Source organism: Cyanobium sp. L1E-Cus, assembly GCF_024345755.1.
Taxonomy (GTDB): domain Bacteria; phylum Cyanobacteriota; class Cyanobacteriia; order PCC-6307; family Cyanobiaceae; genus Cyanobium_A; species Cyanobium_A usitatum.
In genome coordinates this window covers 105,119-217,898 of sequence record NZ_JAGQBS010000004.1, presented here as the reverse complement: position 1 = coordinate 217,898, position 112,780 = coordinate 105,119, and the positions used below count along the sequence as shown (strand labels likewise).

Here is a 112,780-nt window from a genome sequence, read left to right as displayed (position 1 = left end):
CGGGCCCGCGCAGCGCTGTGGATAGTGCGGGTGCAATCGACCACATGGGGCGCTAGCCGCTTGCCGTAGCCAACGTATTCGGCCACAACCGTCTCGAAATCCAACGGCTCAAGGCCGTAGAGCTTCTCGAGGATCTCGTTCTTTTCGGCAAGGGGGCCCGCGAGGCGATCCCGCAACCGATCCCCGTCAAGAATGTCCAGGATTCGGATGCCATTGCGCTCCGATTTATCTGCGTAGGTGGGACCGATGCCCCGGCCAGTGGTGCCGATGCGGCGATCGCCGCGGCGCTGTTCCATCGCCTGATCCAACAGGCGGTGGTAAGGCATGGTGACGTGGGCCGTAGAAGCCAGCTTCAAGCCACTGATGTCGATGCTGAAGGTGGCGAGCATGTCGAGCTCCCCCAGCATCACCTTGGGGTCGACCACCGTGCCGGAGCCGATCAAGCAAATCGTGTCGGGGTAAAGGATCCCGGAGGGGATCAGGTGCAGTTTCAGCACCTTGTCGTCCACGACGATGGTGTGGCCGGCGTTCACCCCGCCTTGATACCGCACCACAACGTCGGCTGAGCGGCTGAGAAGATCCGTGATCTTGCCCTTCCCCTCGTCACCCCACTGCGCACCGATGACGACAACGTTGGCCAAGGACACAGCGGCCCGGAGCCGCTTCTAAGCACAATCCGAGAGCTTCTCAGATCGTGGGGTCCTTCGTCAAAGATGGTTGCCTTGGATCAGGGCCTTAGGCGCCGCGAGTCGCGTTGGTTTCAGCCTTCTTGAGTTCCTTGGCGATCCGCTCCTTAAGCGCCTCCGGCAGCGGGCGATTGGGATAATTGGTGTAGTGGCCAGCCATGGAGTTGATCGCCGTCTGCATGGTGGTGAAAGAGCCCAAGCCGTTCACCGAGCTGCGGGGGCGGTAGCGGGCCACGTAGCCATTGCTCAGGCTGCGAGCTTCGATCTCGGCCTCTGGGCGGGCGGGATCGTCGGCCCCTAAGGCGATGGTGCTCAGCAGGCTGTCGGCCACCGCCACCGTGTCCTCGATGTAGTTACCAGAAAGACCAGTATTTGCAGAGCTACAGGCAGTTAGAGCAAGGCTGAGGCAGAGCACCAGGGCTACGGCCAAGCGTGAAAAAAGCTGCTTCAGCCGCTGGCGGAAGGAGGGAAGCACAGCGGCCATGGGAGAAACGCGAATCCCCCCATCCTAGAAGCCGCCTCAGGGGGCCTTTACGCAGGCAGGCCCATGCGCTGGCTTGCCAAGCAGGGCAGCAGGGTTTCAAGCAGCTCAATGGCCGGCAGATCACGCTTGCTGCAGCTGGAGCGCTCCACCAACTCCACCAGACCATCAGCCGCTCCGCGACCCACCACAACCCGCCAGGGAATCCCAATCAGATCGGCATCCTTAAACTTCACTCCAGCCCGCTCACTGCGGTCATCCAGCAATACATCTACACCTGCTTCCTGGAGACGCAGATAGAGCTGCTCAGCCAAGCCGCTCTGCTCGGCTTCGGCCCAATTGGCCGCCACCACGATCACTTCGAAGGGCGCAATCGACACGGGCCAGCAGATGCCATTGCCATCGTGATGTTGCTCAACAGCCGCCTGGGCCAACCGGGAGACACCGATGCCGTAACAGCCCATCCACAGGGCTTCTTCCGAGCCAGCCTCATTGGTGAAACGGGCCTCAAGGGCTTCTGAATATTTGCGGCCCAGCTGGAAAATGTGTCCCACCTCGATGCCCCGACTGGCCTGGAGCTGCTGGGAGGGGTCGTGTTGGCAGCGATCACCTGGTTGGGCGGCCCGCAGATCAAGACTCTCAGGGCAGGGGCAGAGGGAGCCCCAGGCCGCGCCTACTAGGTGGATATCGGTGCTGTTGGCACCACACACAAAGGAACTGAGCTCAGCAGCGGTGCTGTCAGCTAGTCGCAAGAAGTGCTTGCTCCAGTGACTGGAATTGCTCAGCAGCCCATCGGCTAAGTGGGGACCCATAAAGCCAAAGGGCAAGGGCAGCAGCCCTTCGCTGGCCGCGGCCTCCCTAGTAATTGGGGAAATGTCCAATAGCGCTCCATGCTCCGCTGAGCAGCGGGCCGTTACTGCATTGGCCAGCTTGACTTCGTTGAGTTGTTGATCGCCCCGCAGGCTCACCAGCAGGGGCTGGCCGCTTTGATCTTCAAAGCGGGCTAGCAACATCAACACCTTTACGGTCTGACAGGGCTCAATGCCATGGCCGGCGCAGAGATCTTCAATGCTGCTTTGTCCAGGGGTGGCAAAAGGTTCACCCTTACCGCCAGCCCGCGATCCCCCCGGTAGGGAAATTGGGTCAGCGGCTAACGAAACAGCCCGCTCCTGGTTGGCGGCGTAGGCCCCATCGGAACTAGCCAAAATCAAATCCTCACCTGCCTCAGCCGTAACCATGAATTCCTGGCTGGCCGAGCCACCAATCGCACCGCTGTCTGCCTCCACCGCGACAGCTCGCAAACCACAACGGGCAAAGATGCGTCTGTAGGCGCCATCCATAGCGGCGTATGTTTGCCGCAAGGACTCCTCATTGGCATGGAAGGAGTAAGCATCTTTCATGATGAATTCGCGACCACGCATTAAGCCGAAGCGGGGACGAATCTCATCGCGAAATTTGCTCTGTATCTGATATAAATTGACGGGCAACTGCCTGTAAGAACGCAACAGATCGCTGGCCAGATATGTGATCACCTCCTCATGGGTAGGCCCCAGCCCCAACTCACGCCCCTGGCGATCCTCCAGGTGGAACATGATGCCCTCCCCTGCGGTGTAGCCGGCCCAACGGCCGCTGCGCTGCCACAACTCCGCCGGCTGAAGTTGGGGCAACAGGGTTTCAAGGGCTCCGGTGCCGTCCATCTCCTCACGCACCACCCGGGAAACCTTCTGGAGCACCCGCCACATCAAGGGGAGATAGGCGTAAATGCCCGAGGCAACCCGGCGGATGTAGCCGGCGCGAAGCAGCAGCTTGTGAGAGGGAATCTCAGCCTCCGACGGATCGTCGCGGAGCGTCACCAGCATCAGGCGGGAGACGCGCATGGCAGGAGCTTTCGATGAGGGCGGAACCTATCACCGACACCCAGCCAGGGGAGCCTGTATGGGGGTGACCACCGCTGGTGATTACGTGCAAAACCCCTGCTATGGTCTCGATCTGATCCCGTTAGTCCAAAAGCCGTCTCATGCCACCCCAGCCCAGTTCTGCAAATGGATTGGGGGGAATCGGGCTACCTGCTGGGCTTGTTGCCCAGGCCGAACCGGCAGATGCTGGATCCGCCGAGATCGCTGAAGGCCTAATCGGTATTGATGAGGTCCAAAGGGCTCTCAACCGTTCTCGGGCGTCTGTATACCGCTATACAAATACTGATCCCCGCAATCTCAATCCGCCTTTCAACCCGCGCAAGTTGAATCCGGAATACCGCAGCGATCAAAAGGATCCGCTGATGTTCCACCCCAACGAGGTGGCCCGTTTTGCCCGCGACGTGCTGCGGATCAAGGAAGTAACGGTTGAGGTACTCAACTCACCCTCCACTGCCACCCAACAATTGTTGGGTTCGATCCTCGAAGAGCTGCGATCCATCCGATTGCGCTTAGACCATCTCGATGGTCGCCCTACAGACCTGAGTGCCCGCCGTGATCAACACGATCAAGGCTCCCGCCCTGCCGCCTAAAATATTGGCCTTACTAGTTGACCGGTCTTGCAAGTTGCACGGTTCAGTCTTGCTAGTTGCACGAGTCAATAATTGTTCAATCCCCAATTTCTGAGCCACAGTGCCAGAATTGAAGAAGTCCCTTTGATTTTCTGAGTGGAATCGGTGCCTTATGCGCCCTTTCCCATTGCTATGGATTCAGTTCCCCGAGATTCCCAACCCTCTTCCATCCCCCATCTAGCCGAAGCGACCGCGCCAGAACGCGATCTTGATGAGCAGGGTGAAGATCCATTCAGTACGGGCCCCCAAGCCCTTTCAGGCCTGCTGGGAAGCCTGATCGCCCTGGCCACGGCGGTGGTGCCGCTAGCCATGGTTGTCGCTGGAAGACCCTTCAGCTATTCGGCCCCAAGCTTCGAGGGCTCAGGGGCGGCGCTGCAGCAGAAAGCCCTCATAGCCGAGAGCCTGAAAAATCCTGGCCGGATCTCCAAAGCCAGCCGCGTTGACGAGAGCCGTTAGCCGCGCTTCCCCAATCGGGTGGAGGCCTTGGGTAAGAGGAGCGAGATCGTGAGGATCAGCGTTGAGGCCACTAGCCCGTTGGAAACCCATCCAGGCTGCCTCCACCTGGCTTTGCAGGGTTGATCGCTCCGGCGCCATCAAATCAACCAGCACGAGTTGGCCACCAGGCTCAAGGCTGCGGGCAAGGGCCGTAAGGAAGGCAAGCTTGCTGCCATCGTCTGGCAAGGACTGCAAAACCAGCACGGAAAGGGCGCCTGCAAAACATCCGTCGGCGTTGAGGTCCTCGACCGTGGTTTGACGCCAGCTGATCGACTCGACACCCAGTCGCTGTTGGGAAGCGGCGAGCATCTCAGCGGAGGGATCGATTGCGGTGAGCTGCCAGTCCGGGCGCTGGGCCCTTGCCTCCACCAGCTCTGCTCCGGTGCCGCAGCCCGCCACCAACACAGCTGCGCCAGAGCTGCTGGCCCGAGGCGAGGCAGCCAGCAAAGCAACCGCCAAGCGAGCCAGGCTGGCGTATCCCGGAATCAGCTGCTGGACTATCAGGTCATAACCAAGAGGCAGGTCATAACCAATAGGCAGGTCGTAACCGAGGGGCGTTGACACAACTCGCTCGCGAAGGTTCCGATGCTAGGCATTGGGACGGGCGTGACCTAAGTTGGGCGGCGCCCATTCCCCCAGCCCGACCGTGCCCACCATCCGTTTTGAACAGGAAGGCCAGACGGTCGGTTGCATCGAAGGTGCCAACCTCCGCAAGGCAGCCCTGGATGCGGGCATCAACCCTTACAAAGGGCTCAACAACGTCAACAACTGCGGTGGCATAGGCCAGTGCGGCACCTGCGTTATGGAGGTGATCGAGGGCATGCAAAACCTTTCCCCCCGCAGCGATGTCGAGGAGGTTTACCTCTCTGATCGCCCAGCCAATTTCCGCCTCAGCTGCCGCACCAGCGTCAACGGCGACGTCACCGTGCGCACCAAACCGACCAACGCCGTTGGCCAGGGTTCAAATAGCCTGGTGGGCGCCCTCAAGTCCCTAATCGGCATCAAATAAGCGGCCGGTACCCCAATCCGTAGCTCCGGATGAAGCTCTATAGCTATCCACGCTGCAGTACCTGCCGCAAGGCAATCGCCTGGCTGACAGCCCGTCACCTAGTTGCCGAAACGCTGGACATCACCGAGCAGCCGCCCAGCATCGCCGAACTTGAGCAGGCCTTGGCCCAGCTTGGCAGGCAGCGCCTGTTCAATACCAGCGGGCAGAGCTATCGGGCCTTGGGGGCCGCCGCGGTGCAGGCCATGGACGATCAGGCGGCTCTAGCAGCGCTGGCCGCTGACGGCAAATTGATCAAGCGGCCTTTTCTGGTCGCAAACGACGGGCGCATCCTCACCGGCTTCAAGGAGCCGGAGTGGCTGGATCTTCTGGGCTAGCTGGGCCAGGGGCGGTCATCAACTGGTCGAGCTCCTGGATCAGGGCTTCAATTCCGGCCCTGTTGATCTGGCTCAGATAGGTGCCCTTGGCGCCGTCTATCAAGGTGCACAGCAGCTCCTGCGAGCGCTCCAGGGCCGAGCCGCTCTCGAGTGCCGCGGCCAGCTCCTCCCAGAACCGGTCGATGAACCGCTGCAATAAATCGAGCTGCACGTCATCGCGGCGGGAAAGCTGGTTGCCAGTGCTGCGGGAAAGCTCAAGGAGGCTGTCGACCATGCCGCTCGCTAGTTGGCGACTGATGCCGGTCTCGACCTGGAGCAGCGGCTGCAACTGGCGCAGCGGTGCTGGCACCACGGTGCGCTCCAGACTTTGACGCAGGCTGTATCCCAGCAAACCTTGCAGCTCCGGCGCGAGCTTCGGTGCCACCCGGCTCAGCAGCAGCGGCGCCCAGATCCTCACCAGCTCCACCAGCGCCCGCTCGTCGCTGCTGCTGGCCACGCTCTGATGGCTGCGCAGGGCTCGCAGCCGCTGGGGCCAGCGCCGCGAGCGAATCAAGCCCTGGGTGCCATCGAGGATCTGCAGCGACAGCACTTCAAACAGCTCCACCGCCAGCAGCGCCACCACCCCCCGGCTCACCACGGCCCGCAGGGGCTCAAAATTGACCAATCCCGAGGTCTGCAGGCGCTCAAGCACCGGTACCAGCCGCAGCCAGCGCCAGAAGGGCAGCAGGAGGGGCAGGTCGCTCCAACGGCGCAACAGGGCATCACCCCAGCTGAGGCCCGGCAGCCGGCGCCGCAGCCGGATCAGCCGCAACAGGATGTCTAAAACAAAGACGCTCTGAAACAGCAGCAGGTCGATGCGCCAGAAGTGGTCCGTGGGTCTGCCGTTTTCATCGATCGATCGCCAGTAGTTGGTGGCCACCAGCGGCAGCACCTGGTCGTTCCAGAAGCGCCGCTCCTGGCTCCAGCCGCTGGTCCGTATCCGCTCTGGACTCAGCAACAGGCTGGAGGCCTGTCGAGCGGAATCCCGGTCTGCCCGCTGCCGCAAGCGATTTTTGATTTTCTCCAGGGTTCCCGAGGCCTCAGAAGCGAGAAATGGGTTGCTATCGATCAGCTGGGCCGTGAGTTGGGCCTGACGATTCAGCAGGAGCACCTGGCGGGGCTGCGGTGCCTGGCCGGCCGGCAGGGTCAGCAGGGCCGCATCTAGTTGGCGAAATTGCTCCAGGTAGGCCTGGGTCTCCCGGTGGGGCTCAATGCCCTTGATCGGATCCACCAGGGGGGTGACATCCGGGATCACGGTGAGGGGCACCACTAGGGGCACCGAGGGGATCGGGTAGAGGTTGCGCTGCAGCCAGAAGGTGCGCAGCGGCACGTAGGTGATGTCAAACGCCACCCACAGCAGGTTGACGCTGGCCCACACCGCCACAAAGCGGTCCCAACCCAGCATCCAGCGGCCTACTGGCTCAGCCGATGCCGACTTGGTGCGATCTTGCCAGCGAGGGGACGCCATGGTCTTTGGCGGGGTGGTTGTTGTGCCTAATCTGCCCTGTCTGGTTCGGTGAACCTGAACAAAGGAGATCTGCTGTCTTGAGCCCTTCCAACAGTCCAGAGAGTGGTCAGGTTGTCAATGAGGAGGGCGGCAGTCCCAGCCCCTCCCTGATCCAGCCCGAACAGGCACCCCAAGAGAGCCCCTGGGCCTTCTGGCGCAGCGTCCTGATCACCTTGGCTGTGGCTCTAGGTATTCGCCAGTTTCTGGTGGAAGCCCGCTACATCCCCTCGGGTTCGATGCTGCCAGGGCTGCAGCTTCAGGACCGCCTATTGGTGGAAAAGCTGAGCTATCGCCAGCGCTCGCCGCGGCGCGGCGAGATTGTCGTATTCCATTCACCTCACCGCTTTGACCCGGTGCTGGCAGCCGGATCAAGCTCCAATCCCCTACGTTGCTTGCTGGTGAATCTGCCGCTCCTGGGCAGCTTGCCCGGGGTTGCCAACCCTGCCTGCGATGCCTACATCAAGAGGGTTGTAGCCCTGCCCGGTGAGAGGGTTGTGGTGGATCCAAGGGGACACGTATTCATCGATGGCCAGCGGCTGGCCGAGCCCTACGTCCAAGGCGATTGCCCCGTAGATAGCCAGGGCATGGGTCCATGCCGAACCTTGAATGCCGTCGTTCCAGCTGGCCACGTGCTCACCCTGGGTGACAATCGGGCCAATAGCTGGGATGGCCGCTTTTGGCCTGGGGGAGCGTTCCTGCCCGAAAGCGAAATCATCGGTCGGGCCTTCTGGCGCTTTTACCCCTTCAACCAAACCGGTGCCCTTGGAGTCACAAGTTCCAGTGATCTGCCGGCTGCAGGCCGGTAGCCCGCACGGCCCCGCATACCGACTGGCCCAAGCGAGGCTGGTTGGCTGCCATCGACAAGGATTCACCCCGCTCCCAGCTCCAGGGGTGCTGGGGGTCAAACAGCAGCCAGCGGCGAGTTCCCTGGCTTAATTGCTCGGGGGGCAGTCCCAGCAACTCGGAGCCTCCCCAGCTCAGGGCCTGCCAGAGCAGCTCCACGCTCCAGCCGCGGGCCTGCACCAGCTCTTGCCACAACAGCGGCAACACAAGCCCATGGCGGGCGCCATGGCCGGCCACTCCGGCCCGCCGTTGATCCAGGGGGAGCAGCTGCTCTTCCGCATCAAGCGGCAGATGGTGCACGGCCACGGCGGTAAGCAGTCGCTGCTCTAGGCCAGCGAGCAAGCCCAGGCGATCAGCGGGAGTTCCCAAACTGGGCCGCAGCCGCCAGCCCTCCTCGGTGGGGTGGAGATTGCCGCTATCAGCTAGCAGGTGCCACCAGCTGACGCTGGCCAGGGGCCGAGTGGGCGCCTGGGCCAATAGATCCACCCCAGCGGCTGTGGATAGGTTCATCAGCCGCATAGCCACAGGCGAACGAGCCTGAGCAAGGCTGAGCAGGCTCTGCAGCGGCAGGGTTTCGCTGAGCTCCGGATCAAGGGGCCAGCCCGCCCTCAGAGCATCAACCCCCTCGCGCACGAAGCCACTGCAGCTAAGGCCGGCATCACGCGGGGCCACCAGCACGGGCCGGCTGCCCATCTCCCCCAGCAGCAGGCCCCGCTCCAGCAAAGCCAACGGTGGCTGCTGCTCAGCGCAGGCCAAACCAATGGCACCGGCGGCGATTTGATCGGCATGGGGGGCCAGCTCCTGATCGGCACCCTCCAGGCTGAAACTGCCCCAAAGCAGTAATTGCATCGGCTCGGCCCATTCCAAACCAAGCCGCTCCGGTCGATCACGCCAGGGAGTAGCCCAGGGCAGCAGGGCCACGGTGCCGTAGCCGCCAGCAGCAGCGGCGGCCGCCAAGCTGGCCAGATCTTCCGCTCGCCCGCCGCAAGGTTGCTCCAGCACGCTGTGGGGGTCAACCAGCACTGGGGCCAGTAGCCAGGAACGGGCGTCGGTGGGGCTGAGGCCAAGGGCCTGGGCCCGCTGGCTAGCGCCTTCGCCCCAGAGGAGCAGCTCGCCACCGCTATCGATCAGGGCATCTGAGCTAGTGATCGGCTGACCAGGACCGGTGAGTAGCTGAACCTGGTGAAGCCAGAGGGGGAGCGTCAAAACTCAGAGAGCACCGGCGGCGGTGCGATCCAACACGCCTCCAAGATGCGAGGTGAGGTTCATGGCGGCTACCACAGGACGGCCAGCTGGACCCTCGGGGTAATCAATCACCGTGACACCGCCATTGCCCTGCTTGATGGCCCAGATGTCGGCGGGTTGCAGGCCCAGCAGCCCGCACAGGATGGTCTTGTTGACCGCGTCGTGGGCCACCACAAGGGCCGTTTCATCGGTGCGGAGGCTGGCAGCTATGCGAGCCCAGGTCATTAAAGAGCGGTCCCAAACCTCCTGGAGAGTCTCCCCCTCAGGCATCTGAACTGTGTGTGGTGCCCGCTTCCAATCGGCCAGCAGCTCTGGCCAACCTGCGGCGATCTCCTGCTCCAAGCGGCCCTCCCAGAGGCCGTGGCCGATCTCCACCAGGCCAGTGCTGCTGGTGAGGGGCACACCAGGATGGCTAGAGAGGATTGCCTCGGCGGTCTGGCGCGGCCTGGCCATGCAGCTGGTGTAAGCGCGATCGATGCTCACCGGGGCGAGAAAGTTGCCAGCGGCCTCGGCCTGGGAGCGTCCGTTGGCATTGAGGGGAATGTCGATCTGGCCCTGAAAGCGACCCTCTCGGTTCCAGTCGGTTTCGCCGTGACGCACCAACAGCAGTCGGGCGCCTGAAGCTTTAGGGGGCAGGGGCTCACCAAGGTGGGCCACCCCATTGAGCGACTCCACCTGGACGCCGCCCTTGCTGACATTGAGCACAGAGATGGAACAGTTATCGACCCGCAGCCGGCGGAAGCCGCTGAGGGGCAGCTCCAGCAGGGCTAGTAATAGGCAACGCAAGATGGCGTTATGGGCCACCACGAGCACGGTCTGGGGAGGGGCCTGATCGTCAGCTAGCGCGGCGGCATGGCGATCAAACAGCAAATGGCGGAACTGCTGGGCCTGGGCCATCAGCTCCGGCAAAGGCAGGTAAGAGCTGCCATCAGGGCGCTGCAGCTCAAGCAACTCAGGGGCCTGGCGCCATTGTTGCTCCTGCTCGGGGTAGCGCTCCCGCAACTCCTCTCGCAGCAGACCGCTCCAGGGGGCCAGATCAATTTCCAGCAGCCCTTCCGCCTGTTCGGCAACCAGGTCCTGGCCCTGCTCGGCTAGGAGCAGACGGGCGGTTTCATCGGCCCGCCGCAAAGGGGAGCAGTAGGCAGCGGCGCAGGTCAAATCACGCAGGGCCGCTCCTGTGGCACAGGCCTGGCTTTGGCCAGTTGCCGTCAGGCTCGACAGGTCGTCGCGGCCCTGGATCCGATGCTCCACATTGAAGCTGCTCAGCCCATGGCGCACCAGCACAATCCGAAGGGGCACGGGCTCGTCGCTGCTTAGATCCCATCGTATGGGAGGGGTGCGGTCCAGAATCCCGAAACCGGTGCGCCCTGGAGGGCCTGCGTTTGAACGCCAGTCCCCCCCCGCAACCCCGCCAGAACGCTGGATGGACCACTGGACTTGCCCTGCTGAGCCTGGTGCTCAGTGGCCTGCTTTGGATCACTGGCCTGGTGGACAGCCTGCAACGCCCATCTGTGGGCAATTCCCTGGAGCTGCGCCAACTGGAGCTGACCGCCCTGGCAGCACCAGCACTGCCGGCTGGCCTGCGCCAAGCCCTCACCGGCGCCAACCCCCTCGAGGCCCTGCGCCTTGATCTGCAGAAACAGTTGGATGGCAATCCCGTGCCGCCAGCACCGCAGCAAGAGCTGCAACTAGCCCTACTGGAGCTTCAGGCCGGCCAGGGAAGTGCGGCACGCCAGCGGTTGCAAGAGCTAAACCAGCAGGTGCCACCTGAGCAGCGCCTGCTGCTCAAGGCCTTGGTCGAACCAGCATCCAGAGCCGCCAGCCGCGACCCAGAGCAAGCGGCACAGGACCAACTACTTAAGGGCTGGGGCCTGTCTCCCCTAAGCAGCCAACTGGTGTGCCAAGCCCTAAGCGATCCCCAAGTTGCTTGTGGAGATCGCGCCGCCCAGCAGGTAGCAGTGCTGCGCCTCCTCGGAACCGCCGTGGTGCCGGTGCTGCTGCTGCTGCTGGGCTCAGCCCTGCTGCTGCGCGAGCTGTGGCTGCGCTGGCGCGGCAAGGCAGCCCCGCCCGCCCCCCTGGTAGGGCCACCCCTCACCCTGGCGGAGGTGACCCTGCTGATCGCTGGCGGGTTCGTGGTGCTGGGCGAGCTGGTGATGCCCCTTGTGCTGGCGCCGCTGCTGCAGGGGCTGCTCAAACCGTTGTCCAGCCAGCCGGCACTGCAACAGGGATTGCTGGTGTTGGGTCTCTATAGCGGCCTGATGGCAGCGCCACTTGTTTTGTTGTGGAGCCAGCTGCGACCCAAGGGACCCGGGCCCCAGGGGGGCTGGTTGCAGTGGCACTGGCGGCCGCTGGCCAGTGCGCTTAGCCGAGCTTTGCTGCAGGTGTTGCTGGTGTTGCCGCTGGTAGCCCTGGTGGGATGGCTGCTGGAGCGTTTGGTAGGCGATCCCGGTGGCAGCAATCCCCTGCTTGAGCTCGTGCTCAACAGCGCCAATCCCCTTGCCCTGCTTTGTTTCGCCATCACTGCCCTGGTGCTGGCACCCCTATTTGAAGAAACCCTTTTCCGGGGGGTGCTGCTGCCTGTGCTGGCCCAGCGCTGGGGGGGCCCTGTTGCAGTGGTGGTGAGCGCCCTGCTTTTCGGTATCGCCCACCTCAGCCTGGGAGAACTGCCACCTTTGTTCGTGTTGGGGCTAGGGCTGGGCTGGCTCCGGCTGCAGAGCGGACGGCTCGGGCCCAGTGTGCTTATGCACAGCCTCTGGAATGGCCTCACCTTTGCCAATTTGTTGTTACTTGCTGGCTAAGCGTCTGCAAGCTATTGCTGCCTGGCGCCAAGAATGGTTCAATCGCGCAGTGCATTGCCCTTTCCCTTGGTTGCCTCCCTTTCGCCCCGGCAGGCTCCAGAGAGCAGCGTGACTGCAGGGGCTAAATCAAGTCGCAAGCTGCAGCAACGCACGCTCAAGCTGATCCAGGGTTCTCTCTCAGCCCGCAAACTTGAACGCCGGGCACCTTGGATATCCAACCTGCACCGGGCTACCGATGGCACCCTGGCTGGTCTGGGAATCTGCATGCTTGCCCTCAGTGCCCTAACCCTGCACTGGCAAAACCAATGGGGTGTGAGCTACCAGCAGATGGAGTCGTCCCAAGTGCTGGAGCACAAGCTGCAGGAATCAGCCGCCCTGCTGGAGCAGCACCACCTCGGTGCCGTGAAGCGTCCCGGCTGGCTGGTACCCACCAGCAGCGAAAAACTCATTTACCTGCCGGCTCCGAGCGTGGCCTCAGGTGCATCTGGCTTGCCACTGCTGAGCAGCCTGCCCCTGCGCCAGATCCGGACGGGCTATTGATGGCAATAATTCAATGAACAGCAGCCGTCAGCGTGGTCCGGTTCGGGCTCCTCGCAGCTCCCAGCAACGGGTGGTAGCCATCCAACCAGTGCCCGCTGGACGCCTGCTCGCTGTTTACGGCTTGCTGTGTGCCGGCTTAGTTGGCCTGGCGGGTCGGCTGGCCTGGCTCCAGGTGGTGGATGCCACCAACCTGCAGACCCGGGCCCATGCCATCCAGACCCAAACCACCAAGCCCATCGGCAAGCGACGCACGATCGTCGATCGCAATGGTCGTCTAGTGGCTCTCGATGAGCAGCGCTTCACCCTCTGGGCCCATCCCCGTTATTTCAACTTCCCAGGCGACGACCCCCAGAAGATCCGCACGGCAGATGAGGTGGCCGGCAAGCTGGCTGCCGTTCTCGCCCAGCCCAAGCCAGCACTACTGCAAACCATGGCCGGCCGGCCTAGCGGCGTGAAGCTGCGCACCGACCTCGACCCCGAAACTGCAGAACGGGTAAGGCAACTGGGCATTAGTGGTCTCGATCTGGAGGCCTATCCACACCGCATCTATCCCCAGGGCTCCCTCTTCGCCAACGTGGTGGGCTTTCTCAACCTGGAACGCGTTCCCCAGGCTGGCCTGGAGCAAAGCCGCGACAGTGATCTCAAGCGCCAGGAGACTGCCCTGCAGATGCGCCGCGGCGCTGATGGCACCCCCTTACCAGCGGGCCTAACGGCCGGCTCCCTCTACGGCGACGACCTGCGCCTACAGCTAACCCTTGACGCCCGTTTGCAACAGGTAGCCCTTCAGGCCCTGGCAAAGCAGGTGAAGAAATGGAATGCCAAGCGCGGAGCTGCATTGGTAATGGATGTGCGCAATGGCGAAATGCTGGCGCTGGCTTCCACACCCACTTACGACCCCAATAAGTTCTGGGCTTTCAATCCAGGGCTGTTCCGCGAATGGTCTGTGCAAGACCTCTATGAACCGGGCTCCACCTTCAAGCCGATCAACCTGGCGGTGGCCTTGCAGGAAAAAGCCATTGAGGCAAATGGCCGCGTTGCCGACACCGGCCAACTCAGCATCGGCGGCTGGCCAATCTTCAACCACGACAAACGGGCTAACGGCTTAATCGATTTCCCTACCGTTTTGCAGGTGTCGAGCAACGTAGGCATGGTGAAGGCCATGGCCCAGGTGAAGCGCGATCGCTTCTGGCATTGGCTGCGCACTATGGGGATTGACGAAACCCCCGATACCGACCTGCCTGGGGCGGTGGCCGGCGAGCTTAAGACGCGCAAGGAGTTCACCGGCCATGCGATCGAACCTGCTGTCGCCGCCTTTGGCCAAGGGTTCTCCCTCACCCCGCTGAAGTTGCTGCAACTGCACGCCATGCTTGCCAACGGCGGCCGTCTGGTGAGTCCGCACATCACCCGTGGCCTGCGCTCCGGCGATGCCCTAGCAAGCACACCCGGAGGCAGTGGTATTCAGTTGCTTGATCCAGGCGTCACCCGCACGGTGATGGCCTGGATGGAAACGGTGGTGGACAACAGCAGCGGCCTGGGTATGAAGATTCCCGGTTACCGCATCGGCGGCAAGACCGGCACCGCCCAGAAGGCTGAACGTGGCGTCTACATCCCAGGGGCCCTGATCACCAGCTTTGTGGGCCACCTGCCCATCGACGATCCCCGCTATGTGGTGCTGGTGGTGGTGGATGAGCCCAAGGGAGGCAATACCTTCGGTTCCACGGTGGCAGCGCCAGTAGCTCGCCAGATCATCGATGCCCTGCTGGTGCTGGAGCGGATCCCCCCTTCCCACCCGAAGGAGCTGCAGAAAGCAGTCGCCAAGCCCCGCGCCTAAGCGCCTGTGGCCGTTCCCTGAAGGAAGGGCATCGCCGCTGGGATAACCCGAAAACACTGGCTAGCGTTATTGCACACCGGGTCGATGCTCCGCCATCAGCCCCCCTCTTCCAGCCAATGGCCAACCTGCTCGATCAACTCGCCGCCATGACCGTGGTGGTGGCCGACACCGGTGACATCGACGCGATCAAGCAGTTCACGCCCCGCGACGCGACCACCAACCCCTCGCTGATCCTGGCGGCAGCCCAGATCCCCACCTACCAGAATCTGATCGACCTCTCCTTGCAGGAGTCGCGCCAGGTGATGGGTGCCGATGCCGGCGCCGATGCTGTGGTTCGCGAAGCCCTCGATGAAATTTGCATCACCTTCGGCAAGGAGATCCTCAAGATCGTGCCGGGGCGTGTTTCCACTGAAGTTGACGCCCGCCTCAGTTACGACACCGAGGCCACGATCACCAAGGCCCGCAAACTCATAGGCCTCTACAACCAAGCCGGCATCAGCAACGACCGGGTACTGATCAAGGTGGCCTCCACCTGGGAAGGTATCCGCGCAGCTGAACAACTGGAACGGGAAGGTATCCACTGCAACCTCACACTCCTCTTCGGGTTTGCCCAGGCCGTCGCCTGCGCGGAGGCCGGCGTCACCCTGATCTCTCCATTCGTGGGGAGGATCCTCGATTGGTACAAAAAGAGCAGCGGCCGTGACGGCTATCCAGGTCCAGAAGATCCCGGTGTGATCTCAGTAACACAAATCTTCAACTACTTCAAGACCTACGACTACAAAACGGAGGTGATGGGGGCCAGCTTCCGCAACATTGAAGAGATCATTGAACTGGCCGGTTGCGACCTTCTGACGATTTCGCCGGCGCTGCTTGATCAGCTGCGCCACACCGATGGCGAGCTAGAGCGCAAGCTCAACTCCTTCGACCCCGCCCCCACCGACGCCCAGATCCACCTCGACGAAGATAGTTTCCGTCAGATGCTGGCCGCCGATCCAATGGCCACCGAGAAACTCGATGAGGGCATCCGTGGTTTCTGCAAGGCCATCGAAACCCTCGAGGCCCAGCTAGCCCAGCGCCTTGGCGAATTGGAAGGTGCTGCTGCCCTTGTGGGGACCGGCTTGAACCAGGCTTAACCGAGGTGGGCCACACTGACCATTAAGTACAGAATATTCGCCTAGTGAACGCCCTCGACACCATGCGCGCCTTGGCCAGCAACGGTGAGGTTGTCAAGCTTGAGCCCGGAGAGCTGATTTTTAGCTCTGGAGATGCCGGCGACTGCATGTTTGGCTTACTTGAAGGATCGGTCCAGCTCAGCTGGAACGGCGACCAAGGCCACGAACAGATCAACGCCGGCGATGTATTCGGGGCAGGCGCACTGGTGACGAGTGATCACCGCCGCTACGGCAATGCCAAGGCCCTAACCGCCTGCAAGGTGCTGGTGATGAATAGGGAAAAGTTTTTGTTTGCCGTGCAGGAATCGCCGATGTTTGCGATTGAGCTGCTGGGATCAATCGACCAGCGGCTGCGCCAACTCAAGGACTGCACCAAGATCTGACCCGACCTTCAATTGCGCTGAAAAAGCAGTCTCCGGATCACACGCTGGGCGATATCGCCATAGCCCATCTCGCCGGAAAGGATCTGGGCTATCCGCTGGGGAGCCGTAGGTCGCTTTATGCCGAGTTGATAGCCAACCCGCGGCACCCGGTAGAACACCTGGGCGATGCGCTTGCCCCAGCCCATCGAGGCGCCCCACTCAGCCCGCATCCGATTGGTGTAGCCCACTAGGGCCTGATTATCACCGGCCAGCCAGGGAATCAGAGCTTCGGCGGCCCGGCAGCCGCTGATCAGGGCAGGCCTTAGCCCCTCTGCGAGGAAGGGGTCGCACAGGGAGGCGGCATCGCCCACCACCACCAAACCGGCATTGGCACCCTGGCCATGCAAGGGGTGGTGGCCATCCCAGATGCGTAGGCGGCCAGGCTGGCGAACGCCTGCATGCGGCGGCAGGCCGAGGCTGGGCATCAGCTGGCTGAGCACCGCCTCGGCATTGGCGGGGTCTCGGCCAATGAAGGTGCCCACGCCAATGCTGTAGCCACCCTTGCGGGGGAAGGTCCAGCAAAAACCGTGGCGCACCAGGCCAAATTCAAAGCGGGCGGTGCTCGGGTCGCTCACCTCGCAATCCACCTCCACCGACACTGTTTCGGCGTAGCGGGGCTGGCTTGGACCAAGGCCATGGCGAGCCGCCAACAGGGAGCCTGAGCCATCGGCTATGACCACGGCCCGGGCCTTTAGCTGCAGCGCTTTCCCCTCCGGCCCGCGGGCCTGAAGCTGCCAGCAATCGCCTGCCCGCTTCAGGCTTTCCACCGCTACCCCAGTTCGGAAAGTAGCTCCAGCGGTCTGGGCCTGCTCCACCAAATAAGCATCGAGCACGGAGCGGCGCACGATCCAGAAGGGCGAATCACCGGGCAGGACCGCCGTAACCGGGTCGCCCAGGCACCAGGTGAAGCGCACCTGGTCAATCACCGAATCAACGGCAGGGCTGAGATCGAAGGGAAATAGCCCCTGCGTCGAGGCCGCCATGCCACCGCCGCAGGGCTTGGATCGGGGGAAGCTGGCTCGCTCTAGCAGCAGCACCTCTAAACCGCCAGCGGCTAGGTGGAAGGCAGCAGCAGCGCCAGCCGCACCAGCGCCGACCACCGCCACATCAGCCACGCCAGCCGGCGAGCTGGTCACACCTTGAGGATGTCAGCTTCCTTAGTAACCAGAAGCTTCTCAAGCTCAGCGATGAATTTATCGGTGAGCTTCTGCACCTTCTCCTGTTCGTCGCGGCTCTGATCTTCGGAGAGATCGCCGTCTTTTTCCTGCTTCTTTACCCTGTCGATGGCGTCACGGCGCACGTTGCGCAGGGCAACCTTGCCCTCCTCGGCGTATTTGGCAGCCAGCTTGCAGAAATCCTTACGGCGCTCTTCAGTGAGGGGTGGGATGTTGATCCTGATCACCTTGCCGTCGTTGTTACAGGTGAGACCCAGGTCACTCATGGAGATGGCCTTTTCGATCAGGCCCATCGAACCGCCATCAAAGGGCTGGATCTGAATCGTCTGGGAATCGGGGGTGGAGATGGTGGCGAGGGATTTCAGCGGCGTTTCAGCGCCGTAATACTCCACGGAAATCTTGTCGAGCAGGGAGGGGTTGGCTCGACCGGTACGGATGGTGTTGAAGGTGCGTTGGGTCGATTCCAACGACTTGCGCATGCTGGCTTCCAAATCCATGGCTGGCGTCAGGGGTGAATACGGGTACCAATCGGGTCTCCGGCCACGGCTCGGCCGATGTTGCCGGGGCCGAACAGGTCAAACACCACGATTGGAATGGAGTTGTCCTTGCAGAGGGCAATGGCGGTGCCGTCCATCACCTCCAGCTCGGAGCTGAGCACCTCCAGGAAGGAGAGACTCTCGAAGCGCACCGCATCGGCGTGCTTATTGGGGTCTTTGTTGTAGACCCCATCCACTTTGGTGGCCTTGAACACCACATCGGCGCCGATTTCAGCAGCCCGTAGGGCGGCGGTGGTGTCGGTGGTGAAAAAGGGATTGCCGGTGCCAGCAGCGAAGATCACCACCCGGCCCTTTTCCATGTGGCGGATCGCCTTACGGCGGATGTAGGGCTCGGCCACCTCCTGCATCGAGATGGCGCTCTGCACCCGGGTTGGCACACCGGCCCGCTCCAGGCCGTCCTGAAGGGTGATGGCATTCATCACCGTGGCCAGCATGCCGACGTAGTCGGCGGTGGCCCGATCCATGCCAGCGGCCGATCCCTTCAGGCCGCGGAAGATGTTGCCCCCGCCCACCACGATCGCCAACTGGGTGCCACCGGCAACGCAGGCAGCCACATCGGAAGCAATCGACTGCACGATCTCAGGATCGATGCCATAGCCCTGCTCACCCATCAGCGCTTCGCCGCTGAGCTTGAGGAGAACGCGCTTGAAGCCCATTGATACCCCTGATCTGCCGGAGCGTAGCAACGGCCTTGCGAATTAACCTGCCGCCGCGGCCAGGTTCAGAACTCAATTCCCCGTTGAGCCTTGACCCCTTGCTCCCTGAAGGGGTGGCGCACCAGCTTCATTTCGGTCACCAGGTCGGCCCGCTCCAGCAGCTGCGGCGGCGCGCCCCGGCCCGTCAGGGCAACGTGAGTGAGCTCCGGCCGCAGGTCCAGTCCGGCAAGCACCTGTTCAATCCCCAGGTAACCCAGCTTGAGGGCGACGTTTACCTCGTCGAGCACCACCAGCTTGCGACTGGCATCCGCGAGGTAGGCCAACGACTGCTCCCAGGCCTGCTGCACCAGCTGCCGATCACGATCCCGGTCTTGGGTTTCCCAGGTGAAGCCTTCGCCCAGGGCGTGCCAGTGCAGCGCCTCCCCAAACAGCTCCAGGGCTTTTGCCTCCCCGGGCTGCCAGCCCCCTTTGATGAACTGCACCACCGCCACCTGGTCGCCATGACCCAGGGTGCGCAGCGCCAGGCCAAGGGCCGCCGTGGTTTTGCCCTTGCCATCGCCCGTGAACACCAGCACCAGGCCCTTTTCCAAGTTGCGCTCACCAACCCGTTGTTGCTGCACCTCCTTGCGACGGGCCATGCGGCGGCGATAGCCGTCCTGATCAGCTTCTGGCGCCAGATCACCGCCGGGACCCAGCTCCGCCGCTGCCGCATCAAGGCTTGAGGCTTGGTCGCTGGAGTGCTGATTCACGGAGTTAGCAAAGCGGTGACACCACTGTGGCGGTGACGGGCCAGGGCCGCATCCACCGCCTGCTGCTGGTCTCGCCGGGTGATCCAGTGGTGATAGGTGCGGGTATGAATAGCCACCGAGTGGCCCATCATCCGGGCCGCGACCGTGTCCGGCAGGCCGATATGAATAGTTCGCACCGCCCAGGCATGGCGCAGGTCGTAGGGGGTGATCGGCAACTCGTAGCGGCGAAACTGCTCAGCCACCCGGCGGCCCACCTGCTGCAGGGTCGTCTGGCGCAGGTCGGTTGCCACCGCTGGCAGGGGCGGCTGGGAACCCCCCAGCTGCTCCAAGCCGAAATGCTCCACCCAATCGGGCTGGAACGGCCACACCTGATGTTCACCGGTCTTGGAGGTGGGCAGCACCCGAATCACCCGGTCACCACCTGGGGCAAGGGCCGAAAGATCACAGAAGAACACCTCGTGATTGCGCAAGCCGTAGGTGGCCATCAAGCCGTAGGCCAGGCGCCAGGTCGGATTGGGGATCTGCTCGGCCCACAACAAAATCTGAGGATCACCCGGAAGCCGCCGGAACTGGGCCGCATGTAGGCCATAACCAGCAGCCCTCTCACTCCAGTTATCGGGCAGGTCGAGCTCAAAGTGGCGAGCCAGGGCGGCCAGGGCGGTGCCGCACTGCTGGCGGCTGCGACTGCTGGCGGCGTAGCTCTCTAGCGCCATTTCAAGTAGGGGCAGACCCAAGGGCAGGTCGCGCTCGGCCGCAACGGCCGCCAGGCGCCGCAGGTAGGGCAGGTAGGCGCTGCTCCAGGTGGTGCGACAACCGGCAGGGTTGCGGCGGCGGCGGGGATCGGCAAAAAATGCTGCCTCAAAAGCTGCCAACCCCAGCAAATCGCCCGCGGCGGGCTGAGTAGCTGCTGGCAACCATGAAGTTGAGGGTGAAGGTGAAGGTGGCTGAGCTTGTTGAACCCCCCAGGCACTCCATGCGAAGCGCCCTTGCTGCAGCTGACGCAACACCTCTTTAAGCCGCTCCCTAGCCAGCTCAAGACCAGCAGTATCGGCAGGCAGCCCGAGGCTGATGCGCTGCACCGGGTGGCGGCCCGAGCCCCGGCGACAGGGAAGGGGCCCGCGCAGGCCCAACCTTTGGCCGCGCAGCTCTATGCGCAAGGAGACTCCCGCTTGGGCTAGGGCTTGGTTTGCCTGGGCGAGACCGATCTGCAAGTTGCCCAAGGCTTCAGTGGAAACTGCTGAGCTGGCATCTGCCCTAGCCAGATCCAGCTCCACCGCTGCTTTTGCCATGGGCCCAGCACAGAGGCTGACGTTCCAGCACACAACTTGACGTTATCGATCCTGCGCCTTGGTCGCTAGGGGAGGAGCGGCAGCGTTACGCTCTCATCCTGTGAGCCGCGTGGAACGAGGGCATGGCCAAAGTTGGCGTGCTGCTGCTGAACCTCGGTGGACCCGAGCGTATCCAGGACGTTGGGCCGTTTCTCTACAACCTGTTTTCCGATCCGGAAATCATTCGGTTGCCCAATCCAGCTCTACAAAAACCGTTGGCCTGGCTGATTAGTACCCTGCGGGCTGGCAAGTCCCAGGAGGCGTACCGCTCCATCGGTGGTGGTTCACCGCTGCGGCGTATCACCGAGCAACAGGCCCGCGAACTGCAGAGCGAACTCCGCACTCGCGGCATCGAAGCCACCAGTTATGTGGCGATGCGCTACTGGCATCCCTTCACCGAGTCGGCTGTGGCCGACATCAAGGCCGACGGGGTTGAGGAGGTGGTAGTGCTGCCCCTTTATCCCCACTTCTCGATCAGCACCAGCGGTTCGAGTTTCCGCGAGCTGCAACGGTTGCGCCAGGCCGACAGTGGCTTTTCCCGGCTGCCGATCCGCTGCATTCGCAGCTACTACGACGACCCCGGCTACGTGGGTGCCATGGCCGGCCTAATTGCCCGCGAAATCCAGGCTTGCCCCGAGCCCTCAAAAGCCCATGTGTTTTTTAGTGCCCATGGGGTGCCTAAGAGCTATGTGGAGGAGGCGGGCGACCCTTACCAAAAAGAGATCGAATCCTGCGCCCAGCTGATCATGGAGCGACTTGGTAGTGATCTGGGCTTCGCTAATCCCTTCACGCTCGCCTACCAGAGCCGGGTAGGTCCGGTGGAGTGGCTTAGGCCTTACACAGATGATGCCCTGCAGGATCTCGGCGCCGCTGGCATCAAGGATTTGGTGGTGGTGCCGATCAGTTTCGTCAGCGAGCACATTGAGACCCTCGAGGAGATCGATATCGAATACCGGGAGATAGCGACCGAGGCAGGCATCATCAATTTCCGACGTGTGCCAGCCCTAGACACCACCCCGGCTTTCATCAACGGCTTAGCCGATCTGGTGCAGCAGGCCATGGCTGGGCCCGAGGTGAACCTCGACCAGGCCGCCGAATTGCCCAGCAAGGTGAAGCTCTACCCCCAGGACAAATGGGCCTGGGGTTGGAACAACAGCTCTGAAGTTTGGAATGGGCGCTTGGCGATGGTGGGATTTTCCGCTTTCCTGCTGGAGCTACTCAGTGGAAAGGGACCGCTGCATGCGCTGGGCCTGCTCTGAGCGCCCTCTAATGCAGGGCGGACTGACTGTGGCGGCGGTCGTGTTCAGCGGCAGCGCCTGCCTGTTGCTGTCCAGCTCGGCGGGGCTGGCCCAGAGTCGCTGGCAGATGGGGGTTTTTCCCGTCACCAGCTTCCTGGCCTACACCAGCCATTTCGGTACCCGCACCGGCCCCTGGGGTCGGGTTGAGCCCCATTACGGCCTTGATATCGCGGCGCCCATGGGATCGCCGATCCGCAACTGGTGGGCTGGCTCAGTGCAGGACGTGATCAACGACGGAGGCTGCGGCTTGGGGCTGGTGATTCGTTCGGGCGATTACGAGCACATCTACTGCCATTTGTCCGGCCGGGTTTCAGGCGGCACCTACAGCAGTGGTCAGGTGCTGCTGCGCCAGGGCCAGGGCGTACGCACGGGGCAACTAATCGGCCATGTGGGCGTGAGCGGCCGCACTACTGGTCCACACCTGCATTGGGGCATGCGCCATGGCGGTCGCTGGCTAGACCCAGCCCAGATCCTGCGAGCTATGGCAGCCGGCAGGCGCCAGCAACCAGGTCGGGCAACTGCCCCGAAAGCGCCGCCGGCAACTAGGGTTGCCGTAATCCGTTAACCGCCAAGTTGATTGGCCTGCAGCAGCCGTGACGCTGACGCCCCTCGCCTCTGCGGCCCAGTCCGCTACCGCCACAACTAGTGGTGATGACACTGTTTCTGAAGCTTTTGCTCCTCAGCGAGTAAACGGCGGCTATGCCCTGATGGATGCCCTGCATCGCCATGGAGTGCGCCACATCTTTGGCTATCCCGGCGGCGCGATCCTGCCCATCTATGACGAACTGCACAAGGCAGAATCCCGTGGCTGGTTGAAGCACATCCTCGTGCGCCATGAGCAGGGCGGCACCCATGCGGCCGATGCCTACGCGCGAGCCACCGGCGAAGTTGGCGTCTGCTTTGGAACTTCGGGGCCTGGCGCCACCAACCTGGTCACCGGTATCGCCACCGCCCAGATGGACTCGGTGCCGATGGTGGTGATCACCGGGCAGGTTCCTCGGGCCTCGATTGGCACCGACGCCTTCCAGGAAACCGACATCTTCGGCATAACCCTGCCGATCGTGAAGCACTCCTGGGTGGTGCGCGATCCCCGCGACATCGGCAGGATCGTGGCTGAAGCCTTTTTGATTGCAGCCAGTGGCAGGCCCGGCCCGGTGCTGATTGACGTGCCCAAGGACGTCGGTCTGGAGGAATTCGACTACACGCCGGTGGCTCCGGGCTCGGCGATTCCAGCTGGATTCAAGTTGCCACCCAGCCCCGACCCCGAGGCCGTTGCCGCGGCTCTGGCCTTGATCCGCCAAGCCCGTCGCCCCCTGCTCTACGTCGGTGGTGGAGCCATCAGCAGCGGGGCCCATGGCGCCGTGAAACAGCTGGCCGAACGCTTCCGCCTGCCTGTAACCACAACCTTGATGGGTAAGGGAGCCTTCGATGAGAAGCACCCCCAATCGGTGGGCATGCTCGGCATGCATGGCACCGCCTATGCCAATTTCGCAGTCACAGAGTGCGATCTGCTGATTGCCACCGGTGCCCGTTTCGATGACCGGGTCACAGGCCGGCTGGATGGCTTTGCGCCCCGGGCCCAGGTGATCCACATCGATATCGACGCGGCGGAGATGGGCAAAACCCGCCTACCCGATGTGGCCTTGGTGGCCGATGTCCAGGCCGCGCTAGCAGCCCTTCTGGCTGCCTCAGCCCAGGACAGCTCGGAGGGCCGCACCGAGGCCTGGTTGCAGCGCATCGACAGCTGGAAGCAGAACTATCCCCTGGTGGTGCCCGATCCGGAGGGAGACATCGCCCCCCAGGAAGTGGTTGTCGCCCTGAGGGAGCTGGCACCAGATGCCTTCTACACCACAGATGTGGGCCAACACCAGATGTGGGCCGCCCAATTTCTACACAATGGCCCCCGGCGCTGGATCAGCTCGGCGGGCCTTGGCACGATGGGATTCGGCATGCCCGCAGCCATGGGCGTGCAGACCGCCTTCCCGGATGAGAAGGTGATCTGTGTTGCCGGCGACGCCAGCATCCTGATGAACATTCAGGAACTGGGCACTCTCAGCCAATACAACCTGCCGGTGAAGGTTGTGGTGATTAACAACGGCTGGCAGGGCATGGTGCGCCAGTGGCAGGAGAGCTTCTACGGAGAGCGCTACTCGGCCTCGGAAATGACCAATGGCATGCCGAATTTCGCAGCTCTAGCGGAATCCTTCGGCGTTCGGGGCGTGCGCATCGACGAACGGGCCAACCTGCGCCAGCAACTGCAGGAGGCCCTTGACCATCCCGGGCCTGCCTTCATCGATGTCAAGGTGCGCCGCAACGAGAACTGCTATCCGATGGTTCCCCCCGGCGCCAGCAACGCTCAGATGGTGGGGCTGCCATCCCATCCAGAGCTAGCTATCGACACGAGCCGCCATTGCCACTCCTGCGGTAGCACCACCGAAAGTGCCCACCTGTTCTGCCCCAGCTGCGGCGCCAAGCTTTGAGATGGCTCGCCGCATTGCTGGCGGTTTTATTGGTGTGGCCTGGAGCCGCCTTGGCGGCCGAGGTGCTGCAAGTGCGGGGGGCAACCCTGCTCCAGCTAGGCGACCAAAACCGTAGCTACACGGTGCAGCTGGCCTGTGTGGAGGTAGCTGAAGCTAAGCAGTCTGAGGCAGTGGCTTGGCTTCGCCAAGCCGTTCCTCGCCACACACGCGTCAATTTGCGGCCGATGGGCCAAAACCAGGGTGTGCTGTTGGCAAGGGTTCAGCCGCTTGCTCCCGTGCGTGGCAGCACAAACCAAGCAGCAGATCTGGGCAGCGGATTAATCGCAGCCGGTCTGGCCCAAGCCGACTCCCAGGCCAGCGCCGACTGTGCCAACGTCGCAGCCTGAATGAGGCCACTTATCTGCCCATGAGTCTGAATCGCACCGCCAAGGGCATCGTGCTGGTGCCCTCCCTGCTGCTGGGGGGAGCCTTCCTGGCGGCGGGGGTATGGAGTGAGGGCCCCGCGGCGAGTAATAAAACCCTGGCCCTTAGCTTGGGCGGATTGCTGATGGTGGCTGGGCTACTGGCCCAACTCCTACCGGAGAGCAAGCCAGAGACTTCCGACTCCGACTGATCTCCAGTTACAGGGCAAGTTTGATCTCCAGTCAAAGGGCAAGCTATTTACTTCTTGGGCTGGGCTTTGGAGGCCTGGGCTATGTACTGGGCGATCACTTCGTCCACAAATTTTTTGTCGTCGGCGGAGATCTTGGCGTAACAGCCCTGCTTAACCCGGCCCACAATCTGCACAATGCTGCCATTGACAATCTGGGAGGTTTCAAGCTTGCCACTGCCAGCTATCTGACCGCCATGGGTTGCGGTCACCACGTAGGTGATCGCCTTGGCATTGGAGATCACGGCGTTCTGAACGGCCAATTTTTGCTCCACCGCCAGCTCACAGACGTTGACGGCGGCAGCGAGAGCCAGATCGTTCATGGTCTCAATGCTGACTGGCTTGGCCGCAGCGGCGGCAGCCCCAGGCGACTGGGCGAAGACAGGAGCTCCCAGCAGAGCGGTGGTACTTAGGGCGGAAGCAGCGATCCAGGCGAGGGAAAAGCGAGACACAGAAACTAGCGAGCAACGAAAAAGCTTCACCCCACTGTGCCACCTATTTCGAACCAGTGGCAGGGGGTGTGGGGCCTGCATCCCTGGCTTCACAGTTAAGACAACGCCCCAAGAAGTCGCCAGAGTCAGGTTGGCTGCCAACTATCCATGCCAACTACCCATGCCAACAGCCGCGAACTGCTCGTCGTGCCGTTCGCGGCAGTTGGCATCGGGGCGATAGCCGAGGTGGGCGGCAAAAACGCCTCCCTCGGCGAAATGATCCGCGAGCTCGCGGGCCAGGGTGTGCGGGTGCCTGGAGGCTTCGCCACCACAGCCGCCGCCTACCGCCACCTACTGCGCAGCAACGACCTCAGAACTCCACTGCAGGACCTACTCCAAAACCTGGATGCTGATGATCTCGGTGCCCTGCAGGCCGCCGGCAAAGCCGCCCGCAACCTGCTGCTGAACACCACCCTGCCCGCAGACCTCAGCGAAGCGATCCTGGCCGCCTATCGAGAGCTGGCAACACCAGATGGCGTTTTGCCAGCGGTAGCAGTGCGCTCGAGCGCCACAGCCGAAGACCTGCCCGATGCCAGCTTTGCTGGCCAGCAGGAGACCTTCCTTAATATTCAGGGAGCTGCCCTGCTGCAGGCCTGCCGGCGTTGCTACGCGTCGCTGTTCACCGACCGGGCCATCTCCTACCGCCAGCTCAATGGTTTTGATCACCTCGAGGTCGCCCTTTCGATCGGTGTGCAGCGCATGGTGCGCTCCGATCTGGCCTGCGCCGGGGTGATGTTCAGCATCGACACCGAGACAGGCTTCCGCGACGCGGTGCTGCTCACCGCCGCCTACGGCCTCGGTGAAAACGTTGTTCAGGGCGCCGTTAACCCCGATGAAGTGCTGATTTTTAAGCCAACGCTTGAGCAGGGCTTTGCGCCGATCCTCAGTAAGCGACTGGGCAGCAAGGCGATTCGGATGGTGTATGGGGAAGCGGGGATAACCGTGACAAACGAGCCCGTGCCGGAAGCCGAGTGCAACCGCTTCGCCCTCAGCGATGACGAGTGCCTCACCCTGGCCCGCTGGGCCTGCCAAATCGAGCGTCACTACAGCGCTAAGCGTGGCGCCCCCACGCCGATGGACATCGAGTGGGCAAAAGATGGCCTCACAGGCGAGCTGTTCATCCTCCAAGCCCGTCCGGAAACCGTGCAGTCGCGGCAGCAGCAGGCGGTGCTGCGCAGCTGGCACCTGGAGCCCCATCAGGCGCAAACCCTGGTGAGCGGCCGCGCCATCGGCGCCTCGGTGAGCAGCGGCGTAGCCCGGGTGATTAAGGATCCCGGCGAAATCAGCCGTTTTGAGGCTGGCGACCTACTGATCACCGAACGCACCGACCCCGACTGGGAACCAATCCTCAAACGAGCCAGCGGCGTGGTGACCGACCAGGGCGGCCGCACCTGCCATGCGGCGATCATTGCCCGCGAGATGGGCATTACGGCCATCGTTGGCACCGGCGATGGCACCCAGCGCATCCATGACGGCGACGCCATCACGATCAGCTGCTGCGAAGGCGATGTCGGCCGGGTGTACCGGGGCAACCTGCCGTTCAGCGTCACGGAGCAGGCCATTGACGATTTGCCCGCCACCCGGACCCGCATCCTTATCAATGTGGGCAATCCGGAGGAGGCCTTCAACCTCGCGGCCATTCCCTGCGACGGGGTGGGCCTGGCCAGGCTGGAGTTCATCATCGCCAATCACATCAAGGTGCACCCGCTGGCCCTGCTCCAGCCTGAGCGGGTTGCTGACGCCCAGCAGCGGCAGCAGATAGCCCGGTTAACGGCCGGCCACACCAGCCCCGCCGAGTACTACGTGGATCTACTGGCCCAGGGCATGGCCCGCATTGCAGCGGCTTTCTATCCTAGGCCGGTGATCCTGCGCTTTTCCGACTTCAAGAGCAATGAATACGCTCGCCTGCTTGGGGGAGCTGCGTTTGAACCCAACGAGGAGAACCCGATGCTCGGCTGGCGGGGCGCCTCCCGCTATTACGCCCCCGCCTTCCGCGCTGCTTTTGCCCTCGAATGCCAGGCCCTTAAACGGGTACGCGATGCCATGGGACTCACCAATGTGATCCCGATGGTGCCTTTCTGCCGCACCCCCGAGGAGGGGGATCGGGTGTTGGCCGAAATGGCCCGCTCCGGCCTGGTGCGGGGTGAAAACGGGCTTGAGGTGTATGTGATGTGCGAGCTACCAAGCAACGTGATCGCGGCAGAGGCGTTTGCAGAGCGCTTCGATGGCTTCTCGATCGGCTCCAACGACCTCACCCAGCTCACCCTGGGGCTGGATCGCGATTCAGCCTTGGTGGCTGAGTTGTTTGACGAGCGGCATCCGGCCGTGAAGGCCATGATTCGCCTGGCAATCCAAAGCGCCAAACGCTGCGGCCGCAAGATCGGCATCTGCGGCCAAGCCCCCAGCGACTACCCCGATTTCGCTCGCTTCCTGGTGGAGGAGGGCATTGATTCGATCAGCCTCAACCCCGACGCCGTGATCGCCACCCGCCTGGAGGTGGCCAGGATCGAGGCCAGCTTGGCCTGAGCCGCCAACCGCATCTCTCAGCCGATCCGCCGCAGCGGCGGTCCCTGACTGGGTTGAATCTGGGCCGGTAGCTGCTGGCTGCTGATCGACTCCAGGGTGGTCATGTTGTAGGTGGTGTAGGTCGTGCGTCCCGCGCCATCACCCTGGGGCCAGAAGGCATCGATCACGGTGAGGGTCTGCACCGGAGCCGTGCTGTCCTGCAGCCGGCGGCGCGGACCGCTGCCCAGGGCGCCGAGGTTGAGCAGGTCCAGTTGACCCACCCGGCCTGGGAAGAAGGCGTGATGGTGGCCGCTGATGTAGGCATGGGCGCCGGTGCGCTCCAGCAATTGGCGCAGGGCCTCGCTCTGCTGCAACACCTCGCCAGGCCGGTCCCGGCCCTCTCCTACGGCCAGCAGCGGCAAGTGGCCAAGCACCAGTCGCAACCGGGCCGATTGGGCCTCGGGGCTGCGCAGCTGGCGCTCGGCCCAGGCCACCTGTTCGGCGGGCAGGGCGGCCGAGGAGGCATCCCACACCAGCAGGAAAAGGTCGTTCTGACGCACGCTGTAAGCGAAGGGAAAGCGGCTGGCATCAACAAACTTCAACCCCAAGGCATTCTGCTGGCCGCGCCAATAACGCTCGGCCTCCTGGCGATCGAGCTCAAATATGTAGTGGCCCCCAGAACGGGCGGAAGAGGCGTCGTGGTTGCCCATGGTGATCGCCACCGGCAGCCCAGCCCGCTCCAGAGGTGCCAGCAGTTGGCGATGGAAGGAGGCCCACATGGCGCTGAGGTGTACCCGGCTGAGGCCCTGCTTCTGGCCCGCCACCATGTCGCCGCCGCAGAGCACCAGATCGGGTTTCCAGCTGGGGATCAGTTCAACGGCCCGCAGCACCTCCGACAGGTAGCTGGTGGAGCCGTAGCTGCTGTTGAGATCGCTGATCGCCACCAGGCGCAGGTCGCCCCGGGGCGGCAGCAGCGGTTTGGCACCGCCTCTAGGGGCGGCAGTGGCCTCAGGGCTCAGGCCTGAGGCCGCAAGGGCGGCCACTCCCAAGCCAGCCAAGCTGAGGAAGCCACGTCGGGAGACGAACGCACCAGGCCAGGTGACCATCGGCCAGGTGAGGTTCTTCGGCGTGCTGCGCTGGAACATGCCCATGGTTTAGCGCCCCGCCTAGGCAGACAGACGCCAGAGCAAGGTGCCGTGGGCCGTGGCTCGCAGCACACAAAGGACCGCCAGGGCCATGCAAAGGGGGCAGTGGGTAATCGACAAAGAATCGACGCCGCATCGACCTCCAGCCTGGCAGCCCAATCGAATTTCAGGCGCAGTGGAGCCAAGACTGCTGAAATAACGCCATGAATCAGCGCCCGGTTCCCGTGCAGGCGCCCCCATGGAGTCGGTAGTGCTGCGCCTGAGCGAATTGAAGCTGCCCCTCGACCACAGCGAGGCCGACCTGTCGGCGGCAGTGCTGAGGCGCCTGCGGCTCGCCCCCGATCAACTACTTGGGTTGCGGCTGGTTAAGCGCAGCGTTGATGCCCGCAAGAGCGCGGCGATCACCCTCGTTTACAGCCTGGATCTGGATTTGGACCTTGATGCCCGTGCCGAGGCCCGGCTTCTAAAGCGCTTTGCCGGCGACCCCCATCTGCGGCCCAGCCCCGACACGACCTATCACCCCGTCGTAAGCCGAGCCAACGCTGGAAATATGCGACCAGTGGTGGTGGGAGCTGGTCCCTGCGGCTATTTCGCGGCCCTGCTGCTGGCCCAGATGGGGTTTCGTCCCCTACTGCTGGAGCGGGGCAAGGCGGTCAAGGAGCGCAGCGCCGACACCTTCGGCTTTTGGAAGGGGAGCGCTGACTTCAATCCCGAATCCAATGCCCAATTTGGCGAGGGTGGGGCTGGCACCTTCTCCGACGGCAAGCTTTACAGCCAGGTGAGCGAAGCCAAGCCCTATGTGCGCAAGGTGCTTGAGGAGCTAGTTGCCGCAGGCGCTAACCCTGACATCCTCACCCTGCACCACCCCCACATCGGCACCTACAAACTGGCCACGGTGGTGCGGGGGTTGCGGCAGCGAATCGAGGCCCTAGGGGGCGAGGTGCGCTTCGAGTGCCGGGTAGACGGCCTGGAGCTAAATCCCGTGGACCGCTCCATTCAGGGTCTGCAGCTCGATAGCGGCGAACGAATTGCCGCCACCCAGGTGGTGCTGGCCCTTGGCCACAGCGCCCGGGACAGCTTTGAGATGTTGAAAACCGCCGGCGTGGCGATGCAGCCCAAACCTTTCGCAGTTGGTCTACGCATCGAACACCCCCAGAGCCTGATTGACAGGGCCCGCTGGGGGCAGGCCGCCGGCCACCCCCGCCTGGGCCCAGCTGAATACAAGCTGGTGCATCACTGCCGTGAGACAACCAACTTGGGCCGCAGTGTCTACAGCTTTTGCATGTGCCCGGGGGGATTGGTGGTGGGGGCTACCTCGGAGCCAGGTCGAGTAGTCACCAATGGCATGAGCCAGCACACCCGCAACGAACGCAATGCCAACAGCGGCATCGTGGTGGGTATCGAGCTAGCCGATCTGACGCCCTACGGGGAAAGAGACGACGATCCCCTCGCCGGCGTTGCTTTTCAGCGCTATTGGGAGGGCCGCGCCTTTGTTACTGGCGGATCTAACTACCAAGCACCTGCCCAGCGGGTTGGAGATTTCCTCGCCAACCGCCCAAGTCAGGGCAGTGGCGGAGTGATTCCTTCATACCAACCAGGAGTTTGCTATGGGAATTTGGCTGGCTGCCTACCGGAGTTCGTGCTGACAGCTATCCGAGAGGCCCTGCCTGCCTTCGATCGCCGTATTCCAGGCTTCCTAATGGGCGATGCCCTGCTCACCGGTGTAGAGACCCGCACCTCGTCGCCCGTGCGGCTACCCAGAGACGAAATAACCCTGGAGTGTGGCAACACCCCAGGGTTATACCCAGCCGGCGAGGGAGCTGGTTATGCCGGCGGAATCCTCTCGGCAGCAATTGATGGCATCAAAGTGGCCGAACAGGTAGCCCTGTCGATCACTCTTCCTCGTCCTCAGCACCCAGTGGTACCAAGCGAATCTGTTTGCGACCCAACTTGATTTCGAACTCATCGCCAGGCTTGAGGTCAAGCATGCCTGTATAAGCCTTGCCGACCATCAAGTTTCCGTTGAACTGGACCTTGGTGTTGAAGCTGAGTTTGCGGCCGCCCTTCCCGGTTTTGGCTGCACCGCCAAAATCGACTCCCTTGGCATTCAAGAGAGCCTCGTAGAAGGCTGTGAAATTCAGCCGTTCCGAACCGTCTTTTTTGTGGGAGACATAGCCGCAAGCGCGAACCAAGTCAGACTTGCTCACATCCCCGAGTTCTTTGACTTTGGCGAGAAGGTCGACACCAGTGAGCATTGATGATAATTATGCAACTCCTGCATTATTGCGCAGAGACAGGCCCGAATGCAAGCTACGCGGCTTGAATTGAAGGCGAATCCAGCTTGAAACAGTGCCAAGATTCAAGCCTGAGAAACAATGCCGCTCCACTGCACCGCCTTCACCTGATCGCGCCGCCAGGAGTGAAAAAGCAGTGGTTCGCTGGCTGTGCAAAGAGGGCAGTGGCCAATTTGCGCCGTGGGCACCCCAAGTCGCTCAAGTTGGAGCTGGGCGGCAAGGCGAATATCAAGGCGGTCTTTCATAGGGTCTGGATCGGCCTGCAGAGCGCCGCACTGACGCAACTGCTCAAGCAGAACAGGCAGCAAAGACGCATCAGGGGCGGCGGCTAGAGACGCCGCAACCTGTTCAGACACCAGCCGCTGTACTTGGTAGGAACCACCGCCGATCGCTGGTCCTAGGGCCACCAGCAGCTCGGTCGGCCGACTGCCTCCATCCACCAGCTGCTGCACGGCGCGCTCGAGGATGCCTCCAGCCACACCGCGCCAACCAGCGTGGCAAGCCGCCACCCGGCCAGTAGCGGGATCAGCAATCAGCACCGGGGTGCAGTCAGCGCCACAAGCCCAGAGGCTTTGGCCGCCGGCATCACTAATAAGACCATCGGCCTCGGGAAAGGGATCGGCGCTGGCCTGGCTGGCTGGCAAAACCACGGCACTGTGCACCTGGCGCAGACGGTGCACACTCACCCCAGCGCTCACATAAGCCGCCAGCACCTCAGGCCCCCGTCCCTGCCATTGACGTGTAAAGAAGCCATGCTCAAACGACTGGAGCAGGTCGCACTGGAGGTAGTAGCCGCCATAGGTACCTACCCAGGTCCAACCGGGCAAGGAATTGAAGTCCCGGTCGGGATGATCAAAGGGGGGATCAACCGCTTCGGCCATCGTGGGGAATCAAGCGTCGGGAAGATCGCGCAGCAACCAGAAGCCCTCAAAGCGCTGGTCCTGCTCGCTGGCCTGAACGGCAAGGAACTGAAGGCCACCGGCCTGCTCTCGGGCGGCAGCAAAAGCGGCAGTCGCCACCTCTGCCTCCTCAGCCGGCAAGTTGGTGAGTAGCCAGCGATCCTCAAGGCCTGCCTCAAGCACTAGCTGCGGGCCACTGATCTCAAGCCGCACGGGTTCGAGCCCAGCCAGCCAGCCGGCCAGGGCCAGGGCCCTGGTGGAGCTGAATAGGCGAATGCCCGGCACCGGCAGCTCGGCAGCCCCCGCCATTGGTAGGGGTACGAGGCCAGCAAAGCCAACCTCCCACTCCGATGCAGCGGCTAGGGCACCCAAGGGCAAGGTGGCCCAGGCCCAGCTGTCGCCCCGCGCCTCTTCCGGCAAGGGAACCGCAATCGGTCGCAAAGCCTGGGGGGGCGGTGCTAACGGGCCCGCCATGTAGCCGGGCTCCTGGGGATACACCAGGCGCTCCCGCTCCTGCAGCCAGTTGACTAGGGCGTAGGTACGGCGGCTGGGCACCAGCTCCAATCCCAGCCCCTCAGCCGCCCGCTGCACCATGGTGCGCATCGAGCCACGCCAGCAGCGCAGCCGCCGAGGCGGCCCAAAACCCTGGGCGGCAGCACCAGCCAATGCTGCCTCCAGAGCCTCCCTCAGCCAGATCGAATTAACGCTGGTGGCAGGGCAGGCCTGGGCCCAGCGGAAGGATTCGCTCGCTACCTCCCCTGGTCCGGGCACCTCAGGGGTGGAACAGATCAGCAGCTCCCAGCGCTTTTTGCCATCTTCTTCAAGGATGGGGCGAGAGTAGTAGTCGAGCTCCCAATCTGGAGCGGCCTGCTTCATCCGGCCCCTTGTTCTTGCTGGCGCAGCACGGAGCGGGCCCGGTTGGCCCGCTCTGGAGCCTCAGCCATCACCTTGTCTCGATCAATCAGCAGTTCACCGGGCTGTCCCTCGAGAAGGGCGGTATTGAGGGCGATGCGGCCTCGGCCCGGATCCAGCTCGGTGATCAGGGCCTTGACCCGGTCTCCCTGGCCAAAAACTTCACGCAGGTCCCGCAGCTGAGCTCCACTAATTGCCGATTGGTGCAACAAACCGCTCACACCACCTAGATCGACAAACAAGCCATAGGGCTTAATAGCCACCACCTGGCCTTCGACCAGCTGACCCACCTCCAGGTTTTGGAACAGTGCTGCAGTTGCAGCTTTCTTCTCGGACAACACCAACTTGCGGGTCTCTGGATTGACCTCTAGGAAAGCGGCACCAAGGGTCTTACCCACCAAAGCCTCATGGTTTTCGCCCTCCTGCAGCTGGGAACGGGGGATGAAGCCGCGCAATCCCTCAAGTTCACAGGTGACACCACCTCGATTGAAGCCGTTCACTTTGACCTGCACCACCTTGCCCTCCTTCTCCAAGAGCCTCACCTTCTCCCAGCTCTGGCGCAGGGCCAAGGCCCGGGCGCTGATGGTCACCATGCCATCGGCGTTTTGCTCACCGGTGACGAGCACATCCACCTCCAGCCCCTTGGGAAAGGTCTCCTTGAGGTTGGTGATCACCCCCAGGCCGCACTCTTTTTTGGGCATGAAACCCGGCGCCTTGCCGCCGATATCCACGTAAACGCCATCGCTTTCGACACCGATCACGGTGCCGCGCACCACCTCTCCAGTGGTGCCATGGGGCTCGTGGTCGTCGAGAGCCGCCAGAAAGGCTTCTTCGTCAAAGTCGAAATCGTCGACGCTCCGCGCTGCGGGCTTGGTGCTGGGCTCTCCGGCAGCAGCAGCCTTGGGAGCACGCTTCTGACTCGGGTCAGGGCCCAGCAGGTCGGCCATGGTTAGGCCCTCCATGGACCCCAGGTCAAACAGCTCGTCGTCGTTTCGGACAGGAGTGCTTGCAGGTGCCGCAACCCGGTTAACGGGAGCGAGCTGAGCGGGAGCCTGGGGAGCTGCAGCAAGCGCAGGCTCAGTCGCAGACGGCTGCGGGGCTGGCTCGTCCTTGCGGATCATCAACACCTGGGGCGGCTTACGCAGGGGCGCCAGCGGCTGGGGGCGTGCAGGCACTGGGCGCGCAGGACCAGGGGGCACGGGCCGGGATGAGGATGAGGGCGGTTGACTGCCGGTACCGGCCATCTCCACTAAGGGCTGAGAGCCCCACACTGTAGTGATCAGTCCTCAAAAAATGCCCCAGCAGCGCCACCTTGAGCAGCTGGCCTGGCCGCAGGTTCAGGAGCTTGCAGCCCAGCCAGGAAGCACGGTTGTCTGGCCCTGGGGGGCGGTCGAGCAACACGGCCCCCAACTGCCGCTCGGAACGGATGGCCTGTTTGCCGATCGAGTGCTAGACGCAGTTTTGGTAGCGCTAGAGCCAAGCCTGCCCATCGTGCGGCTGCCGCTGCAGAGCATTGGCTTCTCCCCAGAGCACCGTGGTTTCAGTGGCACCATCAGCCTCCCCCCCCAGGTCCTGATCGAGCAACTGGTGGCCGTAGGCCATGAACTTGCCGGCACAGGTTTTCAGCGCCTGGTGTTGTTTAACGGACACGGAGGCCAAATATCCCTGCTTCAGACCGCCGCGCGCCAGCTGCGGGCGGAGCGGCCCGAGCTAGCCGTGCTGCCCTGCTTTTTATGGAGTGGTCCCGAGGGGATCGCCGAGCTCATCCCCGAGCCGGAGCGCTCCGACGGGCTGCACGCGGGCCTGGCGGAAACCAGCCTGATGCTGCACCTCGCCCCCCAGCTGGTGGGCGAGCAGCGCCCCTGCGATGGCAAGCGAGGCGAGGTCATCCCCGCGGGCTGGAGCCTGGAAGGGGCCGCCCCGCTTGCCTGGCTCAGCCAGGAACTCAGCCTCACCGGAGTGGTTGGCGACGCCCGCGGCGCTTCTGCAGCCCTGGGAGCCCAACTTTTTGACAGGTTGGTCGCAGGTTGGCAGCACCGCTTCGAAACCCTGCTGGCCAGCCCCTGGCCAGGCCAGGGGACGGTCAGAGTTCGGTAGGGGGTGGTTACAGTCAGTAGATCAGATCCAACAGCGCGGCTGCCATGGCAACTCTTGCTCCTACCAACGTCACTGACAATGTGACTGAGAATGTCACTGAGGCGTTCCCATCCGACCAACTGCCCGACTTCAGCACAGACACCTACAAGGACGCCTACAGCCGCATCAACGCGATCGTGATCGAAGGTGAGCAGGAAGCTCACGACAATTACATCTCTATTGGTGGGCTTCTCCCCGACCAAGCTGAGGAGCTCACCAAGTTGGCCCGCATGGAGCTGAAGCACATGAAGGGCTTCACAGCTTGCGCCAACAACCTCGGCGTCACTGCTGACATGCCGTTTGCTAAGGAGTTCTTCTCTCCCCTGCACAACAACTTTCAGAAGGCTTTAGCTGAAGGCAAGGTCACAACCTGTCTTTTGATTCAGGCCATTCTGATTGAGGCCTTTGCAATTTCGGCCTATCACATCTATATTCCTGTGGCCGATCCATTCGCGCGTAAGATTACCGAAGGGGTAGTCAAAGATGAGTACACTCACCTTAATTACGGTCAGGAATGGCTGAAAGCCAACCTCGAAACGGTGCGAGGGGAGCTGGAGCAGGCAAACCGTGAGAATCTGCCTCTGGTGCGCAAGATGCTTGAGCAGGTCGCTGGCGACGCGGCTGTTCTGCAAATGGACCAGGAGGATTTGATGGCCGATTTCCTCACCTCCTACCAAGAGGCTCTGCTCGAAGTTGGCTTCACTTCCAGGGAGATCGCCAAAATGGCAGCTGCTGCATTGATCGGCTGAAGCCTCCTGCCAGGGGTGTCGTGGCAAGATGTAGCGTCCGCGACATCCCCTGGGGTTGCCCATGTTCGGCCTGATCGGTCACTCCACAAGCTTCGAGGCTGCCCGTGACAAGGCTCGCACTCTTGGCTTTGAAGAGTTTGCCGAAGGTGACCTCGACGTTTGGTGTAGTGCCCCGCCCCAATTGGTGGAGCATCTTCAGGTGACCAGCGCCACAGGCAAGACCATAGAAGGGGCATACATCGACTCCTGCTTCGTGCCAGAAATGCTGAGTCGGTTTAAAACCGCTCGCCGCAAGGTGCTAAGCGCTATGGAGCTGGCCCAAAAAAATGGTATCGATATCACCGCTTTGGGCGGTTTTACCTCGATCATTTTTGAAAATTTCAACCTGCTCAAGGAGCAGCAAATCCGTTCCACCACCTTGGAATGGGAGCGATTCACCACCGGAAATACCCACACCGCCTGGGTGATTTGTCGCCAGGTGGAAACCAATGCCCCCAAGCTCGGTATTGATCTGAGCCAGGCCCGGGTCGCAGTCATTGGGGCTACCGGTGATATCGGCAGCGCTGTATGCCGCTGGCTGAGTCAGCGCACTGGAGTCAAGGAGCTCTTACTGGTCGCCCGCCAGGCCCAACCCTTGCTGGACCTACAGCAGGAGCTTGGCGGCGGCCGGATCCTCAAGCTGGAGGAGGCCCTACCGGAAGCCGATGTAGTGGTGTGGGTGGCCAGCTTGCCCCAAACGCTGAGCATTGATGCGGCCAGTCTTAAGTCGCCCTGCCTGATGATCGACGGCGGCTACCCGAAAAACCTAGACACCAAGGCCAGTGGCAACGGCATCCATGTATTGAAGGGCGGCATCGTTGAGTTTTTCAGCGACATCACCTGGCAAATGATGGAAATGGCTGAAATGGACAACCCCAAACGTCAGATGTTTGCCTGTTTCGCCGAGGCCATCCTGCTGGAGTTCGAAGGTATCCACACCAACTTCAGCTGGGGGCGCAACAACATCAGCCTCGACAAGATGGATCTGATTGGTGCCGCCTCCCTGCGCCATGGCTTCCAGGCCCTGGGGCTGTCCGCCCAGATCGATCCCACCCCGGCCCTGACTACTGCCTGAATACCTTTAGTCCCCTTGCCCATCCCCGCCATGGCCCGCCGCGCCTTGCTGGAGTTCGAAAAACCCCTCGTTGAGCTCGAAGAGCAGATCGAGCAGATCCGCCAGTTGGCACGCGACTCGGAGGTGGATGTGAGTCAGCAGCTGCTGCAGCTCGAGACCCTGGCCACCAGACGTCGCAAAGACATCTTCGATGCCCTGACGCCCTCCCAGAAGATCCAGGTGGCCCGCCACCCCCAGCGGCCCAGCACCCTGGACTACATCCAGGTGATTACTGATGAGTGGCTGGAGCTGCATGGCGACCGCCGTGGCAGTGACGACCGGGCCCTAGTGGGTGGGGTTGGCAGGATCGGTGAGCAGGGTGTGGTGCTGCTCGGACATCAAAAAGGCCGCGACACCAAGGAGAATGTCGCCCGCAACTTCGGCATGGCATCCCCAGGGGGCTATCGCAAGGCGATGCGGCTGATGGAGCATGCCGATCGCTTTCGCCTGCCGATCTTGAGTTTCATCGATACGCCGGGGGCCTACGCGGGGGTGCTGGCCGAGGAGCAGGGGCAGGGTGAAGCGATCGCCGTCAATCTGCGTGAGATGTTCCGGCTGCGGGTGCCGATCCTTGCCACGGTGATCGGCGAAGGCGGATCTGGTGGCGCCCTGGGCATCGGCATAGCCGACCGGCTGCTGATGTTCGAGCACAGCGTTTACACAGTGGCCAGCCCAGAAGCCTGCGCCTCGATCCTGTGGCGGGACGCAGGCAAGGCCTCCACTGCCGCTGAGGCTCTCAAGATCACAGGCCCTGATCTGCTCAAGCTCGGCATCGTTGACCTGGTGTTGCCCGAGCCTGCCGGCGGCAACCACTCGGCTCCTCTCCAGGCCGCTGAGACCCTGAAATCTGCCCTGCTGGAGCAACTCAGCGAACTGCAGGGCCTAAGTGAATCCCAATTGATCGAGCAGCGCTACGCCAAATTCCGCCGCATGGGAAGGGTGCTCGACAGCGAGTCCCCAATTCCTTCCCCCAGCTCTTAAGATTTGCTTCAGGTCCCGTTGCCTCCCAGAGCCTGCCTTTGCCTGATTCAGCACCTGTTGCTCTGATCACCGGCGCCTCGCGAGGCATAGGTGCAGCAGCAGCCCAAAAGTTTGCCGCTGCCGGCTACGATTTACTTCTGCTAGCCAGGACTACTGCCGATCTCGATTCGCTTGCGACGGATCTAAAGCCCACTGGCAGGAGAATCGAATCCATCGGCCTCGATCTCGCCGAGCCTGCCACTATTGCTCCCGGACTGGAAGACCTCTGCAGCCGAGGCCTCACACCTACTGTTGTAATTAACAATGCCGGCGTTGCCTATACAGGCTCCTTGGCAGAGATGCCCCTGGAGCAATGGCAACTGTTGATGCAGCTCAATCTCACTGCTGTATTTCAGGTGTGCCAGTCGCTGCTTCCAAGACTCAGGCAGGCTGGCGGCGGACATATCATCAATCTGAACAGCCATGCAGCCCACCAAGCCTTCCCCGACTGGGGCGCTTACTGCGTTAGCAAGGCCGCTCTCCTCTCCCTTAGTCGATGCCTTGCAGTCGAAGAACGCCCCTTTGGCATACGGGTAAGCACCCTTACCCTAGGTGCGGTGAATACGCCTCTCTGGGAGAGCGAAAACGTCCACAGTACGTTCGATCGCCGTGCCATGCTTAACGTTGAAAGGGCATCTGAAGCCCTGCTGTACTTGGCCCAACAGCCAGCCACCTCAGTGGTGGAAGATCTCACCCTCATGCCGGCCGCCGGCGCGCTTTGAGCCCCCCTATGACTTCCACCCTGCCGTCCAGCATTCCTTCGCTCTCCATTACACCCGATTCAGCTCCCTTGCCCATAAGTCTGCGAATCCGTGAGCGTCTTGACGCTGCAGGAGTTGCTTACCTCGCAAACGACAACATTTCTGACCATCTGCGCGATGGTGAGCTCGAGCAGTTGGAGATTGAGGTGGCGGGCAAGGTTCGCGAATTGCTCCGTAGTCTTGTCATCGATATAGACAAAGATCACAACACCGAGGAGACAGCTGAGCGTGTCGCCAGGATGTACCTGCACGAAGTCTTTAAGGGGCGCTATCACGAGCAGCCCAAGATCGCCAGCTTTCCAAATGTTAAAAAGCTGGATGAAATTTATACCGTTGGTCCCATTACCGTTCGTTCCGCCTGCTCACACCACTTAGTGCCCATTTTGGGCAATTGCTGGATTGGTATCAAGCCCGGCGATCGGGTAATTGGCCTATCCAAGTTCTCTAGAGTTGCCGATTGGGTATTCTCAAGGCCCCATATTCAGGAAGAGGCTGTAATGATCTTGGCCGACGAGATCGAGCGTCTTTGCGAGCCCCAAGGTCTGGCAATTTTGGTAAAAGCCCAGCACTACTGCATGAAGTGGCGTGGTGTGAAGGAGCCCCAAACCAGCATGGTCAATTCTGTGGTTCGGGGAGATTTCCGTATAGATCCAAGCCTTAAGGCTGAATTTTTCGAGCTGGTTAAGCAGCAGGAGTGCATGCTTTCTACCTAGAGCGAAAGCTTTAGGTAGAAAGTCACCTTCCCCCGAAAACCAACCTCCCCGAAGACCAACCTCCCCGAAAATCAACCTCAGGGTTTGCTGCCAATTGGTCCAATGGCCGGCGAAGCCTGCCGGCTAGAACCACCACCTTGGGCTGGCACTGATATCACCACCATTACCTGGGCTGAAACGTCTTGAAGCTGCAATACGTAGCTGGGCCCTGTTGCGCCGTCAATCAGCAGCCACTGGTTGGCACCAGGGCTACGTCGGTACCAATGAAACGCTGAGGGTGGCAATGCGGCCAATACGTCGGCTAAGGCCGTGGCCTGTAGTACTGCCCCCTGCACGGCTTCACCCTGGAGCACCAGCTGCTGCAAACCATCGATTTGCTGCTGAACTGCACTCTCCTGTTGCAGATCCGTATTGATCTGCTGGCGCAGGGCACGGATCTGGGACTGGGGGTCGGCACTCACCCCTGGTACGCAGGAAAGCTGGCCATCCACCAGCTGGCAGCCCACTAGGTCCTGGGCCCGTACCGGTGCCAGCGGGCCTAGTCCTAAACCTGAGCCAATGGTCAACGCCAGGGCCCAGAGGGATGGACGAAGAAGCGCAGATGTACGAAACAAACCCATCAAGAAGGGGCAAGACCCACCGATCTTGACTGGGAAGGCCCAGGGAGGCCAGCAACCCGTACCGCAGCCACTAGTGCTGCAACCTGATCGAGATCCTTATTGCCTGGGCTTCGCTCCACGCCGCTGGAGGCATCGAGGCCTGTGGGGCGCAGCTGGGTAAGCACTCCCGGCACCCGGTCGGCCCGAATGCCCCCCGCCAGCCACCAGGGAAGAACTGGCGTAAAACCCTGCAGCCACTCAATCGGAATGCGGTGGCCGGTACCGCCCAACTGGTCGGGCACCCAGGCATCGAGAAGCAAGGCATCCACCACCAGGGCGTAGTCAACGGCCCGCTGCAGATCTTCTGGCCTGCGAATCCTCAGGGCTTTCCAGATCTCACAGCCCAAGCGGGAGCGCAGCTGGCCGCAGAGCTGGGGTGTTTCTGAGCCGTGCAACTGCACCACATCATGACCCTGTCCCAGCTCTAGTTGGGCCCACTGCTGCTCGAGCGGATCGGCCACCACCAGCACACCGCGGCAGCCAGGCGCCGCGGCCCGCATCGCCCCAAAAAGCGCCGGCCGGTGTTCAGCCTCAAGGAAGCGAGGCGAGCCCGGCACCCCGATCACGCCGATCGCATCCACCCCCAGTTGGGCCACCGCTGCGGCCTGGTCCGTTTCCCGCAACCCACAGATCTTCAGCAGGGGGGATGCCATGGCGAGGGCAAAGGCTGTCACCCCTTTCTAGGATCAGACACCAAGACAGAGGGCAGTGGGAGAAGGCTGGCAAATTTTCAAAATTCGGGGCATCCCCCTACGGATCCACCCCAGTTGGTTTGTGATCTTGGTGCTTGCCACCGCGGCCTTCCAACAGCAATACAGCCTCACCCTCAAAGATCCGATGAGTGCCCCGGTGCTCTGGGGCCTGGGGCTGGTTACGGCAATGTTGCTGTTCGTTTCGGTGCTCCTACACGAATTGGGCCACTCCCTGGTGGCCCTGGCCCAGGGGGTTGAGGTGCGCAGCATCACCTTGTTCCTGCTCGGCGGCGTGGCCAGCGTGGAGCGCGAGTGCAGCACCGCCCGCGGCGCCCTGCTGGTGGCAGCTGCTGGCCCTGCCGTAAGCCTGGTACTGGGCGTGGGCCTGCTGGCCGCGACCCATCCAGCCGCCCATCTCTCCCCCCTGCTGGGCGCCATGGTTTCAGAACTGGGCACCCTCAACATGGTGCTGGCCCTGTTCAACCTGCTGCCAGGCCTACCACTAGATGGGGGCTTGATTGTGAAGGCCCTGGTGTGGCAGGCCAGCGGTAGCCAGCGGCGCGGCGTGGAGGTTGCTAACAGCTGTGGGCGCTTCCTTTCCCTGCTTGCCATTGGCATGGGCACCGTGGTGCTGCTGCGCGGAGGGGGCCTCAGCGGCGCCTGGTTGATGCTGCTGGGCTGGTTTGGACTTGGGGCCTCGCGCAATCAGCGCCAAATGCTCGCCTTACAGCAAACCCTCAACGAACTAAAAGTACGGGATGCGGCTGGGCGGCGATTTCGGGTGCTTGAGGCGGCAGGTCGGTTACGGGAACTGAGCCAGATGCGTGTCTCCCAAGCCAGCGAGGTCGACCAAGGCGACTGGCTGCTGGTCTGCGATCGCGGCCGCTGGCAGGGCTTCATTGACGACAAGCCCCTGCAACAACTGCCAGTGCAGCGTTGGGATACGGACAGCATCGGCGACCACATCCAGCCCCTCTCGAGCCTGCCCTCCATCCGGGAGTCGGCACCGCTGTGGCAAGCGGTGCAGCAACTCGAGGACAGCGGCCGCAACCGGCTGCTGGTGCTAAGCCCAGCCGGCCTCCCCTGCGGCACCATCGAACGCCCCGAGCTCGGCGAGGCGGTGCTTGCCAAATTGGGCCTGCGCCTACCCGCTCCCATGCTTGAGGCCGCCCGTCGCCAAGGCACCTATCCACTTGGCCTGGCCTTAGCCCAGGTGGTGCGGTCCATGGTGGCCTCTGGTGAAGCAAGCGAGGAGGGGCCAGCCAACGCCAGCCAGTAATTGGCCTCGGTCGCTGCAATCTGTTCCCATTCCTCGCTGCTGAGGGGAATGGTCCTGTTACCGCCCGCCGCCGCAGGCAGCTCAGCCTGGGCCGCTTGGATCAAACGCAGCTCCAGCTCAGCGCGGTCTATGGGCAGAACTGGCAATTGGGGTGGCGGCCCGCCAAACACAAGCTTCCATAAGTCGGCGGGTGGCTCCAAAAGAATCGAGCCGTGCTGCAGCAGGCAGCCGCGGCGCCAGAGCTGGGCGCTGCCAACCCGCTTGACGCCGCTGGCGTGCCCTAGATCCGCAGCCGTACTGGTGGCAAAGCAGCTGCTCGGTTGTGGGCTGGCGGCCTGGCGGCCTGCCTGCAATGGCAGTCCCAATCCGGCAAAGCAATTCACAAGCCAGGCGCAAGCGCTGCCGTACGTCTCCTGACGCGATAGGGGGGGATCAGGCCACACCAGGGCGTAGGTGAGCTCTCCGGCGTGGAGCACGGCACGGCCGCCACTTGGTCGTCGCACCAAATCGATCACCCCCGCCGCTGCCAGCGCCTGCCAATGGGGTTCTATGCAGCGCTGGTGAAACCCCAGCGACAGGGTCGGGTGCTGCCAGGAGTAGAGCCGAAAGGCCGGTGCCCGTTGGTCCAGCAGCAGGCTGTCTATCGCCATCTGCCTGGCTCCCGGATGGCAGCTGCTGGGCAGCAGCCGCATGGCTGGGAGGGGAGATGCTGGAGAGTGATCCATTCCGCCAGGTTGCCCGGATGTTGTGGAGCCTGTTGCCCTATCTGCCCCTTGGCCTGCTGGCGGGTCTGCTGTCGGGAGTGCTGGGCATCGGCGGTGGGCTGGTGTTTTCCCCCCTATTGCTGCTAGCCGGACTTGATCCGCACCAGGCCCTGGCCACCAGCACCCTGGCGATCGTGCCCACCACCATGGGTGGCACCTGGGCCCACCTGCGCAACCGCAGCCTTCCCTGGCGCGGGGGCTTGGCGATTGTGCTGGGTGCAGGCCTCGGTGCAGGCCTGTTCAGCCAGGTTGGGCTGGTGCTGCATGGCTGGATGTTGCTCGCAATGCAGGCGTTGATGTACGGAGGACTGGCCTTGAGCTTTCGCCCCCCGTCGGCGCAGGCTGCCATCGATACCGACAGCTTGAAGCTGGCGGGTTTGACAGCCACTGGCATGGTCGCAGGTATGGCCACCGGCTTGCTCGGTCTCGGCGGTGGCCTGGTGATGGTTCCCTTGATGGTGCAGCTGATGAAGGTGCCAATTCACCTGGCAATCCGCTTCAGCACCCTGGCGGTGCTCACCTCAGCCTCAGTCGCCTCAACCACCTTCCTGCTGGATGGCCGAGCACTGCTGCCGATCGGGATGCTCCTAGGAGGCACAGCAGCTGTTGCTGCACGCTGGTCGGCCGCCAGGCTGGATCGGGTCAGCGACGGTCAGCTGACGTGGCTACTGCGGGCTTTAACTCTCATACTTGCGCTCGACAGCGGACGCAGGGCCCTGGCACTACTAATGAGCCGCCCCGGCTGAAAGTGGCGCCCAGAAGCCTCCGTCTAGCTCGTAGCCAAGCACCGCAGCCATCTGGGCTAAGCCCTGACGGCAACTCAAACCGTGCAGGCGCGCCCAGGCGTCAAGGCTGAAAAGCCTGTGGGTGATCCAAAGCTCCAGGGACTCGGGGGCAAAACGGATGCCCTCCGTGCGGCTGAATTGGTGGGGCAGCACCATCGCCACGTGGCGGGTGAGTTGGCCGCCGCCACGCTCCAGCAGCAGGGGCAGCCAGGGAGCTTCCGCATCGGCCCGCAGGGACCAAAGCCGCAACTCGGCAATTTCCGACAGCTCCCGGGGGTCGTCGTCGGCACGGGGCCAATTGAAGTGAAGCTCCAGGGAACCAGCCTGCTGGACAAGGGCATCAGGGCTAAGGCTGAACCAGGGCTGGAGAGCTGCAAGATCCAACTGGCGGATCTGGCTCTCGGAAATCTCCACAGGGGCCATCAAGAGCTGTGACAGCAGGGCGGGACAAGATGGACCGTAGCCACCTAAGGGCAAAGAATGGGGCGAATCCAGTTGCTTGCTGCCCTCCCATGGTTTCCACTCTCAGCCAGGCCGAAGTGCTGATTGCCCTGGTGGTGGCCGCCCATGCGGGCGTGCTAGCCGTTCGCCTCTGCTTCAGCCTTTACAAAGCCTGAGAAGCTGGCCGTTGCTCCTTGGCAAGCCTTTCCCCTTGGCAAGATGCACCTGGCTAGCTAAAAGCGTCTAGGCCCCAGCGGGGTTTTATCCCTCGTTGCCCCCATGCCGCCTCTCCACCCATCCAGTTATCAGGCCAGGCAAAATCTGCCCTTGCGGCGAGAAAGAAAGCCGCTTTCTGGTGCGGATTCCAGGCCTGCTTCCCTCCGCAAGCCAGCGTCGCTCCCAAATCCGGCGTCCCAGCCTGATCCCCAGATAATTACTGGCGGTGAAGCAGCCGCACTTCAAGCCCTCTCAAGTGAGCGGCAAGAATTTCTCTGCAGCGTGATCGGCCTGGCTCTCAAGGTTGGCCTTGTTGTGGTCGCTGGCGTCAGCCTGGTACGACTTGCCACCGCTTATCAGGAGCGGATGGAGCGCCAGGGTGAGCTCTCGGCGGTGCTCGGCCTTGAACGGGCCAAACTCTCCAAAGCACGCGAACGCTTTGACCATCTGTTCATGGTGGAAGGGGAGCAGCGGCTGATCCGCGAGCAAAATCAGTGGATTGCCCCCAATCGCCTGCGGGTGGTTTGGCAGCAGTCCACCCCGTAGGTTGGGGCCCCTGTCTCAATTCACTTGATGGCCGCAACAGCAGCCGCCGGAACGGTTTTGATCACCGGCACTACCTCAGGGGTGGGCCTCAATGCCGTAAGTGCCCTCGCCAAACGCGGCTGGCATGTGGTGACGGCCAACCGTGATCCCGTTAAAGCCGCTGCTGCCGCAGCCAGCCTGGGGATTCCTGCAGATCAGCTCAGTCATCTGCGTTTTGACCTCGGCGATCTCGACAGCGTTCGGGTGGGAGTCGAAACTTTGGTGGCGTCCCTGGGACGCCCCTTGGATGCCCTGGTGATCAATGCGGCTGTCTACAAACCGCGGCTAAAGCAGCCCGAGCGCTCCCCGCAGGGCTACGAAATATCGATGGCCACCAATCACCTGGGGCACTTTTTACTGATTCAGCTACTGCTGGGCGACTTGCAGCGCTCAAGCCACCCCTCGCGGCGGGTGGTGATTCTTGGCACCGTGACGGCCAACTCCAAGGAACTGGGCGGCAAGATTCCGATCCCAGCTCCAGCGGACCTGGGCGACTGTGCCGGCTTCAAGGCCGGATTTAAGGCCCCTATCGCCATGGCCAACGGCAAGGCCTTCAAACCTGGCAAGGCCTACAAAGACAGCAAGCTCTGCAACATGATCACGACCCAGGAGCTGCATCGTCGTCTGCACGAAAGCACCGGCATCGTTTTCAGCTCGCTATACCCAGGCTGCGTTGCCGACTCGCCCCTTTTCCGCAACACGCCGCGGGCGTTTCAGACAATTTTCCCTTGGTTCCAGAAAAATATCACCGGCGGATATGTAAGCCAGGCATTGGCAGGAGAGCGGGTTGGCCAGGTGGTGGCCGATCCAGATTTTTCCGCCTCAGGTGTGCACTGGAGCTGGGGCAACCGCCAAACCAAAGGGGGACGGCAATTCAGCCAGGAGCTCTCCGACAAGGCCAGCAACCCCGAAACGGCGCAGACCTTGTGGGAGGAATCAATGAAGCTGGTGGGGCTGACGCCGGCCTAAAAGCGGCGGCGGAAGGCATCGTCGCTGCGGCTGGATGCTTCTTCAGCGAGGCTCAATTTCCAGACGTTGCGGCTAAGGCGGCGGGCCTTGAGGCCGCCTCGCTCAACCGTTTCACTGGTGGGGCGGGCACCAAGCAGCTGACTCACCTCGGAAGTGCTGAGGGGTGCCCCGGTCTGGACGGCCAGCTGGGTGAGCTCGAGGCGTTGCCGCAAAGCAGCCAGATCGGCCTGGCCACCGTCTTCGGCCTCAGACCAAAGCCAGGGCAGGTCGTGGGCCGAACCGGCCATCTTCTGCATCAATCCCATACCGATGAAAGCCAGTGCTTGCTCCGGCTTGACTCCCTGGGCTGCTGCCTGGGCCATCCATTCAGGCATCGAAGCACTGTTGACAGTGTCTCCAGCGGGCATGGGTTCGGCCTGGGCAGCCTGACTGCGAGTGGAGCTAGAAGCGGTGCGGCGGGTGGCCATGGACGTCCCCTGAACGTTGGCCGGACGGTACCGGCTCAGCCGCGATGGGCAAGGGGCAGGGGGCTTCAGGGTTAAGATCCAGCCGCAGCAATGCCGATGTGAGGGCTAGCTGTTCGAAGGATTTTCCCTTGCCATCCCGCCTTCCCTCCCGAGACGAACTGGCGCTGCGCCGGCGTCGGGAGATGGCGCTTGGCTCAAGCTCCAGTGGCGGCACCCAGATCACTGGCACCCGGGTGGGCAGCGACAGTTCAGGCGCCAGTTGTGTGATTACCACCGACAGTGAGGGCTCCCGGCTGGCACGCCAATCCAGCCATGTGCAGTCGATTGAGCTGCGCACATACGTATTTCTTGATTCGCTGCAGCCCCAGCTAGCTGCCTACATGGGCACGGTTAGCCAGGGCTTCCTGCCCATTCCCGGTGACGCCTGCTTGTGGCTGGAGGTATCTCCGGGCATGGCTGTGCACCGGGTCACCGACATTGCCCTCAAGGCCAGCACGGTGCGGCTTGGCCAGATGATCGTGGAGCGGGCCTTCGGCTCCTTGGCGCTCTACCACCGCGATCAGAGCAACGTCCTCCACTCCGGCGACGTGGTGCTTGAGGCCATCGGCAGCCGGGTGGAGCTCCGCAGCCGTTGCGAGGTCAGCTGGACCGAGATCATCCGAGCGATCACCCCAGACCACGCCGTGCTGATCAATCGCCAGAACCGGCGCGGATCGATGATTCAAGCGGGGATGAGCATGTTCATCCTGGAAACCGAGCCCGCCGGTTACGTGCTGATCGCAGCCAATGAGGCAGAAAAGGCTTCCAACATCACTGTGGTGGACGTGAAAGCCGTGGGCGCCTTTGGCCGTCTAACCCTGGCGGGGCGGGAGGGTGATGTGGAGGAGGCAGCCGCCGCCGCGATGCGGGCTATCAGTCATATCAACAACAAGGCCAGCTGACCCAGGGGCTTGCTCTGACAATTGAGCTACTGGCAATTGAGTTATTGGCAATTGAGCATTAGTTGCTCAGCTCCAGCAGGCGGAGCAACTTCGGGGCAAGCGCCCGAGCTGCCTTGCCGCGGCTGCCGAGCTTGGCCTTGAGGTGGGTGCCCATCAGGGCGTAGGAGCATCCTGCCTCGCGCACATAAAAAAGGCTGTCGTAACCAGGGCCATGACCCTGGGGAGCGCGCAATATCTGGCCGCGGCAGATCCCCTCGGCCTCGGCCCTGGTGGTGCCGGATGGATCGGCCAGGGCCATGGCGCTGCGGAAGCTGGCTCCGCGATAAAGGCTGTCGCCTAGTTCTTTCAACAGACGGTGAATCCGCTCGTGGTCGGTGGGGGCGTATCGGGCCGAAAAAACACCCGGAGCTCCATCCAGGGCATCCACCTCGATGCCTGAGTCGTCGGCGAGGGCCCAGTGGCCGGTGATGCGGGCAACAGCCTCGGCTTTGAGACGGGCATTAGCGAGGTAGGTCGCTCCCGTTTCTTCAATATCGAGACCGGGCGGCTGGGGCAGGACATCCAGCTCAACCAGCTCAAGCATCGCGCCGATTTCGGCCACCTTGTGGGGGTTGCCACTGGCCACGACCAGGATCGGCATTCAGCAGGAATCGGGGCAAGTCATTGTCCCCCAAGGAGGTGTCTATTTCCTGCAGCAGACCTACGGTTGGTAAACGCCTTGGCCCCCGCGTGATTGGGTTCCAGGGGTGACCGATGGACCCAAGCCTGATTCTGCAGAACCTGGTCAGCCCACCGGTGCTGTTTTTTTTCCTTGGCGTGACCGCCGTACTGGTGGGATCGGATCTGGAAATTCCAGCCCCAATCCCAAAGCTGTTCTCCCTCTATTTGTTGCTCGCCATCGGATTCAAAGGTGGCTTGGAGCTGGAGCACAGCGGTCTCGGTGGCCAAGTGCTGCCCACGATCGCCGCCGCGATGGCGATGTCGCTACTGGTGCCTCTCTACAGCTATCTGGTGCTTAAAACCAGGCTGGATGGGTTTAATGCTGCCGCCATTGCCGCCACCTACGGATCGATCAGCGCGGTGACCTTCATCACCGCCGAGAGCTTTCTGGAAACCCAGAACCTGCCCTTCGATGGCTTCATGGTGGCTGCCCTGGCCCTGATGGAATCGCCGGCCATCATTGTGGGACTGCTGCTGGTCAAATTGGCAGCCCCCACCCAGCAAGCAGCGGGGCCGAAGATGGGCTGGAGCTCCGTGCTGCGGGAGTCATTTTTAAATAGCTCGGTATTTCTGCTGGTAGGGAGTCTGGCGATTGGCTTATTGGTTGCAGCTTTCAGCCCAGCCAGCATCGACAAAATGCTGCCATTCACCGACAAACTTTTCTATGGAGCCCTCAGCTTCTTCCTGTTGGACATGGGGATCGTTGCGGCCCAACGGATCCGAGATTTACGACAAGCGGGAGCCTTTCTGATCGGCTTTTCGGTGTTGATGCCACTTTTTAATGCCCTAGTAGGCACCCTGATCGCCCGAGGTCTGGGCCTTGGACCTGGTAATGCTCTGCTGTTTGTGGTGCTGTGCGCTAGCGCCTCCTACATCGCGGTACCAGCAGCGATGCGAATGACAGTGCCGCAGGCCAATCCCAGTTTGTATATATCTACAGCGCTGGGAGTCACATTTCCCTTCAACATCATTGTTGGCATTCCCCTCTACATGGCCATGATTAAGGCCTTGCTTCCCACTGCCGGATAAATCAATGAAACGCCTCGAACTGATCCTCAGCGAGCGGGAGTTGGACGCGGTGATCCAGGCAATGGAAATAGCGGGTGTGCCCGGTTACTCCGTAGTCAGGCACGTCACCGGCAAGGGTCCGCATGGCTCCGTGTCCGAGGGCATGGAATTCAGCGGTCTAGGCGCCAATGCCCATGTGATCGTGTTCTGCGAAGCGGATTTGCTGGATGCACTGCGGGCTGCCCTGCGCCCCCTTTTGACCTACTACGGCGGAGTGGCGTACGTCACAGACGCCGAGGCCCTCTAGATGCTGGGCAAGCAAATTTTGATCAAAACGGGTTTGGTGGGGCTGGAACCCCTTGCCAGCACTGCAATGGCAAGCATTGCCTAACGTTTTGTGATGCACTGATCAGCCTGCCTTATCTAAAGGCGACGCAACAGTGATGGTCGGTTCCGGCTGAATGGCTTGACGGGGGGTTTGGCTGCCGACCATGGTTGCGAGCGAACATTCAACCCCACCTCCACCAGGAGCAGGTAATGGCAACTGAATCCATGGGCATCGCCCTCGGCATGATCGAAACTCGGGGGCTGGTGCCCGCGATCGAGGCGGCTGACGCCATGACCAAGGCCGCCGAAGTGCGCCTGATCGGTCGTGAATTCGTCGGCGGCGGTTACGTCACCGTGATGGTGCGCGGTGAAACCGGCGCCGTCAACGCAGCTGTGCGCGCCGGGGCCGACGCCTGCGAGCGCGTGGGCGACGGTCTTGTGGCAGCGCACATCATTGCGCGCCCCCACCGCGAAGTGGAGCCTGCCCTGGGCAACGGCAACTACGCCGGTCAAAAGGACTGAGTCGCTCAGCGCCTGACGCGTTGATCTATCTCAATCCCTTACCCGCCCAAATCGGAGAAACTCCATGAGCAAGAAGTACGAATCCGGGGTCAAGGAGTACCGCGACACCTATTGGACTCCTGATTACATCCCCCTAGACACCGACCTGCTGGCGTGCTTCAAGTGCACCGGCCAAGAAGGTGTTCCCAGGGAAGAGGTTGCCGCTGCTGTGGCCGCTGAATCCTCAACCGGCACCTGGTCCGCCGTGTGGTCCGAGCTCCTCACCGACCTCGACTTTTACAAAGGCCGCTGCTACCGCATCGAAGACGTTCCTGGCGACAAGGAAGCCTTCTATGCCTTCATCGCCTATCCCCTCGACCTGTTCGAAGAAGGCTCCATCACCAATGTGCTGACCTCCTTGGTCGGCAACGTGTTCGGCTTCAAGGCCCTGCGCCACCTGCGTCTGGAAGACATCCGCTTCCCGATGGCGTTCATCAAGACCTGCATGGGTCCCCCGAACGGCATCGTGGTTGAGCGCGACCGTATGAACAAGTACGGCCGTCCTCTCCTGGGCTGCACCATCAAGCCGAAGCTCGGCCTGAGCGGTAAGAACTACGGCCGGGTTGTCTATGAGTGCCTACGCGGCGGTCTGGACTTCACCAAGGACGACGAAAACATCAACTCCCAGCCTTTCCAGCGCTGGCAGAACCGTTTCGAGTTCGTTGCTGAAGCTACCAACTTGGCTCAGCAGGAAACAGGCGAGAAGAAGGGGCACTACCTCAACTGCACCGCTGCAACTCCTGAAGAGATGTATGAGCGCGCCGAGTTCGCTAAAGAACTGGGCCAGCCCATCATCATGCACGACTACATCACTGGTGGCTTCACCGCTAATACCGGTCTTGCCAAGTGGTGCCGCAAGAACGGCATGTTGCTGCACATTCACCGTGCCATGCACGCTGTGATTGACCGCCATCCCAAGCACGGTATTCACTTCCGAGTGCTGGCAAAGTGCCTGCGTCTCTCCGGTGGTGACCAGCTGCACACCGGCACGGTGGTCGGCAAGCTGGAGGGTGACCGCCAGTCGACCCTCGGCTATATCGACCAACTGCGCGAATCCTTCGTCCCCGAAGATCGCAGCCGCGGCAACTTCTTCGACCAAGATTGGGGCTCCATGGGCGGCGTGTTCGCCGTGGCCTCCGGCGGTATCCACTGCTGGCACATGCCCGCACTGGTTGCCATTTTTGGCGACGACTCGGTGCTGCAGTTCGGTGGTGGTACCCACGGTCACCCCTGGGGCTCAGCTGCTGGTGCTGCTGCTAACCGCGTGGCTCTCGAGGCCTGCGTCAAAGCCCGTAACGCCGGTCGTGAAATCGAGCGCGAAGGCCGCGACATCCTTCTGGAAGCAGCGAAGCACAGCCCTGAGCTAGCCATCGCCCTGGAGACCTGGAAGGAAATCAAGTTCGAGTTCGACACCGTCGACAAGCTCGACACCTGAAATCGTCAGTCTGAGATGGTGAGTGGGTCAGGCAACTTGCCTACTCACCTCCCAGAACGGAAGATTCAGATCTAGAGATTAAACTAATCTCTACGAACGAGATTAAGAGCCTTTCATATAAGGTTCAAACATTCCATCCACACAAGGATCCCCATGCCTTTCAAGAGCACCGTGGGTGACTATCAAACAGTCGCCACCCTGGAGACATTCGGCTTTCTACCGCCGATGACTCAGGACGAGATCTACGACCAAATCGCTTACATCATCGCCCAGGGTTGGAGCCCGCTCGTTGAGCATGTCCATCCCAGCAACTCCATGGCGACCTATTGGTCCTATTGGAAGCTGCCCTTCTTCGGCGAGAAGGATCTGGGTGTGATCGTGAATGAGCTTGAGGCTTGTCACCGCGCCTATCCCGACCACCACGTTCGCTTGGTGGGCTACGACGCTTATACCCAAAGCCAGGGTTCCTGCTTCGTGGTTTTCGAAGGACGCTGATCCCAGCCCTTCCGGGGCTCGAGCCATTGGCCTGAGCCCCAACTCTTTTCCTCTGCGGGCTAGTTCGCGCTGCGAACTGGTCAGCACCTTTTCAGATATTCCATTCGACGGGCGGACATGGCCAGCTCATCCAGCCGGGAAGCAGCTCTAGAGCGCCGCAAGGCCCTCACCAACGGTGGCAAAAAAGCCGCCAACCGGTTCACTTCCGGTCCGAGCCGTGTGCGCTCGGTTGAAGACGCTCGCCCCACCCGCACAGCCCCAGCGATGGAGGCCCCAGCATCGGTGGCCAAGGCTGCCCCGGCCGTGAACGCCCGGGGTGCTGCCTCCCAGCGCAGCCTTGCGGCACCCACCGGCTCCAGCCGGACGAGCCAAGCCCGTCCAATCGCCAATCCCAGCAGAGATTTGGTGCTTGCCCGACGGGAAGCCCTTTCCAAACGCGGCAAACGTGCCGACACCTCCAGCGACCGCACCCGCACGGACCTGGCCAAAATTGCACCAAAAGCCCAGGCACCTGCAGCGGAAGCCAAGTGCAAATGCCAGGGCGAAACCGCTGCTGCACCGGCCCTAACAAGCCTCAGTAATCGCACTAGCCAAACAACTAGTAGTGGTGCCGATCGCCGTGCCACAGCCAAGCGGCTCTCCCAACTGGATCCCAGCCGGGCCCTTGTGCTCGCCCGCAGAGAAGCTCTCTCGAAGCGTGGTAAGTCAGCTAACGCGCCCAAGAGCACTACAGCCGCGTCGGTATCCCGCCAGGGCAATCCTGATATGAGCGCCCGCGAACTTTCCCAGAAGGTGCGTGAACTGCGGGCCAAGGTTGGCAGCGCTGGTTCCAGCAGAGCTGGCGGCACCCGCCCCTCTGGCCCAAACCGCCACGGCGCCAAACAGGCAGCAGCCGCAGAAGCCCACTGGAAAGTGGGCGTGAGCGAAACCAGCTCTGGCCAGGTGGTGACCGGAACCCAGGCCAATCGCTCAGAGAAAACCACTGGTAACGAAGCAGCTACCTGCCGCGCCATTACAGGCACCGAGTATCTCGGCGCCGAAGTGTTCCAGACCTTCTGCCAGAGCGCTCCGGTGGCAAGCCAGCCAGCCAAGGTTCGCGTAAGCGCCACCACCCACGGCAACCGGGTCACTGGTAATGAGGTCGGTCGCTCTGAAAAGGTGACCGGCGATGAGCCCGGTACCTGCAAAAACATCACTGGAACCGAATACGTTTCCGCCAATCAGTCAGCAGCCTTCTGCGGCACCTCCAGCCCCAGCCCTAGCCCACGCAAGGTTGGACGCAGCCAGACCGAGGGAGGTCAGGCAGTTTCAGGTGTGATGGTTGGTCGCTCAAGCCTTGTCACGGGTGACGAACCCGGCTCGGGCAAGCAACTCACCGGCTCCCAGTACGTATCCGATCAAGGCCAGGTGACCGGACGCGCACCTACCAAGGTCGCAAGCTTGCACACGCTTCGGGGCACGGGCATCACCGGCACCCATGTGGGCCGCAGCGAGCATGTCACCGGTGATGAGCCCGGCAGCTGCCGCCTGGTAACTGGTGATGAATACGTCGGCAGCCAGCAATACGCCGATTTCTGCGGCAGTAAGCCCGAGCCGGAGGCCGCCAAGGTGGGCTTCAGCGTCACCAATCGGGCCCAGGTTGTCAGCGGAACCCACACTGGCCGCTCCTCCAATGTCACCGGCGATGAGCCCGGCACCTGCAAGGTCGTAACCGGCACGCCCTACGCCGGCCTTGAGCAGGCAGGGGATTTCTGTAACAGCAAGTCTGTCGCCGAAATTCGTCAGCGCACTCCGGTGCGGGGCTCTAACCGCATGAGTGGCATACAACCAGGCATTGGCGGTGTCCTCACCGGTGCCGGCCGCGGAGCCTGCGAAGCCGTCACCGGTACTCCATATATCGGTGGCGATCAACTCGCCAAGGTCTGCGGTGCCGCCGCATCCCAGGACTCCGACTTCCCCCAACCCCTGGCGGGCAGCCAGCCCTGGCAGCAATTCAGCATCCAATCCCCGGCTCGCTCGGCCCAAGTGGGGCGAGAACCAGCCGGGGCCGTAACCGGCACCAGCTACGAGCAGGGCAGCAGGATTACCGGCCCTTTTGACCTGGCCGGTGACATGGTCACCGGCACCGAGCAATTCCGTTTCGACCGTCGCGGCAGCAGCCAAATCGCCCGGGGGCCCATTGAGGTTCCTTTGAGCGTCGACGAGGATGCCCGTCCAACCTCCAGGGTTACCGGCGAAGGCATTTCTGCTGGCTTGAAGATCACTGGTGATGACTGGGATCGAGGTGATCGGGTCACCGGCACCGAGGGTGTTTCAGCCCGGCGCCGCAACCCCACCCGGCCAGGCTCGAAGACCTCGATGCCCGCGGCTCTCCAGCCGAAGCGCAACGAGGAGCGTCCCGAACCGATCTGCCGTGTCACGGGTTCCAGCGGTAGCACTACTGCCGGCTCCCTGATCACCGTGTCTGGCGGGGCCCGCGGTTGATCTCCTGATGCCCCGACGCCCTCTTGCCACTGCCTATCGCCCGCTGGCTCCGACGGCTCCCCGCCGTCGGCCAGGTGCCGCTGCCGCGAGCGAGCTAGTGGCGACTGGCTTGCATCCGCTTAGCGATGGCCAGCTCAATGGGGTCCTGAGGGCTTACGAAGACCAGGTGAAAGGGGCATTTGATCGCATTGTGCCTTTGCTCAAGCGCCTCTCAGCCCTGCAGCACGAGGCTGATTTCATCGAGCAGGCCCAGCGGCTGGCCAGGGCCGAACTGGGCTTCGAGTTGCCGTTGCCCATTCTCGAAAAGGCCTGGGTGAGCCAGCTCGACATGCGCACCTTGTTCGCCTGGTGTGTATTTGAAACCTACGAACAAACCAGCGACGCTTTCTTTCAGCACGATCCCCTAGGAGGCAAGCCTGGCAGTCCCGCAGCCGAGGCCTTCAATGAGTTTCTACTGGCCTGTGGATTCCACCTACTCGACGCAACCCCATGCGCTGACGGGCGCCTGGCCCATGCCATGGCCTACGCCCTGCGAATTCCATTCAGTTCGGTGCGGCGGCGTTCCCATGCCGGTGCCCTGTTTGACGTTGAAAACACGGTCAACCGTTGGGTCAAAACTGAACATCGCCGCTACCGCGAAGGTCAGCCCAATTCGGCGCACGAAGACACCCGTTACCTCAAGGTGGTGCTCTACCACTTCAGCTCAAAAGATCCCCTGCATGAGGGCTGTGCTGCGCACGGCAGCGATGACGCCTTGGCTGCCTCCTGTGGCCTAGCCCGCCTCAAGGATTTCCAGCAGGCCGTCGAAAACAGCTTCTGCTGTGGTGCCTCAGTAGATCTGTTGCTACTCGGCATCGACACCGACACAGACACGATTCGCGTGCATGTGCCGGGCATTGATGGCAGCACCAATCTGGAAAGCTGGCTGGATGCACAAGCGGCCTATGAGTCCACCCGCCATCTCAATGCGGTTGAGGGCCGTGCCCGCATTCAATCGCTGGTGGAGCAGGCAGCGGCCAGCAGTCCCGATCCGGGCATGGTGAAGCTGATTGCTCGCTTGATCGAGAACAACATCTCCCAGATCGACTATGTGCGTCAGTACCACAGGGGCAGCTACGGCGATGCTGGCCATGCGGAGCGCTTTATCGGTGTGGGCATAGGCTTCAAGGAGATCCACCTGCGCAATCTCACCTATTTCGCCTATATGGACACGGTGGAGGAGGGAGCGCCGGATTTAGATGTAGGCATCAAGATTTTCAAGGGCTTGAACGTTTCTCGGGGCCTGCCTGTGCCAGTGGTCGTGCGCTTTGATTACAACGGCCAAGTGCCCGGGGCGAGGCAGCGAGCGATCCGCAATTGTCAGAGGGTGCAAGCCGCCATGGAAAACCGCTATCCCGAGTTGTTTGAGCAGGGCCTATTGCATGCTCTGCTTACCGTGCGGGACCAAGACCGTCACACCCCAGCTGAAGCTGTAGGTTCCACCATCACATTCGCGAGCGGAGGAGGGCACTGACATGTTGATCTGCAAGGTGGTTAAACCACTGGTGTCTACCAATCGCATTCCAGATTTTGAGCACAAGCACCTGCAGGTCGTGCTCGATGGCAGCACTCAGAAAGTTGCAGTTGATGCAGTGGGTTGCGTACCAGGCGACTGGGTGATCTGTGTCGGCAGCTCAGCTGCGCGCGAGGCCGCTGGAAGCAAGTCGTACCCGAGCGATCTAACGATCGTGGGAATCATTGACCACTGGGATCCTGATGCTGGTAAGGCGCAAGCTCCGACAGGAGGGGCCAGCTAATGGAAATCATGCAGGTCACCGGCTCTTTGGTTTGCAGCCAGCGGGTTGCCGGATTAGATCATTCCAACCTGCGCGTGCTTCGCAGCGCTAAGGGCAAGCTGAGCGTTGCGGTTGACCCTGTCGGTGCATCCCCAGGTAACTGGGTATTCACCGCCAGTGGCTCTGCCGCCCGCTTCGCCTGCGGCAACCCCGAGGTGCAAACCGATCTGACGATCGGCGGAATCATTGATTTCTGGGAGCCCGATGGCTAGGTGGCCCGGGTAGCTCGCTGCCCGATCGACCTGTCATCACTCCAGCCCCCATACTCCTGAGCCATGGCCACCCCCACCCCTAAATCCACCACCAGCGGAGCTGCTGCTGCCAAACCCGCCCCCGCGGCAGCGGCAGCCAGCTCCACACCAGTGGCTGCAGCGGCGGCGGCCAGCTCGACCCCACCTGCAGCGGCCCCCAAAGCCCTGCCAGCGGCGGCAGCCCAGTCCCCTGCGGCGAAAGCCGTAGCCAAGCCAGCTGCCTCGACAGCGCGCCGTGCTTCCAGCACGACCCGCCGCTCTAGCGCCAGCTCAACCGGCGCCCGTACCGGTGCCGGCAAGGGCGCCGGCACCACCCCCCCCACCACTCCTTCGCGCAGCAACGCCATGGCTCCTTCCATTCAGGGCATCGCCCTCGGCATGATCGAAACCCGTGGCCTGGTGCCGGCGATTGAAGCCGCAGACGCCATGACAAAGGCCGCTGAAGTAACCCTGATCGCCCGTGAGTTCGTTGGCGGCGGCTACGTCACCGTGATGGTGCGCGGCGAAACAGGTGCGGTGAATGCAGCAGTGCGTGCCGGCGCTGATGCCTGTGAGCGCGTCGGTGACGGCCTGGTTGCTGCCCACATCATCGCCCGTCCCCACAGCGAAGTGGAGCCTGCCCTGATCGCCACTGCTACCACCCGTCGCCTCTGATGGCCATGGGCGCCGTTCATCCGCGCGTCCTGGGTTACCTCGGCCGCGCCTTGAGCTTGGAATTTTCCGCAGTTCAGCAGTACATGACCCAGGCCTCCCTAGTGGAGATCTGGGGTGATGGTGATTCGGCTGCCCGGTTTCGACGTGAAACCGTGGAAGAAATGCAGCACGCCGAACGTCTGGTGCAGCGCATGCTTGCTCTGGGGGTTGCTCCTGCCGCATCCCAGTTGAGGCCCGTTGCCCATGCCGCCGACCTGGTCGGACTACTCCGGCTCAATCTCGCCCTCGAAAACGACCTGATCCATCACTACGCCGAGGCTGTTCGCTTTTGCGTTTTGGTGGGTGATGGCGCTAACGAAGTCCTGTTCAGGAGTCTCTGGAACGACGAACAGCAGCACGGCGAAGATCTGAGGGCCTGGCTGCGCAGCCTTGGCTTCAGCCCCAATCCCTCGATGGAACGGGCCACCTTCTGAGCCGACCGACGCCCATCCCCCCTTGCTCGCCCCACCCCTGCCACTTTCGATCCAGCTGGCCTGGTTGATCCCGCTCTATGGGTTCAGCGGCATGGTTTTGTCCCTGCCGTGGGCTGCTGGATGGATCAAGCGTCACGGTCCTCGCCCTGCGGCCTATCTCAACCTGATCGTCACGCTGCTGGCGGTGGTGCATGGCACCGTGATGCTGCAGCAGGTATGGCTGCTGGGTCCCCAGCACATCGAGCTGCCTTGGTTTCAGGCTGCCGATCTCGACCTGCGCATCGGCTTAGACCTATCCCTGACCAATCTGGCCGCCCTGGAGTTGGTGACTGGACTGAGCTTGGTGGGTCAGGTTTTTGCCCTGGGCTACCTGGATAAGGAGTGGGCCTTGGCGAGGTTTTATGCCCTTGTTGGTTTCTTTGAAGGAGCCCTTGCCGGAGTTGTACTGAGCAGCAATCTGTTTATGAGTTATTTCCTGCTGGAAATGCTCACCCTTTCCACCTATCTGTTGGTGGGGTTCTGGTATGCCCAGCCACTGGTCGTTACGGCGGCCAGAGACGCCTTTTTGACCAAGAGGGTTGGCGATGTATTGCTGCTGATGGGCGTAGTCGCTCTCTCAGCTTGGGCTGGCTCGATGGAATTCGACGACCTTTACGTGTGGGCAGCTGAAGCCCATGCCAATGGGTCCCTAACCCCGCTTGCGGGCACCCTGCTCGGGCTGGGCCTGATCGCCGGCCCCATGGGTAAGTGCGCCCAGTTCCCCATGCACCTCTGGCTTGACGAGGCCATGGAGGGTCCAAACCCAGCTTCGATTCTGCGCAACTCCGTAGTTGTGACCGCTGGAGCCCTTGTGCTGCTCAAGGTGATGCCGCTGCTGCAGTTTTCACCTCTTGCCGTTGATGTGTTGCTGGTGGTGGGCACAATCAGTGCCCTGGCTGGTGCCCTGGTGGCGATCGCCCAGGTCGATATCAAGCGTGCCTTCTCCTACTCCACAACCTCCTATCTGGGCCTGGTTTTCATCGCAATCGCCCTGCAGCAGCCTGCTATTGCCATGTTGCTGTTGTTTGCCCATGGCCTGGCCAAGGCCCTGCTGTTCATGAGTGTGGGCAGCGTTATCGCCACCACCAGCTGCCAGGACCTCACCGAGCTGGGTGGACTGGGCTCCCGCATGCCTGCCACCACAACCGCCTACCTGGTTGGTGGAGCGGGCCTGGTGGGTTTGCTGCCCCTTGGCTGCTTCTGGTGCTTCGGCCTGCTAGTGGAGGCGCTAGGCCGCACCGCACCATTTTTCGCCGCAGTTGTGCTGATCACCAATGCCCTGACAGCCTTCAACCTCACCCGGGTATTCCGGCAGGTGTTTATGGGAGCGCCACTGCCGAAAACTAAGCGGGCCCCTGAGGTGAACTGGCTGATGGCCTTACCAATGGTCAGTCTGACTGTGCTGGTAACCCTGCTACCAGCCTTGATGGCCCGGATAGATCCGGTACCTGGCCTTGCCTCCTTCCCCCTGCCCCTAGCCACTGCAGTGGTGGCAAGCGGGGTGGCTGGAGTAATCGGCGGCTGCCTGGCGCCGTTGCACAAGTTCTGGTCCCGATCGATGTTCCAGCCCCTGCGGTTGCTCCAGGATCTACTGGCATACGACTTCTACACCGAGCGCATCTACAAGGTGACGATTGTGGCAGCGGTAGCCGGCCTGGCTAGATTTAGCAACTGGATCGACCGGGCCCTAGTGAGTGGCTTTGTCAATGGCATTGGCAGGCTGTCCCTGGCGAGCGCTGAAGGGCTGAAGCTCTCGGTTAGCGGCCAGCTGCAGACTTACGTCCTGACGGTTTTGTTGGCCATCGTGCTGCTGCTCACCTCGCTGCAGTGGTTGCACGGATGAGGAGCACCTGATGCTTAGCCTTCTACTACTGATCCCTCTAGCCGGAGCACTTTCCCTGGCCCTCTGGCCCGGCAACCCTGCGCCCGGACGCATGCGCACCGTGGCCCTGGTGGTGCTTGGCCTGCAGTTGGTCTGGAGCCTGCTGGTGCTGCTCCGCTTCGACACCGGCCTCAGTGGCATGCAGCTGCAGGAGTCATTTGTCTGGGTCGGCAGCATCGGCCTCGATTACCGGCTCGGGGTCGATGGTCTGTCGATGCCGCTGGTGCTGATCAATTCAGCTCTCACCTTGGTTTCGGCGATCTGCACCCGCGACATTAACCAGCGGCCCCGCATCTACTTCGCCCTTTTACTGGTTATCAGTGGCGCAGTCAACGGTGCTTTCTTAGCCGAAAACCTGCTGCTGTTTTTCCTGTTCTATGAGCTGGAACTGATCCCTCTCTGGTTTCTGATCAGCATCTGGGGCGGCGCCAACCGGGCCTACGCGGCTACAAAGTTTCTTATTTTTACAGCCGTCTCGGGAATTTTAATCCTCGGCGCATTCTTGGGCCTCTCCCTGTTAACCGGCAGTGTGGACTTCAGCCTCACCCCGGTCACCAGTGAAAGGCTGGCGATGGGAGGTCAGCTGGTGCTACTGGGGGCCCTGCTAGTGGGATTCGGCATCAAGGTGCCCCTATTCCCATTTCACAATTGGCTGCCCGATGCCCACACCCAGGCCTCTACACCTGTGTCAGTGCTGCTGGCAGGGGTGCTGCTGAAGCTGGGCACCTACGGCTTGCTGCGTTTCTGCATGGGTCTTTTCCCGGAAGCCTGGGCCCTGCTGGCGCCGGGATTGGCCATCTGGGCAGCAGTTTCTGTGCTGTTTGGCTCCCTGGCAGCGATCGCCCAGCAGGACATGAAGCGGATGGTGGCCTACAGCTCCGTGGGTCACATGGGCTACATCCTGCTAGCCGCTGCAGCTGCCACACCGGTTGCCCTGCTCGGGGCGGTCTTCCAGATGGTGAGCCACGGTCTGATTTCAGCCCTGCTTTTTCTGTTGGTGGGCATTGTGTATCGCAAGACGGGCACCCGGGATCTCTCGGTGCTGCATGGTCTGCTCAACCCGGAACGGGGTCTGCCCTTCACAGGCACCCTGATGATTTTGGGGGTGATGGCCAGTGCCGGTATGCCGGGCATGGCCGGCTTCATTTCGGAGTTCATGGTGTTCCGCGGCAGCATCACCGCCTTCCCACTGGCGACCTTGCTTTCGATGGTTGGTTCGGGCCTGACGGCGGTTTATTTTCTATTGCTCGTTAATCGCGCCTTCTTCGGCCGCCTAGCGGTGACACCGGCCAGCGATGCGGTTTCCGATGGTCGCCTCGATGTGCGCCTGGCCCCAGTGGCACCCCGCGAAACCATACCCGCCATGGGACTGGCCTTTGCTGTGGTAGCCATCGGGCTGCTGCCCTCGGGCCTCGGTAAGTTGAGCGAGGCCGCTTCCACTTCCATGGCCCAACTGCCGGCTCTGGTGGCCGCCCTGCAACTGGCAGCCCTGCATCCATGGGGGGTGGGCTGATGCCAATCATCTCTGCCGAACTGGTCCACGCTGGGGGTAAGCCTGCTGCCGCAGAACTCGAACAGCAGCTACTCAGCGGCCAGACCCTGCTCAGCGAATCCGCAGACCACCTGATCGAGGTGGTGGATGTGCTCAAGAGCTACGGAGAGGTGCTGGATGCCTACAGCATCAACCTGATCTTCCAAGCCGAGCAGCAGTTCCTGCTGCCCTTTCCACTGTTCAAATACCTTGACGGTGACAAAAACCCAGCCAAGATCTGGCGCCACCTAATCCACGACCGGATCAACTTCGAATACGCCGAATATTGCATGAAGGCCATGCTCTGGCATGGCACCGGCGGCCTTGATGCCTATCTGGATTCCGATGCGTTTGCGGCTAACTGCGCAGCGATCATTCGCCGCAAGACCCGGCTTGATCCTTTGCTGGCCCTACTCAACCCCCTGTTCAGGGGCTTCCTGCCCGAGCTGATTCGTACCGCGGCCACCACCCACGCTCTCGGTCAGTTTTGGCGGGTAATGAGCGATCTTTTCATCGATCTGGCCGAGGCTGAGGCAGACGGGAGGGTGGCCAGCATCGACGCCGTGGTCGAGTTCATCAAGGACGGACTTGTCGCCGCCGCTGCCAACCCGATCATCTACGGAGTGGAGGTTGACGGCGAACACTTTTGGGTGCTGCCACCGGAGGCTGGTCTTACCTTTCTTGTGGATGTGGCCGTGCCATATGTGGAGGCTGTCTTTCTGCGGGGCATGCCGTTCCTGGGCACGGTTAGTTTCAATGCCCAGGCCCAGCAGATCTCACCGGACCAGGCGCAGTTTGCCTACGGCGCCCTATTTGCCGACCCCCTACCGAGCATGGGTGCCGGCATTCCACCCAGCCTGCTGATGCAAGACATGTTCAGGCATCTGCCGGAGCGGTTGCACCAGTGGTATCGCGAGCGCACTCGGGGGGAGGGGGATGTGCGGGTGAAAATCTGCATGAGCTTCCAGAAGTCGATGTTTTGTGTCACCAATGCGGCGATACGTGGCACCTTCCCCCAGCCGCTCAATAGCAGCGAACCAGCAGCCCAGGCAGCAAACCGCGCCTATGCCGCAGCCTGGGCCTCCCGCCTGGCCACTGCCCGCACTGATTGCCTTGACTGAGATTGCCTTGACTGATCTTGCCTTGACTGATCTTGCCTTGACTGAGCCCCAAATGACCTGTTTTAGCTTCAAGTAATGGACCAACCCTGGACCCCGCGCCCCAAACCCGAGCAGGCCGAAAGGCTGGAGCGGCGCATTGAATTCAGCGACTACGCCAGCACCAGAGACTTTCTGGAGAGGCTCAATGCCCTCTGCGAGACCGAACAACGCTTCCCTGATATCAGCTTCGGGCGCACCTACGTGAACCTGACCCTGCGCGCCGAAACTGAAGACTCCCCAATCGAAGCAGCAGACTGGGCCTTCACAGCAGCAATTGATGCTCTGGTCTGTTGACACTCCCAGTCCCCGGCAACGACACGGTGATTGATCTACAGGCGGCCTATGAAGGAGCTGGCATTCAGGCGATGCTTGATCAACTCGACCTGGAGCTGATCGGCCTACGGCCGGTGAAGGCGCGCATCCGAGAAATCGCAGCCTTACTGGTGGTCGACAGGGCCAGGCAGCAAGTGGGGCTCGAGACCAAGCCGCCCAGTCTGCACATGTCATTCACGGGGCGACCGGGCACTGGCAAAACCACAGTCGCCGCTCGGATGAGCAAAATCCTGCACGGTCTCGGCTATGTGCGCAAAGGCCATGTGGTGACCGCAACCCGCGACGATCTGGTGGGGCAATACATCGGCCACACCGCGCCAAAAACCCGGGAAATGCTCAAGAAGGCAATGGGCGGCGTGCTCTTTATCGATGAGGCTTACTACCTCTATCGACCAGAAAATGAAAGGGATTACGGCGCCGAAGCCATCGAAATATTGCTGCAGGTAATGGAGGGTAATCGCGACGACTTAGTAGTAATTTTTGCGGGCTACAAAGATCGAATGGATATTTTTTATCAATCTAATCCAGGGCTCTCATCCCGTGTAGCAAACCATATCGATTTCCCGGACTATAGCGCCGAGGAACTGCTTGCCATTGCCCAACTAGTGCTAGCCGCAGAAAACTACCGCTTCAGCCAGGAGGCCACTGCAGCTTTTGCTGACTACATCCACCGGCGCATGCAGTTGCCCTTCTTCGCCAATGCTCGCTCCATTCGTAACGCCATTGATAGAGCGCGAATGCGCCAGGCCAACCGCCTATTCAGCCGCATCGGTAGCCCCCTAACCAAGCTCGACCTGATGACGATCGAGGCAGAAGACATCACGGCTAGCCGTGTATTTGACGGTGAAGTAGAGGGACTAGACCCATCTAGGCCCCTAACCTAAAATCAGAGCTGATTTGATCGCCCCATGTCACTTACACGCCTTACCGCAGCCGGATTTGCCCTGGGAGTGGCCCTTTGGGGCGGCAGTGCCGGTGCGGCCCCCACATGCACCTTTCTGCAACCGGTTGGGGGAAATGGCAGCTCACGGATCGTGTCCAAATCGGTGGGAGCGGCCAAGGTAACCCCGATCGGAATGGCCTTCGGTCGCACCAACTGGAACACCGACTTTCTGGTGGACCAGCCTTACACCAGCTTCAAGTTCTTTTTCACCGCCAACAGCTCCGACCCAAAGGCCAAGTACCCCGTTGAGGCCTACATGAAGTTCAGCGATGGCTCAAGCCTGCAGATGTTCAATACAGAGATGAATCCGCCGATGGGCACAGGCAAAATGTTCGGCCCCTTTGCAAGCGTGCCCGGCAAGCAGGCAACCCAGATGAATTTCAAAGTAGGGGCAAGCAAGGATCCCGGCGCCTTGGGCTTCAGCTACAGGATTTCAGTGCAGGGGTGCCGCTAAATTTAATATAATTTTAGCAGAGCTTTAACGACGTTTTCGAGAGTCAATCTGCAGCAGGTCTCGCACCTGCTGCACTTGGCGTGAAAGAACCGGATCGCTATTGAGTTTGCGGTCGATTTGCTCAACGGCATACATCACCGTGGAGTGATCCTTGCCACCAAAAGCCTCGCCGATGCGCGGCAGGCTCAAATTGGTGCTCTGGCGCATCAGGTACATACCCACCTGGCGGGCCTGACTGACGGCTCGCTTGCGGCTAGCGCTGCGCATCTCTTCTACGCCCACACCGAACACCTCGGCCACCTTCTCGATTACCTGGACCGGCTTCACCTCCACATCCCCACCACCGGGATCGAGCATGGGGGCCACCGATTCCACCGTCATCGGCAGGCCGGTGATCGAGGCGAAGGCCACCGCCCGGGTTAGTGCCCCTTCCAGCTCGCGGATGTTGGAGGTGAAACGGCCGGCGATGAACTGGATCAGGTCGCGGGGCAGCACCATCTGCTCCTGCTCGGCCTTCTTGTGCAGGATCGCCATGCGGGTTTCCAGGTCCGGAGCCTGGATATCGGCAATGAGGCCCATCGAGAAGCGGGAGATCAGCCGCTCCTGCAATCGAGGAATCTGGGAGGGAGGGCGATCGGAGGCAATCACGATCTGGCGGCCCGCCTCGTGCAGGGCGTTGAAGGTGTGGAAAAACTCCTCCTGGGTGTATTCCTTGCCCTCAATGAATTGAATGTCGTCTACCAGGATCAGGTCGGCAGCGCGGTAACGGTCGCGGAAGGCCTGCATGCCGTCCTTGCGGATCGCCTGGATCAGGTCGTTGGTGAAGGTTTCGGTGCTCACGTAGAACACCCGCGCCTCGGGGTTGATTTCAAGTCGGTAATGGCCGATCGCCTGCATTAGATGGGTTTTGCCCAGCCCGACTCCACCGCACAGAAATAGGGGGTTGAACTCCCGGCCCGGTGCCTCGGCTACCGCTAGGGACGCAGCGTGGGCCATGCGGCTGTTTGGTCCAACCACGAAGCGGTTGAACACGTAGCGAGGGTTGAGGCCCGGCGCCAATTTTCGGGGGGTCTCGCCCGTAGCCCGTGGCGCGGCATCACGACTGGTCACTGCCACCGGAGCCAAAACCGCCACTGCACCACTGGCGGACGCCGCAATGATGTCATCACCGCTGGCTGCGGAAACCCGAACCTGAACCTGGCGGCCTGCGATCTCACTGGCAACCGCCTCGATCGTGCCGAGGTAGTTCTTGCGCAGCCAGCCACAAGCAAAGCTATTGGGGGCCTCAAGCTGAAGCTGGCCGGCCTCAAATCCCTGACAGCGAGCCGGTCGTATCCAGGTCTCAAAGGTGGGCTTGCTGAGGTTGGCCTGCAGGGCCTGCTGAACCTGGTGCCACAGCTCCTCTCCCTGCTGCACCGAGTTCCGCCGTATCGAAGTAGCCGAATCTACGCATGGTTGCGCAGCAGAGCCGTCTTTAATGAAACGGATTCAGACCTGGCCCAGTTCCATCCCCATGCTCCGCCTCTCCCCCCGCTGTCGAGCTGCGCTAGTCGCCCCTGCAGCGCTGCTGCTGGTGGGCTGCAGCCAAGGGCTGCCTGGGCTGCATGGCCGCCAGAGCACCCAGACACCGATCAGTGATGCACCCCCAACGCCGCCGCTGCAGCAGGGCAACACCCTGATCGTTGATGCGGTGGCCAAGGTGGGGCCAGCCGTAGTGCGAATCGACACCGTCAAGCGCCTGGTGAACCCCCTGGGCGGCCTGTTTGGCCGCGGACCCACCATTCAGCAGCAGCAGGGCCAGGGCTCGGGCTTCATCACCCGTTCTGACGGAGTGTTGCTCACCAATGCCCACGTGGTGGAAGGAGCCAGTGAAGTGACTGTGACCCTGCCCGATGGCCGCAGCTTCACTGGCAAGGTGCTCGGCAGCGATCCGCTCACCGATGTAGCGGTAGTGAAGGTGGTGGCCTCCAAGCTGCCGGTGGCTCCTCTGGGAGATTCAGCCAAGGTGCGCCCGGGCGAGTGGGCCATCGCCATTGGCAATCCGCTGGGCCTCGACAACACCGTCACAGCTGGAATCATCAGCGCGATCCAGCGCACCAATGCGGTAGGTGAGGGCCAGCGCGTGCCCTACATCCAGACCGACGCCGCCGTGAATCCCGGCAACAGTGGCGGCCCCCTAATCAATGACCGGGGTCAGGTGATCGGCATCAATACAGCCATCCGTCAGGCCCCAGGCGCCGGCCTGAGTTTTGCGATCCCAATCAACGTTGCTCGCCAGATCGCCGCCCAGATCCTCGAGAAGGGCTCCGCCAGCCATCCCTACATCGGCGTACGACTGCAGGCCCTCACGCCCCAGTTGGCTAAAGAGATCAACGCCAGCACCGATGAATGCCGGCTACCCGAGGTGAATGGGGTGGTGGTGGTGGAGGTGATGCCCGGCAGCCCAGCCTCAGAGGGTGGCCTCAAGCCCTGCGACCTGATCGACCAGGTGGGAGGCAAGGCCGTAAAGAACCCCTCCGAGGTGCAGCTGGCCGTGGACCAGGGCCGGGTGGGTCAGCCCTTGGCCGTATCCCTGCGTCGCGGCGACGGGCGGCTGACCCTGCAGCTAAAGCCAGCAGAACTGCCTCGCCAGGGGTGAGTGCTACCTGCAGTCGCCAGCTGATCGTGATGGCCCGCTGGCCGGCTCCGGGCCGTTGCAAGCGACGCTTGGCCCAGGAGCTTGGCGCGGCCAGGGCCGCCCAAATTCAGGCGCGGCTAACAGTTCACACCCTGGCGGCGGCTAGGGATGCCCGCCAGGGTTACGGCCTTGAACTTGTGCTTGCCGTTGAGGGCTTGGGTGGCCTCGCCGCCAGCCGATGGGGCCAGGCGCTCGGGGCGGACAGAACCGTGCTTCAGGGGCGAGGGGCTCTGGGATTGCGCATGCAGCGCCAGTTTCAGCGTGCCGCCAGGGAGGGGGCCAGCAAGGTGGTGCTGATCGGCAGCGACCTGCCCGAGCTCGAAGCCAGCGACCTTTCAGCCGCCTTTACGTCCCTTGGGCACTGCCAGGGGGTGTTGGGCCCGGCTCTCGATGGGGGCTACTGGCTGATTGGGCTGCGGCGTCCCGAGCCGGAGCTGCTCGCAGGCATCGCCTGGGGGGGAGCGCAGGTGCTCGAGCAAACCCTGGCGGCAATGGCGCGTCGGGGTCTGGAGCCGGAACTGCTAACCCGCCGCGGCGACCTCGACTGGGCCAGGGACCTGCTGCCATGGCGCTGATCACCCCAAAAATCTCCGTGGTGATTGCGGCCCGCAATGAGGCGCCGCGGCTGCCTCTGTTGCTGGCCGATCTGGCGGCGGGGTGGGAGTTGCTGAAGGAGATTGTGGTGGTAGATGGCGGCAGCGCCGATGCCAGCGCCCGGGTGGCGGCCCTAGCCGGTGCCCAGGTGCTGGCCAGCCCCCCCGGCCGGGGGAGGCAGTTCGGCTTGGGAGTTGAAAGCAGCAGCGGCACCTGGCTACTGCTGCTGCATGCCGATGCACGCCTGCCAGAGCGCTGGCAGCAGGCCGTGGCACGGGCTATCGACCGCGATGGGCCAAAACATATCGATGCGGCCTGGTATTTCGACCTGAGGATCGCTGGGGCTGGCCTTGGCCTGCGGTTGGTGGAGGCGGGAGTAGCGCTGCGCAGCCGCTGGCGGCAGCTGCCCTATGGCGACCAGGGCTTGCTGCTGCCCCGATCGCTGCTGCAGCGGGCAGGGGGCCTGCTGCCCTTACCCCTGATGGAAGACCTGGAGCTGGTGCTGCGGCTGCGGCGCCACTGCCGGCTAAGGCCGCTGGGTGCCCAGCTGAGGGTTGATGGTCGCCGCTGGCAGCAGCTGGGCGTATGGCAGACGGCACTTAGCAACGCCCAGCTGCGGCGGGCCTGGCGGCGGGGCGGCAGCGCCGAGGAGCTCGCTAGCCGTTACTACGAAACCGGTGAAATGAGCCGGCGCTAGGGCGAATACCAGAAAGCGCAACGGCGCTGCAGCGGTTCAAGTTCCCAGCCCTGGGCGACATAGAAGGCCACCACCTCTGGGTCGGCAAACAGGCTGACCCGATCCACTTCCATCGAGCGCAGCTGATCGAGGACGTAAACCATCAACTGCTTGCCCAGCCCAGCACCTTGATAAAGGGGATGTACTGCCACGTCCCAGACGGTGGCCTCGACGACGCCATCGCCGGTGCAGCGGGCGAAGCCCACCAGCTTTGGCATCCGGGGGTCGTGGCGCCACAGACCCACCCTCAGCAGGCTGTGCTGGAGGGCTTTGCGCACGCGGCGCAGGGGCCGGCGGCTCCAGCCCACGGCATCGCAGAGCCGCTCAAGCTCGAACAAGTCGATTTCCCGCTCGCGGCTGAGCACCAGGCTGAGCTGGGAATTGGGCGTGGGGCAGAGCCGGTGCTGGTCCCCGTAGAGGCTGGTGAGGAGCTCGGCCGAAGCCACAGGGGCGGGTGCAACGCAATGGAACGATCCTGCCCGATGGTCGTTCGAGTTGCGATCGCTGCGCCAGCCTGGGGGGCCCGGGTTGCCGAGCGCTGGTGTACCAAGCCCCCTCCCCCCTGCTGGTGGCACTGCATGGCTGGCTGCTGGCAGGCAGGTTGTGGACGCCCCTAGCCGCAGCGCTGGCACCACGCTGGGAGCTGTGGAGTCCGGATTTACCGGGCTTCGGCCAGCGGCCCAGGCCCCGGGGGCTGCAGCCAAACCTGGCCAGCTACGGCCGCTGGCTAGCTGCAGCGGCCCAGGAGCAGGCGGGCGGCAGACCAATAGTGCTGCTGGGCCATTCCCTCGGGGGCAGCATCGCCCTGCATGCGGCGCCCCTACTGGGCGAGCAACTGGTGGGGGTGATCCAGATCGCCGCCGGCGGTGGTGTCTATCAGCCGCGAGCCTTTGCCCAGGTGCGCCGTGGCGGCGCCCTGTTTTTGCGCTGGCGTCCTGGCTGGCTGGCGGAGCTGCCGGGCAGCGATCCGGTGCGCAGCCCCCTGCTCGCCGAGCGCCGGGCAGCCCAGGGCCTGCTGGCCTGCAGCACCGGCCCTGGGGCGGTGCGCCAGCTGCCCCAGCTCACTGCCCGCCTGCAGGTGCCAAGCCTGTGGATTGCCGGCGAACGTGACCAGGTGATGGCATCTCGCTATGTGCGCCATCTGGCCGGTTACGCCCCAGAGCACGAGTTCATCGAGCTGGCTGGAGCTGGCCACCTGCCGATGGGCCAGATGCCTGAGCAACTGGCTGCGCCGATTCAGCAGTGGCTCAGCCGGTTGCCAAGCAGCCAGTTGCCAGGGTCTGAAGACTGATTCAGAGCGCCGCCAAGCCCCGCTCCTGCAGGTCGGCCAGCTGGGCATAGACACCCCCCGCCAGGCGCAACTCGCTGTGGCTGCCCTGCTCAATCAAGTGCCCCTTGCGCAACACCAAGATGCGATCTGCCGCCTCCACCGTGGCAAGGCGGTGGGCAATCACGATGGCGGTGCGCTGCTGCAGCAGGCGAGAAAGATCCCGCTGCAGGGTGGCTTCGGTGGAGGGATCCATAAAGGCCGTGGCCTCATCCATCACCAGCACTGACGGATCGCGGATCGCCACTCGGGCCACTGAGAGGAGTTGGCGCTCGCCGGAGGAGAGGTTGCCACCGCGCTCACGCAGCTCGGTGGCCAGCCCATCAGGCAGGCGCCGCAGCAGGGGCTCTAGGCCAAGCTCAGCGCAGATCTGATGCAGGGCTTCGCTGCTGATCGGGGCGTCGAGGCGCAGATTGTCGGCCACGTTGCCGCTGAACAGGAAGGTGTCCTGCAGGACCACCCCTAGCCGCTGACGCAGGGTGGGAATCGGCAATTGGCGGATGTCGATGCCATCGAGCAGGATCCGGCCGCGCTGGGGCTCATAGAGCCGGCACAACAGCCGGATCACGGTGGTTTTGCCTGAGCCGGTAGGGCCCACAAGGGCCACGTGTTCACCGGGAGCAATGCGGAAGGAAAGATCGGTGAGGATCGGGTCGTCTTCTCGATAGGCAAAAGACACGTTGTCGAAGATCACTTCACCAGCACTGGCCCGCTTACTGCCGCTCTGAATGGCTGCAGCAGAGCGTTCGCTAGCTGGTAGATCAGCGATCTCGATCGGTTGCTCGAGCAGCTCGCCGATGCGTTCAACAGCGGTGAGGCCCCCCTGGATCTGGGTGAAGCGCTCCGCCAGCTGGCGCAGGGGATCAAACAACCGCTGGGAATAAAGGATGAAGGTGGTGAGGGTGCCTAGGCCCATGGCACTGCCGAGCACCATCCAGCCGCCCAGGGCAAGCACCACGGCCACGGCGGTCAGGGCTACCCATTCGATGAAGGCCGAGATGGCGCTGTCAAACAGGATTGTGCCGTTGACGGCCTCGCGATAGGCGGCGGTGACCTGGGAGAAACGGGCGCTGTTGGTGGCCTCGCGGCGGAACATCTGCACCACTTCCAAGCCCTGGAGGTTTTCCTGCAGATCGGCATTTAGCTGGCTGAGCTCCTCGCGCACCCGGTAGTTGGCCTTACGGAAGCGACCTTGCAACCAAAGAATGCCGAGCACCACCGGCACCTGGCTGACCAGCAGAAGCAGTCCGAGCCGCCACTCGATCGAGATCATCGTGACTGCGATCACCAGCAGGGTGACCAGGTCCGCCAGCACACCCACGGCGCCACTGCCAAACACCTCCGCTAGGGCATCGACATCACTGGTGAGCCGGGTGAGCAGCTTGCCAACGGGAGTGCGGTCGTGGAAGCGCAGCGACAGTGCCATGGCGTGGGCAAACAGGTCGTCGCGGATGCGGGCGGTGAGCCGCTGGCCAACGGCCTGAACGTTGAAGGTTTGGATGCCCTGCAAACCCAGACGCAGCATCACCGCACCAAGCAGCAACAGCACCAGCAGGCGCAGGGCCTCCGGCACCGCCATGCCATCAAGCCAGCCCAGGGTGGGCTCTCGCCGCAACACGGCGATTGCCTGGCCCACCAGCAGCGGCTGCACCGCAGCGGCGAAGGCCACCGGGATCAGCAGCAGCAGGGTGAGGCCGAGGCGGCGGCGATCACGGCCGAGGTAGGGCAGCAGGCGGGCCAGGCGTTGCCGGTCAAGGCCTGCCATCAGCTACCTCGGGGGTTGGCAACCAGAGCGATGCGGTCGACGATTGCCTGTAGGGGACCGTCGTCGAGTCGCAGAGCTAAGGGGTGGCCCACCAGCCTGGCGGTGGAGTGGAAAAGATCTTCAATGGCGATCAGGCCGTTTTCCTCCAGGGTGCGACCGGTGGCTACCAGATCGACGATCGCCTCACTCATGCCGGTAATCGGTCCCAGCTCTACCGATCCAGCTAGATGGATCAACTCCACCGGTAGGTCGAGGGCATCAAAGAAGGCCTGGGCGCAGCCGGTGAATTTGCTAGCAACGCGGCAGTGGGCGGGCAGGTCGGAAGCGCGCCGATAGCCACTACTTGCCTTCACCGCCACGCTCATGCGGCAACCACCGAAACCCAGATCGAGCAGCTGGGCTACCGGCAGCTGGTGTTCGCGGATCACGTCGTAGCCCACCACGCCGAGCTGGGCCTGGCCGTAGGCCACGTAGACGGGCACATCGGCATTGCGCACCAGCAGGGCCCGGGCCTGACCGCAGGCGCTGGGCACCATCAACTGGCGGTTGCCGGGCTCAAGCAGGCCAGCGAAATCGAGACCAGCGGCCGCAAAACGGGCCACCGAATCCTTCAGCAGGGCACCTTTAGCGAGGGCGACGGTGATCATGCCGGGGCTGCAGCGGTGATCATGGAAAGGCGCCACAAACTGGACTTTAACGATGCAGCAACTCAGCGTCGGGCTGATTCCGGTACTGCGCGACAACTACATCTTTCTGATGCAGCGCCAGGGCCAGGCGGTGGTGGTCGATCCTGCCGTGGCAGAGCCAGTGATCGCTGCCCTCGAGCAGCAGGGGCTGGAGCTGGTGGCGATCCTGCACACCCACCACCACAGCGACCATATCGGCGGCACCCCCGGACTGCTGGCCCGCTGGCCCAAGGCGGCGGTGCTGGCTAGCCGCGACGACCTGCTGCGAATTCCGCTGCAAACCATGGGGGTGGGCGATGGCGACAGCGTTGAGTTGCTGGGTGAGCAGGTGCAGGTGATCGCCGTGCCGGGGCATACCCGCGCCCACATCGCCTACTACCTGCCCGCTTCCGGGCACCTGTTCTGCGGCGACACCCTGTTTGCCGGGGGTTGCGGGAGATTGTTTGAGGGCAGCGCAGCCGACATGCATGCATCGCTGCAGCGGCTGGCCCAGCTACCGGCAGCCACCAAGGTGTGGTGCGCCCATGAATACACGCAAGCCAATTTGGGCTGGGCCGCCGCGGTGGTGGCAGCCAGCGATCCCTGTGCCGGTGCTATCGAGGCGCGGCTGACGGCGGTTGGGGCGGCGCGGGCCCGGGGCGAAGCCACCATCCCCAGCAGCGTGGAGCTGGAGCGAGCCACAAATTTGTTTGTGCGAGCTAGCAGCCCGGAGCAGTTGGCCGAGCTGCGGCTCAGTAAGGATCACTGGCCCAGCTAGGGCCGCTGGGCAGGGGGGTCAACCTGCAGCGCCTGCTGGGATGGGAAGAGCACACCAAGGGCTCCGGGGCGCAGGGCTAGCAGGCAGCGTTGGCCCCGGCTGTATTCGGCCTCCAAAGGCAAGCGCAGCCGCAGTTTCAGATCACCGAGCTGCACTCGGTAGAGCCATTCCCGGCCCAGGAATTCGCGCCCCTGCACCCAGGCCTCGCCCTCCGCATCTGGATGGAGACCAATCGCCTCAGGACTGACCAGCACCTCCTCGCTTTCACCTGCAGTTCCCCCTTGGGGCAGCCGGGAGGAGCCGGCTGTGGCGTGCAGGCTTCCTAGAGCTGTGATCACCTGCTCACCACACCGCTGGGCCGGCAGCAGGTTGCCTTGGAGCACAAAGCGCCCCACAAAGGAGGTGGCGGGGTGCTGCACCAGGTGCCTGGGGCTGGCGCATTGATGCAGCCCCCCATCGCGCAACACCGCCACTCGATCACAGATGGCGAGTGCTTCTTCGGGATCGTGGGTAACGATCAGGCCGCTGGCACCACAGCGCGAAAGCACGGCGGGCAGCTCGCTGCGCAGCCGCAGGCGCACCTCCACATCGAGGTTTGAGAAGGGTTCATCGAGGAGCACCACGGAGGGGCCCGGCGCCAGGGCCCGGGCCAAGGCGAGCCGCTGGCGCTGACCGCCCGAAAGCTCGTGGGGATAGCGGCACTCCAAGCCATTGAGCCCGAGCAGCTCCATCAACCAGCTAGCCCGGCTGCTGTCCTGACCCCGCCGCAGGCCAAAACAGGCATTGCGCCAGGCGTCGAGGTGGGGGAACAGGGCGTAGTCCTGGAAAACCATGCCAACGCCGCGGCGCTCCGGTGGCAGCCAGCGGCCGGGACCGGCCACGGCCCGGCCGTCGATCAAAACAGAACCGCGCTCTGGCCGCTCAAAGCCAGCGATCAAGCGCAGCAGGGTGGTTTTGCCGCAACCGGAGGGTCCAAGCAAGCCCACCAATTCGCCCTGATGAAGGGCTAGATCAATGCCCTGCAACGTCCAGTCGCCTGCTGTGGCATTGGCGTAGCGGTGCCACAGGCCTTGCAGCTGCACGTGTTCGCGCAACGGCAACTCGGCAGGCATCAGCTCGGCAAGGGGGCTGGCGATCGGCGCAGGACCGGCAAGGGCCATAGGCTCAGCCACCATCCTGACCTGGCATGAGTCACCTGATGCAGCCCGAAGCCGTAATCACCGCCAGCGCCCCTGCGCCAGTAGGCCCTTACAACCAGGCGGTGAAGGCGGGGGGAGTGCTGTATTGCTCCGGTCAGATCGCCCTGGATCCCAGCACTGGCTTGATGGTGGGGGCTGGCGATGTGGAGGCCGAGACCCGCCAGGTGCTCAGCAACTTGCAGGCCGTGCTGGAAGCTGGCGGCAGCAGCCCAGGACAGGTGCTGCGCACCACGGTCTTTCTGGCAGACCTGGGCGATTTCGCTCGGGTTAATGCGATTTATGCGGAGCTATTTAGCGATGGGGTTTCGCCAGCTCGGGCCTGCGTCGAAGTGGCGGCTCTGCCCAAGGGGGCTCGGGTTGAAATCGACTGCATTGCCTTAGCCGCTGAGTAACTGACTGCCAAGGAATTAGTTGGGCGGATTTAAGGGGCAATCCATCAGCCCGGCAGCTTGCTCATCTACGGCGCTGAGTCGCTCCAGGATTGAGCGCAGGTCGAGGACGGACAATTCGCCATCTCGCCCCCACTTCATCACCGAGCGACCGATATCAGTTGAGTCGCCATTGCCGGAGCTCATCACCATGACCAGGACCCCGCGTGTTGATTTCAACACTAGCTAGGAGCGGGGAGCATGAATTCAAATAATTCGCCCTGCACCAGCACCGAGCCCTGGCGAGGGCCAGGGGACTGGGGGTGACCCCGGACTGGAGCAGCGCAAAAGGTCTGCAAATGTGACGTCCACTCTTCGGCGCGGAAGACGGCGTACGGGGAGGAAACCGGGGCGGATGCCGGGGTGGAAATCATGACCCTGGGCAATTAATACACCCGTACTATAGGCGTGAAATTGCATTGTCAACTGCCCAGGTCTGCCCAGGCCTGCCCCGCTTTGAAAAGGATGGTGGGTTGGCCTGTCTGCGAATGAGATGAAACTGCCAGAGGCTTGGCGGGTCTGGCTACCGGTTATTGGGCTGAATGTCCTCGCCGGCTATCTCTGGTTTATCGATCGAGCCGTCGAGCCGCCAGCCGCTGGTGGCAACCTCCTGGACCTGATCCGATCCCTAGGCCGCTGAGCCTTGCCTGATGGCGCCGACGCACCCTTAAGCTCATCAGCGACGGGGCGTGGCGCAGCTTGGTAGCGCGGGTGCTTTGGGAGCACTAGGTCGCAGGTTCGAATCCTGTCGCCCCGATTGACTTTTCACCGATAGGCCTTCAAGGCTAGTCCCCAAAAAGGTCCCCAAAGCGTGCTCAAGCGTTTTGGGGCTATCTCTTTAGGCGGCTGCTTTCAGTGTCAAAAGGGTTCCACCCGCGCCGGCAAAGCGAGGAACCCGGCCACTTCTCAGGGGCCTTCCATCAATTGCTCAGCGGGATTTAGTCGTGGCTGCGTAGTGAATGACTCAGTCACTACGCAGCCGATTGGAAAAACGGCTGCGCAGTGCTTGCTCAGCAGGCTCTGAACTTGGCTGCCGGCTGCCATTGGCCTCGATCGCCTCCCGGCTTCTGTCCACCAGCTCTTGCCTGAGCGCATTAGGGTTTTCGATGCGGATGCCTCCGCCAAAGGCAAACAGCCAGCTGCGTAGATCGACATCAGCGGCCACGGTCCAGAGAGGTAGGTCCAGCTCCACCGGATAGGGGTGGCTGGAGTCGGTAGGGCCTGGCTCCAGCAGGTGCGGCGCCTTGGGGTGGTGCCACCAGCTATCGCCAGGCAGCGGCTTGGAGAAGCGGGTGTGCTCGATCGGGTAGCGCTGCAGGCCCTCGCGGATAAAGGCAAAAGCCCAGGGGGCGCAGCAAAAACGCAGGGTGGTGAGCGCCTGGCTGCGGCGCTGGGCCGACGTGCTGGCAATCGCCAGCTGCTGCAACACATCACTCCCGAAGTAAATGCCACCGCTGTGGTGCAGCAAGCGCTCCAGCCGTGCCAGGGCGGCGGCGTGCTCTTCCGGGCTGCGGCGTAGGTCTCCGTTGCTGGGGGGAGAGGCGAGGCGATCGAGCCGTTCGCTGCGGATGAGCCCTTGCTCGTGGCCCACCTGGTCCTCTTCAAAGAGGAGATACCAGCCCACGTTGTGGAAGATCAGCTGCAGCGGCCACACCCGCAGCTCACCCTCGGGACTGTCGGCAAAGCTGCCCACCCCCGGGTAGCGCTGCAGCTGCACGCGGCGGTGTTCCACGATCGCGGCCTCGATCACCTCGGCGCGCCGCGGGGCAGCCAAAGAATCGCGCCGCACCAAAGCGGTGTCCACCACTGCATGGCGGGCGTAACTGCGCACCGGTGGCATGGCGTCGGCGCTGATCCCCGCCCAGCCCAGTCGCTCATCCAGTTCAGCCAGCAAATCCTGCGCGGAGGGATCCGCCAGGCGGCCGGCGGTCTGGCGCACCACGTTGTGCAGCTCCCGCAGGCGCGGCGGAGAAAGCACGGCCGTGCCCAGGCAGTAGCCGTGGCGAACGTTGTCGTTGCGGTTGCGGAAGCCGTAGGGGGTAAGGATCTTCTCGAGGTCCTTACGCAGCGTTGCCGTTTCACCACTGAGGTAGGCACCAGGGATGGCCTCGGTGGCGGCAATCAGATGCTGGTGCAGGTTGGCGCCGCGCTCTGCCGGCCGATCAAAGGGCTGCTGCAGCAGATGACGCAGCAGGGTCATCACCCGCAGAAACACCGGCCCATCGCCCATGGGCGGCAGCCCGCCATGGCTTGCACCACTGGCAACATCACCACGCTTGCGCTGGGGAACCTCTGCCAGCTGGATAGGCCCAGACACCGGCACGGCACTGCAGAAACCATTGGCCTCCAGCCAGGCCAGATCACTGCGGATCGCAGTGGCATCAGCAAAACACTGGCCATGCAACTGGCCTAGAAACGCCGCAGCACGAGCCGCCAAATCACCCTGGGGCAGCGGCGAGAGGATCGCCTCCAACTCCTCGGTGCTGGCTGGATCAGTTGGCGACAGATCAGGCCAGCTGCTCAGCAGCCGGATCAGATACAGCAGCCGCTCGAGATCAAGCAGCCGCGAGTAGCCGTGGCGCTGCAGCTTGCGCTCACGGTTGGTGGCAGAGCGGATGCGCTTATCCAGCCCGGCCAGTTCAGCCTGCAGCACCGGCGTCAGCTCGCTGTGATGGGTAGGAACTACCGCGCAGATCGCCGCAAACCCTTCTGCCCGGCACGGCCCGAAATGGGGATCGGCAAGAGCAGCGGCCATCTCCTGGATCACCGGCACCGGCACGGCTCGCTGGCGCCGGCTGTTCCACTCCAGCGAGGTGGGCAGGTCTGTGTAGAGCCACCAGCCAATCCACTCCACAGGCGCAGGCAGAGGCAGCGCCTGGGTGATCGCCAGCCGCCAGGCGCGGCGGGCATGGGTGGCATCCACGATCACTGGAGTGCCAGCGGCCACGGCCTCTTGAATGCGCTGGTGCAGCCGCTGCTGGATATCCACCCAGGGGCCCTGCACTGCTGCATCACCAAACACCTCAGCGCGGATCACGTCGGTGGAAAGCACCAGCGCTGGGGCCTCACCTGTGCCAGTGAGCAACGGCGCCAATACTTGCGCCAACGTGGTTTTGCCGCTGGCGGGCTGGCCAATCAGCAGGTGGCAGCGCAGGGTCGCCATCGCGGCAGAGGCAACGGGGGCTTCCACTATTTCGCACGAAAAAGAGCATTGCCAGCCCCCGCAGCGTTGACGCTGCATTCAGCAACACCTTCTGCCTCCCTTGGCCAACTCCTGCAGCAGTAGCGCCCGCTCCACACCACGGCGGGATGAGAACTCCTACGCGCCTCCAACGCCCTTAGAGGATCTGCACATCCTCGATTTCCTTGAGCTAGCTGGCTCCCAGGCCAAGGCAGGTGCGGCGCTTGCGATGCACCAATCGACGGTATGCCGCAGCCTGCAGTTGATGCAGCAGCAATTCCAGTTGCTGCCGCGCCGTGGAGCGCCCGTTTGCCGCCACGGCCACAACAGTTGCCTGGGGTATCTGCGGCTGGCCTACAGGGAGCACCGGCTGATGGCTGGCATGATCCGGCTCGGTACAGACCTGCTGCACCAAAGCCTTTTGCATGGCATGTCGGACGTGCAGCTGGTGCCGCCACGCTTCCGCAGCGCTGAGCATTGGGCCGAACTTGTGAGCCATGGCCTGCTTGATGGCGCAATCATTAGCTCCTTCTGCTTGGAGCAGCAGCTGCAGTCAGGTCAATCGCCCAAATGGGACGGACTAACCGCCATGCCCCTGGGTCAGCTGGCCTTGCAGCTGGTGGCCACAAATACAGAAGCAAAGCAGGTGTTGCTTCCTCGCCGGGGTGCGCTGCCACTGCTGCATCAAGCCCTGGAGTGGCACGGCCTTGGGGTGGCGCAGCAACCAGAGGCCTGCCAGGAACCTGCCGCCTGGCTCAAGCGGGCCCGCGACCGTCAGCTGGCGATGCCGATCTGCGCTGACTTGCTTGTGCCTGGCTGGCTCAAGGCCAATGCTCTGGTGCAGCTTGCAGCGCAGCCACCGTTGATCGAGCAGCTATGGCTGCTGCTGCCCCGCAGTGCGGCTCACAGCAAGGCAGCACGGCTATGTCTGCGGTTGTTGAGGGTGCAGATCAATCGGGCTCAAGCGATGCAGGATCTGCATTAAATGCCAGTACTGATAAGCGTTTCGGAGGTGACGAGTTGACTGGCAATTGCAGCAAAACAGCGCAGACTGTTGTGATAACGAGCTGTCGCCACAGCACACAATTCTGGTTTTCCGCCGCTCCCTGATGCCAGAAGCCGTCCTCGCCCCCGGAGCCCGCATCGAGTGCCGTAGTGCTGAATGGCTGGTGCGCAGCCTGGGCCGCAGCTCTGACGGCCAGCAGGTGGTGGATGTGGTGGGGGTGTCTCCTTTTCTGCGGGAGAAAGAGGCCCGCTTTTTGGTGGCGGTGGAGCAAGAGGCCGGCAGCTTCAAGGTGCTGCAGCCAGAGGAAACGGCCCTGGTGGCCGACCCCTCACCGCAATACCGCGACAGCCTGCTTTTCCTTGAGGCGCATCTGCGCCGCACCGTGCCCACCGATGCCGCGCTGGCAGTGGGGCATATGGCAGCCATGGATGCGCTTCCTTACCAGCTGCAGCCAGCAGCTAAAGCCCTGGCGATGCCGCGGGCACGGCTGCTAATCGCCGATGCGGTGGGCCTGGGCAAAACCCTGGAGTGCGGCATCCTCTGCAGCGAAATGATTCGCCGCGGGCGCGGCAAGCGGATCCTGGTTGTTACCAGCAAAAGCATGCTGGTGCAGTTTCAAAAAGAATTCTGGACGCGGTTTTCGATCCCTCTGGTGCGGCTTGATTCGGTAGGTATCCAACGAATTCGGCAGCATATTCCCACCAATCAGAACCCCTTTCACTACTACGACAAAGCGATCGTTTCAGTCGATACGCTCAAAAATGATCGTGATTACCGCTTCTATCTCGACAATGCTAACTGGGACATCATCGTCATCGACGAGTGCCAAAATGTAGCCGAGCGAGCTAAAGGAGCGCAAAAGAGCCAGCGAGCTCGCTTAGCAGAACGGCTAGCCACCCGCTCGGAAACATTGATCCTGCTGTCGGCGACGCCACATGACGGCAAACCTGAGAGTTTCGCGAGCCTGATGAACATGCTCGACCCCACGGCCATCGCCGATCCGAGCAAGTACACCAAAGACGACATCAAGGATCTGTATGTACGGCGCTTCCGTAAGGATGTGATCGCTGATCTGCGCAGCAGCGTGCAGGAGCGTGATGCAGCTGATGTCGAGTGCCAGGCCAGTGAACGGGAAGAACGGGTATTTGCCCTGCTGAAGGATCTCGAGCTCCCGGACAGCGACTCCAAAGCCAAGGCAGGCCAGCTGTTCAAAACCACCCTGGCCAAAAGCCTGCTTTCAAGCCCGATGGCGGCACTGGAAACAGTGCGCAACCGGCTCAAGCGCCTGCAGGCCAATGCCACACCAGCACCGGCCGATTGTGCAGCCCTGGAGGAATTAGAGCCCCTGCTGGCGGTGATTGGGGCAAGTGATTTTTCCAAATATCAGCGGCTGCTGCAGTTGATCACTGGCGATTGGAGTTGGCGTGGCAAAGACCCCAAAGACAGGTTGGTGATCTTTACGGGGCGCCGCGAGACCCAGCGCTTTTTGATGGAGCACCTGGCTGCAGACCTCAGCCTGCCCAAGGGAGCAGTGGTTGGTCTTGATGGCGCCATGGCTGATGTGGATCAAACGCGAGTGGTGGAGCAGTTCGCCCAGGAAAAAGATGCGGTGCGCATCCTGGTGGCTACCGAAGTGGCGTCTGAAGGCTTGAACCTGCACTACCTCAGCCACAGGTTGGTGCACTTCGATATTCCCTGGTCGCTGATGACGCTGCAACAGCGCAATGGTCGGATTGATCGTTACGGCCAGCCGATGCAGCCGCTAATTCGCTATTTGCTCACGAGCTCACGCAGTGAGGGAATGGGCGATGCGGAGAAGATCCTGCGGGTGCTGATCCGTAAAGACGACCAGGCCCAGATCAACATCGGCGATCCATCGGTGTTTCTGCGGGTGTTCGATGCCGAGGTGGAGGAAGAAGAGATCGGCAAGGCGTTTGAGGCCGGTGATGCCGAGGGGCTCGAGCGGCGTATGGACGCCAATGCCAAGCCCTACCTCGAGCAGAGCAGCGATCTCAATTTGTTTGCGGAAATGTTTGGTTTTTCCAGCAGCGAAGAAGCAGAAACAGCTGCTCCTGTGGCAGCCAGCCAGTCGATTGCTGTAGAGCAGCGCAAGCCATTCAGCCTGTATCCCAGCCTGTGGGGCTATGTGGATCAAGCCCTTGGCGCTGTAGCGGAGGCGATGGATCGTCGCGGCGAAAAGCTAGACCTGCGTACCTTCCCTGAGCAGGAGCGTCTCGAGATCACGCCACCGCCAGATCTGCAACGGCGCTACGACCGCTATCCGCGGGAGCTCCGGCCCCAGAGCGGGCAACGGCTGGTGGTGTCCACCGAGGTGGCAGCCTTGCAGCGCGCCCTGGAGCAGGCCCGACGGCAAGACAGCGCCAGGCCCGAACTGGAATACCTCTGGGATCTGCACCCCCTGGTGGATTGGCTCGCTGATCGGGGCCAAATCACCTTCCCCCGCCACTGTGCGCCGGTGCTGCAGCTCAGTGAAGGGCTGGAGCCAGGTGAGGTGGTGATGGTGCTGCAGGGCACGATTCCAAACCAAAAAGGAATGCCGGTGGTACAGGAGTGGGTGTCGGTGCGCTTTGCCGGTTCAGGGTTAAACGTTGCTGCGGTGGAGCCGTTTGCGGCGGTAGCTGAGCAGTTGCAGTTGGGCCGTAAGGCCTATGCGAACCCCAAGGCAGCGATTGCTTTGCATCTGAGCCAGCAGCTGAGCCAGCAGCTGCCTTATGCCGTGAGGCAAGCCGACAGCTACCTCAACCGCTGCGGTCAGCAATGGGCGGAGCGGATGCAGCCGGAGCTGGAAGCCCAGCGTGAACGCCTCAAGCGGTTACGTGGCCGCCAGGTACAACAACTGCAGATGAGCTTCGAGGCGGATCAGCGGCCCCAGCAGATCAAGGAGAAACGGCGTCTGGCAGAGCAAAAGGCGATTGATACGCGCTTCGACGACCACGAACGCTTTGTGAGTGAGGTGATGACGATCGAACCATCCCCCTACCTGAAACTGGTGGCCGTGCTGCACCGGGAGGCTTGATCAATGGCTCTACCAGGAATCAGCAACGCCAACGAGTTTTATTCCGCCCACTACCTAGAGAGCGTTCTGACGAACGACATCAAAAAGGTGCGTGAGCGCTGGGCGGAGGAGGCCAGGGCCCAGGTGGAAGCCGATCCCAGCGCCGATGTCGCCACCCCGGAAGCGCAGTTCAAGGCCCTGCGTAAACCCTGGCAAAAGCTGAGGGAAGCTGAGCTCGGAATCAGTGGCGACCCAGCCGAGCGCCTGCGGCTTCAGCGGGAGCTGTTCTTCCGGCCCCTGCTGGAGGCCTTGGGCTATCCCTATGCCCCCAAGCCGGAGCCCGTGCTGATCGGCGGCGAGGCCTATCAAGTGCCATTGCTGGCAGAGGTGAGCAACGCCAAAGGTGAGCCCTGGCTGTGGGTAGTGGAGTGCTTTAACCCCAGCGATGAGCCGACTGATCCGCTGGAGCTCACGATTGCCACCAGTTGGGCCTGCCAGATCCACGACCCATCCCTGGGCAAGGTGCTGGAGGGCGAAACCTGGGAAACCCTGATCTCTGAGCGGATCTTCGGGCAGGAGATCCCACCGCGCTGGCTGCTGGCCGTGAGCCGCGACCAACTGTTGTTGATCGACCGCCAGAAGTGGGCTGCTTCACGGCTGCTGCGTTTTGAGCTGGACACCCTGCTGGGTGACATCAATGCCGATGCCCTGCTGGCGGCAGCCACCTTGCTGCACCGCGAGCACACCTGCCCCACGGGTGGCGGCACGCCGCTGCTCGACGAGCTGGATGAAAACAGCCATAAGCACGCCTATGAGGTGAGCGGCGACCTCAAGTACGCCCTACGCAAATCGATCGAGCTGCTCGGCAACGAGGCGATCCACTGGCGCCGCAGCAAAGGCGAAGGCGTGTTCAAAGGCAAGACCGACGCCGACCAGCTGACGCTGGAGTGCCTGCGGTACATGTACCGACTGCTATTTCTCTTTTATATCGAGAGCCGGCCCGATCTTGGCTATGCGCCGATGGGGAGTGACGTGTATCGCCTCGGCTACAGCCTGGAAAGCTTGCGCGACATGGACACCGCTGAGCTCGGCAGCGAGGAAGACAAAGAAGGCACCTACATCAGCGAGTCCCTAAACCAGCTGTTCCAGATGATCTGGGAGGGCTACCCCAAACGTGACGACGAAACAGCCCAGCTGCCGTTGGCCGATAGCGATGACCCCTTCCACGACAGCTTCCGGCTCACGCCACTGAAAGCGCACCTATTCGATCCCGATCGTCTGCCAATTTTTAATGGTCTTCAGACAGACGAAAAGGGAACGAAGCGCTGGACAAAGGTGCGCTTCCGCAACGTGGTGCTGCAAGAGGTGATCGAGCTGATGTCGCTCACCAAGGAAGGCAAGGGCAAACGGCGCGGCCGGGTGAGCTACTCCCAGCTGGGCATCAACCAGCTCGGCGCTGTGTATGAGGCGCTGCTCAGCTTCCGGGGTTTCTTTGCAGAAGAAGACCTCTTTGAAGTGCAACCCGCCCCCAAGAAGGCAAAAGCCACCGCCAGCGATGACGACGACGAGCCAGAAGACAGCAACGAAGAAGGAGGCGATGACACAGACAGCGCCACTGCCAGCGGCCAGGAGCACAACGAGCTGGAGGTGGGCCACTTCGTGACCGCTGAACAGCTCAAGGCCTACAAGGCGGAAGAGATCGTGGCTGAGAAAGACACCGGTAAACCCAGGTGTCACCCCAAGGGCAGCTTCATCTACCGATTAGCGGGACGCGACCGCGAGAAAAGCGCCAGCTACTACACGCCCGAATCGCTCACCCAGTGCCTGGTGAAGTACGCGCTCAAGGAGCTGCTACCGGGCAAAACCGCGGCCGAGATCCTGCAACTGAAGGTGTGTGAGCCAGCCATGGGCTCTGCTGCATTTTTGAACGAAGTGGTGAACCAGCTGGCTCAGGCCTACCTAGAGCTGCGCCAGCAGGAAACGGGACGGAGTATCCCCCACGAGCAGTTCGCAACTGAGCTGCAGAAGGTAAAGATGCGCCTGGCCGATCAAAACGTGTTCGGCATCGACCTCAACCCGGTGGCGGTGGAGCTGGCGGAGGTAAGCCTGTGGCTCAACAGCATTTTCACGCCGGAGAAGGGCCGGGCCTTTGTGCCCTGGTTCAGCCAGCAGCTGGTTTGCGGCAACTCGCTGATCGGGGCACGCCGGCAGATCTACCGGGTGAACCAGCTACCCACCGGCAGTGGCCGCAAGGACAAGCCCAGCAGGCTCTGGCATGAACACGCTCCAGAGGAACTGGACTGGGATGCGGAGCTGCCGGAAGGCGCAATCTTCCACTTCCTGCTGCCCGATCCGGGCATGGCGGCTTACAAAGATAAGGTGATTAAGGAGCTGGAGCCAGAGGCCATCGAGCGCTGCCAGCGATGGAACAAGGCGTTTGTAGGTGATGCGTTCAGTGAGTCCCAGATTTCCCACCTGCTCAGGCTGAGCAAGCTGGTGGATGACCTCTGGAGGGCCTGGGCCGAGCAGCAGAAACAACTACGCCTGCGTACCACCGATCCGCTGCCGGTATGGCCAGAGAGCGAAACAACAGGTGCAAACAACGTTGCCTGGACCTCGCTAGAACTCAAAGACCGCATCCAAGAGCAGGAGGTGAATGGCCGCGATGTGGCCAACACCAATGCCCGCCTGCGGCTCAAGTGGGCGATGGACTACTGGAGTGCGCTTTGGTTCTGGCCAATCAACCAGGCCGGGACCCTTCCTAGCCGGGATACGTGGCTGCTGGAGCTGAGCATGATCCTGGGTGATCTAGAGCAGGGCGTTGCTCCCGAACTCGGCCAAGGAAAGCTATTCGCTGATACCCAACCCAAACAGTTGGCCGTGGATTTCAGCGACCGCCACGGCTTTGTGGATGTGGAAAAGCTCAAGGCTGAATTTGAGCGATTGCGTCAAGTGGAGGCAGTAGCCAAACGCATCCGGCCGCTGCACTGGGATCTGGAATTTGCTGATCTGCTGGCTGGTGGTGGCTTTGATCTGATCGTGGGCAACCCGCCCTGGCTGAAGGTGGAGTGGGAGGAAAAGGGCGTAATCGGCGATTCCGACCCGATGGTGCTGATCCGCAAGGTGAGTGCTAGCGAGCTGGCGAAGCGCCGAGGTGATGCCTTTGCCGGCCATCCGGAGCTGCGGGGGGCCTACCTGGAGGAGTTTGAGGGGCAGAACGGTAGCCAGGCTTTTCTCAATGCGCTGCAGAACTATCCGCTACTAGAGGGAAGTAAAGCCAACCTCTACAAGTGCTTCCTGCCGCAGGCGTGGCGGGTGGCGTCAGGTCAAGGGGTGCAGGGGTTTCTGCATCCGGAGGGGGTCTATGACGATCCGAAGGGTGGGGCATTGCGGGAAGTGCTGTATGAGCGACTTAGGAATCATTTCCAGTTTGAAAATCAACTATCTGTGTTCGTTGAAGTTCACCATAATACAAAGTTCAGCATTAATCACTATGGGGCAAAGCGACAGCCAAGCTTTATTCATCTTGCTAACTTGTTCCATTCCAAAACAATAGATGGCTGCTTCAGTCACGACGGCCATGGCCCATTGGATGGGATTAAGACAGCTAGCAATCAGTGGAGCGTGACCGGTCATCGCCAACGGCTGATCCCCGTAGGCGAGCAGGTCCTTGGCTTGTATGCCCAGCTGTACGACGAAGCTAAGACCCCGGCCCGTCAGGCCCGCCTACCGGCGCTGCATTCCCAGCAACTTCAGAGCGTGCTGGAAAAGTTTGCAGTTGCACCGAAACGGCTGGGCGATCTTTTGGATGGTGAGGCTTATGCCACGCAGCATTGGAACGAAACAATTGCCCAGCAAGACGGAACCATTAGCCGCGATACAAGCTTTCCCGCTGATCCCACAGAACTAGTGCTGTCAGGACCTCATTTCTATGTAGGCCGCCCTTTCAATAAGACACCAAAATCAATCTGCACACTAAATAGCCATTACGACTGCCTCGATCTCACTATCCTGCCGGATAACTACCTTCCCCGCACCAACTACCGCCCGGATGTATCGCCATCCGAATATCTAGCCCGCACGCCGCGGGTGCCGTGGGGGGAGAAGAAGCCGGTGACGGAGTTTTATCGGGTCACAAGTCGCGAAATGATTGGATCAGCTGCAGAGAGGACCTTTGTGCCAACTCTCATACCGGAAGGCACAAGTCATGTAAATACCTGTATTTCGACAGTCTTTGCGGAAGCAATTTCATCCATTGACTTCCTCTCGATGGGAATCAGTGTTCCTGTTGATTTCTTTGTGAAGTCAACAGGCATGGGCCATGCCAATAAGAACGTCCTCCGGCAGCTGCCATTTCCCACTACATCAGCTTCTCAGCTAACAGGCCTCCGTCTACGCACCCTCGTCCTCAGCTGCCTCACTACCCACTACGCCGATCTCTGGAGCGAGTGCTGGGATGAAGCTTTCCGCCAGCAACGCTGGGCCAAACAGGATCCCCGCCTTCCCAACAGCTTCTTCACCAATCTCACCCCCACTTGGCAGCGTGATTGCGCCCTGCGCACCGATTACGCCCGCCGCCAGGCCCTGGTGGAGATCGATGTGTTGGTGGCACGCACCCTCAAGCTCACCCTCGACGAACTGATCACCATCTACCGCGTGCAGTTCCCGGTGATGCAGCAATACGAACGCGACACCTGGTACGACCGCAACGGCCGCATCGTCTTCACCGCCAGCAAGGGGCTCACTAGCGTGGGGTTCCCTCGTAAGGGTTCAGGGCGTGGGCCGAACAAGACCACCGGCTGGGAAGACATCGCTGATATGACTTCCGGCAACGTCTCCCGCACCATTACCGACGACACGCTTCCCGGTGGGCCGGTTGAGCGCACCATCACCTATGAGGCGCCGTTTGATCTCTGTGATCGGGTGAAGGACTATCGGCTGGCTTGGGAGTTTTTTGGATAAAGGTTGCAAGTAGACCATGAACCGTTCCTATGAGTACACAGCCCATCTTTCAAAAGAGAATACAAGCAACTTATGGAGCTTTCTTGTCAAGCGATTAGATCTAGATTTAAATGATTTTATCTCAGGCGAAGAGTTTGAGGCTTTCATTGCATTTTTTAGCGAGCTAATCGATGACGATGAAACCTTGGGTGCATTTGCCGAAATTAACGCTGATTGGAATGTTGGAAAATTTACTTCATTTGCTAAGTATACCCCACTCAATTTCCATTTCATAGTTGGGCCATGGCCGTTAAGTACACTACAGCCGGGCAAATATAATCTCTTTTCCAGGGCTGAGTTCGAATTGAAGTCAAGAAAAGCCGACTCTAATTATATAAAAGATTTTTTTCAGCTTCAAAAAAAACTTCAAGAAATGGGTGGATTTGAGACTATTTTCAAAGAAGAACAGAAGAAGAAACAGGAACAGAAGCTTGAAGCAAAGAGAAAAATAGATGCCCTTCTATCCAAAACAGAGCGTGGGATACGGGTCAACTGGAGTAAAAATGATCATGAAATTGCAGAGCTGATCGGCAATAAAGTTAGTTGCTCACATATCACTGCTGCAAAAAAAGAGCATACGCTTCGCTGGTTGGCAGATTGCAAGTTCAGAACCCCCACAGATGAACAGCTTGAATTCATCATCGACACCCATCATTCCATCAGAGTAACCGCGCGTGCTGGTAGTGGCAAAACAGAAACAGTTGCAACAAAAATTTTATTCTTGTTGCATTTCATTGGATTAAGTCCTGATCATATCTTGGCTCTTGTATTTAATGTAGAAGCGCGTAATGACATCATCAAGCGAATTGAGGATCTTGAAGAGCAAGCGGGCTTAATAAGTAAAGGCCCATATTCGGTGATGAACTTTGATCGTCTTGCATACGGCGTTGTACGGCCGAAAGCAAACATTCTTGATGAAAAGGGGTTCTCTCAAACGATTAAAGAACTTGTTAATTTCTTCCTTTCAGCTGAATGCGAGCATTCCGAGCTAATTAAACAGTTCATGCTCATATCTTTTGAAGCTGATTGGGATAAATGGCTTAGTAACAATGAACGATATACGCTAGACCAGCTTGACAAGTTGAGAAGCCTGTTGATGGAGCAAGCCATCGATAGCACATTAGTGAAATCAAAGGGGGAAAAGCGTATTGCTGATTTCTTCTTTGAGCACAATATCGATTATCAATACGAATACCCATGGCGTACTGATCATGGGGTTGTTATTTATCCTGACTTCTATCTGCCGCAGTACAAACTCATAATTGAGTACTGGGGGATGCACGGCGACAAAGACTATGATGAATCATCCGAATTTAAGCGGAGCTACTGGGATACAAAGCCTGGATACAAGCTAGTTGAAATCTTTCCTTCTCATCTAAGCGGCTTATCACCAAATTTTCTTGAAGGAAGGGAAGAAGACTATGCAGCTATCGCTGGACTTATCAAACAAGCGCTTATCGAGCAAGGCTGTGGAGATATCGAGCTTTGCAAGCTATCTGACGAGGAGCTTCTAGCAAAGCTCAAGAAGCGGATCTCAATGGAAGTTGAAAAGCTTTTTAGCACTTCACTTGCCAGGCTTGGTCAGCGCTGTCGCAGCAATGCTGATGTCATCTCCTTAGTAAATAGCTATAAAACATCTGATGAAGCCGAACGACAATTTATCAACCTACTCCCCATTATAGATCAAACCTATCGCGATCTGCTATCAGCAAACCATGCAACTGATTATGCAAAACTGAAATGGGATTGTATTGATTTAATTGAACAAGGAATTAGTTCATTTGCAGTTGAGAAAGGAACTATTCAGGTATATCTAGCCCGTCTGCGCTATATCTTTATTGATGAATTTCAAGACTTTTCAGAAGTTTACCAGAAAATAATCCAGGCCCTTCTTTACCATGCCAACGACGCTGTTGTGAATGCGGTTGGAGATGACTGGCAGATGATCAATCGCTTTGCGGGATCTGACCTCAGCCTTTTCCATGGTTTTTCTGATGCATTCCCGAGAACAAAAAATCTTACGCTTACAACGAATTTCCGAAGTAGCCCCCAGGTTGTTGAGTTTTGCAATGCCTTGATGGAAGGGCAAGGGGCACAGGCCAATGTCGCTGATCACCTCAAGGAGGTCAAAGGACGTGTTACTCAGGTTTCCCTAAGTAATCTTCAGCTTACCGATGCAGAAGAGCATTATTTTAAAGCTGACCCTATTATCAGCTCGCTACTTAGATTGATCCCAGCATGTATGAGTCAACTAGGGCTTAATGAAAAGTTTGATATAGCTCAGGCAACTAATCAAGGCGAAGAGAGCCTCAAACCTTTTTTCTATGTGCTAACACACACAAACTATCCAAAGGGGCTAAAGGTTGGAGCCGATCACTTTAGTTTTATGAAAAACGAATCAGGCCGCTCCCTAAGTTTTCTGCATAAATTCTTAGCAAAAATCTACAATAAAGAATTATTTCCTACAGCTATTAGCGCACTTACAGCACATCGATCCAAGGGAAAGGAAGCAGAAGTTGTTTTCCTGTTGGCACCAGAGCAATTTCCACTAATCCATCCAAGCTCAGTTTTTTTAGGAATCTTTGGTGATGATCTAAATACAATTATTAATGATGAACGTCGTCTCTTCTACGTTGCCTGCTCTAGGGCTCGCAAATGGCTCTTCCTTCTAACCTTTGCACCAGCAAAGCAGCCTGATTATCTGCCAAAGCATTTGCTTGAATTATTTAATTGGGACGAAGCTCCCTATGTGCGCAAAATTCCTGATGGGCTTTATAGGATTGAAATTACTAACCAAAAGGGTGATTTTAAAGCTCTTTTTGACAACATGGAAAGATTAAAAGTTTTCTGGGGATTTAATTTTACCAAGGATAATGGTGTCCCTATCCGATGGCAAAAATTGGAGTGCACTCTTCCTGAAGTGACTAGATACATAACGCAACTTATTGAGGAATTTAAGGATGCCAAATTGCAATGGGTATTGTTTGATGCGGCTGGTGATTCAATCTTCCAATGGCCAGGCCCTATTGATCCAAAGGCTTTCTTAAATGCAACACTTCAAATCGAAGCAAATACACAATCAGCCCCACCACCAGCTATAGCAATTCCAATTATTGATGAGCGACAGCACGTTAATTCTCTTTGCCTATCAGTTTACGAATATTTCCTTGACCCTAAGCATATGCTTCAGAAATTTAAACCTCAAACTGGTTTTGAATTAATCAAATCTGGGCATGTAATTGCGCAGGCTGAACTAGCTTGGCCAAAACACAAATCAGCTGTTGTTATTACTGAGGATGATTATATTAATTTTACAGACCAGGGCTGGCGAGCTTGGCTTCCTACTATTGATGACAATGATAATAACCAGTCAAATAACATGGAAATTCTTGAATTGGCTACACTGTTAAGTCACTTACGAAGAGCCGAGCGAATTAACTCACTAAGCATTTAGCTTTCAACTTTATTAATCCATTACCATTTACAAAGACACCAACTAAAAGCCAGGCCTATTTTTCAAGCTGCTGGTTGTGGCAACACTCCATTTACTTCGAATTGCTGCCTCTGGAAATGGTGCACCGTGTTGTCATCCAGGCAACAAATAGCAACTTCGTTCTCGTTAGCTTCCACCACAACCTCTACCTGATCAAACGGTGTACTGGTGAATACGCAGCAGCTGATGGCTCCCACCTGAATCACATCCTCAATGCTGCGTGCTGAGTGGTATTCAAAAGCCTTAATTCCAGCCTTGCGCATCTGCCGGCCAGTTTCTTGGCAGAAGTGGTTGTTTGTTGGATCACGCAATTTGGCCTGAAGCTCTCTGCCGCCTTGTTCCTGCAATTTCAGGGCCCTTGAGGTGCTTACCTGCACATGAAAAAGTGCCTTTCGCATCGCGCTGCTGCGTGGAAAGGGATGCTCAGGCCCATTCTGAAACACCAATTCGTAGTACGCCCCCTCCAGTAAACAGCCGAATCGGCTGCGGGAGCCATAAAACATCCCTCGCTCCCAGCGTGTGGCAAACCGCGAACCGTGGCGTTTTTGATAACGAAAAGAAGTGAGCAGTAGGCGATGCCGCAGCGGGCACTCCTCGGCGCTGGGAAGCTCCGGCTTGCTGGCCTCCAGAAAATCCTCCAGCCAGGCCTGCTCATCCAAGCTGTCTGTAGTTCTACGGGTGGCCTGGGCACCCTGTTGCTCTACCAGCCGCAACACAACCCCATCCAGCTGGGCGAAAGCATTGAGATCTACATCGCTTCGTTGGCTCAAGGGCGGCCACGCATGGCATCGAGGTATTGCACTAGCTCCACCAGCTGCTCTGGATCCTGCAGTTGTTCCCGCGGCAGGCCTCCGGTGTGGCGGTTGGCTGTGTTGATCCAGTGCCGCATCAGTTCGATGTCGTCGCCCACCAGGGCCGAGAGGCTGCGATGCAAGCGCAGCACCAGGGCAACCATCCGCTGGGTGTGCAGATCGATGCGGCTCTGTGCCCGTGCCTGCTCAAAAAAAGTACGACTTTTACCAATTGCCTGGGCCGTTTCCTGGGCCGATAGCCCCAGTTCCTCGCCAGCGCGCTGCAGCGCCTTGCGTAGCACCAGGTTCCCGTCTACCCCGCTAGCCGCTGCATTGGTGAGTTCCTGAACCTCCACAACCCTCATGCCATCTCTGCAAATTATGCCTCAAAAGCGGCAGGATAGGCAATGCAGCCTCGAATGAGGCGCCTTCCTAAACGCGTTGCATAAAAAACCTGTACTTGTTCGTTGATGGAGCGAACTGCAGCCCGAATCTCATGCAGAACGCCAGCGATTTCAGCTGGTGTGAGCGATGGAATGGAAAGGAGGTCTTGGAAATGACCTTCTGCCTTATTTCTTCAATTGCTCCACCAGCAACGCGAACTGAACCTTGTACTCCACCTGGCTCAGCTCCCCAGCCGCAAACCGCTGGGTGAGCCGCTCCATCCCGGCCAGGATCACCGCATTGGTTTTCTCCTCCTCCGTCACCTCAAAGACCACCGCTGCAGCGTCCACCTCCGCTGGCTTGTCCTTGCTGAACAGCTTGCCGGCCCAGCCCAGAGCTTCTCCCGCCGTCGCCCCTGCCCAATTGGCCATATCTCCTACGGCGAAGAGCGCCTGATCAAAGGCGCCATCCTCGCGGCGGAACTGCTTAGCCAATGCGGACTGTTCCTCCAGCAGCTGCTCATGGCCGAGGGCCTCCAGCAACCGAGCCAGTACCCCCTTCTCAGCGGCCTGCAGCTCGCCATCGGCCGCCGCGATCAGGCAAAAGCAGCGCGCCACGGATTCCCGGTTGGCAGGTACCTGTATCGAACGCAAGGCCGCGCACACCCCATCCAGATCAGCATTCACCTTCTCGGCCAGCCGCTGCAGCTCCTCCTCCGGCAGGGCCAGCTGCTTGAGGAAGGTGAGATATACCTCCCGTTCCTTGTCATCGAATTTCCTGTCGGCCAGGGCCAGGGCCATCAGGCCCTCGAGTACCGCCACCTCCGCCTGTTCATTACGGCCGATCTGCCCCTGCAGCCGCCGGGTCTCCTCCCGCAACGCAGCCGACACGCGCACGCCATGGCGCACCCGCGCTCCCATCACCCGTGTGGTGGCGTAGTTCCAACCCGCTGAGATCCCCACGCCCACGATCGGCACGGCCGTCTTGAGGATCGCCTTCTGGGTTACCTGCTTTGCGATCCGTGGCCCGAGCACCGTGCCCGCTGCGGCCTGGATCAGCGGAGTGTTTCCGTGGATCAGGCGAAACAGCTGGGCCCGCGCCACCTCCGGCCCCAAAGCCTTGAGGCCCAATCCCCCCACTTCAGCCACCTTCACCCCGTAGACCACGGCGAAGAGCCTGGTGAGTTCCTCCGGGTCGTCGGCAGCCAAGGGGATGTCGTACACAAGGTGGAGGTCAAACGCCAAACGCAGCTGCAGGCGCACGGTGTAGAACACCTCCGCCATCACCGCCGTAATCGCGGCCGGCAAGCCCACTCCGGCGGTGAGCACAGCTGCACTGGCCGTGGCCCCTGAGAGCCCACCGGCAATGGCTGCATTTTTTTCTGCCAGTTCGCAGAGCTTGCCGGCAATCGCATCGGTGGGGAGGCCGGGGTACTTGCCCCGCAGGTAGGCGGCCCCGCCCTGTTCCATCACCTTGCGCTCGTAGCTGCCCAGGCAGCTCATGAGGAACTTGTTGAACCAGGTGCCGTCCTTGATCGCCTGAACCCCGAAGGACTGGACGGTGTGCTTCAGATCCGCGAATTCCTGCAGGATCCCGGCCTTGATGGCCTCCGCGTCGTAGCTACCTCCACCGTTTGCAGTTGGGTTGGAGTCGCTCATGGGGTCTAGGCCTGGTCACGTCTTGTGTTTTCTACTCTGAACCAAGCTTGATTAGTTAGTTCTTCGTTAGATCTCCAGAGCTAGAAATCATTTAACAAACCTTCCAGCGCGTGAGCTTGTCACTCCATGTAGGTCGTGCTTCGTAGCCACCTGATTGGGAGTGGGCCGAAGTCAGGACTGAAGGCTGAGGCGCGCCTGAAGATCTCCGTAGAGCTCTTCAACTAGCTCCAGGAGACGGCTGCGTTCTGCGGGGAGTGGCGTGGGCTCCGCGTCGTAGCGAGCCAGCACGGCGAAATCATCAAGATCAAGCAGCTCGGGAGCCAGCTGCACGGTTTCGCCACAAGCGGCCAGCTCCTGCAGCAGGCGCTGTAGCGAATGGCTCCGTGGCGGTTCCTGGCCATGCATCACCAGCAGGGCCTTCAGCAGCTTCTCCAGGCTTTGCTGGGCCAGAAAACCCCAGTCTTCATCGGCAAACGCCGCGGGATCCAGCGTTCCCCTGAGGCTGCCGAGGTGGCGCTCCACCAGGCGCAGTAGCAGCAGTGCGTCTTCAGCGGGCGACATCAAGCTCCTGGCCCTCCCGCAGCGCCCGCGCCACCACATGCCAGCGGGAGCCGGCCAGGTCGCGGGCATCCTGTTCACCCACAACCACCAGGTCCACCGCCACCCGCAGCGGCAAGGGCCGCAACGCTGCCCGCAGCGATCGCAGCGCGAATTGACGTTCGATCGGTGTGAGGGTCGGCTGGGGCATCACCACCAGCAGATCAATGTCGGAATCAGGCCGAGCGTCGCCGCGGCCCCGCGATCCAAACAACACCAGCCTCCGTGGACTGGGCTGAATCCCAGCCAGGGCTGCCGTCACCGCCTGCAGGTCGGCGTCAATCGCGGGGCTGGTGATCACCATGAAGTGAGGTTAGGCCTCCTGATCGGATCTGAATAGCAGCCAGCACCGTCTCGCTCTACCTGATTGTTCTGACGGCTATGCATTTTTTATGCAATGAGTGCATATATACGGATCGATTGGCAGCACTGAGATCTCGCCTAGTGTGAAGGTGCAGATCTGCAGCATCCCTTGCTCCCCTCCGTTGTTGCCAGCGAGTTGGAGCAGGTGGCCTGCGATGCCATCCGCACCGCCTTTCACCCCACCACACCAGGCTTTTCTGGCCTGATCGACCGTTTCCTGGCCGATCGAGATCAGCTGCTTAAGGGCCCGTTCGTTTCAGTCTCCCTGCCGTTCCGCGAGGGATCTGGGCGCGATTGGTTCCCCCAGATCCCTCTGCCCTTCCCGCCTTACCTGCACCAGGAGAAGGCCTTTGAGCGGCTGCTGCCTGGAACTCCAGGCAACACCCTGGTGGCCACAGGTACCGGCTCAGGCAAAACCGAGTGCTTCCTGCTGCCCCTGCTCGAGCACTGCCGGCAGCAGCGAATCCAAGGCACCCGTGGGATCAAGGCGATCCTCATCTACCCGATGAACGCCCTGGCCACCGATCAATCACGGCGTATCGCCGGTCTGATCCACACCATTCCTGCCTTGGCGGGTCTGCGCGCTGGGCTCTACATCGGCTCCTCCGATGACACGCCCACAGCGGCGATGACCGCCACCAGCGTGATCACCGATAAGGAGGCTCTGCACAAGGCGCCGCCCGACATCCTGCTTACCAACTACAAGCAACTCGACTACCTGCTCATCCAGCCCCATGTGCAAAGCCTGTGGGAGCACAACGGGCGCCAGCTTGATGGCAGCAGTGTTCTGCGCTATCTGGTTGTCGATGAGTTCCACAGCTTTGACGGGGCCCAGGGCACGGATCTGGCCTGTCTGATCCGCCGCCTGCGTGATCGCCTCCAGTGCCCCGGCGAGGAGCTGGTGTGCGTGGGCACCTCCGCCACCCTCGGAGGCCCCGAATCACGTGAGGCGATGCTCAGCTACGCCGGCCAGATATTTGCCAGCAGCTTTGAGCCAGCCTCCTTAATAGAAGAAAAACGCCTCGAGCCAGAGGAGTTCTTCACAGCGCACACCGCCTATGGAGAGGAGGGGCTCTATGCCCTGTCGCTGCCTGGGGTGGATACAGAGCACCAGCTCAATGCCAGTAATGCCGAAAGCGCAGCGGCTTACCTCGCCCTGCAGGCCCAGCTTTGGCTGGGCGACACCCTGCCACCGCCACCAGATGGCAACGTCAACGACGAGTCCTGGCGCCAGGCTTTAGGTCAACGGCTCGGCACCCTGCCTGCTGTACAAAACCTCGTACGCCAGGCCGCTGGCACCTGCTCAATCGAGGAGCTGCTTGATCGCTTCTCCCGCCAGCTGGGCTTAGGTGATCGCTTCCGCCGCCCTTATCGGGTATTGCTGCTTGAAAGCCTCCTTGCCTTGGTGGCCCATTCCCGGCGCAGCACCACCTTGCTCAATGGCCAAGGGGTGGTCGTGCCCTGGCTCAACCTGCGCCAGCAGCTCTGGCTGAGGGAGCTCAAACGCATGGTGGCCTCAGTAGAAGCTGTGCCCCAATTACGTCATTCCGACGACCTATCAGGAACAGAAGCCAGCCCCCATTTGCCGGTCGTCCATTGCCGCGACTGCGGTGCCACCGCCTGGGCCTCCACCGTGATCAGCCAGGGCAGCAATTGCCTCGATCGCGGCAGCAATCTGCAGGGCTTCTACAAAGCCTTTTTCTCTGGTGCGCCGGAGCTTCGCTATCTCTTCCCAACCGGCGCCAGCACGGCAGGCCATCGAGTTTGTGGCGACTGCCTCTCATTCCACCCCGGCCAAGACGTTGCTAATGGCATCTGTCCCAACTGCCAAAGCCGCAACCTGCTCGCCGTTGATATTCCCGATTGCAGCTACCAAGACGACAACAACCATCCCCATGTCAGCCGTGATTGCCCCCATTGCGGTGCCCAGCAAGGCTTACTGCTGATTGGTTCTTCTGCCGCCAACCTCACCAGCACCTGGAGTGCAGCCCTGTTTGCCTCGCCCTTCAACGGCGACAAGAAGCTGCTGGCCTTCTGCGATTCGGTGCAGGACGCCGCCCACCGCGCCGGCTTCATTGCCGCCCGCGCCTACCGCACCTCTTTCCGCACAGCGCTCACCACCACTGCACGGCAAGCCCAGCTTGAGCTAGCCGGCCCAATCACCCTGGATCAGCTGCAGGAGCGCCTGATCAGCGACTGGCGGCAACACTTTCCCAACCCGGTGGATTTTGCTGCCACCTTCATCCCAAACGACCTTGAATGGCTGCGCGAATGGGATGCCCTGCAGCACCAGGACACGCCATGCCTGGATGTAGACAGCACCTTGCTGCGCTTGGTGTGTGACCGGCTGCGCTGGGAGGTGGCCGCCGAATTCGGCTACCGCTCCCGTTTGGGCTCATCGGTGGAACAAGCCGGTTCGCTGGCGGCAGGAGTCGATCCTCAGGCCATCAATGCCCTGCTGCCCGACCTGCTGAGCCGTCTGCAGAACGAAATCGAGCCGCTGCGTCAAGCCCGCAGCTCCCAGGTGCAGCAGCTGGTAGTCGGGCTGCTGCATCACTGGCGCCAACGCGGCGGCCTTGATGTACCCGAGCTGCTCGGCAAAGACGGCAAAGGCAGCGATTACCTGCTCTCAGGTGGCAACGACACCTTCGTGTTCAACCAAAAAATTCCCCATACCCCCCGCTTTGGCCCCACCTCAGCGCGGCCTAGCTTCCCAACCAGCCACCGCGGGAAGGGTGGTTTCGAGCAGCTGGTGCGTGAGCGCGAGCGGCCCACCTGGGCGCAGCACTGGCTATTGCGCACCCTTGAACCCAGTTCACCACTTGATCCTGAGCAACAAAAAGAAGCCCTGCAGGCAGTGGTGGCCGCACTCATCGAGGCGCAGCTCCTGCTGGAGATCCAAGGCAACCGCAGCGAGCACATCTGGGCGATTCCTCGTGCCCGTATTCAGATCAGCGCCAAGCCCCAACGCCTGCGTTGCTCCTCCTGCCAGGACGCCCAGACGGTACTAAGCGAGCAGCTCAGCCTCTGGGATGGCATGCCATGCCAAGTGCGCCATTGCGGCGGTGAATATCGCCTTGATCCCCGCGGCGGCCTGCCGCTCTACCGCCATCTCTACGAGCGCGGCGACGTCCACAGGATCGTGGCGCGTGAGCACACCGGCTTACTGCCGCGCCCCGATCGCGAGAGGCTGGAAACCCAGTTCATCCGCAGTGAGTACCGCAGCGATCCCAACCTGCTCTCCGCCACCTCCACCCTGGAGATGGGCATCAACATTGGCGATCTCTCTACTGTTCTGCTGGCTTCCGTTCCGCCTGAACCCTCCAACTATCTGCAGCGCATTGGCCGCGCCGGAAGGCGCGATGGCAACGCCCTAGTCGGCACGCTGGTAACCGGCACCGCCCACGACCTTTACTTTTTTTCCGATCCACGCGAGATGCTGCAAGGTCAGGTGAATCCACCTGGCTGTTATCTCGATGCAGCCGCCATCCTGCGCCGCCAGCTACTGGCCTACAGCCTCGATCGCTGGGTCGTAAGTGGCATCGATCACCAAGCCCTGCCTAAGCAGCTCAAAGCCGTACTCGATGCGGTGGAGCAATCGGGAGCCGGCAGTGTCAAGGTTGCCTTTCCTTACACCTGGCTGAGCTGGTGCGATGCCAATCAAGGCGAGCTGCTGAAGCGCTTTCTAGGGCTGTTTGATGCCACCCTTGCTGAAACCAGTCGCCAGGAATTAGGCCGAATTTTCCTTGCCGCTGCTGAATCCCCCTACAGCGCGCCCTATGCCCAAGAGTTGCTGCAACGTCTCGAGGAGCTAATCGCTGAGCGCAAACGGCTCAGCGCCGAAGCCCGGCGGCTGCGCGAGCGCTTCAACAAGCTCTCGCAGCTGGGTGATGCCCTTACGCCAACCCAGCAAGAAGACAAGGACCAGATCTACCGGGAGATGAAGGCCTTTGGCCTGTTGCGCAAGGCACTCGATGCCCGTCCACTGCTGGCGATGCTCACCGATGAGGGCTTTCTACCCAATTACGCCTTCCCGGAGGCGGGTGTCACCCTCAAATCCGTGCTGTGGCGCCGTAATCCTGCTCGCGGTGATGGCAAAAACCGCAGCGAGGAACTACCGCCACTGAGCTATGAACGCCCCGCAAATGTGGCCATCCGTGAGCTGGTTCCTGATGGTCAGTTTTATGCCCAGGGCCGCCGCGTCAAGGTTGATCAGGTTGATCCGGGCCTGAATCAACCGGAGCGTTGGCGTTTCTGCCCGTCTTGCTCCTATGCATGCCGTGGCACCGATGACGACTTCGGTCGCAAGGAATGCCCCCGTTGCGGAAACAGCGGCTACGCCGATCAGGGGCAGGTCAAGGAGATGACCATGCTCAAGCAGGTACAAGCCACAACAGAAGATGCCCGCAGCAGGTTTGGTGACGACGCCGATGAACGCAACCCGCTCTTCTTCTTGCGGGAACTGCTGATCCTTCCCGATCTCAATCGCCGCGAGATCTCACTGGCGATCGAGGATGAGGAGTTTCCCTTTGGTGTGGAGTATCTAGCCAGCTCCACCTTCCGCGAAATCAACTTTGGTGAGCAGGCCGCCGTCGGCCAGAACCACACCATTGCCGGTAAAAACCTGAAGGTGCGTGGATTTGAGCTGTGCCGCAGCTGCGGCAAGGTCCAGCACGGCAAAGCCAAGGCCAGCAATCACACCTGGGGCTGCCGTTACCGCGACAAGCCCGATGACGCCCAGCTGCGGCAGCTGCTGTTCATGTATCGGGAGTTCCGCTCAGAAGCACTGCGTTTCCTATTGCCTGGTGCCAGCTTCTGGGATGACTCCGGCCAGCCCTCCTTCATCGGTGCCCTACACCTGGGCCTAAAGCAGCGGTTTGGGGGGAAGGTAGATCACCTCCAATCGGCCTTGGCAGAGGAGCCCCAGCCCGGCAGCCGCCAGCGCAAAACTTTTCTCTATCTGTTTGATTCGGTGCCTGGTGGCACCGGCTATGTGCGCCAGTTGATGGATCGCGGCGGTGAAGACCTCAAGGAGGTGTTCCAGCTCTCACTCCAGTCCCTGCAGAGCTGCGCCTGCAGCGATGGGTGCTACCGCTGCATCTTTCGCTATCGCGAGCGGTTTGATCGCGAGCACACCAGCAAACTGCGCGCCATCGAGCAGCTGCAGACCATCCTCAAGCGTTGGTCCGAGCTCCAGCCCAGCGAACGCAGCCTCTCGGAGGTGAGCATCAACACGCGCGCTGAAAGTGAACTCGAACTGCGCTTCCTCGAAAAACTGCGCGAGGGCAAAGGCCTACCCGAAGGCGCCAAGGCCTCCCTGCGCGACGACGTGATCCATGGCCGCAAGGGCTATCTGCTCACGCTGAGCAACGGCAGTCACAGCGTCAGCTGGAAGCTGGAGCAGCAGGTGCCGATTGGCGATAGCGAAGGGGTTGGAGTCTTCTCTAGGGCTGATTTCCTGCTCACCCCTACCGCCGGCGGCAAGCCAATTGCGATCTATACCGATGGTTGGGAATACCACCGCGGACGCCTGGCCACTGATGCCCAGCAGCGGATGGCGCTGCAACGCAGTGGCCGCTATCTGTTTTGGGGCTTGAGTTGGGATGACGTTGTTGAGAAGCCTCCGAGCGCTCAGAACCCCCTGGTGCCCAATGGGCTGCAACTGGGCGTGGTGCCAGCCTTCATCGACCGGCCGGAGCTGTTCAGACGCTGGTGGCCTGAAGACACCACTAACCATGTGACACCGCCCGCTCCAACGCTGGCAGCACGCCAAGCCCAGCTGGCCAGCAGCCTGGAGTTACTGATGGCTTACTTGCTCCATCCCAGCGAGGCCTGGTGGCAAGGTCTGGCCCAGCAGTTCGCCCAGGCCCAAATCACACCATCCTTGATTTCAGCCCCTGACCTGACTCAAGCCATTGAGGAGTTGCAGCTCCAGCCCCACATCGAGGAATGGCGGGTGTCAGCGACCGGCCAGTGCATGGGGCAGCAGCTGGAAATAGCGCCGGGCCTAAGGGCCCTAAACCTTGCGGACCTTGAGCTGCATAAGCACCTGCACCCCGCCGCCAGCTTCCGCGTCATCCATTTCGAGCCGGATGCAGCCGGCAACGACCAGCAGCAACAAGCCGCCTGGCGCGAATGGCTGCGCCAAGCAAACCTGTTCCAGTTCATCCCCCATGAGCTGATCTCTACGCCAGGGTGGGGCGGAGCAGAGCAATCGCCTTCCCTTGAGCCCTACGAGGTTTGGGTGCAAGGGGTTTCCGCCGCTGCTGCGGCACAGAGTCCAACGGCCCAGCCACAGGAGGCCATCGCCTGGCAGGAATTGATCAGGTTCGCCCATCCCTCCTGCCAGTCGTTGCTCAGCGCACTGCAACCAGTCATCTTCAAAAACGCTCTATCGCTGCCGGAACTGGGCTACGAACTGGAGGGACCGAAGGGAGAAGTCTTAGCGGAAGCCGAATTGGCCTGGCCGGATCAGCAGCTGACAGTGATCCTGGATGCGGATCAACGTCCCTGCTTTGAAGCTGCAGGTTGGCGTTGCTGGTCGATTGAAGATCCTCCCGACCTGAACGCCGTTGACATAACTGCCGCCAGCATCATCGACGCCTTGCAAACACCAGCCACCGCGCCCATCCCATGAGCGAGCCCCGCCTCACCGTTGCCCTCTCCAGCGACTTCCTCAAGGCGCTCAACAAGCTGCCTGAAAAGGGGCGCAGCAAGGCCGCTTCCTTTGTTTCCAAGTTTCGCGACAACCCTCGCAGTACTGGTCTCAATTACGAGCGCATAGAAGGCGGCAAGGATCCCATGATCCGATCGCTGAGGGTGGATCAGGACATTCGTTGCATCGTGCGCGCCCCAGAGGAGGGCGACACCTACGTGCTGCTTTGGATCGACAAACACGACGACGCCTATCAGTGGGCCCGGCGTCGCACCTGCCATGTCAACCGCGTCAACGGTGCCCTGCAGGTGGTGGATGTAGAAGCAGCTGAGGTAGCGGTGGGCGATGCCATTGCAGCAGCCGTGAGTGAAGCCCTGGCCAAGTCCAGTTCGACCCCGCAGCAAGCGGAAGCCACACCTGTGGCTGCAACCGGCTCTCCCTCCCTGTTTGCCCATTGTGACAATGATCAACTGATGCTGCTCGGCGTTCCGGAAGCCCTGTTACCAGCAGTACGTGCGGTTTGCAGCGATGAGAGTCTCAGTCGCCTGATCCAGTGGGTACCAAAAGACTGCGTTGATGGCTTGATCCTGCTGGCAGAGGGCCGGCCGATTGAAGCTGTGATCGAGGAGCTTGAGCGGCAACGCCCTGATCACATCGACCCCGATGATCTGGCCGCCGCGCTGGAGACCCCGGAAAGCAAGGCCGAGTTCTTGGTCATCACCGATGACGATGAGCTGGAAGCGATGCTGGCCGCACCGCTGGAACAGTGGCGGGTATTCCTTCACCCCAGCCAGCGCCGCTTGGTGGAACGCGACTGGAGTGGTCCCGTCCGCGTTCTTGGCGGAGCGGGTACCGGCAAAACCGTTGTGGCCATGCACCGGGCGCGCTGGCTTGCCAAGCAATTAAACAAATCGGAAACAAGCGGCCGGATCCTGTTTACGACCTACACCCGCAACCTGGCCACCGACATCCGCAGCAGCCTCACCAAGATCTGTAGTCCCGCAGAACTACAACGGATTGAAGTGATCCATCTCGATGGCTGGGTCTCCACTTTCCTCAAAGGCCAGGGGTTGCCGGTTCGGGTATTCGATGAGAACGCCCGTAAGGCTTGCTGGGATTTGGCAATGGCTATTGCAGATACCTCTCTGGGCCTTGACCGACGCTTTTATGAAGAGGAGTGGAAAGAGGTGGTGCTTGCCAATGGCTGCCGCACCCAGCCGGAATATCTCGCAGCTCGGCGCGTGGGCCGGGGCACCCGTCTCACACGCCAAAACCGAGCCCAGATCTGGCCCGTCTTTGATGCAATGCGCATGGAGCTACGCCAAAGAGGTCTGTGGGAGCCAGAGGAAGCCAAACAAGCGGCTACTGATCTGATTGAGAAATCAGCTCTAGATGCCCGCTATACATCTGTGGTAGTTGATGAAGCACAAGATCTTGATATTGCGGGCTTTTCACTGTTACGCACTATCGTCGGTGGAGCGCATGCCAATGATCTGTTCATCGTTGGCGATCCCCATCAGCGCATCTATGGAAAGCCTGTGGTGCTTAGCCGTTGCGGTATTGAGATCCGCGGCCGTTCACGCAAGCTGCGCATCAATTACCGCACCACAGAGGAGACCCGCGCCTGGGCGACGGCGGTGTTGCATGGTCTCGATTTCGACGACCTCGATGGAGGCCTGGATCCAGCTACTGACTATCGATCACTTCTGCATGGTGATGAACCGCTGATCAAGGCATTTGTAGACCCTGCAGAAGAACAACAGTTCTTGGCTGCAACCTTGCGTCAGATCCAGCAGGAGCAGGGGGGGCTAGCTGCCACATGCGTCATCGCTCGCACCAAGATTGGAGTTGAGAAACTCAACCACGCCTTAAAGCAAGAAGGATTTTCAACCAGAATTATCCAAAAAGATGAATCAGATGATCCCAGTGACCCCGCCCTACGGCTAGCCACCATGCACAGGGTCAAGGGACTGGAATTTGATCAGGTGTTCATCCCCGGGCTTGATGTAGCTCAGATGCCTTTTCGCTTTGAACTTGAGCAGCGCCCGGACCAGCTGTCTCGCGAGCTTTTTGAAAAACAGGAACGCTCATTACTGCACGTAGCTGCTACCCGCGCCAAAAAACGCGTCGTGATTAGCTACAGCGGCAAGCCATCACCATTTATTGGTAGTTCCAACATCAGTACGGGCTGAGTCTGCAATCTTAAAGAATGGCTAATTCAAAGCGGATTCATCAGCTACTTAATCGGCTCTATAAGCTCTGCGACGAGCTGAGCGAGGAGTGCGATGGAAGACCATGTACGCCATCTGGCTTCTGTGTCGGCACGCCAGGTGAGTTTCTAGCTGCCGATGCCTTTGGACTTAAGCTATTGCCTGGAAACACCAAGCACTTTGATGCAGAGACCGCGGTAGGCGAGCCAGTTCAAATTCGCACCAGCGGCAAGGGCTTATACATCCCTATCTATGGTGGAGAAGGATTATTACTGGTTGTGCGGATAAGGCGCACATCTCTGGAGCTCATCTATGGAGGCCCAGCCAGTAATGCCTGGGTTATCGCCCGTACTCCGAACAATCGCGGTGTGCGCACGATTAGCCTTAGTAGCCTGAAGAAGCTCCATGCCGAATTGCCACCCGAGCAGCAGCTCAAGAGAAGTTGATTTTCCTGCACATCTCTTGTCTTCCTTGAATAAAGGCATAGGCCTTGATGGCTAAGCAATTTAACGGGTAGGCGCAGTGCCGTTGCCCCCGAAAAGATCGGACATTCTGTTCAATTTGCTTGCCATCTTGATAGCATTGTAGTGGCATTCGAAGATCTCTCCGTCATCGTTCTCCGCCCGCAGCTGACCATCTCCCATTGAATCCACGAGTTTCAAATGGCGGCATTGACTTCTCGCCTCTCTGAGGAATTCAGGCAACCAGAGCAGCAGTCGATGCAGCTCAATCGCTTGCGCCTGATGATCTGAATAGATTCCCCCATACGGAATTCTTAGATAGATTCGACACCACGGCTCTACTCTTTGGATATAAAATGCGTGACTTTGAATGCCATGGCCCCAGAATCCAATAGCGAAGTGGCCTTCAAGTGCTTCACGCAAGAAGTCGTCTACATCGGGTTGCACTCGGTAGGGCCGATCCTCCAGTGCAACACCACTGCCAAAGAGCAATTGTCCCATCCACTGCATCTCCAGATCAGTAGGGATGAGACCATGGGGCATCGGCTGGCCGATGCGTTCGGCGTAGCTTGCCAACAGATCAGCAGTTGTTAGCGGTGGCATCGCTCTGTTACGTGAATTCATTCATCCTCCTTGAAATTGAGGTCAAGCACCGTCCAGGTAGTTCTGCTCATAGGGCCATAAAAGAAGCCGGTATTGTTTATCTCAAAGGCCACATACCCCGGTTCGTCCACACCCTTTAGGAAAGCCACCACATCGACACCTTCGTTGAGCGCGTCCTGAATGGCGACATAGGTAGCCCACTGGGCCTGTAGCTCTTCGCAAAGCAGTTTGGGTTTGTCCGGCACCTCGTGGCACCAGAAGCCCCGCACCGTTGAGGCATTGGGCTCTCCCGTCTGCTTAAAGACAGGTTTACCGGATGCCGGGCAGAAGAAATTCCAGTCGTTCCATTCAATTTGAATAAGTTGCATGGCCGTGAAACGCAGCAGCGAACTCACTGTTGCCTGCCCCATCGTCTTTGTAGCTATTTCCCGTGCGAAAGACGAAGATAGGCCTGCTGCTCTCAGTTGAATGGCCACTCCGGAATCGCATCTCTCCCCTGATTTCGTCGCAGCACAGGCCGCTAAGACCATCGCGCTGCAGATGCTCGAGGAGCGTGGCCGTGGTGCGGTGCTCGTGGGGGTGGCTCGCGTAGATGCAGCCCTGGAGCATCTGCTGCAGGCGGTGCTGGCACCAGCAACTGCCAAAAATGATGGCCTGTTTTTGCCTGATCGCCCGCTTGGCTCCATCGGCGCCAAGGTTGTACTGGCCCGGCGGCTGGGCTTGATTGATGCCGGCGTGGAGAAGGCCCTGAATGCCCTCCGCAAGCTGCGCAACGCCTTTGCCCACTCGGCCGAATCAGCCTCCCTTTCCGACCCCGTGCACAGCTCTCGATTAGCGGAGGTCTACGTGATTGCCCGCGCTAATCCCCTCTGGGCGACGTTGGAGACGGTGCTAGCAGCCCAGCCGCCAACAGCCCATGCTCCATTGGACCAGGCCCTGCGCGACTACATCCTGCTGATCACAATCCTGGTGGCCTTTCTAGAAGCCACAGCCCAGCAGCTCAAGCCGATCCAGCCACCTGTAGTGATGGGCTTGTCCGGGATTCTCCGCCCGGAGTATTTGGCTGAGAGATCAGCTGATCTTCCGAGCACGTCAGAGGATCTATACCCGGCATTAGCTGATTAGTCTGAGTATTTATCGATCATAGATGGCTTTGCTTCCCCCGAACATCGCCGACCAAAGACTTGACAACATAGTCGATCTACCGATTTAATGTTTGGAGCAGCGTAAATTGGCGCGTGAACTGCAGATATTTTCATACGTACCCCTTCTGGCTAAGCGGCTGAGACAATAGGGGCAGGCATCTAATGCATGGCTCAAGACATTATGGAGAATCTAAGATTTGCAGATCCAGACGCCGATTTGCGTAGAGCCTTTCTGTCAGGTGGTGGTTAGACTTGCACCTCTTGCCTGGATTGGTATATGGCGCTCCATCTTCGTATGTTCAGCCGCGCAAAAGTGGGCTCAAGATAGCGCCAGAAAAGTCGAACCACGCACTTTTTCTAGATTGTGACATAATAACGAGAACCTACTATGAAGTTGGTCCCTGTGCACTCTACAGATTTTGCTGAGCTTCAAAGGATAGAGGAGAGGCTGAGGGGTCTTCATGCTGCTCTTTGTGGGCAGAAGATTGAGATATTAAGCTCTTCAGGGGTGATCGTTGAAGCAAGACTTTCTAGTCCCGTTGATGTCGCCAGAATTGCAGAGCTCAACGAGAGGCTTTCTCGTATCGAGCAAATGCAAGAGGAGGTTCGTAGCAAGTGGCAACAACCAAGGGACGCAGAAGTAGAACTTGACTTGGAAGAGCTGAAACTGGGCAATAGCCGTTCGAGCCGAGTGCTGGGAACGGGAGAGCGAGGTGGAAGTTACGAGGTCCGCATCTCAAAAAAAGGATCTGTATACAAGCGATATACGTAACTCGTAAGTTAATCTCGGGAGCCGCTTGTTTTGCAGGAACTAGCAGGTCTGAACTGCATATGAATTACGTCCATGCCACGGAGTCTTTCGTAGGCAGTATAAGCTTAATTGATCTAGATTTAGGCTGCTTGCAATAAAAGTGCCCACGAATCGGGCGTTTCCCCCTCTTGCGCAGGGGTTTTCACGGGGTTTCTTCAGCTCACGGTGCTGATCTCAGGCCATAAGGCCACGTTGACCTCCTCCCCGCGGCGAATGATCGCCGTTAGTCATAGGGCGATGGCTTTACTCATCGACGCTGAGCGCCATGAATCCAGTCTGGGGCTTCTGCTCTGATCCGGTCAGCAGCCAGATGAGGTGTGTGGTGTTGGGTTCCCATCAGGCCGTCAAACACCCACCTAAATCCCTCGTCCAGTCCTCGCGCTGCGTCAAGGATCGGGCCATGCGCCCCGTTGGGGCGTCCTTGTCACATCCCTGCGGCTGGCCGTTGGGGGTGGGGTTCTCTGCCGTCCCCAGATGGCTGCCCCACTTTCCCTCTCTGCCCTCCGTGCCCGCGATGCCCTGGTGCTCCAGCACCTCTCCCTGGCTGATGCCGTTGCTTCAGCTGTAGCCCGCCGCTTCTTCCCTTTGGTCGAGCGGGAGGATCTGATCCAGGTAGCTAGAGAAGCCCTCCTTCTTTCAGTGCTGCGCTGCAAAGCAGGTGAGCCGGCAGAGCCCTATCTGCGCCGCTGCATCTCAGGTGCCCTGCAGCATCACCTGCGCGATCGGGTGCGGCTAGTGCGCATTCCACGCCGGCTGCATGAGCAGGGTCAGTGCCCACTGGGTCATATCAGCCTTGATGGCCACAGCGATGGCGAGCCGTGCCTGCTCGATCAGCTGGCCAGCCCAGAGCAAGAAGCAGCCGGCCCCGCTGATGATCTGGCGCTGGAGCAGCTAGTAGATCAGCTGCCTGCAGCTCAAGCCACGGCTCTGCGGCTCACCATCCTTGAGGGCCTCTCACTCCGGCAGGCGGCAGAGCAGCTGCAAATCAGCGCCATGTCGGTGCAGCGGGCCCAGAAGAAAGCGCTTGAGGCTCTGCGGCAGCAGTTGGTGGCCTAGTGCCCAGCCGCCTGGCGCGGAGCCAGGCGCCCCTAACCCGTGCGAGCCCTTCCAATTGCGCTGCGGCTTGGCAGCCAATCGCCTGTGGGTTTCTACGGTGCAGCGATGGCCCCAGACCTCAAGCACCCCGCCACTGGCGATTTGATTGTGTTGGCAGGTGGTGAGCAGCTTTGGCGGATCGGCTGGCCTGGTGCACCGGTCTTGGTCGTCACCAAGGATGGGCCAGACGGCAACGCCATCTACCGGTTGGCGGATCCCAGATGCAAAACCTGGAACAAGGTGGGGGATATGAAGCTGGTTCCCTGGCCCGAGGCAGGCAGCTGAGCCGACCCACCTCACAAGGAGTAGAACAGCTGTACTACCGCCACTCCTGGTTTGATGTTGGCCGACCTGCCCATTGGTGAGCCCGTTCCCTGCTGCACGGGTTCATTGGGTGAGGGCTTGGATCTCCATGCCGCCCTGATTCCCAACCCGGTCTGCACCTTCTACATGCGGGCCAGTGGCAATGGCATGCGCCAGCACGGGATCAACGACGGTGACCTGATGGTGATCGACCGCAGTGTGGAGCCCTGCTCCGGCCATGTCGTCGTCGTTGCCCACCAGGGCAGCTTCTTGATGCGGCCGCTGCTGCTTCAGGGGGAGCAGTGGTTACTTGAGCCGGTGCGGCCAGGCGAGGCAGCAATTCCTTTGGACCTGGAGGTCTTTGATCGCTCAGGGCTATTTGGCGTGGTGGTGCATGCGGTGCATCACCTGAATAAGCCGCGTTTGCGAAAGATCTGATCGCTCCTGCCTTGACCTGACCTGCGCAGAAGGCTCGCCCTAGCTGGGTCGGCTTCCGGTGGGGCTTACTTCGGGTCCTCTCCATTGTGCTTCCTTCCTCCGTCAGTACGCCTCTGGGATCGGTCCCATCGCTGCGCCACACCTGGCGCCGAATCCCATGGCCACCTATTCCGCCCAGTCCAAGTTCTGCCGGCCAGAAGAAGATCCCTTCCTGCTGCTTGATCGCGCCTCGCGCTCCATCGAGCAGCTGCTGCGCCGTGATCTGCCGCTGCGCCGCACCTGGAGCGAGCAGCCCTATGGAGAAGAGGAAATCACGCTCCTAGAAGAAGAGGTGCTGCCTGCCATCGCTCAGTGCCTGGCACGAATCGATGCCATCGATTCAGCCCTCAGCGCCGCTGGAGAAGAGCTCTATCGCCAAGAGGTATTGGCAGCAGCTCAGAAGCGCCGGGTTCTGCTCCCTGGGGAGGTGGCGCTTATCTGAACTCATGCAGGCCGCCATACAGGCGGCCTGCTTTATTTCTTTCCCCGCCAAGTGCACCTGGCGGTGCTGGTTTACAGAGCGCACCTATCGGTGCAGATCTACAGAGCGCACCTAGCAGTGCGACAGAGCCTGGAGGACAAGGGTTTGGTACGCGCAGGGAACTTCAGTGTGCGCAGGTGGCGCAAGGGCTACGCGAGCGGCTAACGCCGCCCTTGCCCTCACCGGCGCGGTCACTTCAAGTCCTTTGCGCCCTGTCCAATGGCCGCAGCACCAAAGTCACGCCGCAAGAGCTCAGGTCTCTCGCCAGAAGAAGCGCTGGTTCTTGATCTCATCGAGCTCCTAGAAGCTGGCAGCACGCCATGGCGCAAGCCCTGGGATTGCCACACCGGAGGTGTTCACATCAATCTGCTCACTGGCCGTGCCTACCGCGGCAGCAATCCAATCCTTTTGGAGCTCGGCATGGCCATGCGTGGCGCCGATCTGCCCTTCTGGTGCGGCTTTGGGGAGGCCAAGAAGTTGGGCGTCTTCCCCCGCAAAGGCTCAAAGTCCGTCCGCATCCTGCGGCCGCAGCTGCACTCCAGCGAGAAGGAGGCGTCTAATGGCGAGAAGGTGCTGCACAGCTGGGCTAGTTACAGGCCAGTGCCGGTATTCAATGCCTGCGATCTCGAGGGTGATGCCTTGGCTGGCTTGATCGCGGCACGGATGCCAGCCCTAGAAGCCCGGCCAGCGATTGAGCCGATCATCCGCGCCGAGCAAATTCTCTCTGCTTGGCCGGTGCCAGCCAGCTGGGGTGGTGAGCGGGCTTTTTATTCCACCAGCTCCGATCGCATCCAGCTGCCGCTGCGCGAAAGCTTCCACGGGGCCGCAGCTCTCTATGCCACCTGGGGCCACGAGGCCATTCACTCCACCGGCCACGAGTCACGGCTTAAGCGGGATCAATCCGGCGCCTTTGGCTCCAGCAGCTATGCCCGAGAAGAGCTTGTGGCCGAGCTGGGCAGCGTTCTGCTGGGGCAGCGGCTGCAGATCGGCTGTGAGCTCACCAATCACGCCGCCTATCTCCAGAGCTGGATATCAGTGCTGCGCCAATCCCCCAAGGTGTTGCTGCAGGTGATCAGCGCAGCCCGGCAGGCGGTTGATGCGATCTGTCCAGAGATGGAATGCACCGAGGAGTTAGAGGTCGCCGGGGGCTAATGGCCCTGCAACCGGTCAGGACCAGCTCAGGATGGAGGCGATCAGCTGAGGGCAACAGCATGAGTACAGCAGCACAATCGGTAGGAGAGCCAGCCGCACAAGCCAGCCGGCCAGTGGATCTGGCTCACTACCCTCGCCGGCGGCTATTCGAGTGCTTTCGCAATCATCCCCTGCCCGTTTTCTCGATCAGCACCGCAATTGACATCAGTGGCTACGCGACAGCGATTGAATCAAGGAGGCTGCGTTTTTACACCACCCTCTGCTGTCTGATTGGCAAGGCCCTTAATGACAGTACCTGCTTTCGCCATCGCATTGTCGATGACGTGCTGGTGGAATTTCCTGTCATCAAACCCTCCATCAATGTCGCGCTGGAGGATGAAAGTTTCAGCTTTGCTGATGCTGAATACAACGGCTGCTTCCAAGAAGACTACGCAAGTATCCGCAGCGCTATTGCAGCAGCTCAGGCACAACCCAATCAGGATTACCGCGGTGGGCTAGACGATCGCTTCTTCCTTACCCACCTGCCGTGGCTGAGTTTCACCGGTATCCAGCACCCCTACATACCGGCCTATGCGTCAATTCCCTTGATCAGCACCGGCCGCAGCTTCTGCCAGGACGGCAAGGATATGTTGCCGATTGCGGTGCAAGCTCACCATGCCCTAGTCGATGGGGTTCATATAGCTCGCTTACTTGAGCAGCTGGCCGATCACTGCCGCCACCTTGATTCTCTTTTGGATTAAACGATTTTCAGCGAGGTAAAAGGGCAGCATCGCCTTTTAGGCCATTTCAGCCCCTTTCCCAGCTGGTTACTCATGCGTGGCTGACAGCGGGGGCCTGCAATCCAGGTGCTTTTCTTCCCAGACAGCAGGACCGCATCCCTTGAGGCTTTATCACCCCGCCCCTACTGCGTAGAGACAGCACTCAGCTCCTCTTGCTTTAGTTGATCCCGGCCGTAGCAACCGGCAGGCGGACAGAACCAGCACCGTTGGCTTTGGGGCACTGCTGGTAATTCGTCGAGCACCCCTTGCAGGTTGCCCTCACTTGCTCGCAGACGGAAAGGGCTACGCAAGTGGCTACGCCACCCTTGCCTGCTGCTGCGCCGTGGGGCGTGACCTAGGGGTTCCTCGCCAAAATTCCCATGGCAGCTCCACAAGGCCCCGTCTGCAATATCCGCCTGCTGATCGTTCATCGCTATGCGCCCGGTATCAAAAAGAGCGGCGCTGTGCCCTGCACCGTTGAGCACTTCGGGCGGCGCGGTAAGCCGGTCAAGAAGATGCGGCTAATCCCTGCTGAAAAAGCATTTGCCTTTGCACGCAAATTTCAAGGCCTCCCCGGCGTCACCGTCTCTGTCTGCTGAGCCGGTCAGGGGGGCCATCGGCCCCCTTTCTATTGGGGTGCTGGCTTGCTGGCAGGACTAAGGGGCAGTGGGAGCGGGGAAAGGGATAAGAGCAGTGGCCTTTCTTGCTCCACCCGCTTCCGCTTGGTCGGGGTTCCGCGGCGTTTGCAGCCGCTGAATAAACCGTGCAAGCCGGGCATAAACCGTGCAAACCGTGCACATAAACCGTGCAATCCGGGCAAGCCGGGCACAACCTATGGGGGAACAGCGAGCCAGGGGATTCCACCGCTCCCGCCTGGTCGGGCTTCCGTTTGCCTACCCGTCTCCGTCGATTCAGCACCTCAGCTGGGTGGAGGGGCCCATCGGCTCTGCAAAACCGCTCTCCAGTTTTCCCCGCTTCTCGGGGTGTCAGGTGCGCGTTCTTTGCATCACAGCGATGTTCCCGCTCTCCACCACCATGCAGTCCCTCCTTGATGCTTGGGAAGAAGCACAAGTTTCCGGTCAATGGCAGGAGCCACAGCCCGAGCCCGCCTATCCAGCAGCCTGGTGGCTAATCCAGCTGGAAGAAGCACCTCAAGAGCTCGAGCCTCCCCTGCGCTGGTCCGTCTAGTCGGCCAGCCGGCGGCCTTGGAGGCCGCCGGTTAATCCATTGGCATCCAACAAAAAAAACCCAGGCAATACCTAGGGGTCAGAAAATAAAAGGCCTGCAGAAGCTCAGAAGCAGAAGGGCAGGAACTGAGTGCGGCAAGCGGCGTAGCCATCAACCAAGGCGCCTAGGCCGATTTGATGGGCGATGCCAAAGCCGGTGAGGCCTTCCACCACGATGCCTGTAACGATGCCAACCATGGCGGCGCGGCCGTTAAACAGTTCAACTTGCTTGAGCTGCTCCATGAGGGTCAGCTGTTCGGCGCTGGTATCGAGCAGCTGGTTGTTGGCGGGAGTGTTTGTCATGGCTTTTGGTGGCGGAACAGTTGCTTGGAAGCTGAAATAGCAAGAGCTAGGGGCTCAATCAGCAAGATCCGGCTGGTTGAGAGCACCAACAATCCAGGCACCGATAAGAACGATGGTGATTGCGGAAATCATCAAACCCTCTTAGCCAGGTCCGTAGGACGGCTCAGCACGTAGATCGTCATTGCCGAGAGCACAACGGTGATCAGAGCAACGACCGAGATTGCAGCGGTGTAATCGGTTTCCATGACGTTCAACCCAAACCGATTTGGGAAAGGATGCCCTGGCCGGTGAGCAGCTCGGTGCCAAGACCGATCACAAAACCAAGCATTGCCAGACGGCCATTCCAGGTTTCGGCGAAAGCGACAAACCCGAAGCGAGAAGCGGACTCAGTCATGATTGTGACGAAGTGTTAAAGGCAATGTAACAGGTTATGAACATGCGATGCAAGGGGCGCCCTGCTCTGGCCTGCTCGGCTACTAGCGACGCTTTCTGTCTGCTCCCACTGACAGGAGCAGCAGCAGCCAGCCGTCACCAGCAGGGTTGATGCAAAGCGCTTTGCCGCAGTCCTTGGCGCCCGCTTGATCTCCATGACAATTGATCATTCAGACCGCAGGCATCTCGCGCTAGCAGCAGAGCTGGTTTCAGGTGAGCAGCAGTCCATGCAGCAGGACCTTGACTACCGGCTTTTGGAATCCACCTACCGTCAATCAGCTGAATACGCAGCGATGGTTCAGCGCTACCCGCTGCCACGTGGCTGGATCACCGCTTGCGAGTCTTCTGAGCTGGTGGGCCATCCACCTTCGGTGGGCGATGAGCAACAGGCGGCATAAGTTCGCCGAGCCGCTACAGCACCAGCGCCCCCAAGGCTTGAGAACTGGAGTTGTGGGAGTTCTGCCGGTGATCAAGGCGAAAGGAGGACCGCCACCGGAGGTGCTGCCCCCGCCCCTGAAAGGGACTAGTAGTTACCCCTCAGCTGAATCCTGAGCAGCGAGGGGATCTGGAAGCCCCTGGGTGATCGCCAAGGCTCGTTTGTAGATGGCACTTGAGGTTGCACCGGCAGCCTCCATGGCGATGCGCATGTTCTGCCAGTAGTGCAGTGTTTTGTCTTGCGTCATAGGAGCTGCTGCGGTGTCAGGCGCAAGCGGCCGCTCTGCCTCGGCGCCGGCCCAGCGGTTCGATCCACTCGTTCAGCACAAGCTTGTGCTGGACAAGACGACTTGGCAGGCGGCAGCCGAGGTTGATCTGCCCCTCGTCTACCAAGCGTCCCAGCCGTAGCGCCAGGGCTTCCTCGTGGCGGGCAAAAGCACCTTGGTGGGAGGCAACCCAGGAGATTTCATGTTCCGTGATCACACCGCTGGAGAGTGACTCCAGAAAGACTTCCCCGACTGTCATGAGAGCTGT

The 112,780-nt window shown here is 61.0% G+C and carries 110 protein-coding genes, 1 tRNA gene and 1 pseudogene (1 of these 112 only partly in view); 70 read left to right on the top strand and 42 right to left on the bottom strand.

Translation table 11 applies throughout. From position 1 onward, the window contains the following. From KBZ22_RS05720 to KBZ22_RS05710, 3 genes are all read right to left on the bottom strand, one after another. Positions 1–647: the 5' portion of an adenylosuccinate synthase gene (locus KBZ22_RS05720; RefSeq protein ID WP_255021359.1), read on the bottom strand. Its footprint begins 673 nt before the window's first position; the window shows 647 of its 1,320 coding nt (coding positions 1–647); the start codon lies at positions 645–647; its stop codon lies beyond the left edge, outside the window. A gap of 88 nt (positions 648–735) precedes the next feature. Then, positions 736–1,170: a photosystem II protein Psb27 gene (psb27, locus tag KBZ22_RS05715; protein ID WP_255021358.1), complete on the bottom strand. Its 435-nt coding sequence runs from the start codon at positions 1,168–1,170 to the stop codon at positions 736–738. Positions 1,171–1,217: 47 nt separating this feature from the next. Continuing rightward, entirely contained in the window at positions 1,218–3,044 is a 1,827-nt protein-coding gene (locus KBZ22_RS05710) for a proline--tRNA ligase (protein WP_255021357.1), read from the bottom strand. Positions 3,045–3,184: 140 nt separating this feature from the next. Between KBZ22_RS05710 and KBZ22_RS05705 the strand changes: the two genes are divergently transcribed. After that, positions 3,185–3,673, top strand: a complete 489-nt coding sequence (locus tag KBZ22_RS05705) for a hypothetical protein (protein WP_396111724.1) — start codon at positions 3,185–3,187, stop codon at positions 3,671–3,673. A gap of 399 nt (positions 3,674–4,072) precedes the next feature. Here KBZ22_RS05705 and KBZ22_RS05700 read toward each other — a convergent pair whose 3' ends face one another. Continuing rightward, positions 4,073–4,771, bottom strand: a complete 699-nt coding sequence (locus KBZ22_RS05700; RefSeq protein ID WP_255021356.1) for a class I SAM-dependent methyltransferase — start codon at positions 4,769–4,771, stop codon at positions 4,073–4,075. 82 nt (positions 4,772–4,853) lie between these two features. On the opposite strand from KBZ22_RS05700, the gene KBZ22_RS05695 reads away from it, so the two are divergent. Then, positions 4,854–5,216 carry a 2Fe-2S iron-sulfur cluster-binding protein gene (locus KBZ22_RS05695; protein ID WP_106502554.1) on the top strand — a complete coding sequence of 121 codons (363 nt, stop codon included), beginning with the start codon at positions 4,854–4,856 and terminating at the stop codon, positions 5,214–5,216. 29 nt (positions 5,217–5,245) lie between these two features. Further along, a complete protein-coding gene (locus KBZ22_RS05690) occupies positions 5,246–5,590 on the top strand; it encodes a Spx/MgsR family RNA polymerase-binding regulatory protein (protein WP_255021355.1) in 345 nt (114 codons plus the stop codon). Here the strand turns inward: KBZ22_RS05690 and KBZ22_RS05685 are convergent. After that, positions 5,556–7,097, bottom strand: a complete 1,542-nt coding sequence (locus tag KBZ22_RS05685; RefSeq protein WP_255021354.1) for a hypothetical protein — start codon at positions 7,095–7,097, stop codon at positions 5,556–5,558. The genes KBZ22_RS05690 and KBZ22_RS05685 overlap by 35 nt on opposite strands. A 77-nt stretch (positions 7,098–7,174) precedes the next feature. Here KBZ22_RS05685 and lepB point away from each other — a divergent pair, with 77 nt between their 5' ends. After that, positions 7,175–7,942 carry a signal peptidase I gene (gene lepB / locus KBZ22_RS05680; protein ID WP_396111721.1) on the top strand — a complete coding sequence of 256 codons (768 nt, stop codon included), beginning with the start codon at positions 7,175–7,177 and terminating at the stop codon, positions 7,940–7,942. On the opposite strand, the gene KBZ22_RS05675 is transcribed toward lepB, so the two are convergent. Beyond that, on the bottom strand, positions 7,905–9,185 hold the full coding sequence (locus tag KBZ22_RS05675; RefSeq protein ID WP_255021353.1) for a dihydroorotase: 1,281 nt from the start codon (positions 9,183–9,185) through the stop codon (positions 7,905–7,907). The genes lepB and KBZ22_RS05675 overlap by 38 nt on opposite strands. 3 nt (positions 9,186–9,188) lie before the next feature. Then, the gene (locus KBZ22_RS05670) at positions 9,189–10,523 is read right to left on the bottom strand and encodes a histidine phosphatase family protein (protein WP_255021352.1); all 1,335 of its coding nucleotides are present in this window, start codon (positions 10,521–10,523) and stop codon (positions 9,189–9,191) included. Between the two features lie 83 nt (positions 10,524–10,606). Between KBZ22_RS05670 and KBZ22_RS05665 the strand changes: the two genes are divergently transcribed. The 5 genes and pseudogenes from KBZ22_RS05665 to KBZ22_RS05645 all read left to right on the top strand — a co-directional run bounded on the left by KBZ22_RS05665 (position 10,607) and on the right by KBZ22_RS05645 (position 15,948). After that, positions 10,607–12,022, top strand: coding sequence for a CPBP family intramembrane glutamic endopeptidase (locus tag KBZ22_RS05665; protein WP_255021351.1), 1,416 nt, complete (start codon positions 10,607–10,609; stop codon positions 12,020–12,022). Between the two features lie 33 nt (positions 12,023–12,055). Next, complete coding sequence (locus tag KBZ22_RS05660) at positions 12,056–12,562, top strand: hypothetical protein (RefSeq protein ID WP_255021350.1); 507 nt, start codon at positions 12,056–12,058, stop codon at positions 12,560–12,562. A 13-nt stretch (positions 12,563–12,575) separates the two neighbouring features. Next, on the top strand, positions 12,576–14,393 hold the full coding sequence (locus KBZ22_RS05655; protein ID WP_255021349.1) for a penicillin-binding protein 2: 1,818 nt from the start codon (positions 12,576–12,578) through the stop codon (positions 14,391–14,393). Between the two features lie 116 nt (positions 14,394–14,509). Beyond that, positions 14,510–15,496 (top strand): annotated as a pseudogene (locus KBZ22_RS05650) (transaldolase); the annotation flags it as partial. 74 nt (positions 15,497–15,570) lie between these two features. Further along, a complete protein-coding gene (locus KBZ22_RS05645; protein ID WP_254941153.1) occupies positions 15,571–15,948 on the top strand; it encodes a Crp/Fnr family transcriptional regulator in 378 nt (125 codons plus the stop codon). Between the two features lie 8 nt (positions 15,949–15,956). On the opposite strand, the gene KBZ22_RS05640 is transcribed toward KBZ22_RS05645, so the two are convergent. From KBZ22_RS05640 to KBZ22_RS05620, 5 genes are all read right to left on the bottom strand, one after another. Further along, the gene (locus KBZ22_RS05640; protein ID WP_255021348.1) at positions 15,957–17,123 is read right to left on the bottom strand and encodes an NAD(P)/FAD-dependent oxidoreductase; all 1,167 of its coding nucleotides are present in this window, start codon (positions 17,121–17,123) and stop codon (positions 15,957–15,959) included. Beyond that, positions 17,120–17,659 (bottom strand): ribosome recycling factor, encoded by a 540-nt coding sequence (gene frr / locus KBZ22_RS05635; protein ID WP_254937042.1) that lies wholly within the window; start codon positions 17,657–17,659, stop codon positions 17,120–17,122. The genes KBZ22_RS05640 and frr overlap by 4 nt, the downstream gene beginning before the upstream one ends. Before the next feature lie 8 nt (positions 17,660–17,667). Beyond that, the gene (gene pyrH / locus KBZ22_RS05630; RefSeq protein ID WP_106502448.1) at positions 17,668–18,375 is read right to left on the bottom strand and encodes a UMP kinase; all 708 of its coding nucleotides are present in this window, start codon (positions 18,373–18,375) and stop codon (positions 17,668–17,670) included. A gap of 65 nt (positions 18,376–18,440) precedes the next feature. After that, entirely contained in the window at positions 18,441–19,124 is a 684-nt protein-coding gene (cobO, locus tag KBZ22_RS05625) for a cob(I)yrinic acid a,c-diamide adenosyltransferase (RefSeq protein WP_255018276.1), read from the bottom strand. Next, positions 19,121–20,413 (bottom strand): site-specific integrase, encoded by a 1,293-nt coding sequence (locus KBZ22_RS05620; RefSeq protein ID WP_255021347.1) that lies wholly within the window; start codon positions 20,411–20,413, stop codon positions 19,121–19,123. The genes cobO and KBZ22_RS05620 overlap by 4 nt, the downstream gene beginning before the upstream one ends. Positions 20,414–20,535: 122 nt before the next feature. Between KBZ22_RS05620 and hemH the strand changes: the two genes are divergently transcribed. From hemH to KBZ22_RS05595, 5 genes are all read left to right on the top strand, one after another. Next, on the top strand, positions 20,536–21,711 hold the full coding sequence (gene hemH, locus KBZ22_RS05615) for a ferrochelatase (protein ID WP_255021346.1): 1,176 nt from the start codon (positions 20,536–20,538) through the stop codon (positions 21,709–21,711). 10 nt (positions 21,712–21,721) lie between these two features. Beyond that, positions 21,722–22,315 carry a M23 family metallopeptidase gene (locus tag KBZ22_RS05610; protein ID WP_255021345.1) on the top strand — a complete coding sequence of 198 codons (594 nt, stop codon included), beginning with the start codon at positions 21,722–21,724 and terminating at the stop codon, positions 22,313–22,315. 142 nt (positions 22,316–22,457) lie between these two features. Then, positions 22,458–24,230, top strand: coding sequence for a biosynthetic-type acetolactate synthase large subunit (ilvB, locus tag KBZ22_RS05605; RefSeq protein ID WP_396111739.1), 1,773 nt, complete (start codon positions 22,458–22,460; stop codon positions 24,228–24,230). Beyond that, positions 24,227–24,616, top strand: coding sequence for a hypothetical protein (locus KBZ22_RS05600; protein WP_255021344.1), 390 nt, complete (start codon positions 24,227–24,229; stop codon positions 24,614–24,616). The genes ilvB and KBZ22_RS05600 overlap by 4 nt, the downstream gene beginning before the upstream one ends. Before the next feature lie 20 nt (positions 24,617–24,636). After that, on the top strand, positions 24,637–24,843 hold the full coding sequence (locus KBZ22_RS05595; protein WP_255021343.1) for a GIVxVP protein: 207 nt from the start codon (positions 24,637–24,639) through the stop codon (positions 24,841–24,843). Between the two features lie 47 nt (positions 24,844–24,890). On the opposite strand, the gene KBZ22_RS05590 is transcribed toward KBZ22_RS05595, so the two are convergent. Beyond that, complete coding sequence (locus KBZ22_RS05590) at positions 24,891–25,331, bottom strand: hypothetical protein (protein WP_255021342.1); 441 nt, start codon at positions 25,329–25,331, stop codon at positions 24,891–24,893. A gap of 147 nt (positions 25,332–25,478) precedes the next feature. Here KBZ22_RS05590 and ppsA point away from each other — a divergent pair, with 147 nt between their 5' ends. Continuing rightward, a complete protein-coding gene (ppsA, locus tag KBZ22_RS05585; protein ID WP_255021341.1) occupies positions 25,479–27,896 on the top strand; it encodes a phosphoenolpyruvate synthase in 2,418 nt (805 codons plus the stop codon). Positions 27,897–27,913: 17 nt separating this feature from the next. Here the strand turns inward: ppsA and KBZ22_RS05580 are convergent, their stop codons facing one another. Further along, on the bottom strand, positions 27,914–29,026 hold the full coding sequence (locus KBZ22_RS05580) for a metallophosphoesterase (RefSeq protein ID WP_255021340.1): 1,113 nt from the start codon (positions 29,024–29,026) through the stop codon (positions 27,914–27,916). 244 nt (positions 29,027–29,270) lie between these two features. On the opposite strand from KBZ22_RS05580, the gene KBZ22_RS05575 reads away from it, so the two are divergent. Continuing rightward, positions 29,271–30,974: an FAD-dependent oxidoreductase gene (locus KBZ22_RS05575; RefSeq protein WP_255021388.1), complete on the top strand. Its 1,704-nt coding sequence runs from the start codon at positions 29,271–29,273 to the stop codon at positions 30,972–30,974. Here KBZ22_RS05575 and KBZ22_RS05570 read toward each other — a convergent pair. The 4 genes from KBZ22_RS05570 to KBZ22_RS05555 form a co-directional block, all read right to left on the bottom strand. After that, complete coding sequence (locus KBZ22_RS05570) at positions 30,913–31,275, bottom strand: AbrB family transcriptional regulator (protein WP_254941143.1); 363 nt, start codon at positions 31,273–31,275, stop codon at positions 30,913–30,915. The two genes, KBZ22_RS05575 and KBZ22_RS05570, sit on opposite strands and share 62 nt — an antisense overlap. A 104-nt stretch (positions 31,276–31,379) precedes the next feature. Next, positions 31,380–32,195, bottom strand: a complete 816-nt coding sequence (pgeF, locus tag KBZ22_RS05565) for a peptidoglycan editing factor PgeF (protein ID WP_255021339.1) — start codon at positions 32,193–32,195, stop codon at positions 31,380–31,382. Between the two features lie 9 nt (positions 32,196–32,204). Next, positions 32,205–33,089 carry a Tab2/Atab2 family RNA-binding protein gene (locus KBZ22_RS05560; RefSeq protein ID WP_254941141.1) on the bottom strand — a complete coding sequence of 295 codons (885 nt, stop codon included), beginning with the start codon at positions 33,087–33,089 and terminating at the stop codon, positions 32,205–32,207. Further along, a complete protein-coding gene (locus KBZ22_RS05555; protein ID WP_255021338.1) occupies positions 33,086–34,369 on the bottom strand; it encodes a S1 RNA-binding domain-containing protein in 1,284 nt (427 codons plus the stop codon). Before KBZ22_RS05555 ends, KBZ22_RS05560 begins: the two co-directional genes overlap by 4 nt. Before the next feature lie 49 nt (positions 34,370–34,418). On the opposite strand from KBZ22_RS05555, the gene KBZ22_RS05550 reads away from it, so the two are divergent. The 6 genes from KBZ22_RS05550 (at position 34,419) to folE (ending at position 39,657) form a co-directional block, all read left to right on the top strand. Then, positions 34,419–35,222 carry a creatininase family protein gene (locus tag KBZ22_RS05550; protein WP_255021337.1) on the top strand — a complete coding sequence of 268 codons (804 nt, stop codon included), beginning with the start codon at positions 34,419–34,421 and terminating at the stop codon, positions 35,220–35,222. A gap of 44 nt (positions 35,223–35,266) precedes the next feature. Then, a complete protein-coding gene (locus KBZ22_RS05545; RefSeq protein WP_241518209.1) occupies positions 35,267–36,010 on the top strand; it encodes an aldehyde oxygenase (deformylating) in 744 nt (247 codons plus the stop codon). Positions 36,011–36,071: 61 nt separating this feature from the next. Next, positions 36,072–37,124: a long-chain acyl-[acyl-carrier-protein] reductase gene (locus KBZ22_RS05540; RefSeq protein ID WP_255021336.1), complete on the top strand. Its 1,053-nt coding sequence runs from the start codon at positions 36,072–36,074 to the stop codon at positions 37,122–37,124. A 30-nt stretch (positions 37,125–37,154) separates the two neighbouring features. Then, on the top strand, positions 37,155–38,144 hold the full coding sequence (locus tag KBZ22_RS05535; RefSeq protein ID WP_255021335.1) for an acetyl-CoA carboxylase carboxyltransferase subunit alpha: 990 nt from the start codon (positions 37,155–37,157) through the stop codon (positions 38,142–38,144). Positions 38,145–38,182: 38 nt separating this feature from the next. Beyond that, positions 38,183–38,905: an SDR family oxidoreductase gene (locus tag KBZ22_RS05530; protein WP_255021334.1), complete on the top strand. Its 723-nt coding sequence runs from the start codon at positions 38,183–38,185 to the stop codon at positions 38,903–38,905. An 8-nt stretch (positions 38,906–38,913) separates the two neighbouring features. Further along, complete coding sequence (gene folE / locus KBZ22_RS05525; RefSeq protein WP_255021333.1) at positions 38,914–39,657, top strand: GTP cyclohydrolase I; 744 nt, start codon at positions 38,914–38,916, stop codon at positions 39,655–39,657. A gap of 77 nt (positions 39,658–39,734) precedes the next feature. On the opposite strand, the gene KBZ22_RS05520 is transcribed toward folE, so the two are convergent. Both KBZ22_RS05520 and KBZ22_RS05515 read right to left on the bottom strand, forming a co-directional pair. Further along, positions 39,735–40,223, bottom strand: a complete 489-nt coding sequence (locus KBZ22_RS05520) for a hypothetical protein (RefSeq protein WP_255021332.1) — start codon at positions 40,221–40,223, stop codon at positions 39,735–39,737. A gap of 53 nt (positions 40,224–40,276) precedes the next feature. Further along, positions 40,277–40,969 carry a phosphoribosylanthranilate isomerase gene (locus KBZ22_RS05515; protein ID WP_255021331.1) on the bottom strand — a complete coding sequence of 231 codons (693 nt, stop codon included), beginning with the start codon at positions 40,967–40,969 and terminating at the stop codon, positions 40,277–40,279. A gap of 55 nt (positions 40,970–41,024) precedes the next feature. On the opposite strand from KBZ22_RS05515, the gene KBZ22_RS05510 reads away from it, so the two are divergent. Beyond that, a complete protein-coding gene (locus KBZ22_RS05510) occupies positions 41,025–42,287 on the top strand; it encodes a site-2 protease family protein (protein ID WP_255021330.1) in 1,263 nt (420 codons plus the stop codon). On the opposite strand, the gene KBZ22_RS05505 is transcribed toward KBZ22_RS05510, so the two are convergent. Beyond that, positions 42,194–42,979, bottom strand: coding sequence for a lipoyl protein ligase domain-containing protein (locus KBZ22_RS05505; protein WP_255021329.1), 786 nt, complete (start codon positions 42,977–42,979; stop codon positions 42,194–42,196). The genes KBZ22_RS05510 and KBZ22_RS05505 overlap by 94 nt on opposite strands. Positions 42,980–42,993: 14 nt before the next feature. Here KBZ22_RS05505 and KBZ22_RS05500 point away from each other — a divergent pair, with 14 nt between their 5' ends. After that, positions 42,994–43,797 (top strand): sulfite exporter TauE/SafE family protein, encoded by an 804-nt coding sequence (locus KBZ22_RS05500; protein WP_255021328.1) that lies wholly within the window; start codon positions 42,994–42,996, stop codon positions 43,795–43,797. On the opposite strand, the gene KBZ22_RS05495 is transcribed toward KBZ22_RS05500, so the two are convergent. Beyond that, positions 43,777–44,259, bottom strand: coding sequence for a CRR6 family NdhI maturation factor (locus KBZ22_RS05495; protein ID WP_255018252.1), 483 nt, complete (start codon positions 44,257–44,259; stop codon positions 43,777–43,779). The two genes, KBZ22_RS05500 and KBZ22_RS05495, sit on opposite strands and share 21 nt — an antisense overlap. Before the next feature lie 89 nt (positions 44,260–44,348). Here KBZ22_RS05495 and psaM point away from each other — a divergent pair, with 89 nt between their 5' ends. The 3 genes from psaM (at position 44,349) to KBZ22_RS05480 (ending at position 46,047) form a co-directional block, all read left to right on the top strand. Beyond that, on the top strand, positions 44,349–44,453 hold the full coding sequence (psaM, locus tag KBZ22_RS05490; protein WP_106502470.1) for a photosystem I reaction center subunit XII: 105 nt from the start codon (positions 44,349–44,351) through the stop codon (positions 44,451–44,453). Between the two features lie 322 nt (positions 44,454–44,775). Further along, positions 44,776–45,039 (top strand): hypothetical protein, encoded by a 264-nt coding sequence (locus KBZ22_RS05485; protein WP_255018251.1) that lies wholly within the window; start codon positions 44,776–44,778, stop codon positions 45,037–45,039. Positions 45,040–45,066: 27 nt separating this feature from the next. Next, positions 45,067–46,047 (top strand): protochlorophyllide reductase, encoded by a 981-nt coding sequence (locus KBZ22_RS05480; protein WP_255021327.1) that lies wholly within the window; start codon positions 45,067–45,069, stop codon positions 46,045–46,047. Here KBZ22_RS05480 and KBZ22_RS05475 read toward each other — a convergent pair. Continuing rightward, positions 46,044–46,514, bottom strand: coding sequence for a hypothetical protein (locus tag KBZ22_RS05475; protein ID WP_396111710.1), 471 nt, complete (start codon positions 46,512–46,514; stop codon positions 46,044–46,046). The two genes, KBZ22_RS05480 and KBZ22_RS05475, sit on opposite strands and share 4 nt — an antisense overlap. Before the next feature lie 182 nt (positions 46,515–46,696). On the opposite strand from KBZ22_RS05475, the gene KBZ22_RS05470 reads away from it, so the two are divergent. Next, a complete protein-coding gene (locus tag KBZ22_RS05470; protein ID WP_106502471.1) occupies positions 46,697–47,455 on the top strand; it encodes a BMC domain-containing protein in 759 nt (252 codons plus the stop codon). Positions 47,456–47,513: 58 nt separating this feature from the next. Here the strand turns inward: KBZ22_RS05470 and KBZ22_RS05465 are convergent, their stop codons facing one another. Beyond that, positions 47,514–48,095 carry a non-canonical purine NTP pyrophosphatase gene (locus tag KBZ22_RS05465; protein WP_255021326.1) on the bottom strand — a complete coding sequence of 194 codons (582 nt, stop codon included), beginning with the start codon at positions 48,093–48,095 and terminating at the stop codon, positions 47,514–47,516. Between the two features lie 113 nt (positions 48,096–48,208). On the opposite strand from KBZ22_RS05465, the gene KBZ22_RS05460 reads away from it, so the two are divergent. The 17 genes from KBZ22_RS05460 to KBZ22_RS05375 all read left to right on the top strand — a co-directional run bounded on the left by KBZ22_RS05460 (position 48,209) and on the right by KBZ22_RS05375 (position 64,040). After that, positions 48,209–49,204 (top strand): sodium-dependent bicarbonate transport family permease, encoded by a 996-nt coding sequence (locus KBZ22_RS05460; RefSeq protein ID WP_254997354.1) that lies wholly within the window; start codon positions 48,209–48,211, stop codon positions 49,202–49,204. Positions 49,205–49,208: 4 nt separating this feature from the next. Next, positions 49,209–49,490, top strand: coding sequence for a P-II family nitrogen regulator (locus KBZ22_RS05455; protein ID WP_106502474.1), 282 nt, complete (start codon positions 49,209–49,211; stop codon positions 49,488–49,490). A 230-nt stretch (positions 49,491–49,720) separates the two neighbouring features. Further along, positions 49,721–50,032 carry a BMC domain-containing protein gene (locus tag KBZ22_RS05450; RefSeq protein ID WP_106502566.1) on the top strand — a complete coding sequence of 104 codons (312 nt, stop codon included), beginning with the start codon at positions 49,721–49,723 and terminating at the stop codon, positions 50,030–50,032. 64 nt (positions 50,033–50,096) lie between these two features. Continuing rightward, entirely contained in the window at positions 50,097–51,506 is a 1,410-nt protein-coding gene (locus KBZ22_RS05445) for a form I ribulose bisphosphate carboxylase large subunit (RefSeq protein ID WP_254997356.1), read from the top strand. A gap of 153 nt (positions 51,507–51,659) precedes the next feature. Further along, positions 51,660–52,001, top strand: a complete 342-nt coding sequence (locus KBZ22_RS05440) for a ribulose bisphosphate carboxylase small subunit (protein WP_254941125.1) — start codon at positions 51,660–51,662, stop codon at positions 51,999–52,001. A gap of 117 nt (positions 52,002–52,118) precedes the next feature. Beyond that, a complete protein-coding gene (locus KBZ22_RS05435) occupies positions 52,119–54,485 on the top strand; it encodes a CsoS2 family carboxysome shell protein (protein WP_255021325.1) in 2,367 nt (788 codons plus the stop codon). 7 nt (positions 54,486–54,492) lie between these two features. After that, on the top strand, positions 54,493–55,998 hold the full coding sequence (locus KBZ22_RS05430; protein WP_255021324.1) for a carboxysome shell carbonic anhydrase: 1,506 nt from the start codon (positions 54,493–54,495) through the stop codon (positions 55,996–55,998). A 1-nt stretch (position 55,999) separates the two neighbouring features. After that, complete coding sequence (locus KBZ22_RS05425; RefSeq protein WP_255021323.1) at positions 56,000–56,281, top strand: carboxysome peptide A; 282 nt, start codon at positions 56,000–56,002, stop codon at positions 56,279–56,281. Further along, positions 56,281–56,532: a carboxysome peptide B gene (locus tag KBZ22_RS05420; protein ID WP_255021322.1), complete on the top strand. Its 252-nt coding sequence runs from the start codon at positions 56,281–56,283 to the stop codon at positions 56,530–56,532. The genes KBZ22_RS05425 and KBZ22_RS05420 overlap by 1 nt, the downstream gene beginning before the upstream one ends. Positions 56,533–56,595: 63 nt before the next feature. Next, on the top strand, positions 56,596–57,225 hold the full coding sequence (locus KBZ22_RS14335) for a BMC domain-containing protein (RefSeq protein WP_273328270.1): 630 nt from the start codon (positions 56,596–56,598) through the stop codon (positions 57,223–57,225). A 5-nt stretch (positions 57,226–57,230) separates the two neighbouring features. Next, positions 57,231–57,698, top strand: a complete 468-nt coding sequence (locus tag KBZ22_RS05405; protein WP_255021320.1) for a ferritin-like domain-containing protein — start codon at positions 57,231–57,233, stop codon at positions 57,696–57,698. 22 nt (positions 57,699–57,720) lie between these two features. Beyond that, positions 57,721–59,580 (top strand): NAD(P)H-quinone oxidoreductase subunit F, encoded by a 1,860-nt coding sequence (locus KBZ22_RS05400; protein ID WP_255021319.1) that lies wholly within the window; start codon positions 57,721–57,723, stop codon positions 59,578–59,580. A gap of 7 nt (positions 59,581–59,587) precedes the next feature. Continuing rightward, positions 59,588–61,132, top strand: a complete 1,545-nt coding sequence (locus KBZ22_RS05395) for an NADH-quinone oxidoreductase subunit M (RefSeq protein WP_255021387.1) — start codon at positions 59,588–59,590, stop codon at positions 61,130–61,132. Then, the gene (locus KBZ22_RS05390; RefSeq protein ID WP_255021318.1) at positions 61,132–62,271 is read left to right on the top strand and encodes a CO2 hydration protein; all 1,140 of its coding nucleotides are present in this window, start codon (positions 61,132–61,134) and stop codon (positions 62,269–62,271) included. The genes KBZ22_RS05395 and KBZ22_RS05390 overlap by 1 nt, the downstream gene beginning before the upstream one ends. A gap of 75 nt (positions 62,272–62,346) precedes the next feature. Next, positions 62,347–62,604, top strand: coding sequence for a 4a-hydroxytetrahydrobiopterin dehydratase (locus tag KBZ22_RS05385; protein ID WP_255021317.1), 258 nt, complete (start codon positions 62,347–62,349; stop codon positions 62,602–62,604). Beyond that, positions 62,601–63,527 (top strand): CbbX protein, encoded by a 927-nt coding sequence (gene cbbX, locus KBZ22_RS05380; protein WP_255021316.1) that lies wholly within the window; start codon positions 62,601–62,603, stop codon positions 63,525–63,527. The genes KBZ22_RS05385 and cbbX overlap by 4 nt, the downstream gene beginning before the upstream one ends. Before the next feature lie 24 nt (positions 63,528–63,551). After that, positions 63,552–64,040, top strand: coding sequence for a hypothetical protein (locus KBZ22_RS05375; protein ID WP_254941114.1), 489 nt, complete (start codon positions 63,552–63,554; stop codon positions 64,038–64,040). 24 nt (positions 64,041–64,064) lie between these two features. Here KBZ22_RS05375 and dnaA read toward each other — a convergent pair whose 3' ends face one another. Continuing rightward, positions 64,065–65,456 carry a chromosomal replication initiator protein DnaA gene (gene dnaA, locus KBZ22_RS05370; RefSeq protein WP_255021315.1) on the bottom strand — a complete coding sequence of 464 codons (1,392 nt, stop codon included), beginning with the start codon at positions 65,454–65,456 and terminating at the stop codon, positions 64,065–64,067. Between the two features lie 97 nt (positions 65,457–65,553). Here dnaA and KBZ22_RS05365 point away from each other — a divergent pair, with 97 nt between their 5' ends. The 3 genes from KBZ22_RS05365 to KBZ22_RS05355 are packed head-to-tail and all read left to right on the top strand — an operon-like array spanning position 65,554 to position 68,008. Further along, positions 65,554–66,678 carry a trypsin-like peptidase domain-containing protein gene (locus KBZ22_RS05365; protein ID WP_255021314.1) on the top strand — a complete coding sequence of 375 codons (1,125 nt, stop codon included), beginning with the start codon at positions 65,554–65,556 and terminating at the stop codon, positions 66,676–66,678. Continuing rightward, positions 66,675–67,292, top strand: coding sequence for a TIGR04282 family arsenosugar biosynthesis glycosyltransferase (locus tag KBZ22_RS05360; protein ID WP_255021313.1), 618 nt, complete (start codon positions 66,675–66,677; stop codon positions 67,290–67,292). Before KBZ22_RS05365 ends, KBZ22_RS05360 begins: the two co-directional genes overlap by 4 nt. Beyond that, positions 67,283–68,008, top strand: coding sequence for a TIGR04283 family arsenosugar biosynthesis glycosyltransferase (locus KBZ22_RS05355; RefSeq protein WP_255021312.1), 726 nt, complete (start codon positions 67,283–67,285; stop codon positions 68,006–68,008). The genes KBZ22_RS05360 and KBZ22_RS05355 overlap by 10 nt, the downstream gene beginning before the upstream one ends. Here KBZ22_RS05355 and KBZ22_RS05350 read toward each other — a convergent pair. Continuing rightward, a complete protein-coding gene (locus KBZ22_RS05350) occupies positions 68,005–68,493 on the bottom strand; it encodes a GNAT family N-acetyltransferase (RefSeq protein ID WP_255021311.1) in 489 nt (162 codons plus the stop codon). The genes KBZ22_RS05355 and KBZ22_RS05350 overlap by 4 nt on opposite strands. A gap of 8 nt (positions 68,494–68,501) precedes the next feature. Here KBZ22_RS05350 and KBZ22_RS05345 point away from each other — a divergent pair, with 8 nt between their 5' ends. Next, positions 68,502–69,338, top strand: coding sequence for an alpha/beta fold hydrolase (locus KBZ22_RS05345; RefSeq protein WP_255021310.1), 837 nt, complete (start codon positions 68,502–68,504; stop codon positions 69,336–69,338). Position 69,339: 1 nt separating this feature from the next. Here KBZ22_RS05345 and KBZ22_RS05340 read toward each other — a convergent pair whose 3' ends face one another. Beyond that, a complete protein-coding gene (locus KBZ22_RS05340) occupies positions 69,340–71,139 on the bottom strand; it encodes an ABC transporter ATP-binding protein (RefSeq protein ID WP_255021309.1) in 1,800 nt (599 codons plus the stop codon). Beyond that, positions 71,139–71,786 carry an ATP phosphoribosyltransferase gene (hisG, locus tag KBZ22_RS05335; RefSeq protein ID WP_255021308.1) on the bottom strand — a complete coding sequence of 216 codons (648 nt, stop codon included), beginning with the start codon at positions 71,784–71,786 and terminating at the stop codon, positions 71,139–71,141. The genes KBZ22_RS05340 and hisG overlap by 1 nt, the downstream gene beginning before the upstream one ends. A 52-nt stretch (positions 71,787–71,838) precedes the next feature. On the opposite strand from hisG, the gene gloB reads away from it, so the two are divergent. Continuing rightward, positions 71,839–72,582 carry a hydroxyacylglutathione hydrolase gene (gene gloB, locus KBZ22_RS05330; protein ID WP_255021307.1) on the top strand — a complete coding sequence of 248 codons (744 nt, stop codon included), beginning with the start codon at positions 71,839–71,841 and terminating at the stop codon, positions 72,580–72,582. On the opposite strand, the gene KBZ22_RS05325 is transcribed toward gloB, so the two are convergent. Then, a complete protein-coding gene (locus KBZ22_RS05325) occupies positions 72,579–73,694 on the bottom strand; it encodes an ABC transporter ATP-binding protein (protein WP_255021386.1) in 1,116 nt (371 codons plus the stop codon). The two genes, gloB and KBZ22_RS05325, sit on opposite strands and share 4 nt — an antisense overlap. Positions 73,695–73,768: 74 nt before the next feature. Here KBZ22_RS05325 and KBZ22_RS05320 point away from each other — a divergent pair, with 74 nt between their 5' ends. Then, complete coding sequence (locus KBZ22_RS05320; protein WP_255021306.1) at positions 73,769–74,173, top strand: RidA family protein; 405 nt, start codon at positions 73,769–73,771, stop codon at positions 74,171–74,173. Positions 74,174–74,188: 15 nt separating this feature from the next. Here the strand turns inward: KBZ22_RS05320 and KBZ22_RS05315 are convergent, their stop codons facing one another. Beyond that, positions 74,189–74,362 carry a hypothetical protein gene (locus KBZ22_RS05315; protein WP_193486208.1) on the bottom strand — a complete coding sequence of 58 codons (174 nt, stop codon included), beginning with the start codon at positions 74,360–74,362 and terminating at the stop codon, positions 74,189–74,191. 340 nt (positions 74,363–74,702) lie between these two features. Between KBZ22_RS05315 and KBZ22_RS05310 the strand changes: the two genes are divergently transcribed. Both KBZ22_RS05310 and KBZ22_RS05305 read left to right on the top strand, forming a co-directional pair. Next, the gene (locus tag KBZ22_RS05310) at positions 74,703–74,849 is read left to right on the top strand and encodes a hypothetical protein (RefSeq protein ID WP_255021305.1); all 147 of its coding nucleotides are present in this window, start codon (positions 74,703–74,705) and stop codon (positions 74,847–74,849) included. Between the two features lie 43 nt (positions 74,850–74,892). Then, positions 74,893–74,966, top strand: a tRNA-Pro gene (locus KBZ22_RS05305). Between the two features lie 207 nt (positions 74,967–75,173). Here the strand turns inward: KBZ22_RS05305 and KBZ22_RS05300 are convergent. Next, positions 75,174–77,372: an AAA family ATPase gene (locus KBZ22_RS05300; RefSeq protein ID WP_255021304.1), complete on the bottom strand. Its 2,199-nt coding sequence runs from the start codon at positions 77,370–77,372 to the stop codon at positions 75,174–75,176. A 100-nt stretch (positions 77,373–77,472) separates the two neighbouring features. Between KBZ22_RS05300 and KBZ22_RS05295 the strand changes: the two genes are divergently transcribed. The 4 genes from KBZ22_RS05295 to KBZ22_RS05280 all read left to right on the top strand — a co-directional run bounded on the left by KBZ22_RS05295 (position 77,473) and on the right by KBZ22_RS05280 (position 89,867). Next, positions 77,473–78,375 carry a hypothetical protein gene (locus KBZ22_RS05295; protein ID WP_255021303.1) on the top strand — a complete coding sequence of 301 codons (903 nt, stop codon included), beginning with the start codon at positions 77,473–77,475 and terminating at the stop codon, positions 78,373–78,375. A 124-nt stretch (positions 78,376–78,499) separates the two neighbouring features. Continuing rightward, entirely contained in the window at positions 78,500–81,433 is a 2,934-nt protein-coding gene (locus tag KBZ22_RS05290; RefSeq protein ID WP_255021302.1) for a DEAD/DEAH box helicase, read from the top strand. Between the two features lie 3 nt (positions 81,434–81,436). After that, complete coding sequence (locus KBZ22_RS05285) at positions 81,437–86,374, top strand: Eco57I restriction-modification methylase domain-containing protein (RefSeq protein ID WP_255021301.1); 4,938 nt, start codon at positions 81,437–81,439, stop codon at positions 86,372–86,374. A 16-nt stretch (positions 86,375–86,390) separates the two neighbouring features. Next, complete coding sequence (locus KBZ22_RS05280; protein WP_255021300.1) at positions 86,391–89,867, top strand: UvrD-helicase domain-containing protein; 3,477 nt, start codon at positions 86,391–86,393, stop codon at positions 89,865–89,867. A gap of 62 nt (positions 89,868–89,929) precedes the next feature. Here the strand turns inward: KBZ22_RS05280 and KBZ22_RS05275 are convergent, their stop codons facing one another. The 5 genes from KBZ22_RS05275 to KBZ22_RS05255 form a co-directional block, all read right to left on the bottom strand. Then, positions 89,930–90,676 carry an RES family NAD+ phosphorylase gene (locus KBZ22_RS05275; RefSeq protein WP_255021299.1) on the bottom strand — a complete coding sequence of 249 codons (747 nt, stop codon included), beginning with the start codon at positions 90,674–90,676 and terminating at the stop codon, positions 89,930–89,932. Continuing rightward, entirely contained in the window at positions 90,673–91,062 is a 390-nt protein-coding gene (locus KBZ22_RS05270; RefSeq protein WP_255021298.1) for an MbcA/ParS/Xre antitoxin family protein, read from the bottom strand. The genes KBZ22_RS05275 and KBZ22_RS05270 overlap by 4 nt, the downstream gene beginning before the upstream one ends. Positions 91,063–91,266: 204 nt before the next feature. After that, complete coding sequence (locus tag KBZ22_RS05265; protein WP_255021297.1) at positions 91,267–92,739, bottom strand: TerB family tellurite resistance protein; 1,473 nt, start codon at positions 92,737–92,739, stop codon at positions 91,267–91,269. 171 nt (positions 92,740–92,910) lie between these two features. Continuing rightward, positions 92,911–93,300 (bottom strand): HEPN domain-containing protein, encoded by a 390-nt coding sequence (locus KBZ22_RS05260; RefSeq protein WP_255021296.1) that lies wholly within the window; start codon positions 93,298–93,300, stop codon positions 92,911–92,913. Then, positions 93,287–93,640 carry a nucleotidyltransferase family protein gene (locus KBZ22_RS05255; protein WP_255021295.1) on the bottom strand — a complete coding sequence of 118 codons (354 nt, stop codon included), beginning with the start codon at positions 93,638–93,640 and terminating at the stop codon, positions 93,287–93,289. Before KBZ22_RS05255 ends, KBZ22_RS05260 begins: the two co-directional genes overlap by 14 nt. Before the next feature lie 168 nt (positions 93,641–93,808). On the opposite strand from KBZ22_RS05255, the gene KBZ22_RS05250 reads away from it, so the two are divergent. From KBZ22_RS05250 to KBZ22_RS05240, 3 genes are read left to right on the top strand one after another with little or no spacing between them, the layout of a single operon-like run. Then, entirely contained in the window at positions 93,809–100,336 is a 6,528-nt protein-coding gene (locus KBZ22_RS05250) for a DEAD/DEAH box helicase (RefSeq protein ID WP_255021294.1), read from the top strand. Further along, entirely contained in the window at positions 100,333–102,546 is a 2,214-nt protein-coding gene (locus tag KBZ22_RS05245) for a 3'-5' exonuclease (RefSeq protein WP_255021293.1), read from the top strand. Before KBZ22_RS05250 ends, KBZ22_RS05245 begins: the two co-directional genes overlap by 4 nt. A gap of 17 nt (positions 102,547–102,563) precedes the next feature. Next, entirely contained in the window at positions 102,564–103,010 is a 447-nt protein-coding gene (locus KBZ22_RS05240; protein WP_255021292.1) for a DUF6998 domain-containing protein, read from the top strand. Positions 103,011–103,070: 60 nt separating this feature from the next. Here KBZ22_RS05240 and KBZ22_RS05235 read toward each other — a convergent pair whose 3' ends face one another. Both KBZ22_RS05235 and KBZ22_RS05230 read right to left on the bottom strand, forming a co-directional pair. Further along, a complete protein-coding gene (locus tag KBZ22_RS05235) occupies positions 103,071–103,601 on the bottom strand; it encodes a hypothetical protein (RefSeq protein WP_255021291.1) in 531 nt (176 codons plus the stop codon). 44 nt (positions 103,602–103,645) lie between these two features. Beyond that, a complete protein-coding gene (locus KBZ22_RS05230) occupies positions 103,646–104,023 on the bottom strand; it encodes a hypothetical protein (protein ID WP_255021290.1) in 378 nt (125 codons plus the stop codon). Positions 104,024–104,096: 73 nt separating this feature from the next. Here KBZ22_RS05230 and KBZ22_RS05225 point away from each other — a divergent pair, with 73 nt between their 5' ends. The 9 genes from KBZ22_RS05225 (at position 104,097) to KBZ22_RS05185 (ending at position 110,449) form a co-directional block, all read left to right on the top strand. Next, positions 104,097–104,753 (top strand): hypothetical protein, encoded by a 657-nt coding sequence (locus KBZ22_RS05225; protein WP_255021289.1) that lies wholly within the window; start codon positions 104,097–104,099, stop codon positions 104,751–104,753. Positions 104,754–105,161: 408 nt separating this feature from the next. After that, positions 105,162–105,545: a hypothetical protein gene (locus KBZ22_RS05220; protein ID WP_255021288.1), complete on the top strand. Its 384-nt coding sequence runs from the start codon at positions 105,162–105,164 to the stop codon at positions 105,543–105,545. Between the two features lie 513 nt (positions 105,546–106,058). Continuing rightward, positions 106,059–106,640, top strand: coding sequence for a sigma-70 family RNA polymerase sigma factor (locus KBZ22_RS05215; RefSeq protein ID WP_255021287.1), 582 nt, complete (start codon positions 106,059–106,061; stop codon positions 106,638–106,640). An 84-nt stretch (positions 106,641–106,724) separates the two neighbouring features. After that, positions 106,725–106,964 (top strand): hypothetical protein, encoded by a 240-nt coding sequence (locus KBZ22_RS05210; protein ID WP_255021286.1) that lies wholly within the window; start codon positions 106,725–106,727, stop codon positions 106,962–106,964. A 54-nt stretch (positions 106,965–107,018) separates the two neighbouring features. Continuing rightward, positions 107,019–107,420, top strand: a complete 402-nt coding sequence (locus KBZ22_RS05205; protein WP_255021285.1) for a LexA family transcriptional regulator — start codon at positions 107,019–107,021, stop codon at positions 107,418–107,420. Between the two features lie 157 nt (positions 107,421–107,577). Beyond that, positions 107,578–107,901: a hypothetical protein gene (locus tag KBZ22_RS05200; RefSeq protein ID WP_255018216.1), complete on the top strand. Its 324-nt coding sequence runs from the start codon at positions 107,578–107,580 to the stop codon at positions 107,899–107,901. Positions 107,902–108,159: 258 nt separating this feature from the next. Beyond that, positions 108,160–109,092, top strand: coding sequence for an ArdC family protein (locus KBZ22_RS05195; RefSeq protein ID WP_255021284.1), 933 nt, complete (start codon positions 108,160–108,162; stop codon positions 109,090–109,092). Between the two features lie 59 nt (positions 109,093–109,151). Further along, positions 109,152–109,832, top strand: a complete 681-nt coding sequence (locus KBZ22_RS05190; protein WP_255021283.1) for a CatA-like O-acetyltransferase — start codon at positions 109,152–109,154, stop codon at positions 109,830–109,832. Between the two features lie 398 nt (positions 109,833–110,230). Continuing rightward, positions 110,231–110,449: a hypothetical protein gene (locus tag KBZ22_RS05185; protein ID WP_254931390.1), complete on the top strand. Its 219-nt coding sequence runs from the start codon at positions 110,231–110,233 to the stop codon at positions 110,447–110,449. A gap of 693 nt (positions 110,450–111,142) precedes the next feature. Here the strand turns inward: KBZ22_RS05185 and KBZ22_RS05180 are convergent. Next, entirely contained in the window at positions 111,143–111,379 is a 237-nt protein-coding gene (locus tag KBZ22_RS05180) for a chlorophyll a/b-binding protein (protein ID WP_396111693.1), read from the bottom strand. Positions 111,380–111,629: 250 nt separating this feature from the next. Continuing rightward, positions 111,630–111,773: a chlorophyll a/b-binding protein gene (locus KBZ22_RS05175; RefSeq protein ID WP_094560385.1), complete on the bottom strand. Its 144-nt coding sequence runs from the start codon at positions 111,771–111,773 to the stop codon at positions 111,630–111,632. Between the two features lie 265 nt (positions 111,774–112,038). Between KBZ22_RS05175 and KBZ22_RS05170 the strand changes: the two genes are divergently transcribed. Further along, positions 112,039–112,209: a hypothetical protein gene (locus KBZ22_RS05170; RefSeq protein WP_255021282.1), complete on the top strand. Its 171-nt coding sequence runs from the start codon at positions 112,039–112,041 to the stop codon at positions 112,207–112,209. Positions 112,210–112,341: 132 nt separating this feature from the next. On the opposite strand, the gene KBZ22_RS05165 is transcribed toward KBZ22_RS05170, so the two are convergent. Both KBZ22_RS05165 and KBZ22_RS05160 read right to left on the bottom strand, forming a co-directional pair. Next, the gene (locus tag KBZ22_RS05165) at positions 112,342–112,494 is read right to left on the bottom strand and encodes a hypothetical protein (protein WP_254937204.1); all 153 of its coding nucleotides are present in this window, start codon (positions 112,492–112,494) and stop codon (positions 112,342–112,344) included. A gap of 16 nt (positions 112,495–112,510) precedes the next feature. Further along, complete coding sequence (locus tag KBZ22_RS05160; RefSeq protein WP_255021281.1) at positions 112,511–112,771, bottom strand: hypothetical protein; 261 nt, start codon at positions 112,769–112,771, stop codon at positions 112,511–112,513. Between the last annotated feature and the right edge of the window lie 9 nt (positions 112,772–112,780).

Bases quoted from the DNA above. Each gene is read 5' to 3' on its own strand.
- psb27 (WP_255021358.1), bottom strand. From the start codon at position 1,170: ATGGCCGCTGTGCTTCCCTCCTTCCGCCAGCGGCTGAAGCAGCTTTTT.
- KBZ22_RS05710 (WP_255021357.1), bottom strand. From the start codon at position 3,044: ATGCGCGTCTCCCGCCTGATGCTGGTGACGCTCCGCGACGATCCGTCG.
- KBZ22_RS05705 (WP_396111724.1), top strand. From the start codon at position 3,185: ATGCCACCCCAGCCCAGTTCTGCAAATGGATTGGGGGGAATCGGGCTA.
- KBZ22_RS05690 (WP_255021355.1), top strand. From the start codon at position 5,246: ATGAAGCTCTATAGCTATCCACGCTGCAGTACCTGCCGCAAGGCAATC.
- KBZ22_RS05685 (WP_255021354.1), bottom strand. From the start codon at position 7,097: ATGGCGTCCCCTCGCTGGCAAGATCGCACCAAGTCGGCATCGGCTGAG.
- KBZ22_RS05660 (WP_255021350.1), top strand. From the start codon at position 12,056: ATGGTTCAATCGCGCAGTGCATTGCCCTTTCCCTTGGTTGCCTCCCTT.
- KBZ22_RS05655 (WP_255021349.1), top strand. From the start codon at position 12,576: ATGAACAGCAGCCGTCAGCGTGGTCCGGTTCGGGCTCCTCGCAGCTCC.
- frr (WP_254937042.1), bottom strand. From the start codon at position 17,659: ATGGATTTGGAAGCCAGCATGCGCAAGTCGTTGGAATCGACCCAACGC.
- pyrH (WP_106502448.1), bottom strand. From the start codon at position 18,375: ATGGGCTTCAAGCGCGTTCTCCTCAAGCTCAGCGGCGAAGCGCTGATG.
- KBZ22_RS05620 (WP_255021347.1), bottom strand. From the start codon at position 20,413: ATGGCAAAAGCAGCGGTGGAGCTGGATCTGGCTAGGGCAGATGCCAGC.
- hemH (WP_255021346.1), top strand. From the start codon at position 20,536: ATGGCCAAAGTTGGCGTGCTGCTGCTGAACCTCGGTGGACCCGAGCGT.
- KBZ22_RS05610 (WP_255021345.1), top strand. From the start codon at position 21,722: ATGCAGGGCGGACTGACTGTGGCGGCGGTCGTGTTCAGCGGCAGCGCC.
- ilvB (WP_396111739.1), top strand. From the start codon at position 22,458: ATGGATGCCCTGCATCGCCATGGAGTGCGCCACATCTTTGGCTATCCC.
- KBZ22_RS05595 (WP_255021343.1), top strand. From the start codon at position 24,637: ATGAGTCTGAATCGCACCGCCAAGGGCATCGTGCTGGTGCCCTCCCTG.
- ppsA (WP_255021341.1), top strand. From the start codon at position 25,479: ATGCCAACTACCCATGCCAACAGCCGCGAACTGCTCGTCGTGCCGTTC.
- KBZ22_RS05580 (WP_255021340.1), bottom strand. From the start codon at position 29,026: ATGGGCATGTTCCAGCGCAGCACGCCGAAGAACCTCACCTGGCCGATG.
- KBZ22_RS05570 (WP_254941143.1), bottom strand. From the start codon at position 31,275: ATGCTCACTGGTGTCGACCTTCTCGCCAAAGTCAAAGAACTCGGGGAT.
- pgeF (WP_255021339.1), bottom strand. From the start codon at position 32,195: ATGGCCGAAGCGGTTGATCCCCCCTTTGATCATCCCGACCGGGACTTC.
- KBZ22_RS05560 (WP_254941141.1), bottom strand. From the start codon at position 33,089: ATGAAGCAGGCCGCTCCAGATTGGGAGCTCGACTACTACTCTCGCCCC.
- KBZ22_RS05555 (WP_255021338.1), bottom strand. From the start codon at position 34,369: ATGGCCGGTACCGGCAGTCAACCGCCCTCATCCTCATCCCGGCCCGTG.
- KBZ22_RS05550 (WP_255021337.1), top strand. From the start codon at position 34,419: ATGCCCCAGCAGCGCCACCTTGAGCAGCTGGCCTGGCCGCAGGTTCAG.
- KBZ22_RS05545 (WP_241518209.1), top strand. From the start codon at position 35,267: ATGGCAACTCTTGCTCCTACCAACGTCACTGACAATGTGACTGAGAAT.
- KBZ22_RS05540 (WP_255021336.1), top strand. From the start codon at position 36,072: ATGTTCGGCCTGATCGGTCACTCCACAAGCTTCGAGGCTGCCCGTGAC.
- KBZ22_RS05535 (WP_255021335.1), top strand. From the start codon at position 37,155: ATGGCCCGCCGCGCCTTGCTGGAGTTCGAAAAACCCCTCGTTGAGCTC.
- folE (WP_255021333.1), top strand. From the start codon at position 38,914: ATGACTTCCACCCTGCCGTCCAGCATTCCTTCGCTCTCCATTACACCC.
- KBZ22_RS05515 (WP_255021331.1), bottom strand. From the start codon at position 40,969: ATGGCATCCCCCCTGCTGAAGATCTGTGGGTTGCGGGAAACGGACCAG.
- KBZ22_RS05505 (WP_255021329.1), bottom strand. From the start codon at position 42,979: ATGCGGCTGCTGCCCAGCAGCTGCCATCCGGGAGCCAGGCAGATGGCG.
- KBZ22_RS05500 (WP_255021328.1), top strand. From the start codon at position 42,994: ATGCTGGAGAGTGATCCATTCCGCCAGGTTGCCCGGATGTTGTGGAGC.
- KBZ22_RS05495 (WP_255018252.1), bottom strand. From the start codon at position 44,259: ATGGCCCCTGTGGAGATTTCCGAGAGCCAGATCCGCCAGTTGGATCTT.
- psaM (WP_106502470.1), top strand. From the start codon at position 44,349: ATGGTTTCCACTCTCAGCCAGGCCGAAGTGCTGATTGCCCTGGTGGTG.
- KBZ22_RS05480 (WP_255021327.1), top strand. From the start codon at position 45,067: ATGGCCGCAACAGCAGCCGCCGGAACGGTTTTGATCACCGGCACTACC.
- KBZ22_RS05475 (WP_396111710.1), bottom strand. From the start codon at position 46,514: ATGGCCACCCGCCGCACCGCTTCTAGCTCCACTCGCAGTCAGGCTGCC.
- KBZ22_RS05470 (WP_106502471.1), top strand. From the start codon at position 46,697: ATGGCGCTTGGCTCAAGCTCCAGTGGCGGCACCCAGATCACTGGCACC.
- KBZ22_RS05465 (WP_255021326.1), bottom strand. From the start codon at position 48,095: ATGCCGATCCTGGTCGTGGCCAGTGGCAACCCCCACAAGGTGGCCGAA.
- KBZ22_RS05460 (WP_254997354.1), top strand. From the start codon at position 48,209: ATGGACCCAAGCCTGATTCTGCAGAACCTGGTCAGCCCACCGGTGCTG.
- KBZ22_RS05455 (WP_106502474.1), top strand. From the start codon at position 49,209: ATGAAACGCCTCGAACTGATCCTCAGCGAGCGGGAGTTGGACGCGGTG.
- KBZ22_RS05450 (WP_106502566.1), top strand. From the start codon at position 49,721: ATGGCAACTGAATCCATGGGCATCGCCCTCGGCATGATCGAAACTCGG.
- KBZ22_RS05445 (WP_254997356.1), top strand. From the start codon at position 50,097: ATGAGCAAGAAGTACGAATCCGGGGTCAAGGAGTACCGCGACACCTAT.
- KBZ22_RS05440 (WP_254941125.1), top strand. From the start codon at position 51,660: ATGCCTTTCAAGAGCACCGTGGGTGACTATCAAACAGTCGCCACCCTG.
- KBZ22_RS05435 (WP_255021325.1), top strand. From the start codon at position 52,119: ATGGCCAGCTCATCCAGCCGGGAAGCAGCTCTAGAGCGCCGCAAGGCC.
- KBZ22_RS05430 (WP_255021324.1), top strand. From the start codon at position 54,493: ATGCCCCGACGCCCTCTTGCCACTGCCTATCGCCCGCTGGCTCCGACG.
- KBZ22_RS05425 (WP_255021323.1), top strand. From the start codon at position 56,000: ATGTTGATCTGCAAGGTGGTTAAACCACTGGTGTCTACCAATCGCATT.
- KBZ22_RS05420 (WP_255021322.1), top strand. From the start codon at position 56,281: ATGGAAATCATGCAGGTCACCGGCTCTTTGGTTTGCAGCCAGCGGGTT.
- KBZ22_RS14335 (WP_273328270.1), top strand. From the start codon at position 56,596: ATGGCCACCCCCACCCCTAAATCCACCACCAGCGGAGCTGCTGCTGCC.
- KBZ22_RS05405 (WP_255021320.1), top strand. From the start codon at position 57,231: ATGGGCGCCGTTCATCCGCGCGTCCTGGGTTACCTCGGCCGCGCCTTG.
- KBZ22_RS05390 (WP_255021318.1), top strand. From the start codon at position 61,132: ATGCCAATCATCTCTGCCGAACTGGTCCACGCTGGGGGTAAGCCTGCT.
- KBZ22_RS05385 (WP_255021317.1), top strand. From the start codon at position 62,347: ATGGACCAACCCTGGACCCCGCGCCCCAAACCCGAGCAGGCCGAAAGG.
- KBZ22_RS05375 (WP_254941114.1), top strand. From the start codon at position 63,552: ATGTCACTTACACGCCTTACCGCAGCCGGATTTGCCCTGGGAGTGGCC.
- KBZ22_RS05365 (WP_255021314.1), top strand. From the start codon at position 65,554: ATGCTCCGCCTCTCCCCCCGCTGTCGAGCTGCGCTAGTCGCCCCTGCA.
- KBZ22_RS05355 (WP_255021312.1), top strand. From the start codon at position 67,283: ATGGCGCTGATCACCCCAAAAATCTCCGTGGTGATTGCGGCCCGCAAT.
- KBZ22_RS05340 (WP_255021309.1), bottom strand. From the start codon at position 71,139: ATGGCAGGCCTTGACCGGCAACGCCTGGCCCGCCTGCTGCCCTACCTC.
- hisG (WP_255021308.1), bottom strand. From the start codon at position 71,786: ATGATCACCGTCGCCCTCGCTAAAGGTGCCCTGCTGAAGGATTCGGTG.
- gloB (WP_255021307.1), top strand. From the start codon at position 71,839: ATGCAGCAACTCAGCGTCGGGCTGATTCCGGTACTGCGCGACAACTAC.
- KBZ22_RS05325 (WP_255021386.1), bottom strand. From the start codon at position 73,694: ATGCCTGCCGAGTTGCCGTTGCGCGAACACGTGCAGCTGCAAGGCCTG.
- KBZ22_RS05320 (WP_255021306.1), top strand. From the start codon at position 73,769: ATGAGTCACCTGATGCAGCCCGAAGCCGTAATCACCGCCAGCGCCCCT.
- KBZ22_RS05315 (WP_193486208.1), bottom strand. From the start codon at position 74,362: ATGGTGATGAGCTCCGGCAATGGCGACTCAACTGATATCGGTCGCTCG.
- KBZ22_RS05310 (WP_255021305.1), top strand. From the start codon at position 74,703: ATGAAACTGCCAGAGGCTTGGCGGGTCTGGCTACCGGTTATTGGGCTG.
- KBZ22_RS05300 (WP_255021304.1), bottom strand. From the start codon at position 77,372: ATGGCGACCCTGCGCTGCCACCTGCTGATTGGCCAGCCCGCCAGCGGC.
- KBZ22_RS05290 (WP_255021302.1), top strand. From the start codon at position 78,500: ATGCCAGAAGCCGTCCTCGCCCCCGGAGCCCGCATCGAGTGCCGTAGT.
- KBZ22_RS05285 (WP_255021301.1), top strand. From the start codon at position 81,437: ATGGCTCTACCAGGAATCAGCAACGCCAACGAGTTTTATTCCGCCCAC.
- KBZ22_RS05280 (WP_255021300.1), top strand. From the start codon at position 86,391: ATGAACCGTTCCTATGAGTACACAGCCCATCTTTCAAAAGAGAATACA.
- KBZ22_RS05270 (WP_255021298.1), bottom strand. From the start codon at position 91,062: ATGAGGGTTGTGGAGGTTCAGGAACTCACCAATGCAGCGGCTAGCGGG.
- KBZ22_RS05265 (WP_255021297.1), bottom strand. From the start codon at position 92,739: ATGAGCGACTCCAACCCAACTGCAAACGGTGGAGGTAGCTACGACGCG.
- KBZ22_RS05260 (WP_255021296.1), bottom strand. From the start codon at position 93,300: ATGTCGCCCGCTGAAGACGCACTGCTGCTACTGCGCCTGGTGGAGCGC.
- KBZ22_RS05255 (WP_255021295.1), bottom strand. From the start codon at position 93,640: ATGGTGATCACCAGCCCCGCGATTGACGCCGACCTGCAGGCGGTGACG.
- KBZ22_RS05245 (WP_255021293.1), top strand. From the start codon at position 100,333: ATGAGCGAGCCCCGCCTCACCGTTGCCCTCTCCAGCGACTTCCTCAAG.
- KBZ22_RS05240 (WP_255021292.1), top strand. From the start codon at position 102,564: ATGGCTAATTCAAAGCGGATTCATCAGCTACTTAATCGGCTCTATAAG.
- KBZ22_RS05225 (WP_255021289.1), top strand. From the start codon at position 104,097: ATGGCCACTCCGGAATCGCATCTCTCCCCTGATTTCGTCGCAGCACAG.
- KBZ22_RS05220 (WP_255021288.1), top strand. From the start codon at position 105,162: ATGAAGTTGGTCCCTGTGCACTCTACAGATTTTGCTGAGCTTCAAAGG.
- KBZ22_RS05215 (WP_255021287.1), top strand. From the start codon at position 106,059: ATGGCTGCCCCACTTTCCCTCTCTGCCCTCCGTGCCCGCGATGCCCTG.
- KBZ22_RS05205 (WP_255021285.1), top strand. From the start codon at position 107,019: ATGTTGGCCGACCTGCCCATTGGTGAGCCCGTTCCCTGCTGCACGGGT.
- KBZ22_RS05200 (WP_255018216.1), top strand. From the start codon at position 107,578: ATGGCCACCTATTCCGCCCAGTCCAAGTTCTGCCGGCCAGAAGAAGAT.
- KBZ22_RS05195 (WP_255021284.1), top strand. From the start codon at position 108,160: ATGGCCGCAGCACCAAAGTCACGCCGCAAGAGCTCAGGTCTCTCGCCA.
- KBZ22_RS05190 (WP_255021283.1), top strand. From the start codon at position 109,152: ATGAGTACAGCAGCACAATCGGTAGGAGAGCCAGCCGCACAAGCCAGC.
- KBZ22_RS05185 (WP_254931390.1), top strand. From the start codon at position 110,231: ATGGCAGCTCCACAAGGCCCCGTCTGCAATATCCGCCTGCTGATCGTT.
- KBZ22_RS05180 (WP_396111693.1), bottom strand. From the start codon at position 111,379: ATGACAAACACTCCCGCCAACAACCAGCTGCTCGATACCAGCGCCGAA.
- KBZ22_RS05175 (WP_094560385.1), bottom strand. From the start codon at position 111,773: ATGACTGAGTCCGCTTCTCGCTTCGGGTTTGTCGCTTTCGCCGAAACC.
- KBZ22_RS05170 (WP_255021282.1), top strand. From the start codon at position 112,039: ATGCAGCAGGACCTTGACTACCGGCTTTTGGAATCCACCTACCGTCAA.
- KBZ22_RS05165 (WP_254937204.1), bottom strand. From the start codon at position 112,494: ATGACGCAAGACAAAACACTGCACTACTGGCAGAACATGCGCATCGCC.
- KBZ22_RS05160 (WP_255021281.1), bottom strand. From the start codon at position 112,771: ATGACAGTCGGGGAAGTCTTTCTGGAGTCACTCTCCAGCGGTGTGATC.